Origin of the sequence: Marinomonas sp. A3A, from assembly GCF_018336955.1 — a bacterium.
Lineage (GTDB): Bacteria > Pseudomonadota > Gammaproteobacteria > Pseudomonadales > Marinomonadaceae > Marinomonas > Marinomonas lutimaris.
Genome location: NZ_CP025532.1, coordinates 3,361,251 through 3,476,593, shown reverse-complemented (window position 1 = coordinate 3,476,593; position 115,343 = coordinate 3,361,251). Strand labels below are relative to the sequence as shown.

Sequence of the window (115,343 nt, the reverse complement as noted above, 5' to 3'; positions counted from 1 at the left end):
GCATCAATGATCCATTCGCCTTCTTCGCCATTTTGAACTGTGCCTTGAAGGCGAGTTGTTATGGTGTCAGCTGGGTAGGCTTTTTCTAGGTGGTAAACAATGCTGCGTTCTGCGCCAGAGCAAACAGCTTGATAAACTTGTTCAGCGGACTGACCTTGTTCTTTATCAAAAAGCAATTTTTCTTGCGAGTGAACAATATATTCTGCAGCGGCACGAGCTGCTTTAAGTGCGACATTGATTCTAGGTTGCATAATTTACCGTCAATTATTCCGTCATTAAAATGCATATACCGTCTATAAGACGATAAGTTGCCAAATAAAGTGTTAAAGAGCGGGCGGTCTCCGTTTTATCAATTATCTCTCAAAGGAGAGTCTCTTAAGTAAATAACCTAAGTAGATATTCCCTAAAGAAAGAGAGTGCTAAAACCGAGCGCCTAAATAAGAGCGCGAATTCTAGCGTAACAGCGCACTTTTTACTAGTGAAGTTTTGGTTGAAAACTGATCGATTTGCGGCTTTATGATAAATATCTGTTAAGATACGCGGCATTGTTCGACTGCTATTATTGGTACCTCATAAAATGCAAAATAAAGTAAGAATTGTCCTTGTTAATACATCGCACCCTGGAAATATTGGTGGTGCTGCTCGTGCAATGAAAAATATGGGGTTAGCAGATCTGTATCTTGTTGCTCCTAAGCAATATCCCAGTGATGAAGCGGTAAGTCGTGCTTCTGGTGCGACGGATATTTTAGATAATGCCGTTGTTGTAGATACTTTAGAAGAAGCCTTGGCTGATTGTCAGCTAGTCATCGGCACCAGTGCTCGTGAACGTAATATTCCTTGGCCTTTGGTAGATCCAAGGCAAGCTGCGGATTTAGTGTTTGATGAAGGCTTGGTGACGGCATTTGTGTTTGGTCGTGAAGACAGAGGACTCACCAACGAGGAGCTACAACGTTGTAATTATCATGTGCATATTCCTTCTGTTGAGACCTTTAGTTCCTTGAATTTGGGTGCGGCAGTACAGGTTATTGCCTATGAGTTACGCATGAAGACACTATTGATGAAAGATGCGCCAGTGGTTGCGAGTAAATGGGATGTGCCAGCGGCAAATGTTGAGCAGATCGATTACTTGCTTGAGCATTTGGAAAAAGTCTTAGTACAGACTGAGTTTCTTGATCCTGAAATGCCAATGCAAGTGATGACACGTTTTCGTCGTTTGTTTCAGCGTTCGCGATTGGATCAGCAAGAAGTGGGCATGTTAAGAGGTATGTTGACTTCGATGGAAAAGAAAATGAAGTAATGACTAGCTCGCTTGACAGAGCTTTGCTAAAAGCATAGGTCAGCATCCAAACTGAAACAAAAAAACGCTGACTTATTGCTAAGTCAGCGTTTTTTTGAGCTAGAAGTTGGTCTTAAGCTTTACGCTCTGGACGACCTTCTTCTTGCCAGTAAGTATGGAATTTCTGACCTGGCTCTGCATCCACGCGTTCATAGGTGTGAGCGCCGAAGTAGTCGCGTTGCGCTTGTAGCAAGTTAGCAGGCAAAACTTCAGAACGGTAGCCATCAAAGTAAGCCAATGCTGAGAAGAAAGATGGCGTTGGAATACCTGATTGCGCTGCAAGGACAACAGCTTTGCGAAGACCAGCTTGCTTGCTCGCCATGGCGTCAGCGAAATAATCGCTTAGCAATAGGTTTTCAAGCGCTGGGTTTTCGACAAAAGCATCAGCGATCTTTTGTAGGAAAGATGCTCGAATGATGCAGCCTCCGCGCCAGATTTTAGCGATATCACTGAAGTTAAATTTCCAATCGTATTCTTTTTCAGCCGCGCGCATTAGTTGGAAGCCTTGAGCGTAAGCACAAATTTTCGCACAGTAAAGCGCTTCTTCGATTGCTTTCTCTACTTCTTCGGCTTCAATTTCGCCACTTTCTACATCAGCAACAAGTTTGCTTGCAGCAAGCTCTCGTTCACCTGTTAGTGTGCTTAGGGCACGAGCATAAACGGATTCGCTGATAATGCCTGCTGGAACGCCCATTTGCGTTGCGCTGATAGATGTCCAGCGGCCAGTGCCTTTTTGGCCTGCGCTGTCTAGGATCATATCTACTAGCGGAGCGCCTGTTTTGTGGTCGTATTGCTGAAGAATGTCGGCTGAAATTTCAACAAGGTAGCTGTTTAAAACGCCTTGGTTCCATTTTTCAAATAACTTACCAATTTCTTCAGGTTCGTAACCAAGCAAAGAACGTAGTAGATGGTAAGCTTCACAAATAAGCTGCATGTCAGCATATTCAATGCCGTTATGAACCATTTTCACGTAATGACCTGCGCCATTTGGCCCAAGGTAAGCAGTACAAGGTTCGCCTTCAGTTACAGGTTTGCCTGGTGTGTTGCTAACGATGGGTTTGCCATTCTCGTCTACTTTAGCGGCTACGGCTTCCCACATTGGTTGTAGATATTTCCAAGAATCGGCGTCGCCGCCAGGCATAAGAGATGGGCCAAAACGCGCCCCCACTTCACCACCAGAAACAGCGGTGCCAAAGAATTTGAATTTTTCTTTGTATTCCGCTTCACGGCGAATGGTATCAGTCCATTGACTGTTTCCGCAGTCTACTACGATATCGTCTGCTTCTAGGCCAGCATCAATTAAGCTGTTGCATACGGCGTCTACAGGGCTTCCTGCAGGAACCAAAACAACAATGACGCGAGGCTTTACTAAATTTGCAAGCATGTCTTCCATGTTTGAGCAGCCAATGATACGAGCTTCTGCTGATGGATCTGGGCGTTCTGCCGCTTCAGTATCTAAAACGTCTTGAACTTTATGTGCGTCAAGATCAAAACCTGCAACTCGGTAGCCATGGTCAGCTAAATTTAAGGCCAAGTTTTTACCCATGACACCCAGGCCGACAAATCCAATATTGCAGTTCTGATTCGTTTTTAACATAAATATCGATCAACCTTTTGAACAATTGGGGGAAATTGAAGAAAGAATCTTACCATGAAGCGCTATGATTCAGGACATACTAGAGGCAAGAAAAATTCAAATAATTGTGTTTTTTTGATGTTTTTTAATAGAAACCTTACATTTTAGGTGGCTTTCTCTTAGAAAATTGCGGGGCTGCATTGGTTGTTTTTTGTTGTTCTTAGAGTGGGTAATAAGTTTCTATTTAGTAGAAAGACTACAAAAAAGAAAGAAAACTACAAAAAAATAGTGTCGATCACTTGTGCTTAGGTGTTGATTCTCGTTTCATTACACTGATTTAAAGTAATTTCTATATTTTTCATGTGGTTAGGGTTTTTTGGAAAGTTTCAAAATGGTAATAAAATAACATATTGTTATAACAATATTTTTTCTTAGATTGTTTTGTTACTATGCTTTTTACAGAAAAAAACTTTCGCATAATAATAAAAATGACCAGACAATCTTTATAGTTCAGAGGATTTAGCAACATGAACTCCGCATCAGACGTAACTAGTATTCATACAAATTTAACTACGCCGCAGTTGGTTGAAAAAGCCCTGCAGAATGGCGAAGGGGTTCTTGCCGATAACGGCGCGCTTGTTGTTGAAACAGGTGCTCGTACCGGTCGATCTCCTATGGATCGTTTCATCGTTGAAGAAGCGTCCAGTAAAGATAGCATTCATTGGGGCCCTGTTAATCGCCCGTTCCCTGAAGCAAAATTTGCTCCGCTTTGGGATCGAGTTGCTGCGTATCTTGATGGCCAAGAGTCGTTTGTATCTAACATTCATGTCGGTGCGGGAGATGAATATTATTTGCCAGTGATTATGCGCACTGAAACAGCTTGGCACCAATTATTTGGTCGTAACCTGTTTATTCGTCCTGATGTATATAATCCATCAAGCAAAGGTGAGTGGCAGATTCTTAATGCGCCAAACTTTGTTTGTGAGCCTGAGCGTGATGGCACCAATTCAGATGGTTGTGTGATTCTGAACTTTGCTGAGCGCAAAGTGCTTATCGCAGGTATGCGTTACGCTGGTGAAATGAAAAAAGCCATGTTCTCCGTACAAAACTATTTGTTGCCTGCTCATGATGTATTGCCAATGCATTGTGCTGCCAACGTCGGTACAGAAGACGATGTGACTTTGTTTTTTGGATTGTCAGGTACGGGTAAAACAACTTTGTCTGCTGATCCTGAGCGCTTTTTGATTGGCGATGATGAACATGGTTGGGGTAAAGACACTGTTTTTAATATTGAAGGCGGCTGCTACGCAAAAACCATTGATCTTTCTCAAAAAAATGAGCCGATTATTTGGGATGCGATTAAATTTGGTACTATCGTTGAAAACGTTGTTCTAGATCCTGAAACACGTGTTGCTGATTACGCTGATACATCTTTGACTCAGAATGGTCGTGCTGGTTACCCTCGTGAGCATATTGAAAAACGTGCAGCGGGCAACCGAGCTGGTGAGCCAAATGCCATTATCTTTTTAACGTGTGATTTGACAGGTGTTCTTCCTCCAGTTTCTATCTTGACGAAAGAGGCGGCAGCTTATCACTTTTTAAGTGGTTACACAGCGCTTGTTGGTTCAACAGAAATGGGCGCTGGTACGGGTATTAAATCAACCTTCTCTACTTGTTTTGGTGCGCCTTTCTTCCCTCGTTCTGCTGATGTGTACGCGGATCTTTTGATTAAGCGCATTGAGGAGTTCGGTAGCAAGGTTTATCTGGTTAATACTGGTTGGACTGGTGGTGCTCATGGTCAAGGTGGTAAGCGTTTTAGTATTCCTACTACTCGTGCGGTAATTTCTGCGATTCAATCTGGTGTTTTGGCTGATGCTGAAACCGAGCACTTGTCTGACGTTAACTTGGATGTTCCGACTCAAGTTCCTGGTGTTGATAGTGTTTTATTGAACCCTCGTAAGACATGGTCAGATCAGTCAGCTTATGAAGCTCAAGCGAAAAATTTGATTAATCAATTCGTTGAGAACTTTAAGAAGTTCGATACAGTGTCTGATGCTATTGTGAAGGCTGGCCCATCGCTTTAAGCTTACTTTTACTGTGTTTCTTAAAAAGGCCGTGCATTTTGTACGGCCTTTTTTGTTTTCGAATGTTTTATAATCTAGTACTTCATCCTTTAAATCGTGTAACCTCTTCTATATGTTTATTGATAGCCATTGTCATTTAGATTTTGATGTGTTTGATGAGCAACGCGATTCGTTGATGTCACGCTGCTTGGAAAATGGTGTGGCGGGTTTTTTGGTGCCTGCGACGACTGTTGCTAGCTGGTCGAAGTTGGAAATATTGATGAAGCGTTATCCTGAGTGGCGAGCTGCTTATGGTTTACACCCTTATTTTTTGTCGGAAGCTTCGTTGGATCAAATCGATTTTCTTGCTGAGCAATGTGATACACCTCGTGTGGTTGCCGTTGGTGAGATAGGATTGGATTGTTGGCCTAATGCTATTGATATGAAAGTACAGGTGGCGTTTTTCACTCGTCAGTTAAGTGTGGCTAAATCATTGAAATTACCAGTTATTTTACACGCCAGAAAAAGTTATGATTTGGTGTTTAAGTATTTGCGGGAAGTTGGTTTTAAATGCGGTGGTGTTGTTCATGCTTTTAATGGCAGCTCTGAACAAGCGAAACGTTTTTTGGACCTTGGCTTTGTGCTGGGGATTGGTGGTACGGTGACTTATCCAAGAGCACAAAAAGCGCATAGAGTATTGGCATTGCTCAGTGATAATGCATTTGTGCTTGAAACGGATTCGCCTGATATGCCGCTTTATGGTTTTCAAGGGCAACATAATACCCCTCTTTCTATTCCTCTTATTGCGCAGAGTGTGGCGCAGATAAGGGAGGAAAGTGTAGAGCAGATTGCACAGCAGACATATGATAATCTACTGAGGACTTTTCCAAGGTGGAATGAGGACTTACTTTGAATAATACACAAGATATTAACGCGCCTATTCGTATTCTTCTTTTGGGAAGTGGCACTGAAGTTGGTTCGTCTTTCTTGCAGCTTTCTGAAGGCAAAGACGAATTCGAATGGTTGTGTCCTGATGAATCGCTATTACTGGATGTTAGCAGAAGAGCTGAATTAGATGCCATGCAGTTTGACGTTATTATTGATGCGTTAAGCTTACGTTATGCGCTGCAAAATGATTATGGAAAGTTTCAGTCCTCTTTACGGTATTTGAGTGAAAAATCGAGCACGACATTAATCATGATTAGCAGTGCTAGGGTGTTTTCTGGCAATAAAGATGTGCCTTACGCTGAAATTGATGTTCCAGATAGTTCTGAGGCTTATGCAAAAGCTTTGATTGAGGCGGAGTCTATTGTGCTGAGTAACCCTAATAATATTGTGCTACGAACGGGTTGGTTATTCAGTGGTAAAGGGGATGACTTTGTTTGTAGGACGCTAGGCTTGATTCAAGATGGCGTTAATCTTGCTTATAAAGATGACTTAATTGGTAGTCCTACACCAGTGTCTGATTTGGTTCGAGTGATTTTGTCTATGGTAAATCAAGGGCATTACGGTGCTCAAAATAAAGGTGTTTACCATTATTGTTGTGCTGAAGAAATTAGTTGGATTCGATTGGTTGAGGCTATTTTGGCGACTTCCAGTCAATTCGATCCTAAAGCACAAGTAGAAGTCGAGGCAATTGGTGATTCGTTTCCAGAGGTGCATGAAACATTAGTTATGCAGCGGCAATCATTATCTTGTCGGAAGATATTTAATCACTTTGGGATAAAACAGCGCCCATGGCGATCAAAATTAAGAAGTTTAGTTAAGGAATTATATCAAGCTAGTTAGTTGCCAATTTTTGGTTGAGATAAATAAGTAGAATGGGAGGTGATGTGTACAAAATAAATCATAAAGCGGTCGTATTAGCTTTTATCTTTCAAATGCTTGTTGGGGGGGCTTGGTATGCTTCGGCACCTGTGTCACTTTTAGAGCGTGCAGCTTTGGTAGATATGGCGAAGCAACCTTCCGTTGGTGTGATTTTGTTGTTCGCATTTTCTTCTTTTGTGTATTTGTATTTTACGGCTTGGTTATTGCTAAGAATAAAGGGGCTATCTGGTTTTGGTCGCTTCTTTATAGTTATAGGGATATGGTTATTTATTGTTGTTCCTAATTATGTTTCTGTCTTCATTCACCTTCATCTTAGTGAATCTGATGTCTTGTATATGATGTCATATGGTGCTGCTAGCTGTGCCATAGCGGCTGTTATTTTACCACTATGGCAATCTTCTAGATCTATTTTCAAAGATTAGCGTTTTTGATTAATACAGGCTACTTTCCGGCCAAACCAACCATAAGCTTAATCCACTTATTAAAATGCTGATTACGATTTGGCCAATGATAATGAAAATACTTTGTCTGTTGCTTAATCGACCGCCTAGAGCAACGGCTATTGGCGTTATAAAGCTGCTTGCAGCAAGCATTAGCATGACGTTTAACGGAATGTCTGCTAGAACATGACTTTGTGTAATTAATCCTCCTAGTATTAGGAGAGCTGGGATACTGGTTTGGCTTTGTGTGGTTTTAGTAAAATAACTAATAGTCACATAGGCAAATAACGCTGCACCTAAAGCACCTAATAGCTGTCCTATTAGTAAGCTTCCTCCAATTGATATAACCGGTGCAGCTGCGCCAGCAGTGACCATTAGTCCTATTGGTAAAAGTAGTGGGGAAATGCTGCGTTCTGGCTGTGCTTTTTGATCTGCTGTTTTTTGTATTTTTTGTTGTATCAGTTGGTAAAGCAGAACGATGAATGCGCAGCTTGCTGCCCAACTAAGGCTAACGATAGGGCCTGAGTGTTTTAATACTGGGTTGAGTAGAAGATAAAACGATAGTCCAAACAATATAAAACCAGCACTGTTGCGAATTACTGGTTGTTTAATAGTGACTAAGCTAAATAGTGAAACGATGCCAATTAATACTGTTATGCTGTAATAGTCTATCGCTTGCTTTGGTGGGAAACTCAAGCCTGAATGGATCAGGCTGAGTCCGACAATAAAGCCGCCAAGGTAACCAAGATAAGACGATGCGCGTAACAATTTGCCAGCAACAATGCTGACTATTAGTGCGGCGAGAAAGGGGTAAACTGCCGTATGTAATAGCATTAAAACAGTAGAGTTACTGGCTTCTTCGTACATGATCGCTTTCCTTGGTGCTTTTTTTCTGAATTGATTATTGGCGAATGCCTTCCACATAAACTTCAATTTCTGTTTTATCTGTTACGCCTGGGATGAAGTAGCTAACGCCAAAATCACTGCGCTGAATAACGGTTTTTGCTTCAAAACCTGCACGGTAACCACCCCAAGGATCTTTCCCTTCTCCAACCTTGTTAACATCAAAGCTAACCGACTTAGTTACGCCGTGTAGAGTTAGATCACCAGTTAAGGTGTTTCCTTCAAATTTGGTGCTTTTAAAGGTCAGTGTTGGGAATTGTTTAACATCTAAAAAGTCAGGGCTACGTAGGTGTTTATCACGAGCATCGTGATTGGTATCGATACTGTCTGCTTTTATCGTCAATGATGCGTTACCTGATTTTCCATCTTCGGCGTATGCAAAATCACCTTCGAATTCATTAAAGCGGCCAACAGTTGTGCTAACGCCCAAATGACCTACTTTAAATACAACACCAGAATGGGCGGGATCAATTTTATAATCTGCTGCCATGGATAGGCTTGATACAAGCATTAATGCACTGATACTAATTATTTTCATTCTTACATTCCTTTACTAGATTCAAAGATGTGCACAGTGTAGATTGTTTTTTTTAATAAATAATCAGCGCTAAAAACAATTCAATATTAACTAAAAAGAAATGATAATAAGGGAACTTTTTATTTTTTGGGGAAGTGAATGGATAAGCTGCAAGCGATGAAGGTGTTTTGCCGTGTTTATGAGGCAGAAAGCTTTAAATTAGCGAGTGACTCTTTAGGGATTTCTCGACCTATGGTGACACGCTATATTAACTCTATTGAAGAGGAGTTAGGGACTAAGCTCTTGCAGCGTAATACTCGTAACATCAGTATCACTCATGCTGGTCGTAAATATTATCAGCACTGCATAGCGATACTTGATGCGATTGAGGAAGCAGAGAGCGAAATTGGCGATTTGACACAAAAGCCAAAAGGGCTGCTGAGGATTAGTGTGCCAATGGATTTTGGTTTATCGCACATTGTGCCTTTACTGGATAGTTTTAGTCGTTTATATCCTCAAATCGAATTGGATATAGATTTTAGTGATAAACGTATCGATATGACGGAATCTGGTGTTGATATTGCGATTAGGGGAGGGGATTTAGGAGGGGATCAATTTGTTGCTCGGCCTCTGTGCTATTCCAAAGGGTTTGTTTGTGCGTCGCCAGATTACATTTTGCAGCATGGAGAGCTTCATCATATAGGAGAGCTAGAAAGTCATTCCTGCCTTTTGTATAGCAATGCGCTCGTGCCAAATCGTTGGTCGTTGATAGACGAAGCCGGTGTTTCTCAAACGGTTTCGGTTTCTGGCGCTTTTACTGCGAATAATGGTGGTGCTTTAACTCGGTTTGCCTTGGCGGGTTTGGGGGTGATTTATCAACCTGATTTTCTGGTAGCAAAGCACATTGAATCAGGTGCGCTGATCAACTTGTTGTCAAAGTATAAGGGCTACGAAATATGCTTTTATGCTATTTATCCACAACGCAAGCTAATGTCTAGGAAGACTCGATTGTTACTAGATTTTTTACAAGACAAACTGGCCAATACAAAATTTTGATAGTGTATTGGCCAGTATCTTAGATTTGAGCTTTTTGTTATTTCAAATCGCTAAACTCATTTTCTATGTTTAGATTTACAGGCATATCATAGCCAGGCAAACGAATTTCTTGATCCGTTATATTAAGCTCTTCACCGCCTAATACGTTGAATCCAAATTTGTAGATAGGAAGCGTTTCACCACGAATAGCGGATTGATTATATTCCTCAGCTGCAGCAACAACATCAGCGTTTTTCGCTTGGTAGTCGCTCATTTGCTCTGCACTGTAGCGCTTGTTTAGCATTTTCATGGTTTGAATTGGAGATAACAAAACAGCTGTTGCGTTATTTCCACCAAAACCTTTTGAGTTTAATAATGCCGCATCAAAATGGTCTTTTCCATAAACCTCGTGCTTGAGTTGGAATTTTAGGCCGTCTTGATAAACGTCATCGGCAACCGCGTTGGATGTTGTGATACCGGGTAAAATGCCGTCTTTCCACACGCCTAAAGATAAGTGCAACTGATCGCCACCTGCAGTACCTTGAGAGTGGCCTAGGAAAGCTTTCATGGCTACAACTGGCATATCGGTTGCACCAAAGCTAGTCGCCGCTTTGCTTAGTACGTGAGATTCAGTGATACGGTTTTGCGGTGTGCTGGTACCATGTGCTTGAATGAAAGTACGCTGCGTTAAGCCGTCATTACCTATGATATTTTGCAGGTAAGCCATGGCTTTACTCATGGTTAAATAGTTGCCAATACCTGGCGCTGAAATGGATTTTTTATGTCCATCTGCATGTGAAAATACCGCTGGGATAGCTCCAAATATTTCAGCGCCTAATTCAATGGCAAGTTCATCATCCATCAGAAGTGTCCATTGACTAGATTCTCCAATGGTAAAACCACAGTTCTGAGCAAATGGTCGGCAGCTGCGGGTATGGTCTGGTTCTTCTTGATTTGTTATCTCGTCCAGAGCAAGCAGAGCGGTATCTTCTGCTAAGGCACCCATTGTTCTGAAGCCTTCGATAATTTCGGGGGTGATCGGAGCATCACTGCCGCCAACCATTGCCACGCGAAATTTTCCACTCTTAATGCCGTCGATAGCTTTTTCTAGGTTGAAAAAATACGTTGCACAGGCACCAATTGCAGTACCGACATTGCCAACGCTGCCTAAAATGTAAGCATTTACAAAGTCTGCTGGCATTTGAGCATAACCAAGAGGCAAATGTTTCGATGTTGTGCGTTTACCCATTAGGGCAGATTTGAGCATACCGCCAAATCCTAAGTCGTCCATTTGACCAATTGAGTTGGCAGCGTAAACCGCCATTTGATCTGGGGCGACTTTGCTGCGAATGGTTTCCCAATCAATGCCGCTACTTTTAATAGCATCTGACGCACCATAGACAGTCATTTGTAGGCCGCGAGGATGATTTCGACTTTGATACAGCTTAGATGGATCAAAGCCAGTGGGTAGTTGTCCTGCAGCTTTTACAGAAAGAGGGCGAGTGTCTTTTATAAAAGTTTCTAGATTACCGTCAACAACGACTTCGCTTAGGGTGTCTGAAAGCTCTGTTACTTGCCAATTTGTAGGGCGATCATTTGGAAGAGAGCGTGTTTTGATAGTAAAGCTGAGTTTTTCTTCGCTGTGACTTGACTGTAGTGTTGTGGATTTGTGTAAAACCACATGGTCAACATCAAATAAACTAGGGTGAATACGACGAATTAAGGTGCGAGCAAGAAGAGACTCTCCGATGCTGTCAATAAGTGCGGCGGCATCTAGTGCTTCCCCACCATTAGTATACCAAAGGCCATTTTTGTGCTCGGCCATGTTGGTAATAGTGGCAAGATCGAGTAAAACATCCTGCTGGATTGAGCTTGGAAGAAGATCAAAGACAATTCGGCGATATGCTTGATGTGAAGAGGTACGACCAGCCGAATTGATTCCGCCAAAGCCAACAATAACAGGTAAACGGGCCAATTGAATTTCCTCGTTTGATGAGTGGGTGAAATATTACGGTATTGTAATGAAGGGGGTAACGCTTAGCCACCCCACATAAAGTAATTTCGTAACAATAAGTTGCATTTTATTACATTTTTATCTTCTTTGAGCTTTGAATATTGTTATTGGTTATGGTTGCTCTGGTTTTGGCTGAGAGCGATTAAAGCGCCAAAGTTTGTTGTAATTGATTAAGCCTTCTATTTCTTCTACGTAGGCTTGGCCTCGTTCTGAATAGTGTTCTAAACCATGAACAAGGGCAAGACCAGTGACGACTTGTTTATCTTTTCTTAGCTGCGCACGAGAGGCTCTGAGTTTTTTGTAAGCGGCATTAGTGTTTAGGTTATCAATATAGGCAAACACAGACTCGCGGGCATCATTGAATTTTCGCACTTCATGATCGGCATCTTCGTTTCTTGATTCTGGGACTAAGCCACAGCCTTTTCTAAAGCACCATTGGCCAAAGTAGTTGTTGCCTTGCGTGGCAAAACGAGATGTTCCCCATGCAGATTCATTGGCAGATTGTGCTAAAACCAGTGAGGCTGGAATGATGTCGATGCGATTAAGTAATGCTTTTATGTCGTCTTTTGTGTAACTCTCAAGTTTTTTAAGCTTATGATTTTGACGAAGTGTAGAAATCCATTTTTTGTTTTTTGCTGATAGTTTTTTATTACTAGCAAGCAGGGCGTTCAAGCGTTCACGGTCTTTTAAAATAAGACTGTTTTTTTCATTTATAAAAGGGGTTAAGTAATCAAAGAAGGCTTTTTTACGTTCTTTGACATCTGCTATTGCAGAAAAGTCAGGAGCGTTTTTCTGAATCGGATGTGATTTAAAGTAGTTCTTTTCGTCTGATGTCGCTTCACCTGATTCATCGTATTGGGAGCTTGTTTCTGATGACTCATCCATGATGTCGTCGATATCATTTTTAAATGGGCCAGCTTTTATCCACAAAATAAATATTAGTGCAAAAGAGATAGTCCAGAGTATTTTCTTTTCCATAAATAGCCACAAGTCTCAAATATTTATATTTTTCAGTAAGCATTACAAAGCAAGCAATAGCTAACTAAAGGGGTGCGCAGATAAAAAAGTGAGCCCATTATCCTTAAAAAGAGCTCACTTTAATAGACTTTAACTCAGGCTTCTTGAATTTGCCTTAATTCCTTTTTTACTTAATTGATGTTTAAGGAAATAATTTAGCGGGCCCCATTGGAACCACTTGAGTTGGGTTGATTGTTTTGTGGCTGTAGTAATAATGTCGTTTGATGTGTTGTAGGTTTACTGTGCTTGCAATACTAGAAGTGTCGTACAGGCGCTTTAAAAAAACGTTGAGGTTTGGGTAGTCTAGAATACGCTTCATATTACATTTAAAGTGCCCGAAGTAGACTGCGTCAAAGCGAATGAGCGTTGTAAAAAGACGCCAGTCTGCTTCGGTTTGCTCTTCTCCTAATAAATAAGTGCGAGTCGTTAATCTTTCTTCTAAAAACTCCAAAGTATCGAAAAGTGGCGTTAGAGCCTCTTCGTAAGCTTCTTGAGTCGTTGCAAAGCCGCACTTGTAGACACCATTATTGACTGTATTGTAAATGCGTTCATTTAGTTGATCTATTTCTTCTGCTTTATCATTTGGATAAAAATCTAAGTTGTTATGAGTTATTTCATTAAATGCACGATTAAAAATACGGATGATTTCTGAAGATTCGTTGGAGACAATAGTATGGCGTTCTTTGTCCCATAGAATAGGTACAGTGACTCTGCCGCTGTAATCTGGCTTGGCTTTGGTATAAAGCTGATGGGCAAAATCAAAATGGTGTAATGGATCCCCTATACTAATGTTGGGATCTATAAAGTTATCGTCTTGCTTGAATTCCCAGCCATTATCAAGCATATCGGGATGAACACAGCTAATGCTAATGATGTTTTCTAGTTGTTTTAATTTAATAAAAATCAGTGCGCGATGTGCCCAAGGGCAGGCAAGAGAGACGTACAGGTGGTAGCGGCCAGTTTGAGCAGGGAAATGGTTCGGGTTGTTTTGATCGTATTCGTGTTTGGGATAGATCCAGTTTCTGAACTCGGATTCGCTGCGTACAAATTTTCCGTTGTTCGCTTTGGTGTCATACCACTGATCGGTCCACTGCCCATCTACAAGTAATCCCATTGTGTTTTCCTTTTGGTTTAGAATTCACGTTATTATTAATGAAATTGAATCGCTTTCGGGGCAATATATTGGTCGTATTTAATCGAATGATTCGATGGGTTTGATATTTCTATGTCTGAACGTTTAGGTTCACTGTTAGTTCCATGCTGCATTTTACTAGTGAGTGTTTATGCTAGTTTGTATGTTGGCTTGTTGCCACCTTTGTGGTTTAGCCTGTTACCGTTACTTCCTCTTATTTTTGCTGGTATCGCAATTTTACTCGCTTGGCATTTTAATAAAGGTCGAGTGTTAATCCTTGTGTTGCTACTTTTGATTCCAAAGCTTTATGGTGATTCAGACCAAGCTGCATCATTGACTGCTTATTTGGTTGTCTCTTGTTTTTGTATTGCTTTATTGGGCTTTGTGCCTGAGCGAGGTTTTTTTAATCGTTTTGCGGTTAATCGAATCCTCTTCGTGTTGATGCTACTTTGCTGGTGTTATGCCATTGAACGAAGCTGGGTGTCTTTTGCTTTTTTAGATTATGCTTTTTTAAGTAGCAGTGTAAGTTGGTCGACTGTTTTATTGTGGAGTGTCTTGATTGTCAGTGCCCTGGCAATTGGTCTGGCTTGGTGGCTAAGCGGTGACACCTTTCGAGCAAGCGGTCTGATAAGTATTGTCAGTTTACTGATTATCAGTCATTTTGTTTCCTCAAGAAATCAGTTTGATGCTTTATTGTCAGCACAGTTTTTATTGTGGATTTGGTTTTTGCTGATGGAAAGTCATCGCATGGCTTATTTAGATGATATGACTAAATTACCTGGTAGGCGTGCTTTGAATGAGCAGCTTGTCGGACTGTCTAAGCACTATGCAATTGCCATGGTCGATGTAGATCATTTTAAAAAGTTTAACGACACTTATGGGCATGACATGGGCGATAAAGTGCTTAAAAGTGTTGCCTCTCAGTTGAAGCAGTTTTCGAGCCCTGGAAAGGCGTTTCGTTTCGGTGGTGAAGAATTTACTATTGTGTTTCGAGGTAAGCGCCTTACTGAGGTTGAAGATGTTCTAGAATTGATTCGAGAAAGTATCGAAGACGCTTTGGTTGAGGTGTTTGATCCTAAAAAGAAACAAGAGATAGGGGTGAATGTTACAGCCAGTGTTGGTGTGGCTTTTGCTACTATTGGTGAATCTCCAGATTCAGTCCTAAAGAGAGCGGATGAAGCCTTGTATCAGTCTAAAAAGAAAGGAAGGAACCGCGTTTCCAAATCTCCATCTCCAAAAAACGTCTAAATCTTTAAAAAAACTGATCGATCGGTCAGTTTTTTTGCTCTCATCTATTGCACTGTAAAATCAGCTGTCTATAATCCTTATATAGATTTTATAAAAGACTGTATTTATTTGTTTGAATCATCTGATTCAATTTCTAGAAGTGTTAATACTTAGAAGTTAGTAGAGTCTTTTCGGTTTACTGTACAAGTAACCAACGATGGTAATTGCCATCGATCAAGAACATTGATGTACGCTGAATTTTATTGGTTTTGCGTCTCAATTACAGCGCCAACGTGGTGTAGCAGTTAGCCTAATGACGAATGCCTATAGTCATTAACGTCTCTGCTACGAGGGGAAATGGGGAGCTTCGGCTCCCTTTTTTTATGCTGATTTTTCTTATTTCTTCGTGCCGATTCTAAAGGATGTTATCCTTCATCTGTATTGCGCAGGATGGTAAGACAATACAAAAACATTCCCCCTTTAGTAACATGTTGATCAGCGAGGCTTCACCCTTGACCGAAGTAAAACGACCAAAAGATCAGTTGAAAGCGCATATCCGAGCTCAAAACCAAACGCTCATTTTAGAAACCTCGGAGCGTGTTTTTGCACGACAAGGTCTGGCTAAAACCACAACTCAGATGATTGCTGATGAAGCTGGTCTGCCAAAGGCCAATGTTCATTACTACTATCGCTCTAAAAAAGACCTTCTAGAAGCGGTATTAGAGCGCATTCTTCGTCTTTGGTTAGATTCCGTCAGCGAGTTTAATGTTGAAGAGGGGCCTAAGCACAATCTGACGCGCTACATTAGTGAAAAAATAGATCAATCCCGTACTAATAAAAATGCCTCAAAGATTTTTGCAATGGCGTTAATTGGCGAAGAAGTTTTTGTCTTAGATTATCTTAAAAGTTTATTTGTTACTGAGTTAAGTCGTGAAAAAGCGACCATTCAGGTTTGGGTGGATAAAGGCTTGATGTGTCCTGTTTCAACAGAACATCTATTTATTAGTATTTGGGCGATGACTCAGACTTACGCAGATTTTGATGCGCAAGTTAAAATAATGCTGCAGAAAGATGAGTTAGAAGAAAGTGACTATGAAGAAGCAAAGCAGTTTATTACTAGAATGGTGTTAGCTGGTTGCGGTGTTGTTGAGCAACCGTTGTAAATTGATGGAGAGCTAGGCATGACATTAGAAAGCGGAATTACGTTTTTTCTCGCTATTTTTATTTTTGGCATTACTCCAGGCCCTGGGATTTTTGCGATTTTGGCAAGAAGTATTTCTAGAGGTGCGAGAGCGAGTTTTTCTCTAAGCCTTGGTATGGTAATGAGTGATATCGTTTATTTAGTGATGGCGTGTTACGGTTTGGCGGCTATTGCAGCGGCTTGGGAAGAGGTATTTCTTGTCATACGTTATGCTGGTGCCGCTTACCTTATTTATTTGGGATGGAAAATGTGGGTGTCGCCAGTTTCAACAATGTCTTCGGGTGATAATCTACAAGAAGCGAATAATGAGATCGCGAGCTTTGTCCAAGGTTTTATGATTTCAGCTTCTAACCCTAAAGTTATACTCTTTTATGTCGCTTTTCTGCCGACATTTATGGATTTAACTGTTTTAAGTGCGATGGATATAGTGTTTGCGTCGCTTCTTACTTTTGTGGCGTTGTTACTTGGTTTGACTGCGATTTCTATTGGCGCTTCTCAGGCAAGACGTTTCATGAAGTCTGAGCGTTCTATGAAAACATTGAATAAAACGGCGGGTGGCATCATGGCAAGTGCTGGTGCGTTTTTGGCTCTTAAGAGTTAGCAGTTATAATTTTTTGCTCGCTTCTTAATAACAAAAAAGCCGCCTTTTTATGCAATTAAAAGACGGCTTTTTATTTGCTTTTTAAATGATTAGCGCGTGCCGTAAATTCGGTCGCCAGCATCGCCAACACCTGGACGAATGTAAGCGTGCTCGTCAAGACCACGGTCAATTGAACCAATGTACATGGCAACGTCTGGGTGTGCTTCTTTAAATGCTTCAATGCCTTCTGGCGCAGCAAATAGGCAGATGAAGCGAATATCTGTTGCACCCATTTCCTTCATTTTGTCGATGGCCATAATAGCTGAGTTGCCCGTTGCTAGCATTGGGTCAACCACAATAATGGTACGTTCATTCACTGAATGTGGCATTTTTAGGTAGTATTCAACAGGCTGTTTTGTTTCCGGGTCGCGATACAAGCCAACGTGACCTACACGTGCACTAGGCGACAATTTTAGTACGCCCTCTGCAAGTCCATTACCTGCTCTCATTATTGTCACAATACAAAGCTTTTTGCCCTTTAGAACTGGGCACATGGCTTTTTCTAAAGGTGTTTCAATTTCAACGTCGGTTGTTTCTAGATCGCGCGTAGCTTCGTAGCCAATCAATGTCCCTAGCTCTTCTACTAACATACGAAATTCACGGGTACTGGTGTTCTTATCGCGAAGACTGGTTAATTTGTGTTTAACAAAAGGGTGTTTAATCACAAATATATCGTTGTAAGCCTTAAGGAGTTCATCGCGGGTCATTAGCCTTTCCTTTTTTGTAACTCTGGGTCGAGAGTGTGAAATTGAGCGAGTTCTACATTTATCATGGTCCTTATAATAACACTAAGTCGGAATAGGCCAAATAACTAATCCTGTCCTATGGGTTAGTTTGTTTCTTGAAGTGAGTAAGCATTTGGGAAAGTCGCCTATGGTATTGTTTTCGGCAATATCGTCATTACATAAGGTGTATCCATAGAAAAATGCCAATAAAAAATTGTCATAGACATTTCTAGCGTCATTTTTACAAAAATACATATTTATTGAGAAGTTTATTATGAGTGATGACGAACAATACTTAGATGCACAAGAAGACCAAGTAGAAGTAACAGAAGAAGATGGTGTTGTGATTAGTGACCCAAGAGGTCTTGCTCTTCCTGATGATGTTTTACCTGAAACGTTGTTTATCTTACCTATTTCAAGCCGCCCATTTTTTCCAGCACAGGTTCAACCCGTTATGGTTGATGCCGAGCAGTGGGAGGATACGCTAGAGCGAATCGCAGAACATCCTCAAGCGGTTGTTGGCCTAGTTTATGCGGACAAGAAAACGAAAAAAGCACCTTCAGTTGACGAATTTCGTTCAATTGGCTGTGTTGCAAGAGTACATAAAGCCGAGAAGCAAAACGATAAGTTGACCTTTTTGGCTCAAGGTGTAAAGCGTTTTGAAGTGATAGAATGGTTAAGTGAAGAAGCGCCTTATTTGGCTCGCGTTCGTTACATTAATGATGTGAAGTCCAATGACGATGAGTCGAAAGCTTATTCCATTGCCATTCTAGATGCGATTAAACAACTGATTCGTTTAAACCCTTTGTTTAGCGAAGATTTAAGACAGTATCTAGGTCGATTCTCATTTAATGAATCGGGCTTGTTGGCAGACTTTGCTGCATCTATTACCTCTGCGGATTCGGAAGATTTGTATGATGTATTGGCTACTATTCCGGTAAATGCTCGTATGCATTTAGCGCTTACCTTGCTGAGAAAAGAGCTTGAAATTGCGCGCTTGCAGAATGAGATTAGCGCCGAAGTGAACGATAAAATAAGTAAGCATCAGCGAGACTTTTTCCTAAAAGAGCAATTGAAAATCATCCAGAAAGAGCTGGGTATTTCAAAAGATGACCGCACTTCTGATGTCGAAACATTCGAGGCTCGCTTAGAAGGTAAAACCTTACCTAAAGCCGTGAATGATAAAATTCAAGAAGAGCTTCATAAACTGAGTATTCTTGAAACAGGTTCTCCTGAGTACGGCGTGACGCGTAATTATTTAGATTGGGCGACGTCTTTACCATGGGGGGTTCACTCAAAAGATAACTTGGATATTAAATTAGCCCGTGAGGTTCTGGAATCTCATCATGCAGGTCTTGGCGACATAAAAGACCGCATTGTTGAATTCTTAGCTTTGGGTGCGCACCGCGGCGAAATGGGCGGCAGCATTTTACTGCTGGTCGGTCCTCCTGGGGTTGGTAAAACGTCCATTGGTAAGTCTATTGCGGAGTCTCTAAACCGTAAGTTCTATCGCTTTAGTCTTGGCGGCATGCGAGATGAGGCCGAAATAAAAGGCCATCGTCGTACCTATATTGGCGCTTTGCCGGGTAAATTCGTTCAAGCACTAAAAGATGTCGAGGTAGAAAATCCTGTCATCATGTTGGATGAAATCGATAAAATTGGCTCTTCTTTCCAAGGTGATCCAGCGTCTTCCTTATTGGAAGCCCTTGACCCTGAGCAAAATGTTGAGTTTCTCGACCACTATTTGGATATGCGTATCGATCTATCTAAGGCGTTGTTTATTTGTACGGCAAATCAGTTAGATACGATCCCTGCGCCTTTGTTAGATCGAATGGATGTTATTCGGTTGTCTGGTTACATTGGTGATGAAAAACTAGCAATTGCTAAGCAGCATTTATGGCCTAAATTGCTAAAGAAAAACAAGTTGATGAAGAAGCAGTTGAATATCACTGATGCTGCGTTACGTCATATTATTGAGCATTATGCTCGTGAGGCAGGGGTTCGTGGTTTAGATAAACTATTGCAAAAAGTCTTGCGCAAGAGTGTTGTTGAGTTAATGACTGGCGAAAAAGAGCACATCAATGTTGGTGTGAAAGACGTCGAGACGTTATTGGGGATGCCTTATTTCCGACCTGAGAAAACATTACAAGGCGTTGGTGTGGTGACTGGCTTGGCTTGGACTTCTATGGGCGGAGCGACGTTGCCAATTGAAGCCAATAAAGTCCATGAACTAACACGTGGCTTAAAACTCACTGGTAAACTCGGTGATGTAATGAAAGAGTCTGCTGAGATCGCGTATTCCTACGTTTTTTCTCATGCAAAGAGTTATCAAAAACATCCAGAATTCTTTGATAAAAGTTTAGTGCATTTGCATGTTCCTGAAGGCGCTACGCCAAAAGATGGGCCAAGCGCGGGTATTTCCATGGCGACGGCATTATTGTCCTTAGCGAAAGGGGAGCCGGTTCGACGTGGGTTGGCTATGACGGGTGAATTGACGCTCACCGGTCAGGTTTTAGCGGTTGGTGGTATCCGCGAGAAAATAATCGCAGCTAAGCGTAGTAAAATTAGTGAGGTAATTTTACCTGAGCCAAATCGTCGTGATTTTGAAGAATTGCCTGAATCTGTCAAAGATGGGATGACGGTGCATTTTGCCGAACGCTTTGTCGATGTTGAAAAAATCGTTTTTAATCGATCAAATAACGATCTTCATTAGGTTATCCACAATGTAAGCATTTTCTCAAATCGTCATACATGAGAAAATACCTGACCGGACAAGTGCTTGCTTGTCCGGTTTTTTATTTTTGGGCGCGTTTTTTTGCGTTTTATTGTCGCGCGGTCAATGCGTCATTTTTAGGGGAAACAAATGCCTGGTCCGGGAAAGCTTACAGAAGGTTCAACCTTTAAACATGTCGTTAGCATGTCAGCCACCGGTGCGTTTGGTCTAATGTGCATGTTTTTGGTCGATTTGGTCGACATGCTTTTCCTTTCTATGTTGGGCGAGAAGGAAGCGGTAGCTGCTGTAGGTTTTGCTAGCACCATCATGTTTTTTACCATCTCTTTGAGCATTGCTGTTTCTATTGCGGCAACAGCTTTGGTATCAAGAGCTGTTGGTGAAGGACAGATCGAGTTAGCTAAACGTCGTGCAGTCAATGTGCTGGCGTTTGGTATTTTCTTTTCGACCGGAGTTGTCTGGCTTTTATGGCCTAATATTCCTCATATCCTTTTGTATATTGGTGCCACAGGGCGAACTCTCGATTTAGCAACAGGGTATCTGCAGATCTTGGTCATCGGCATGCCTGCGGTCATGATTGGCATGATTGGCTCTGGCATTATGCGAGCGCTAGGCGATGCCCGTCGTGCCATGTACGCCACCATGGTTGGTGGTTTGGTCAATGCGCTATTGGATCCTATTTTTATTTTCGCTTTCGGGTTGGGCGTGCAAGGCGCGGCCATAGCCTCTTTGATTGCGCGTTTTTCCATGGTTGCTGTGTCGTATTATGGCGTGGTTCATATCCATAAGATGCTTGGCGAATTTGATTTAATGGACTTCTTCAAAGACGTTAAATCGATTTCTATGATCGCCATTCCTGCCATGTTAACGAATATGTCCTCGCCGTTAGCAAATGCTATTGTGATGGAGCATACAGCGTCGTTTGGCGATGATGCTGTAGCGGCTGTGGCCGTTATTGGGCGAATTATTCCTGTGGTGTTTGGTGGAATATTTGCTTTATCTGGCGCTGTTGGGCCTATACTGGGTCAGAATTATGGGGCAGGGCGCTTTGACAGAATGCACAGTGCGATCAGTAGTGCCGTGGTTTATGCTCTAGGTTATTGCCTCGTCTTGTGCTTCTGCCTTTATCAAATGCAAGATTGGCTGGTATCAGTATTTCATGCCTCTCAAGGAAGCGCAGATCTGATTCGGTTTTTTGCTACTTTTGTGTCTTTTAGCTTTTTCTTTCAGAGTCTATTGTTTATTGCGATTGCTGTTTTTAATAATCTTGGTAAACCCTTGAATAGCACCTTGTTGAATTTTGGTCGCGCAACATTAGGTACATGGCCACTGATTACCATTTTCTCTCTTTTTATGGGGGCAGAGGGGATACTTTTCGGACAAGCCGTTGGATCCGTTATCTTTGGTTGTTTGGGTTTTTATATGGCTAGAAACTACATTACAGAGCTGGAAGAGAAAGAGGCTCGTGAAATCTTGCCTACAAATAATCACAGTTATGATGAAATAATTTAAAAACTTTCTCTTTTAACCTTCTGCCTTAATAGCCCAGAGTAAAAACTCTTGATTACCGTCACCACCTTTTATTGGGCTTTCTATATAGCACTTCACTTCGAATCCTAATGAAGTGACAAAGGCTTTTATGTCTTGCTCAAGCCGATTTACACGCTGCTTGTCTTTTACTATTCCACCTTTGCCAATGAATTCTTTTCCTACTTCAAATTGAGGTTTTACTAATGTAATCAGGTGGCCTGCTTCACTTAGTAAATTTGGTAGCTGAGGCAAAATTTTAGTCTGCGATATAAAAGAAACATCCATGACGACAAGATCAAAACCGTTTGCTGGAAAGTGTTCATTTAGATCGTTAATGCTCAAGTTTCGAGCATTAATTCCTTCTAGGCAGGTTATATTGTGATTATTACGCAGGCTAGGGTCTAGTTGTCCGTGTCCTACCTCAACTCCGACAACATGCGCTGCGCCATGCTGAATTGCACAATCACTAAAGCCACCGGTAGATTGGCCGATATCTAATACAAGGAAACCTTCGATATTTAGTTGTGTATGTAACAAAGCACCTTCAAGTTTCAAAGCACCACGGGAAACGTATTTGTCGGCTTTGTCTGAGGTTACGGTCAGCTCAATGTCTGATGGCAGTTTTATGCTAGGCTTGGTGGCTTTTATCCACTTTTCGTTTTGTTTGTATGAGACTCGTCCTTCACTGATAAAGGTTTGTGCTTGCGAGCGAGATTTGGCAAGGCCTTGCTCGGTAAGAATTAGGTCGATACGTAACATAGAAAACTCAGTAGTAAGATAATTGTCGCGAATGTTAGCAAAAAATGAATAATCAAAGTAGATTTAAAAGAAACAGAAAGGGTCTGTTTTATGACCACTGACGATTGTCTGAGGAAAGCCTGTGCTATTAAAAACACTGATTAATACAAATGAACTGGCCCTATTGCTTGGGCAGCCGAATGTGGTTGTTTTAGATTGTCGGTTCTATTTGACCGATCATGCTAAAGGTAAATCGGAATACGATAACGGTCATATTCCTGGCGCTATTTTTGTGGATGTTCATCATGAGTTGGCAGCACCAGAGACGGAATTGACTGGTCGACATCCTCTACCGGACGAAGTCGTTTTTTCAGAGAAATTACAGGCTTGGGGAATAGATCTCAATACTCAAGTTGTTGTATACGACGATATGGGCGGGGCGATTGCTGCACGCGCCTGGTGGATGCTTAGCCAGCAAAATATTGATGTACGTGTTTTAAATGGTGGCTTTCCTGCATGGTTGAGAGAGGGTAGAGATGTTTCATTGACTCCAGTCATAGCAAAAGCGTCATCTAATAGAGTTGAGGTTTCATTTCCTTGGGCGATTAGTGAGCAAGCGATAGTTGAAAACTTTGAGACGAATCAATTTCAGCTGGTGGATGCTAGAGCGTCAGATCGGTTTAATGGTGAAAATGAAACCATGGATCCTATTGCTGGGCATATTCCTGGGGCGATTAATCGTCCATTCTCAGATAACTTAGATGCAGATGCTTGTTTTAAACCTGCGGAACAATTGCATGTAGAGTGGCAAGACTGGTTATCCGGTAGTAGTGATACGTATGTATATTATTGTGGATCCGGTGTGACGGCTTGTCATAATGTCTTGGCATTAAATTATGCAGGCATAGAAGCAAAGCAAGTTTATGTTGGGTCGTGGAGTCAATGGTCGAAAAGAATGCTGCGAGCGGTTGCATTGTGATAATGTTTTTTTAGTGCCATCCATGCCGATAAACTTAGCCTCTTTAATAGAGGCTAAGTGACGTAGTAAGGCACATGTTATTTCGGAGTTGTACCCGCCATGAAAATTTGTACTTGTTGATGTGTCTCCCCCCAAATGTGTGATTTAACTGCAAGTAGGAAGTGCTCCGCTTCTTTTAGTGTCACAATACCATCCATTAATTTGATGCCTATGCCTTCTTGTGTGAAGAAAAAATGCCAAGTGTGTTTGTCTATGATGGCTTCGCCTTCGCCATTATCATAGCTGACTTGCTGAAAAGGGTAATCACTGGGAATAAAGCAGGAAAGCTCTTGTCCTGATTCGCCATAGTTAAGATCAGGGATATAGCCTTGACGATCTACCAGTTCAAACTTCATATAGAACTCCTTGTTTTTTATTAAGATTAGCTGTGGTGTTCTCGATTTGCTGTATTTCTTGATGTAATTAATGAAAAAAGCGCATTTTGGCGTTTTTAATTATGGTGCAAACTGTAAAATAGCCTCTTTAGAGCGTAAATTCTATCTTTAAAGTCAAAAGGTGATCTGAATGAAAATAGCTATGCTAGGAGCTGGCTATGTTGGTTTTTCTAGTACTCCGTTAATAGCAAAGTGTAATGAGCTCGTCGCCTTGGACATTGCCTCTTAGAGGGTCTATATACTTAATAAGAAGCCGTACTTTCATTTAAAGATGACGGGTTGAGAATCACTTGGCTGAGTAAAAATTATTTCTTATAACTGCAATACGTTAGTAATTTATGAAGCTATATCAGAGTAATGTAGCTAACCGAGTCATGGATGATGTACTTGATATGAAAAATGAAGTCTAGAAAAATTTAATTGTTATAGGCGATTGATTACAGACTAGCTTTTTTATTTTTTAATAAAATTATTTGGTTTTATAGCATGGCTCTTGGTAATAAACGTTCAGTTTTTGGTTATTTTCTAATAATAAACATACTTTTCTCTATTCTTTTGGCTATAAGATATTTTTTATTTTTGCCTGAGTTTCCTGCTGATGTCTTAGGTGCTTCTTTTATTGTCACGAGCTTAATCGGGCAGATGGCGTTACTCGGTGGAATATTGGGGTTATTTGCCTTTTTTTTGGTCTTTTTACCTAGAAAACTTTTTTATCTGGTAGCTGGTTTTTTAGCGTCTGCATCCTTGTTTTTGCTGTTGATTGATACCTTTGTGTTCGCCCAATATCGCTTCCATATCAATGAAGTTGTTCTTAAATTAGTGTTATCCGGTGATGTGGTTGATTTTTCTATTATTACTTGGTTTGTTGCCGCTGTTAGTTTTTTGGCTATATTTTTAATTGAATATGCACTACTAAACTTTCTAAGTGCTAGATCTGCTACTTGGATTAAAAAAAGATATTTCGCCTGCTTGTTTATCTTGTGTTTTTTTGCGAGTAATTTTATTCATATATGGGCCGCTGCGAATGCTTACCAACCCGTTACAATAAGCAAAAGCTATCTACCTTTATTTCAGCCTGCGACGGCAAATAATTTGATGCGTCAATACGGCTGGATTGATGAGGAGGCACTGAAGCGGCAAAAAGTATTGTCTTTAAAAGTGGCTAGTAACCTTAATTATCCAATTGGAAGACTTAATACTGTTGCTGTTGATAAACCCGTGAATATCATGTTTTTGGTGGTTGATTCATGGCGTTTTGATACTTTTAATGCTGATAATACTCCTAGCATGTGGGCTTATGCTCAAAATGGTGCTTCTTTTGAAAATCATATATCTACTGGGAATAATACTCGTACTGGGATTTTTGGTCTTTTTTATGGTCTACCAGGGACATATTGGCAAAGCATACTGTCGAATCAAAAATCACCTGTTTTTATTGATCGCCTTCAGGCGTTGGACTATCAGCTAGGTATTTTTACTTCGGCTTCGTTGACTGATCCTGAATTTAATCAAACTGTCTTTACTAAAGTGAATGACTTGCGTTTAAGGTCAGAAGGGCGTTCACCTGCTGAAAGAGATGGCAAGCTGACGGAAGATTGGTTGCAATGGTATCAGCACAGAGATAAATCTAAACCTGTATTTTCATTTCTTTTCTATGATGCTCCGCATGGTTACGATTTTCCGAAAGATTACGGAAAAAAATACGAGCCAATGCTAAGTGAAGTGAATTACTTGACTCTCAATAATGATACAGATCCAACATTGTTTATGAATAGATATAAGACAAGCGTTCATTATGTGGATGATTTAGCAAAAAAAGTGTTGGATGAGTTAAAAACAACGGGAGATGCAGATAATACGGTTGTAATTATAACTGGTGATCATGCGCAAGAACTGAATGACAATAAACTAAACTATTGGGGGCACAACAGTAATTTTACGCCAGCGCAAACACATGTACCATTTGTTATGGTTGGACCTAATATTGGAAGGCTAAAAGAAGGTTTAGGCTCTATAACCAGTCATGAAGATGTTGTTCCGACGTTAATGAAAAACTATCTTGGCGTTACCAGTTCCTTAGATACTTATTCGGTAGGTATTGATCTTTTAGGTGAAAGTGAGGAACGAGATTGGGTGTTGTCTTCAAGTTATGCTAGTTATGCCTTGATTACTCATGACAGTATTTTAGAGGTTGGGGCGAGTGGACAATATAAAATCTATGATTTAACCAATCGGGTGAAAAAAGGTGCCGAACCTAATTATGTATTTTTAAAAGATGCACTGGATAGTGTGAGTCGGTTTAGGAAATAATTAACGCACTGTTTGGTATCGTCCGTTCTTCGAGAGTAACGGCTTGAGGTTATCCCTCAGGCCGTTATTTTTTCATAGAGTGATAAATATCTTTCTGCCATTTTTTGTGGCGTATAGTTTTCGATTTGTTTTTTGGCGCCCTCAATTAATTTCGTTTGAAGGGCTTTGTCATTGGAAAGTTTTATGATGGCATCAGCTAGTGAGGAGCTGTCATTTGGTTCGACAAGTAACCCTGTCTCGTTATCAATGACAATATCTGGGATGCCGCCGACATTAGAAGCAATGATAGGTACACCTGCATCCATCACATCTAATAAAGTTGAACCTAAACCTTCATTTCTAGAAGGGAAGGCAAAGAGGTCGAAGTAAGGTAAATAGTCCCCAATCTTCGGCTTAAATCCCATCCATGTGATGTTTTTAATACCTTTGGATAAAGATTCAAGTTCTTCTTTGTCTGCTCCATCACCGAAAAAAACGATATGTAGATCCGGATGGTTTTTTTCTAACAATATTGCGGCTTCTATAAGAACTTTTTGTCCCTTATGTTTATCAACTAATGCACCTACATGGCCAATAATCGTTTTCCCTGGAAAAGTATTTCGAAAGCTTTCACCTTCTTTTTGGTCAACTTCTAAGTGAGCGAGAGTACTTGGAATTTGATAAACCTCTCCCCATTGTTTATCGCGAAGTTGATTCGCAATAATTGTTGAGATACCAATCAATGCTGATGCATTGCTGTAGGTTTTTTTGTTTAACCACTTTTCTTTTACAACAGCATCGACACGCCGAGTAATAATGTAGGGGGTATTTTTTAATAGCTTGTGCAGATAAGCCCAGTGAACAGCCTTTGCTTCATGCGCATGGACGATATCAGCATGAGGTGCGGCATAATGTCCGGATAGCTGGTTGTTTGCTGTAACAAAAGATAGGTTCTCCACGTCCGCAAGTCTAGTGCGAAGAGGAGACTCTTCACGACATGCAAGTAACTGCCGTGTATTAAAGTGCTTTGCTAGGGCTCTTATAAGAAGTTCTGTTTGTCTTTCTCCACCACGGAAACCTTTAGCGAGATTGACATGAAGTACAGTTAGCATTTTACTCAAGGTGTATCGCCTGTTTGGTTACCAAATGTTTTTAAAGTCGTCTTGTTTTGTGACGCTAGGGTCACGTTGATATTCAAGAAGCTTAGCGTACTTTAGATAGCTGTTGACTGCTGAACTTAGTGCTACTGTCATTCCATCTACACCTCCCATAAAACCTCTTTGAAAAATGTATTTACGGATAAAAGCATTCAGACCATGTGTAAAAGGAGAGAAAGAATTTGCTCTTTTGCCTTTTGCATACATGATTTTAGCGGCTCTTCCGCTGAAGTTTCGGCCGGGCTTAGCAAACAGTTCACCGATATTCTTAAAAGAATAGTGGATAATATCAGCGTCAATATCTTTAACATTTTTTGTTTGCACGCTGGCGTGCTGCTTCACATCAGCAAAACGAGTTTTGTCTGTATTGTATAAGCGGATGCAACGGTCTGGATACCAGCCGCAGTGCTTTATCCAGCGGTTACCAATCATATTCTGTCTGCGAAATGAATAGCCTTCAATATTGGTAGACTCTAAATCCAGCTGCTGAATAGCTTGAGTCATTTCTGATGTTAGGCGCTCATCGGCATCTAAGCTCAAAACCCATTTATTTTGGGTGTGATTTAGAGCAACATTTTTTTGAATACCATCGCCTAAGTAAGGTTGATTGACTATGGTTGCACCTAAGCTTTTAGCAATTTCGATGGTACTGTCAGTGCTGCCTGAGTCTACCACGATGATTTCATCGCAAACGGTTTGCATCGATTCTATACAAGCAGCAATGTTTTTTTCTTCATTTAGGGTGATGATGTTGCCTGAAATTTTCATACTTGGCTCTTCAATAAATTAACAGCATATTCGGTTACGGTTTCTGTGGTGATGCTTTTGATGTCATGACCTTTTTTAGGGGTGATTTTTACTGATTTTTTATGACTAAGAAACCACTCTGTATTAGGTTCTCTAAAGATGCCAACAAAGGGTTTTTGTAAGCACTGAGCAACGTGAGATGGCCCACAATCATTTGCGATCGTTAGGTCACAGTGATTTACTAGCTTTGCAATATCGTGAAGACAGATGTTTACGTGCAGAGATAAATTTTCAGAATTTAGCTCTTTTACGTATTGAATTTCTTTGTTTTCATCAGGGCCTAGTAAAATATGGAGGTGGTATTTTTTTCCTATTGCATTGGTAATAGATTCGACAGCAATAAGAAACTTTTCAATTCCCCATTTCTTTATTTCTCCTGCACCACCGCCTGGCATAATAAGTACACTAAACTCTTCTTTTTCTAGATGGAGTTTAGAGCCTTCTGCTAGTGCGATAAATGGAGCGGCAAGAGCTTCTAATAAGGCGTGTTCTTCTTTTATGAAAATTTTTAGATAGCCAAGAGCTCTATATTCTTTTTTGCATAAAATGTTATGTTTTTCAGAAAGTAAGTTGGTAAGAAAATCATTTTTGACTAATTCGAAAGCTCTACCATTTTTGGTGAGCTTATAAAAAATGATAGGTAGGCGATCGCTCGGTCTTAAATTGAGAAGGTTATCGCAATGTCTAAGCTTCTTGAGTTCTTCGAATTTATTTTTCGAGTGGATGCATTCTTCTATCCAAGGGAGTTGATTGTAAATCCATGCCACATCATTTTTAGCTAAAAGGGTGATTGGCTCTTGATTGCCATAGTTATTGAAGAAATAAAACAGCACAGGAATACTGGTTATCTGAGCTCCAAAATGTGGTCTATTTCTGAGCAATACAAGATTCATTGTGTAATGACAGTCCTTATAATCATGTCAGGAGTTAGTTGATTCTGACAGTTAGTGTGCTCCAGCGGGCAAGTCCGTTTAAAGCAAGGGGAGCATTCAAGGTGAAGGTTATGAATGGTTTTATTGTCTGTAAGTGGTGGCGTAAATAACTCGCTTGTTGAGCCATAAATCCCATGTACTTCTGTGCCGACGGCTGCTGCAATGTGCATTAAACCAGAGTCATTACTGACAGCTTTTTCAGCTATTGCGAGTAAATCTATTGCATCCACTAATTGGGTTTTTCCACATAGATTTACGGCAAATTCGCCAAGATTACTTGTGATTTCTTCGCCGTTGTCTTGGTCTTTTGGTCCGCCTAATACCCAGATTTGATAGCCCGCTTCAATAGCGCTTTTAGCCAGTTCATGGAAATAAGCAATAGGCCATTGTTTAGATGGGCCAAATTCTGCGCCAGCCATAAGTGCGATAGCGGGTCTATTCGATAAATTATATTGTTTGAAAAGGCTTTTTTGATTATCTGGATCAACGGATAAAGCGGGAGACGGAATATCCATGGGTGGATAGGCTAGTTCATTAGGTAACCCTAAAGACGTAAAACGCTTTACCGTTTGATTTAAAATATTTTTATCTAGCTTGCGACGTTCGTTAAGTAATATATAACGCTGTTCACCAGTAAAACCAACGCGATGCGGAACCTTTGCAAAAAAGGGCACCAAGGCTGATTTCCATGAGCGAGGCATCACGATGGCATGATCATAATGCTCTGAGCGAAGTGAATGTCCTAGTTTGCGACGTGTGTTTATTCCCCATTCACCATGGCCAGTAGGGAGAGAAATAGCCCGTCGTACTTGTGGCATTCTGGCCAAAATAGGCAATGACCAATTTGGACCAATGACATCTATGACAGCCTCTTCATCACGCTGCTTTAGAGTAATGAAGAGGCTTTGAGCCATAACCATATCGCCAACCCAAGATGGCCCAACAATTAAATATTTAGCCATTAGTATCAAGCCAACCTAGGTAGTCTTGAACGCCTTGCGCTAGTCCGCGGAAGTTTCCTTCATAACCAGCTTCACGAAGCTTGCTGATGTCCGCTTGAGTAAAGCTTTGATAAGCGCCTTTTAAATGCTCAGGGAAAGGAATGTATTCAATTTCGCCTTTTTCATAATGGGCAATGACCGTTTCAGCTATTGTGCGGAAAGGTTCTGCTTTACCTGTGCCTAGGTTGAATATTCCTGATTTTTCTGGGTTTTCTAGGAACCAAAGTTTGGTATTAACTAGATCTTCAACATAGATGAAATCTCGGCTTTGACCGCCTGCTTCGTAACCATCGTATGCACCAAAGAGTTTTGGGTTTTCCCCTGCAAGTACTTGATTACGAAGGTGAAATGCGACACTGGCCATGCTGCCTTTATGTTGTTCACGAGGCCCATATACGTTGAAATAGCGGAAGCCAACAATTTGGCTTTTCGCTTTTGGTAAAACCGCTCGAATATATTGGTCAAATTGAAACTTTGAGTAGGCGTACATGTTAAGCGGCTTTTCGTTTTCACGGGATTCTTGAAAAATGGGGCCGGAACCATAAACAGAGGCGGAAGATGCATAAGAAAATGGTGCTTCGTGTTTTAAACAGAAATCTAACACAGCTTTTGAATATTGATAATTTACGTCCATGACATATTTACCGTTCCATTCAGTGGTTGCTGAACAAGCACCTTCATGAAAAACAGCAATAGGATTAATGTTTAATGTGCCGTTCTTGATAGCGTCCAAAAAATCATACATATCCATGTAATCTGCAATATCAAGATCAGACAGGTTTAGACATTTTTTTCCGTCTGTTAAATCGTCTACCAAAAGGATGTTCTTGATACCTTTATTGTTTAAGGCTTTGATTATATTGCTGCCAATGAATCCGGCACCACCTGTTACTATATACATAATTTATGTGTCCTATTTTGTCTTTGTAAGTTTAGCTCTAAATACGTCAGCTCTAAACTCAAAAAGAATCCTGAAAATCGTTGTTTGCTTTTGCCCATGCTATCACTTCTGTTAGACCGAGAAAAATATGATAGCTACTGGTTCCGGGGAGCGGAAAGTCCTTTGGCGAGTTATCTTCATTAAGATACTCATTCCAACGGCCATTCGGTAGCAAATAGTGTTGCTGAATAAAATAGATAGCCTTCTCTAATCGGTCTATTTTCTCTTCTTTACCAATTGGCATCACTGTGATGGCTTTTATATATTCGGTGATTGGCCAGATACGCTTTTCTTTATCGATAGGCTGCTTGGTATCTCCGTCTATTTGATTATAAATGCCACCATTGTTTGCAAGTCCATGCCTAGTTGCTGTTAACCATAGCTGTTGTGCTAAATCAGTATAGTCGGAATTAGGGATTATTTTATTTGCTTGGTAGAGCAACCAGACCCATTCGAAGTGGTGTCCAGGTTCTACTTGATTGCCTGTGTTAGGATCAAGACTCCAATCAGCGCTGAAAAACTCACGTAGCGTCTTTGTTTCTTTGTGGTAAAAATGCTCGAGTGCCAATGAAAGTAGAGACTGGATGGCCACTTTATAATCGTTATCATGGGTTTCTTTGAAGGCGGCGACATAACCTTCTAGCAAATGCATGTGTGGGTTTTGGCGGCGAATTTGCGTGTTATCAACTGGATAGGATTCATAAAAACCGCCGGATTCTGCTTGCATCTTCTCCAACAAAAACAAGTGTGTTTTTTTCATATAAAGAATAGCGCGATCATCCTTCGTTACCTGATGGTAATGGCTAAAAGAGAGCAATACAAAGGCGAGAGCATAAGCATCAGATTGCCCATCTTTTACAGAAAGGTTGTCGTTTAACGAAAAAATCCAGCGATCATCAACAAAATAATGAGACGTGATAAAGTCGAAAAGAGGCGTTAGCTTTACTTGCCACTCAGGCAAATTTTTTATCTGGCAAGCATGACTAAAAGTATATAACTGACGGCATTGAGTTAATAAACGAACACGACCAAGGGCGTTGTTGCTCCAGTCATGTTTCATGCTTTCGTAACTGTGGCCATCTTCCTTGTTGATACCATAACGAGACCAATTGTTTAAAAGTTCATCAAATAAGAACGATTGGCTAGATAATAGAGCGGAATTCAGCATTGTGTAAAAGCCTTATTTCGTATGTTTTAGGTATGTCCAACTTGGCGAGGGAGTATGATAAGATGAGTGCCTCTAAAAATCGATTATTATGTGGCTATGAACTCTTCGTATCTAAATTTTAAAGATAAACACATCCTTGTTGTTGGGGATGTTATGTTAGATCGCTATTGGCATGGCGGCACCTCACGCATTTCTCCTGAAGCTCCTGTTCAAGTCGTCAAGGTTTCTAATATTGAAGATCGTCCAGGTGGTGCGGCAAACGTTGCGCTTGGCTTAGCCAAATTGGGCGTCTCTGTAACACTAGTTGGTGTGGTCGGTAACGACGAAAATGCCGAGGTGTTGACTCGTTGCTTAGAAGAGGTGGGCGTTACTTGCCGGTTTGTTCGCTCAGAAACCTTACCAACCATTACCAAATTACGCGTGATGAGTCGTCATCAACAGCTTATTCGCTTAGATTTTGAAGAGCGTGAAGACAGTCTTTCTCAGAATGAAGCATTGGCAAAAGTCGTCGAAGAGTGTTTGCCCGAATCAGATGCCGTCATTTTTTCTGATTATGCAAAAGGCTGTCTTGCAGATGTTCAGACATTAATAAAACTCTCAAATATCGCGAAAGTACCAAGTTTTGTTGACCCTAAAGGTGATGACTTCTCAATCTATCAAGGGGCGACCTTAGTTAAGCCGAACCTTCTAGAATTCGAAATGATTGTGGGTAAATGCCGTTCAACGAAAGAATTGGAGGAGAAAGCTAAAGCTCTGCGCGAGCAATTTGGCTGGAAAGCTTTGCTAGTGACTCGTGGTGAAGATGGTTTGATTTTGTTGAGTGACGATAAACCACCGTTTTCATTAGCGACAGCAGCCAAAGAAGTGTTTGATGTTACCGGTGCTGGCGATACCGTTGTTGCAGTTTTAACTGCGGTTTATGTAACGAGTAAGCGTTTTATTGACGCGGTTGAATACGCCAATCAAGCGGCAGGTTATGTGGTCGGAAAACTGGGTACGGCATCTATTAGTGCCGAGCGACTAGATGCCATTATGTTTCAGCGTTCACACAGCACAAACTTTGGTGTGCTTTCTCCAGAAGATTTGCTTGAGCAAATTAAGCTAGCACAAATGAATGGTGAAAAGATTGTTTTCACAAATGGTTGTTTCGATATTCTTCATCCAGGACACATTGCCTATATGAAGCAGGCGAAAGCGCTAGGAGACCGCTTAATTGTAGCGGTTAATACTGATGCGTCAGTTAAACGGCTTAAAGGTGAAAAACGCCCTATTAATAACTTGATTCATCGTATGTCTGTACTTGAAGGTGTGGGAGCGATTGATTGGGTGACTTGGTTTGACGAAGACACACCAAAAGAAATTATTGAATTTTTAACGCCTGATGTTTTGGTTAAAGGTGGGGATTACACCATAGAAACAATTGTTGGTGCTGATCATGTCTTAGCTCATGGAGGGGAAGTCAAAGTGTTGACTTTTGTTGATGGTTACTCAACCACCTCTATCATCGAAAAAGCGAATTTGTAAATGCAAGATAAAGAAAATATAGAAATTGAAACTCCGGCTCCAAAAGTTCCTGTTTCAGGTATGCAAAACTATTTTCGCCTTTTGAGCTATGTTCGCTCATCTTGGTTGTATTTGCTTCTTAGTATCATAGGTTATGTAATTTATGCTGCGATGGAGCCAGCTTTAGCGGCTTTGTTAAAGCACATTGTTGATATCGTTTCTGCGGGAAATATTTCAGACAGCCGCTTGTTAATACCTTTAGCTATATTAGGGGTTTTTATTGCTCGAGGAATAGGTACCTTCTTGGGTAGCTATTTTATGGCCAAAGTCGCCAATAACGTAGTTTTTGATTTGCGTACCAGCATGTTTAATAAGCTTGTTCTTTTGCCCTCTGGTTATTATCACTCTATTCCTACCGGACGCCTATTAGCTAAGTTGACTTACGATACAGAGCAAGTCATTGGCTCCATCACTCAAGCGATACGTGTTATTTTACGTGAAGGTCTAACTGTTGTTGGTTTGTTTGGTTATATGATCTACATGAACTGGCGACTATCTTTATTATTTTTGGTGGTTGTACCTTTAATTGGTTTGATTGTTTCTTACGCATCAAAGCGGTTTCGCAAATTGAGTACTCGAATTCAGAATGCGATGGGTGGTGTTACTGATGTGGCATCGGAAGCGATTAAAGGCCATGAAGTAGTTAAAATATTTGGTGGTAGCCAATATGAAATAGCACGTTTCCATAAAGCGGCGACAGAAAACCGTCGTTCTCAGTTAAAAATGGAAATGACTAAGTCACTTAATGTGCCGATTGTGCAGTTCATTCTTGCGCTGATGATGGCGACATTAATTTGGTTTGCTTTAAGTCCATCTATTAGTGCTCACATGTCTCCCGGTGACTTTATTGCTTTTATAACAGCTGCAGGTATGTTGGGTAAGCCTATTCGCCAGTTGACTGATGTGAACAGTATTTTGCAAAAAGGCATAGCTGCTTCTTACAGTATTTTTGATTTCTTAGATTTACCTGAAGAAATCGATAAAGGAACGATGTCTGTCACTAGCTTAAAGGGGAATATTGAGTGGGACAATATGTCCTTTAAATACGCTGGTGCTGAAAAACAGACCTTAAAAAATATTAATTTGTCTTTGCCAGCAGGAAAAACCTTAGCCTTAGTGGGGCGTTCTGGAAGCGGTAAATCCACGATAGCGAATTTAATTCCTCGCTTTTACGACATTGATGATGGCTCCTTGAGTATCGATGGTGTTCGTATCAATGATTATAAGTTGACTGAACTGCGTTCTAATATCGCTTTGGTAAACCAGCAAGTTGTGCTTTTTAATGGCACGATCCGCGATAATATTGCCTACGGCTATTTGCGTGATACCAGTGTAGAAGAGGTTATTGAAGCCGCGAAAGCGGCAAATGCGTGGGACTTCATTCAAGAGCTTGATCATGGCTTAGACACTATGGTTGGCGAAAATGGTGTGCTGTTATCTGGTGGTCAGCGTCAACGTATTGCGATAGCGCGAGCTATTTTGAAAAATGCACCGATTTTGATTTTGGATGAAGCAACGTCAGCATTGGATACAGAATCAGAGCGAGCAATTCAGACAGCTCTGGATGGTTTAATGGAAAACCGTACGACCATTGCCATTGCCCATCGATTATCAACCATTGAAAATGCCGATATTATTGCAGTTGTGGATCACGGTGAGATTATTGAAAAAGGCTCGCATCGTGAGTTGTTAGCGATGAATGGTGCTTATGCGCAGCTCCATAATCAGCAATTTAGTGAGATAGCCGATTAATCATGTGGTTGTATCGTTCTTTATTGGTTTTATTGACGCCGGTTATTTTATCGAAAATCCGGCGTTTTAAGAAAACCTACCAGCATTATCGTTCGAAAGAGGCGTTTGGTTTTTGGCCCTCTGTTGAAGCTGATTTATGGATTCATTGTGCGTCTGTAGGTGAGGTGCTTGCTGTGCGTCCATTGGTGCTTCAGTGGCGTGAAAAATACCCTACACATCGCTTATTAATCACCACCATGACTCCCACCGGTGCTGAACAAGTAGTAAAAACCTTCCCATTTGCCGAGCATAGATATTTACCTATGGATTGGCCCTCAAGTGTTAAAAGGGCGCTAAAAAAACTGACTTGCAAGCATTTATTGATTGTTGAGACTGAGCTTTGGCCTAACTTATTGCAACAGGCTAAAAAGTTAGGGCTGCGCATTGAGGTAGTAAATGCACGTTTGAGTGAGCGTTCTTTTCAGCGCTATCAGAAGTTTTCGACTATTTCTAAACCCTTGTTTGCTTTACCTGATTGTTTTTTGGCTCATGCACAAGCAGATGCAGTGCGTTTTGAGGCGTTAGGCGCAAAAAAGGTAATGGTAACTGGAAGTATTAAATTTGATCTTGCCGTGCCGCCAGAGGTGTTTGAAGCTAATTGGCGTAGACAGTTAGGTTCTCGATTTGTCTGGGTGGGTGGAAGTACTCATCAAGGCGAAGATGAAATGCTGTTGCGAGTTCATAAGACACTGTTGCAAAAATACCCTGATGCATTGTTGATACTAGTTCCTCGTCATCCGGAACGCTTTGAAGTAGTAAAAGCCTTAGCGATTAAGTCTTTTGAGCGCGTCGCTCTTCGTACCCAAGCGCCACTTGATCAATGGACTAATTTTGATGTGGTGATTGGCGACTCTATGGGTGAATTAATGAATTACTACCAAGCTTCTGATATGGCTTTCGTGGGTGGTAGCTTGATTAAACGTGGTGGTCATAACCCGATTGAGCCAGCGTTACTTGGTAAGGCTATTTTGGTTGGCCCATACACCTTTAATTTTCAGGATATTACCGAGCAACTTTTGCAGGTGAATGGGGCCATTCGTTGCCAAGACGAATTGCAATTAGAAAAAGTGGTCATGGATCTTGCTGGACAATCATCTCAGCGTTTCCGCCTTGGTCAAACGGCGTTGCGTTTTGCCGAAAAAAATCAAGGTGCTGTCACTAGAGTGCTTGCTGAAATAGACTTCCGTTGATCGACTCTTTACAATAAGCGCACATTATCTCATGGGGTGCTTTAGCATTTAGTAAATGTTAGAGCTGAGAAGCAGATTGTCTGCTAACCCACCGAACCTGATCCAGATCATGCTGGCGTAGGAATCGAGATAGCAAGTTGAACTACCGATATATTTACAGTAGCTCAAATACAATTCTTGCCATTTCCCTGTACGCCGCTCACTTATTTTAGGAGCGACACTTTGAAACCATTTTCGTTAACTTCTCTTTTTTCTGCGGCTGCTGTTAGTTTTGGCGTCATTGTTTCTCCTGTCACATTAGCCATGGATACTCTGAATGTATATACCTATGACGCATTTGCATCCGATTGGGGCCCAGGGCCGAAGATAAAAGCTAATTTCGAAAAAGAGTGCGCCTGCGAAGTGAATTTTGTTGCACTGGATTCTTCGGTTGGTATCTTGTCTCGTGCGCAGCTAGAAGGTAAGTCATCACAAGCAGATGTACTTTTGGGGTTAGATCTGAACTTAATGGAAGCGGCAAAGCAGACAGGCTTATTAGCGAACCATGCTGTTGATACTTCGACTGTTACTATCGATGGCGGTTGGTCAGATAAAACCTTTGTACCATTTGATCAAGGTCACTTTGCTTTTATTTACAACTCTGAAACACTTCAAAATCCACCAAGCAGTTTGAAAGATATAGTAAATAACCAAAACTTGCGTGTTATTTATCAGGATCCTCGCACAAGCACACCTGGACTTGGTTTGTTGTTATGGATGAAGTCAGTTTACGGTGAAAACGCCGCTGATGCATGGGATAGTCTAGCTTCTCATACGGTGACAGTAACGAAAAGTTGGTCTGATGCCTATGGTTTATTCTTGAAAGGTGAAGCGGATGTTGTGTTGAGTTATACCACGTCTCCTGCTTACCATATTGTTGCAGAAGGGGATAATAAGTATAAAGCAGCCACTGCCAGTGAAGGTCTTTATCCACAAATTGAAGTGGCAGCAATGATGAAAGATGCACCTCATCCAGCTTTGGCGAAGCAGTTTATGCAGTTCATTCTGCACCCTGGTTTCCAGTCAACGGTTGCAACGGGCAACTGGATGCTGCCAGTAGTCAAGCTAGATGAGAAATTACCAGCGGCGTTTGATAGCGCTTTAGAGCCAACAAAGAGTCTCGTCTTGCCTGCAAAAGATGTGGCGCAACATCGTAAAGCTTGGATTGATGAGTGGTTAAATGCCACGACTCGATAATAGGCGTTAAGTGCTTTCTTTTCGAACAGTAAAGAGATTGTTGCCGGCACTATTGGGTGTCGTTTTTTTCCTATTAATGGGGGCTGCCAGCTTGGCGGCTCTTTTGCGTTATAGCGAATTGCATTCTTGGCTTGGCTACCTGCAACAACCTTACCTTTGGCGGGTTGTTCGTTTTTCCTTATGGCAAGCGCTACTAAGCAGCGGTATTAGTTTGCTGATTGCTATTCCTGTTGCTTCTTGTCTTATACATCGACAGTTTTATGGGCGATCGGCTTTGCTGCAATTATTTTCGGTTTCTATGGTGGTGCCGACCATTGTGGCGATTTTAGGCTTGGTGGTTGTCTATGGCCGAACTGGATGGTTGAGCCAGTTATTTGGGGTGCAAGTTCCCTTGTATGGTTTGGTAGGGATTTTATTGGCTCATGTGTTTTTTAATATGCCATTGGCGGTGCGTCTTTTGCTGCAAGGTTATGACTTGATTCCTTCAGGGCAGTGGCGTCAGGCTTCGCAGCTTGGGTTTTCTCGTTGGGCAGCTTTTCGTTGGATTGAATGGCACTATATGAAAAAGGTTTTGCCCGGAGCCTTTGTGTTGATCTTTATGTTGTGTTTTTCGAGTTTTGCTGTGGTGTTGAGTTTAGGTGGTGGACCAAAGTTTAGCACCTTGGAAGTGGCTATTTATCAGGCGCTTAGGTTTGACTTCGATCTTGATAAAGCCAGCTTTTTAGCGCTGTTACAGGTGTCAATATGCACTTTATTTGCGGTCATTGTGTATCGTATTGCACCGGTTAATCGGCAAGATGTGAGTTTGTTAGCGGTAAAAAGCTACATAATCAAAGACTCATTCTGGGCTAAATCGGCAGATTTTTTGGCCTTACTTTTTGCGTTTGTATTGGTCATTCCGCCTTTTTTAGCGATTTTTGATCCGATTTTTTCGCCAGTTTTTTTAAATACATTACAGTCTGTTGCTCTATGGAGTGCAGTGTTGGTTTCATTGAAAATTGCGGTTCCTGCAGCGCTGGTGAGTTTGCTGCTTGGTGTCAGTTTCGGTGTGTTGGCGCGGTTCTGTATGGCACGTCAGTATTTTGCTTTTTTACCAAGTAAAATCGAGCATCTGGGAAATATGATTTTAATGGTGCCAGGTTTGGTGATTGCCACAGGTTTGTTTTTGACTTTACGTGATTTTGGCTGGGGGCTGCGGTCGAGTTATTGGATTGTGGTGTGGGTCAATGCGGTTATGGCGCTACCTTTTGTGCTGAGAGCTTTGATGCCTGTAATGTATCAACAAGAGCGGCGTTTTCGAAATATTTATCTAAGTTTAGGTATTCAGTCTTGGGCTCGATGGTGTCTGGAGTGGCCGTTGATAAGATCAAGTGTAGCGCAAGCTTTTGGGTATGCTCTTTTGCTTTCTTTGGGGGATATGGGCGTGATTGCGTTATTTGGTAGTCAGGGCTTGGTGTCTTTACCCTTGTATTTGTTTCAATTGATTGGCTCTTATCAGCTGGAAGAGGGCGCCTGTGTTGCTGTGGTATTAATCTCTCTGTGCTTGATCTTGTTTTATTGTTCGTCTCGCTTTATTGGTGGAGTAATGGTTCGTGTTAAAAATTGACCTTCAATATGATTGGGAGAGCTTTCATGCGAATTATTGCGTGGATATTTCCCCTGGTGTCACCACATTGCTTGGTGGCAGTGGCGAAGGAAAAAGTACACTTTTACATTTGTTGGGTGGTTTTCTGGCTGGCCGTGGTGAGCTTTCTTTCAACGAAGAGTCTCTGCTTTCTTTGCCTGCTTACGAAAGACCCATTTCGACCTTATTTCAAAGTGACAACTTATTCCCGCAATTAACGGTTTGGCAAAATGTTGCCATTGGATTATCTCCTTCTCTCTCTTTGAATAGTGAGCAAAAAGCAAAAATTCAATGGGCGCTTGAAAAAACGCAACTTGTTGATAAAAAAGACCGCTATCCACAGGCTTTGTCTGGGGGACAAGCACAACGTGTCGCCATTGCACGGGCATTGGTACGAAAAAAGCCGATCCTATTACTTGATGAGCCATTTAGTGCTTTGGATCCTGCTTTACGGGAAGAAATGCTCTACTTGGTTAATGAAGTCACCTTAGAATTAGGCTTAACCACACTATTGGTATCGCATTTGCCACAAGAAGCGAGCTTGGTGGGTGGGCGTGTTATTTTGATTGAGCAGGGGGGTATTACGGCTCATGAACCTGTGTCTGTCTTATCTCAAATCGAACCTCATCCGCTTTTTTCTCGTTATCTTGGTGTGGTTTAGCCTAGTGCGGGAAAGTCTAGTGCTGAAAAGCTAATCGCTCGACAATGTCGCTTGATTGGGTTAAATATTCTTTCTGTTTTTATTCATATAAAAGAGTGACCTTGCATTGGATGATCATGAGTTAGTGAAGAAAGGCATTTTGATGACAATCGCTTATGCGTTTGTTATGTCGCTCACCGCATTGGCAGCCAAGCAGGCTCAAACCATGATCGCAGTATCAACCTTGGTTTTCTGGCAGAGCTTATTTTGCGCCTTAATACTCCTGCCTCAAATGCGAGGGCGTTGGCAAAAACGGCCGCTTTTAATATGGAAAATTCATTTTTTGCGCAGCTTTGGTGGCTTCATTGGTTTTCTTTTTTATTACTGGTCGTTGAATCATATTCCTTTGGTGGAGGCGTCTTTGCTTCGAACTTGCGCGCCATTGTGTGTTCCTTTTATCGTATTAATACTGCATAAAATCAGGATTCCAAGGGCGCGTTGGTTGCCGCTTATAATTGGTTTTATTGGCGTGGCATTTGTTATTCACCCTACGCCTGATCATTTGAATCCTTGGCATATTGTTGGCTTTATTTCCGCTATTGGCTTGGCCTTGTCTATGGTGACGACACGTATGCTTTCTCAGCAAGTATCTGGGCAAGAAACTTTATTTGTATACTTTTTCGTGTCGACAGTATTGTCTCTGCCGTTGATGCTGCTGCAGGGGGACTCTTTGATTTTGCCTGTTGCGGTATGGCCGCTGGTGGCTGTGGTCACTGTCACTTTATATGTCGGTATGTATCTTTATAATTTGGCTTATACCTATGCGCCAGCCAGTATTGTTTCACCGATTAGTTATGTTGGTGTTGTGTTTAGTGGATTCTGGGGGTGGGTAGTTTGGGGGCATGTTCCTGATATTTACGCCATTCTTGGAATGCTGTTTATTTTTTCAAGCATTGTGATCAGTACTCGAATGGCGCGAAATAGAGGTTAGGCCGGTTGCTGCTTTTTTTTGTCTAATATAGTCGCAACAAATATGCCTGAAAAAATCAGAGCTATTCCGGCGTAATGAAAGCTAAGTAATTGCTCACCTAAGAAAATAACCGATAGACCAATGCTGAATACTGGTAGTAGGTGTATGAAGTGTCCAGCGGTGGCTGCGCCTAGTTTTTGTACGCCAGTATTCCAGCATAAAAAAGCCCCAATCGAAGCAAATAATCCCATATAGACGATGGCTCCCCAGTTACTTGCTGTGAAGTCAGCTAGTTGGCTGTGTCCAAATAGTAAAAATAGAGGTGCTTGAATCAAGGTCCCTATAATTGCAGTGCAGGCAAAGAAACCGATCAAAGACATTTCTTTGGGGCGCTTTACGATGAGTACTGAATAAATAGCCCAGCTTATAGCTGCGGTAATAATCCATAAGTCGCCTTGTGAAAAACTGAGATGTAAAAAAGTATCTAAACTGCCCCGACTAACAATGGTTATGGCGCCGATGGTCGAAATAAGTATTCCGGTATTTTGTAACCAAGAGGTTTTGTTTCCCAGCAGTAGGCGAGCTGTAATGAGTATCATCACAGGCATAATCGAATTAAGTAATACTGCATTGGTGACGGTTGTGGTGCTCAGTCCTATGTAAAGGAAAAGGTTGTAATTACAAATACCAAGCCAGCCGAAAAGAACAAGTAAAGGCCAGTTTTTGGCGATAATGCTTCGTTCTCGCCAAAGCTTCTTATAAGCAAAAGGCAAAATGATTAGGCAGGCAAGGCTCCAGCGTAAGAAAGAGATTGAAAAAGGGTCAATTCCATTGGAAACGGTCAATCGTCCTAAAATGTAGTTGCCTGACCAGAAAAAAATAGGCAGTAATAGGTAGATGAATGCTGGCATGTATTGTCCTTATTGTTTTTTTCTTTTTGCCCAGTTTTGAATAAATAAACCAACTAAAATACAAGCTAAACCAATGAGTGTGGAACCTAATATAGGCTCACCAGTAAATTGTGAAAGCCAAATAATAGATAGTAATGGCGATAGAAATATTAAGTTCGCGACTTGGCTAGCGTTAGTCGTTAGTTTTAAGGCTCTATTCCACAATACAAAACTTAGCCCCATTTCAAATAAACCAATATAAATTGCGCCCCACAGCCCTTTATTGTCCCAATGGCTTAGTTCACCTGTGACGCCTGCAAATATAGTGATTAAAGGTAGTGCAAAGGCAAAATTAAGCGTTAGGCCGATTAAACTGGGGCGTTTGTCTTTTGTGTTCAATAACCAATAAAGAGCCCAAATGATAGTGCTTAGAAGGGCGAAGGCAACACCTGTGACGTTTGAAAACTCCAGTGATGCTATTTGGCCGCGAGTAGATATATAGAGTACTCCAAAATAGCAGGCAGCGGCGGCGATATAGTCCGCGCTTTTTAGTCGTTGTTTGAGTATTGGAACCGCTATAAAACTAAGCATAATTGCCCAAGTGTAATTTATTGCTTGGGCTTCTTGTGCTGGAAGTGTGTTGTAGGCTTGCAGTAATATTAGGTAATAAAGAAATGGATTGATCGCGCCAAAAAATAAAGACGATTTCCATGATTGTTTGGCAAAGCCAATGAGTTTTTTTGCTTCACCTTTAAATACGATTAAAGTTGTTAAAAATATTAATGAGACGATATTAGCAACAAGCAGTAATTGTGTTGGTGAGAAATGCTTAAGTGATATAGAAAATGCTGTGGCGACAGTCGACCAAAGTAGTACGGCCCCAAGTCCAAATAGCATGGCTTGGGTGTTATTGGAGCATTTATCCATAATTTCTTATTCCGAAAGCGCTCGGTTGTCTGTTAGGTGATATTTTAAAATGAAAAGATAACACCGGCTAAGACAGACGTGATTGTATTGTCTTCTACAATAGGGCTTTTTAAAATTTCACTATCAAACCTAGTGTGATTAATGCCTAGCATCAGATTTACACTTTCTGAAAGTGGGTAAATACCTCTTATTCCATATCTGATTTGAGCAATTGCACCTGAATCGTAGGCAGTAATAGTACCACCGGTGTTTGCAGATTCGCTTCGAGAAACACCGAACAAGTGATTGCTCATTTTGCTGTCCATATAGCGATAAGATATGGATGGTATGACTTTCCATGCGCCAACAGGAAGCGGATACCCTAAAGCGATTTGTGCATAGTAGCCGTCATGTTCACCGCTAATATCTTGTGCCAATTTTGTTGATAGAGGGCCAATTTTATAGCTCGCAAAAGCCATAATGCTGTCATCTCTGTCATCAAGTTGTTGAATGTTTATATCATCCGAATCGTCAGGGTCAAAGTTTGAGCTTTCGTAAGATAAGCCGACGGAAAAGTTTTGAGGTGATTGTTTTGGTAAAAAGCGATAACCAACTTCAGGTAATTGAAGGAAAAAGTTTTCTCCTTCATAACCTATGTTGGGCAGGAATTTAGCTTGGTTATCTGTTTCTTTGTATACAGATTCTGATACAGCGCCAATGACGCCTATGCTACCGTCAGCTTGAGCGACAAATGGGGAAAACAATAGTAATGCCAAGAATGCTTTTTTCATGATGTCCGTATCCGTGAGGTCGAGTGAATTATGAATAGACTGATTCTATTGCCTTTAGCTGGATCTGTAAAACTGCCAACAGAAAATAGGCTGTATTCTTACTTGTTTAGGATAAGTGAGGTTAGGTTGGCATTACTTTGGTTGATTTCGTTTACTTATTGCCCACTAGTGCATATAATACGCGTCCCTGTAAATCAATACTCCTTGTCTCACAGCTTTTTTAACAGGGGGAGCGTGGAGACTAAGAACCCATAAGGAGAGCTTAAATGCGTCATTATGAAATCGTCTTTCTGGTTCACCCAGATCAAAGCGAGCAAGTACCAGCAATGGTCGAGCGTTACACTAACCTAATCACTGAAGATGGTGGTCAAGTTCACCGTCTAGAAGATTGGGGTCGTCGTCAACTAGCTTACCCAATTAACAAAATTCACAAAGCACACTATGTTCTTATGAACATTGAGTGTTCTGACAGTGTTTTGTCTGAACTAAACGACACTTTCCGCTACAACGATGCCATCATCCGTAACTTGGTGATTCGTCGTAAAGAAGCGGTAACTGACGTATCTCCTATTAAAGCTTCTGAAGGTCGTGAAGATCGTCGTTCTGCTCCTCAGCGTGAAGAGCGTAACCACGACAATTCTGACGAAGTATCTGAAGAATCTGAAGATTAATCTATTTTTATTAGGAGACACTCATGGCTCGTTTTTTCCGTCGTCGTAAGTTCTGCCGTTTTACTGCAGAAGGCGTTAAAGAGATCGATTACAAAGATCTAGACACACTGAAAGGTTATATCACTGAAACTGGTAAAATCGTACCTAGCCGTATTACTGGCACTAAGGCTCGTTACCAGCGTCAGCTAGCGACTGCAATTAAACGCGCTCGCTACATTGCTATTCTTCCTTACACTGACAGCCACTTTAATTAATAGGCTGAAAGAAGCGCTTTTATGGGTGGTTTAGCTAAATGGGTAATGAAAAAACGCTTGAATGCCATTATTGGTGTGATGGTGTTTGGTCTAATTCCTATGATGTTTTGGCTGGCCGCCGCAATCTTAGGGTTGGTGGTGCTTCGTAAAGGTGTAAAAGAAGGAATACCTGTATTAGCTTGGGGTTGTCTACCAGCACTTGTGTTGTGGATGTTCCAAGGAGATGCAACGGCACTCATGGTGTTAGTTGATGTGATGTTGTTGAGCTATTTACTTAGGTTAACAATGTCATGGAGTTGGGTGCTATTGGTCGGTAGTTTTCTGGCGGTTATTAGCACACTGCTTCAGCCTCTTTTGATGGCAGATATTTTGAATTTGGCGGTAACGTTAGTTCAGAGTGTTTTGACGAAAGAAGGTGTTGAAGTTCCTGATAGAAACTTGATTTTTAACCAAGCGGTGATGGCTATATCCATCTTCCAAGTGGTCATTGCTATTATTTCTTTGTTTTTGGCAAGAAAATGGCAAGCAGGACTCTATAATCCAGGCGGTTTACGTACTGAATTTCATCAGTTAAGACTACCAGTAGCGTTTAGTTTGGTGTTGGGGGGAATGATTTTAATAGGTGAAAGCTTAGGCGGATCCTTTATTATTCTTTCTCAAGCTGCTGTGCCTGCTTTGGTGTTGCCGGGGCTCGCTCTAGTGCATGGTATTTTAGCAAAAAAAGAAATTGGGATTGTTGGACTGATCGCATTTTATCTTGTAGGTTTTTTTGTCCTGAATGTGTACTTTGCAAACATTCTAGTCGCACTTTGTGTGATTGATAGCTTTGTAGATATTCGTTCTAGAATACAAGGTAAGGCGTCCAACTCAAGTGATAGCTAATGATTAATTAGAGGTGATCGAGATGGAAGTTATTCTACTCGACAAAGTAAACAAGCTAGGCGGTATTGGTGACGTTGCAGTTGTTAAGCCAGGCTATGCTCGTAACTTTTTGATTCCGAACAAAAAAGCTGTAATGGCTACTAAAGCTAACTTGGCTAGCTTTGAAGAGCGCCGTGTTGAACTTGAAGCGCAAGCTGCAGAGCGTAAAGCTGCTGCTGAAGCTCGTGCTCTAACACTAGAAGGCAAAACTTTCACTATCGCTGCAAATGCTGGTGATGAAGGTAAGCTTTTCGGTTCTATCGGTACTCGTGACATCGCTGACGCTATTTCTACGCAAGTAGCAGTAGAGAAAGCTGAAATCCGTCTTCCAGAAGGCGCGATTCGTCACACAGGTTCTTTCGAAGTAGACGTTCAACTTCACTCTGAAGTTATTGTAACGGTTACTTTGTCTGTAATCGCTGAGTAATTTGCTTCGGTAAATTGCTTAAGAAAGATGTGAGTCTTTCTTAAATAAGAGAAGGGTATCTTGCTTTGCGAGATGCCCTTTTTTTGTTGGCGTGATAAGCTAATCTTTCTGTATTTTTTCTGTATTTGTATGGGTATTTTGCGTGCAACTAAATGATTCTGAAGTCGCTTCTATTAAATTACCACCGTATTCCATTGAGGCTGAGCGTTCAGTTGTTGGCGGATTGATGCTAGACCCCCAGGCTTGGGAAAAGGTGTCCGAGCTTGTTATTGCTGATGATTTTTATCGTCCAGAGCATAAAGCAATTTTTACTGTTATTGCTCGCTTAGCTGATGAGTCAGAGCCTATTGATGTGGTTACCATTGGTGAGCGATTAGATAAGCGTGGCGATCTAGAATCTATTGGTGGTATGGCGTATTTAATTGAGGTTGCCGAAGCAACTCCAAGCGCCTCTAACATCGCTTCCTATGCTGATATAGTTCGTGAGCGTTCTATTTTACGACGTCTTATTTCTACAACAAACGATATTTCTGCACGGGCTTTTCATCCAGAAGGCATGACGGCTGCTGAAGTATTAGATGAGGCTGAGCGAAAAATATTTCAAATCGCTGAAGGCGGAGAGAAAAAAGGTGGGCCACGAATTGCGGCTGATATTCTTAGTGCTACCGTGGATAAAATTGATGAATTGTATCATCAAGATGGGGCTATCACAGGCTTAAGTACTGGTTTCACTGATTTGGATGCAATGACGGCAGGTTTGCAACCTTCTGATTTGATAATCGTCGCGGGTCGTCCTTCTATGGGTAAAACAACCTTTGCGATGAACTTGGTGGAAAATGCCGCCATGATCAGTGATAAGCCTGTTATTGTATTCAGTTTGGAGATGCCTGCTGAATCACTCATGATGCGTATGCTGTCTTCCCTTGGTCGAATCGATCAGACTCGAATGCGATCTGGGCAGCTGGTTCAAGAGGACTGGGACAAATTAATGTCTGCAGTTAAGATGCTCAAAGATCGCAAACTTTTTATTGATGATACCGGTGGTATCAGCCCGACGGAAATGCGTTCACGTGTGCGACGCATTGCTCGTGAGCACGGCGGCGTTGCAATGATCATGGTCGATTACCTTCAGCTTATGCAGATCCCCGGTTTCACTGAAGGTCGTACTAATGAAATCTCTGAAATCTCTCGATCACTAAAAGCCATCGCCAAAGAAATGGAATGCCCAATGGTGGCGCTTTCTCAGCTTAACCGTAGTTTGGAGAATCGACCTAACAAGCGTCCGGTTAACTCCGATTTGCGTGAATCTGGAGCGATCGAGCAGGATGCTGACGTTATTTCCTTTGTCTATCGAGATGAGGTTTATCACGAAGATACGCCACATAAAGGAATTGCGGAAATTATTATCGGTAAGCAACGTAATGGTCCGATTGGTACATGTCGATTAGCATTTGTGGGTAAATATACTCGTTTTGAGGATTTAGCACCGGATGCATATCGAGATTTTGATGACGAATAGCACCTCATTGGTGTATTTTTGTTATCTTTACAAATAATAAGAAGCCACAAGATAGGTGGCAAATAAATATAATCGAGAGCTTTTTATGCGAAAGATGCCAGTAACAAATAAAGAAAATGATTTTCCTGAGAGCTATGTTTTAGTTTCCAGTACAGATGTGAAGGGACGCATTACGTTTGTTAATGATGTTTTTTGTGAGGTGGCCGGCTATAAGCGTGAAGCTTTAATTGGTGCACCTCATAATGTTATTCGCCACCCTGATGTGCCGCCAGCTGTTTTTGCTGATATGTGGGCCAATCTAAAACAGGGTAAGAGTTGGATGGGCTTGGTAAAAAACCGCTGTGAAAATGGGGATCACTATTGGGTGAGTGCGCATGTAAGTCCGCTATTAGACGGCAGTAAAGTGATTGGTTATGAATCGGTGCGCCGCAAGGCAACCCGAGATGAAATTCAACATGCTCAGTCTATTTATGATCGTATTAATGCTGGGAAAGCTTTATTGCCAACCACGACAAAAGTAACCGCGCATCTTAGTAATGCTTCTTGGCCATTGATGTCCTGCTTTATTTTATTGGCTGTTATTGGCTTATTATCTAACGTATTGGCATTGCAGATTGCTGGGCCTGTTTTGGCTTTATTAGGTATGTGGTTAGCTTATTATCAGGCTCAGTCGTTGAACTCTGTTGTCTCTGGTTTATCGTCCGAGGCACATAATCCAATAGGTCAGTATTTATACTGTAAAACCGTTGGGATCAAGGCTGCCATTAAGTTTGCCAAAATACATCAAGAAGCTGCAGGTAATACTTTTCGGTATCGTCTAAAAGAAGGCGCTCAGCAGCTTCGTCAAAGAGCGTCGGGTGCGAAGGCAAGTGTGACGACAAATCTGGCTAACTTTAATAAACAGCGTAATACCTTTCAGGAAGTAGTTGCTGCTAGCTCTCAACTATTGTCTAGCGTAACTCATGTTGCAGAGCACATTCATGTAGCGGTTGAGGCAACTGAGTCTGTGGGTGGTTTGTCCCGTGAAAGCCGTTTATTGGCTCAGCAAACAGGTGAGACCATGCGTCAGGTTTATCAGGATATTTCTGAGGCTAAAAAAGTAGTGGCCATATTGGCAGAGCGCAGTGATAGCATTAATGAGGTGGTGAATTCCATTAGTGGCATTGCAGAGCAGACTAACTTGCTTGCCTTGAATGCGGCGATTGAGTCTGCTCGTGCGGGTGAGGCAGGTCGTGGCTTTGCTGTGGTTGCTGATGAGGTTCGTGCGTTGGCGATACGTACTCAAAATGCTACGCAAAACATTAATAGCATGACGGAAGAATTAAAGCGAAATACTCTAGACGTCACAAATACAATCGATAAAGGCACAGCAGTAGCGCAAGAGGGTGTTGATAGTGTGAATAAAGTGGCTCAAAAAATGAGTGATATAGAGTCCGCTATAAAGCGCGTTGTTGAAATGACTGCACAGATTAACGTCTCCTCGGAAGAACAGGCGGGTGTGGCTAGAGACCTGAATGATAAGATGCATGATGTTGATCAGTTGAGTATTCATAGTATTGAACAAGCAGAAAGCATCGTAATCAATATTAGTCACATTGAAGAAGAGGCTTATGAGCAGGGGAATCTTGCTGAGCGAATGAAGCAGTAAAAGAATAATGTGATTTTGATAGTTTGATTTTAAAGGCCTTTGATAGTTATTTATCAAAGGCCTTTTTATTTATATTTGGTTTAGCTTGGGAGTTCGCTAGTGACTTGATAAATGGCTTTACCAAGAATATTAATTTGCTCTTTACTGATTACATAAGGTGGCATCAAGTAAATAAGTTTACCGAAAGGGCGTACCCATACGCCTAGTTCAACGAGTTTTGGTTGTATTTCGTGTAAGTTGACCGCGTTTTTTAACTCAACAACACCAATACCGCCAAGGCAACGGACTTCTTTTACTTGTTCGAGCTGTCCACATGGCTCTAGGGCTTCTTTCATCCAGGTTTCTAGCTGGGTGATTTTTTCTGGAATATTGTATTTACTTAAAATAGATAAGCTTGCGTTAGCGGCGGAGCAGGCGAGAGGGTTTCCCATGAAGGTTGGCCCATGCATAAATACGCCACCATTGTCACTTATACCAAGTGCCACTTTATCGTTTGTTAAAGTGGCAGCCAGCGTCATGTAACCGCCGGTTAAGGCTTTGCCAACGCACATTATATCTGGGCAGATATTGCTATGATCTGTGGCAAAAAGCTTGCCCGTTCGACCAAAACCTGTAGCAATTTCGTCGAAAATTAAGAGTATCTCGAATTCATCGCAAAGTGCTCGAATCAGATTTAAATACTCCGGGTTATAAAAACGCATACCGCCAGCATTTTGTACAACGGGCTCGATAATGAAGCCTGCTATACGTTGGTGGTTTTCCTCAAACACCTTACGAACTTCGTCAAGGTATTCGGCTTTTATTGGTGCGTTCAAGCCAGTTGGTGGTGGTGAGATGAAGAATTGCTTTGTTAGTGCGCCAGTGAATAAGCTGTGCATGCCGTTTTCAGGGTCACACACTGACATGGCTGCGAATGTGTCGCCGTGATAGCCGCTTTTTGGACTGACGAAAAATTGCTTGTCAGGTTTGCCTTGGGTATTCCAATATTGGATGGCCATTTTTAGGGCAACTTCAACAGAAACTGAGCCTGAGTCGGAGAAGAAAACACGTTGTAACTCAGTAGGAGTAATTGCGATGAGCTTTTCGGCGAGTTCAATGGCAGGTTTGTGGGTTAGCCCTCCAAACATTACATGTGAAAATTGTGATAATTGTTCTTGGATAGCCGCATTCATGGTTGGGTGATTGTAGCCGTGGATAACACTCCACCAAGAAGACATACCATCGATTAGTGTGCGTCCATCGCTGAGGGTTATTTCGCAGCCCGAAGCTTTTTCAACAAGGAAGTGTGGACTGGGCTTGCTCATAGACGTGTATGGGTGCCACAGGAGTTGCTTGTCTAAATCTAGGTATTCTTGATCTGTTTTCATAACGTCACCATTGCTTTGTTGACGGCATAGTAAACAAAGCTGTCTTCTGTGGCTAGGCTGATATTTTTTCTTATTATTAATATTCTTTATCAGGTGTTCGGGCAATCACCCAAACATCCACTCGTTCTGCGCCTGCTTTTAATAACAGTTTGGTGCAGTTCTCTATCGTGCTTCCTGTCGTCATTACATCGTCAAATAAGGCCACATGTTTGGCGATAGGTCCATCAAGCTGATAGCTACTTTGAGGGCTTTTTAATCGCTCCTTTCGACTTAGTGAGTGTTGGGCTTTAGTGTTTTTAATTTTTCTTAGTGGATTGTTTTTAGGAATAGCTGGGCATTTTTCGCCCAGAAGCTCTTTAAGGTTTCTCGTTAGCTGGGTTGTCATGGCTTTTGTTTGGCAAAATCCACGCTCCTTGATTCGGCTTGGATGACTTGGTACATAGAGTATCTGTTCTGGCCAGCTTTCAGACGAATATGACTCAATGAGGTGTTCACTCAATAGGTAAATGAGTGGTCTTATGTAATGAGTTCCTTGATTAAATTTAATGCTATGGATGAGCGTTTTTATGATTCCTTCAAAGCGATAGGGCGCGATACATACTTGATAGGCAGGTTGGCTGCTTTGGCATTGTCCGCACAAAATGCTGGATTTTTGAGTTGGGCGTTTGCAGTGCTGACAATGATTTAGGTTGGATGGAAAGCCTTCATGGCAGGATTTGCAAAGTGTGTTTTGAGCTTTTGCATTGCAAATATAGCATAGGTCTAAAAATATACTCTTGTAAACCTGTGTTATTTTTGTGGTTGACAGTTTCTTCCAGTCCATTAGTATTGCTCCATTAATTTTTTCTGGATCGAGGATACTATGTCTTTAAGTATGGCTACAAACACGTCTGTAGCGAATATGTCCGCAAGCGCTCTGCCTACAAATAATGTGAGCGCACCGCGTTTTGATTGGACCCATGCAGAAATAAAAGCGTTGTTCGATTTGCCCTTTATGGATTTGATGTTTCGTGCTCAGACTGTCCATAGAGATAATTTTGCGCCAAATGAAGTGCAAGTAAGTACGCTTTTGTCGATCAAAACTGGCGCTTGTCCAGAAGACTGTAAGTACTGCCCGCAAAGTGGTCATTACAATACTGAACTTGAAAAAGAAAAGTTAATGGAAGTGCAGAAGGTGCTTGAAGAGGCTGCTTTGGCAAAAGAAAAAGGTGCAAGCCGTTTTTGCATGGGCGCCGCATGGAAGCACCCTTCCGAGAAAGATTTCCCTTATGTGCTAGAGATGATCAAGGGTGTTAAGTCTTTAGGTTTAGAGTCTTGTGTGACGCTAGGTTCGTTAAATGATGATCAAGCAAAGCGTTTATCAGATGTAGGTTTGGATTATTACAACCACAACCTAGATACCTCTGCTGAGTTCTACGACAGCATTATTACCACTCGTACTTATCAAGATCGTTTAGATACGCTGTCTCGTGTTCGTGATTCAGGAATCAAGCTTTGCTGTGGCGGTATTATGGGCATGGGGGAAGAGCAAAAAGACCGTGTAGGTTTGTTGCGCCAACTTTCTCAAATGGCTCCACATCCGGAAAGTGTGCCAATCAATATGTTGGTTAAGGTGGAAGGAACGCCGTTAGAAAATGTTGATGATCTAGATACGTTTGAATTTATTCGTACGATTGCAGTAGCGCGTATTTTGATGCCTAAATCGCATGTTCGGTTGTCTGCTGGTCGTCAAGGCATGAATGAGCAAACTCAAGCTTTGTGTTTTATGGCGGGTGCAAACTCTATTTTCTACGGTGAAAAGCTGCTTACTACTGGCAACCCAGAAGCCGATAAAGACATGGCGTTGTTTGCTAATTTGGGCATTAATCCAGAGAAGCGTGAAGAGCATTCAGATGCAGCGGTGGCTGAAGCTATTGCAGCGCAAGCAGTAAAACAAGAAGAGTCTAAGTTGTTTTATGAAGCCAGCGTCTAATACGCCGGACTGGGTGTTAGCGGCGCTTGAAGAGCGCCGCCAACAAGACTTAATGCGTCGTACCATTACGCTAGATAGTCCTCAAATTCCGCATACTCAAATACAGTCTCAAGATTATACGGCATTTTGCTCGAACGATTACCTAGGTTTAGCCAATCATCCGAAGCTAATTAAAGCGCTAAATGATACGGCTCAAGCTTATGGTGTTGGTGGTGGTTCGTCTCACTTAGTATGTGGTCATTTGGCTCCCCATCAAGCGTTGGAAGAAGCCTTGGCGGATTGGCTCGGTTACGAGCGAGTCATGCTATTTAGTACTGGGTATATGGCAAACCTTGGTGTGATTTCTGCGCTCGCGGATAAAAATCGTCCTATAGTACAAGACAAGCTTAATCATGCGTCTTTAATAGATGGCGCTTTGTTAGCACAAGCACCGTTACGCCGTTATTTGCATGGTGATGTGGAAAGTGCGCAAAAGTTGATTGCTAGATCCGCACCGGGTGGTTTGTTGATCACCGATGGGGTTTTCAGTATGGATGGTGATATTGCGCCTTTGGCGGAATTGTCTCATTTGGCTAATCAACATGATTGGATGTTCATGGTGGATGATGCTCATGGGTTAGGATGTCTTGGTGAAAACGGCAGAGGTTGTTTGGCGCTAGAGGGGCTGGACGCAACAAGTTTACCTATCTTGGTTGGCACTTTGGGTAAAGCGTTTGGCACCGCTGGAGCATTTGTGGCGACATCTAACGATTATGCGGATTATCTCACTCAATTTGCTCGACCTTATGTGTATACCACAGCAATGTCTCCAGCGATTGCAGGAGCTACTTTGGCTTCGTTGCAGCTTATTCAGTCAGCAGAGGGTCAGGAACGGCGAGATAGACTAGCTCGGCATATTACGTATTTTCGTCAGAGAGTTCAGTCGCTTCCGGTTACATTAATGCCTTCAAATACAGCCATTCAGCCGATTGTTATTGGTGATAGCAAGGCTGCAATTGCTATTAGCGAGCAATTAAAAGTGCTTGGAATCTGGTGTACCGCGATTCGTCCACCAACTGTGCCGGTAGGTAGCGCTCGTTTAAGAATTACCTTAAGTGCCGCCCACTCTGATGAAGATTTAGTGTTATTATGCGACTCACTCGAAAAAGTTTTAACAGCGAAACTTTTAAACGCAAAATGTTTAAATCCAAAGCGTTTAAATACAAAGTAATAGAGGGACAGCATGCGAGCACGTATTGAAACAGAAGCTTTTGGAAACTCGTCTAATCAAGCTATTTTTATGGTGTCTGGTTGGGCAATGCCAAAAGAGGTGATGCGCTCTTTTGCATTACGTCTGAGTCAGCGTTTTTATGTTGTTGTAGCGAATTTGCCTGGTATTTCGCTTAATGAGCAATGGATTTCACGCTCTCGTATTGGGCCTAATTATGATATCGCGGCTTTGTCTGAGCAGTTGATTGCCGTTGCACCCAAAGAGGCTTGGTGGATTGGTTGGTCTCTGGGGGGCATGGTATCTGCTTATGTTGCTGCGCGTCGTTCTAGTTGTGTGCTTGGTTTGATTACCTTGTCGTCTTCACCGAGTTTTATTAAACGAGAAAATTGGGAAGATGCAATGGGCGTCGAAGATTTTGATGCTTTTTCGGCTTTGGTTGAGCAGTCGCCTGAAGACGGTCTTAAGCGGTTTGTTATGTTGCAGGCTAAAGGTGCAGATAATGAACGAGCTTTGGTTAAACAATTACAGACCTTCTTGCCGGTTAAAACCTTGAGCCGTCCAGCTCTTATTGGTGGGCTTAGATTATTAAAATCGCTAGATGTGCGCCGTGAATGGTCGCTTTTGGATTGTCCTAATTTACACATATTAGGAGGCAAGGATGCGTTGGTTTCTAGTAAATCATTAGAGCAACAAACTGATGTAAATCCTTTGCAGCAATGTGTTGTACTGTCAAATTGTGCGCATCAGCCTTTTTTTGAAGATGAAGAGGCTTGTGTGCGTCATATAGAAAACTTTATCGATGCTAATAACTCCTGATATATCGACGCTTAGCTATAAACGACAACTTGCTAAGCGTTTTGATCGAGCTTCTCGGTCCTATGATTCTTATGCTGACTTTCAAAAAATTGTCCTAGACCGTCTGTTGGCGATGTTGCCACTAAATCAGGCAGACGTGGTACTTGATCTTGGAACGGGGACCGGTCAGGCTCTAGGGATATTGTCTGAACAATTAAATCCTATTTGTAATATTGCGCTCGACTTGTCGCCACAAATGTTAACCGTGGCAAGTGAGCGTTATTCTGCTTTGCAAAATACCCATTATATTTGTGCGGATGCCGAGCAATTACCTCTTCAAGATAAGTCGTGTGATTTGGTTTTTTCGAGTCTTGCGATTCAGTGGTGTCTGACCCCTTTGGTTTTGTTTAAAGAGCTTTATCGTGTCACCAAGCCAGGTGGCTATGTGGTTTTTTCAACGCTTTCGCAGGGCTCTATGCCCGAAATTAGTAAAGCTTGGTTTGGCTTGGATAATAAAGAACATGTTCATCAGTATATGGCATCAGGCGCGCTTTTAGATTGTGTTAAAGCATCCGAGTTGAACCTTGTGTCTTCTCAATTATCAGATATTCCTATGTGGTTTGATTCACCTGAAAGCGCTATTTATTCACTGAAAAAAGTCGGTGCTAGTTTGATCTCGGCTGATGGCGATCAATCTACATCACCCAGTAAGTGGAAAGCATTTTTGCAGGAGTATGAGAAGCAGCGGAATGAATGTGGAGTTCCTCTGAGTTATCAAGTTTCGTTTGTGGTCGCTCAACGGCCTATTAGTATCTAGGAGTTATGGTGAAAAAGCGTTTTTTTGTAACAGGTATTGATACCGATGCGGGTAAAACTTATGTCACCGTTGGTTTGTTAAATGCTGCCAAACGTGCAGGGTTGAAGTCAATTGGACTTAAACCAATTGCGGCAGGTGCAGACCGCATTGATGGTAAATTGCGCAATGATGATGCTTTGCTTATTCAGCAGGCAAGCAGTGTTAAATTAGCCTATGAACAAGTAAACCCGGTCGTTTTAGAAGAAGCAATTGCGCCTCATATTGCCGCAATGAAAGAGGGGCGCTTGGTCACAGTTTCTCGGTTAGAGGGTTTTATTAAAGGCACATTGCTTACACCTCATGACCTTGCGTTAGTTGAAGGTGCTGGTGGTTGGCGAGTACCATTAAACGACAGAGAGCTGCTATCTGGCTTAGCAAAATCCTTAGGCTTTCCGGTCATTATGGTTGTTAATATGAAGCTGGGGTGTTTGAATCACGCGATACTAACCGCAGAGGCCATTGCTCGTGATGGTTTGACTCTTGCCGGTTGGGTTGCCAATACTGGTGCGGAAAAAATGCCATATTATGATGAGAATCTCGCCAGCCTTATGAATATGATATCCGCACCATTATTAGGTGTTCTGCCTTGGTGTGAAAGCGAGCTTGATTCGCAGCAAGTTTTTGATGAATTGTTGCTGGCATTATAAGTTTTATACGGTGAAAAGCTGTGTAAATGCTTGAAAGTAAGCGGTAACAACGCATTATAATAGAATGATAGTTAGAATTGCTTATTTTTAAGGTTGAGGTGCTAATGTGAAAGCTTGGTTATGCGGTCTTGATGACGAAGAAATTTCGAGTGTTTCCAGTATCTTGACCTTTATTGGAGTCGAGCATGGTACTTCGTTGACGGCGTTTCACGTACCAGATTTTGTTGTGCTAGGTAAGTCTGTGCGGTCTTTTGAGCTGGATGAGGTGATTCCTGTTATCTCACTTTGTGAATCAATGGATGTAGTTGGCGATTATAATGTTTGGTTTTGCCCGTTACCTTGGCGTTCGCAAACGCTTTCTTCTGTGCTTAAAGAAATAAAGCAATTACATACTTTTCCTCAGGCGTCTGGCGTGAACTTGAATTTACATGTTCGCCACCTAGAGGCGCTGCTGATTCGTCAAGCTTTGGTGTCTACTCAAGGTGTAGTTTCTAAGGCTGCGCAGAACCTACAAATACAACGTACAACGCTTATCGAAAAAATGCGTCGCTATAATATTGATAAATCGGAGTTTTAGTGACAAAAGATGAAGAAATAGCGGAACTTAAAACCGCGTTTAAAGCGTTTTCCGAGTCTTCTGATGTATTGGCAAAATCCTATCTCGACCTTCAACAAGAAGTCGTTCGATTATACGAAAAGTTAGAAAGAGCCGAGCAGGATAAGCGCCAAGAGCAAGATAAAAATCGCATCTTAGTGTTGCAGTTTCAACAGCTTTTTGAATCTATGCCGGTGGGTGTTTTGCTGCTGAATGAAGAGGGGGTGGTGGTTATGGCTAACCCTGTTGCGGATCGCTTATTCAATTTGCCATTAGTTGGTCAATCTTGGGGAGAAATTGTTCCCTTGAGTTTTCGCCCCCAAAAAGATGATGGTCATGATGTGAGTATGGTTAGTGGCCGTCGCGTGCGAGTCGAGACAGCGTCATTGGGGAATGTTCCTGGTCAGTTGGTTATTCTGGTTGATTTGACGGAAGCCTATTTGCTACAGAAAAAACTGAGTCATCACGAGCGATTATCTAATATGGGTAAAATGGTCGCGGCGTTGGCTCATCAAATTAGAACGCCTTTATCTTCAGCTACGCTTTATGCTGGTCATCTACAAAAACCAGATCTAGCGCCTGTTATGCGTCAGACATTTGCTAATAAGCTAGTGGATCGATTGGCAAACATTGAAAAACAAATTCGCGATATGTTGATTTTTTCTCGCAGTGAAATAAAGCTGGATGAAACGGTGAGTGTTTCTGTTTTTATTAGAGAATTAACCAATCACTGCAAAGAAATTTGCGATCAAAAGAATATGCAGTTTGAGGCGTTAGGTGCCTCTTTTGTGGCAACAGATTGTATTCAGTGTAATAAAGAAACATTATTAGGTGCTTTGTTGAATCTTTTGAATAACGCCATAGATGCCCAGTCAGAAGGTGACGTAGTTCAACTAAATTGGCGCAATAATGACGGCTATGTGACACTGACGTTTAAAGATCGTGGAGTGGGCATGTCTAAATCGCACTTGGAGCATGTCCAAGAAGGCTTTGTGACAACAAAACAACATGGAACTGGGTTGGGCTTGATGGTTGTTAAGGCCATTGCAAGAGCTCATCATGGACAATTTGAAATAGACAGTATTGAGGGCGCTGGAACAACCGCCAGTTTGACGCTTCCTCTTGTAAGGGTATGACATGTCTGAAGTTAAGTTATTAATAGTAGAAGATGACAAGGGACTTGCTGAAGCGCTGGAAGATACGCTGATGTTAGCAAGTTACCAATGCAAAATAGTTTACAGTGCTGAAGAAGCCGTGGTTGCATTGAAGCACAATCTCTTTGATATGGTGGTGTCTGATGTAAACTTGCCAGGCATGGATGGCTATGGATTACTGCATCATGTTATCGATACATACCCAGAATTGCCTATTATGCTGATGACAGCTTATGGGGATATTGCCCACGCAGTGGAAGCCATGCGCGATGGTGCAGTTGATTATTTATTGAAGCCTTTTCAAGAAGAAGAGCTACTTAAAGCCATTGCAAAATACACCGTCAAAGAAGCGCTATCTACAAATCCTCAGCCCATCGCGAAAGACCCTTCTAGTATTGCGTTATTAGAATTGGCAAGACGGGTTGCTGTTACCGATTCCACAGTATTAATTTGTGGTGAAAGTGGTACTGGTAAGGAAGTGTTGGCTCACTATATTCATCAGCATTCTAGTCGACCTCATGCGCCTTTTGTTGCGATTAACTGTGCTGCGATTCCTGAAAATATGCTTGAAGCGATTCTGTTCGGCTATGAAAAAGGGGCTTACACAGGAGCCGTATCTTCGCAAGCGGGCAAATTTGAACAGGCCAATGGCGGCACTTTGTTGTTAGATGAAATAACCGAGATGGATGTTGGTTTACAGGCTAAGCTGCTGCGAGTTTTGCAGGAGCAAGAAGTTGAGCGTCTTGGCGGCAAAAAATCTATTCCTTTGGATGTGCGAATTATAGCAACCACTAACCGTGATCTTGCTGATTATGTTCGTGATGGTGGTTTTAGAGAAGATTTGTATTATCGATTAAATGTTTTTCCGCTGCGTTGGTTGCCTATTCGTGAGCGTAAAGGTGATATTTTGCCAGTCGCTCAGCATTTGCTTGCGAAACATGCCTCCAAAATGCGAATTACAGGCGCGACGTTAAAGCCATCAGCCCAAAGTAAATTAGAAGCTCACCCTTGGCCTGGAAACGTTCGTGAACTTGATAATGTCATTCAGCGAGCTTTAATTCTAAGTCCAAATGCACAAATCAATGAGGATCATATTGCGTTTGATATGATGAGTTTGGCGCCTGTCGTTGTTGAAACTATTGCTGATGAAGACAGCGCTGCTTCGATTTTAGGCAAAGGTGTTCAGCAGCATGAATTTCGCATTATTGCGCAAGCATTAGTCGATGCGAACGGCAAACGTAAAGTTGTTGCAGATAAACTAGGAATTAGTCCTAGAACTTTACGCTATAAAATCGCTAAAATGCGAGAAAGTGGCATAGACGTTGATTGATTTTTGTATCTTGTTTTAATTAGCTTTATGCTAAGCTGTGTATTAGCGATATGTTAAGTTGTATAAATGTGATTTTTTTAGGTGAATAACATGATTTCTGGTCGACCAGACATTAATCAGGTGTTGTCCCAAATGAGGGATATGCGGTCGCAGGTTCAGGCGCCGAGTTCTCCTGTGTCTAATGTTGCCAAGGTGGGCGGTGAGAGCGAGGGAGGCCAGACTGTAGAGCGTGCAGATTTCGCGGAAATGTTGAAAAATGCAGTTAATAATGTAAATGCTTTGCAAAAGGAATCTACACAATTAGCCCAATCTTATGAGCGCGGTGACGAAGGGGTTGACTTACCTCAAGTTATGATTGGTCTGCAAAAATCGAGTGTGTCATTCGAGGCAATGACTCAGGTGCGTAATAAACTTGTAGACGCGTATGAAAAAATCATGAATATGCCGATTTAGGCATTATAAACCGCTTGGCGCTTTTTAATGGATAATGTCCCTGCAGAACAATCGGAGCAAAAGCTCTATTTAGAGTTAGTTACCGGCTTTAATAAGCTGACGGTGATTCGTCAGCTTGCATTAATGGTCGGTTTGGCCGCATCTATAGCAATTGGGTTAGCGGCAGTTTTATGGAGTAATGGGCCAGATTACAAGCCTGTATTAAGTAGTATTACAGATTATAATGCAGACCAAATTGTAGAAATCCTCAGTGTTAATAATATTCCTTTTAAATTAGATCAAAATACAGGCGCTTTGCTTGTTGAATCTGATTTTTATCATCAAGCTCGTCTTAAATTAGCTGGCTCTGGCATCGTTTCCGACAATATTGTTGGTATGGAAATAATGGATCAGGAGCAAGGCCTCGGCACTTCTCAATTTGTCGAAACGACACGTTATAGACGAGGTCTTGAAGGTGAGTTAAGTCGAACTATTTCCAGTCTGCAAAGTATTAAAAGTGCTAGAGTACATTTAGCGATACCAAAAGAATCTGTTTTTGTTCGTGATACAAGAAAACCTTCTGCCTCTGTATTTTTGGAGCTTTATCCTGGGAGACGGTTGGATAAGAGTCAGGTGGAGGCTATTGTGAATTTAGTGGCCTCTAGCATTTCTCAGTTGAATGATAAAGACGTCACTGTGGTTGATCAGCGTGGCACTTTGTTGACGGAGAAAGATTCAGACTCTGAATTGTCTGTGGCTGGTAAGCAGTTTGATTATGCTCGCAAAGTAGAGGATGTGTTGTTGCAGCGAGTGAATAACATACTTGGCCCTGTGATAGGCCAAGGGCGCTTTAAAGCAGAAGTGTCTGCTGACGTTGATTTCACTGCTGTAGAAAAGACCAACGAGCAATATAATCCAGATTTACTCGCTTTGCGCAGTGAGCAGACGTTAAAAGAAAATCGCGGCGCTGGCGCTAATGCGAGCGGCATACCTGGTGCGCTAACAAACCAGCCTCCGGGTGCAGTTACTATCCCTGAAGCTGTTGATGAAAATGGCGCGCCAATCGGTGGCAGTTCATCAGCTGCTAATGGACAGTCTCGCGAAGAAACAACACGTAATTTTGAATTAGATCGAAGTATTAGTTATACCAAGCGCCAACAAGGCATGGTTAGGCGTTTATCGGTTGCGGTTGTTGTTGATGATTTAATGAGTTTGAATCCCGATACGGCAGCTATTGTAAGAACGCCTTGGAATGACGATGAGCTGGGGCGCTTAACTTTATTGGTCCGTGATGCGGTGGGTTATGATCCATCTCGTGGCGATAGTGTTAGTGTGATTAATTCACCTTTTGCTTTGCCTGAACCAGAAGAGCCCATTGTTGAATTACCATTCTATCAACAGGCATGGTTCCTAAGCCTAATACAGCCTACATTGGTTGGTATATTTGTGCTTATCTTGTTGCTGGTGGTAGTGCGTCCAATTTTGAAAACCCTCAGTGATCAGAATAAAATTGCGGTTACTGAAGATACTGAAGCGGCGATATTCTCCGATGAAACGGATGAAATTTCAGATGATCAAGTGTCTCTTGTTAGTGCGGAAGACATATTGGTGCCTGGTTCTCCTGAAAAAATTGATCGTCAATTAAATGCGATTCGTGGCTTGATTGCAGAGGAACCAGAGCGAGTTGCTCAAGTCGTTAAACAATGGGTAATGGAAAGCAAATGAGTGATACAGGCCAAGGCGCAGAATTAAGTTCGGTTCAAAAAGCTGCAGTGCTACTTATGTCACTGGGTGAGTCTGATGCCGCACAAATACTAAAGCATATGGGGCCTAAAGAGGTTCAGCGTATCGGTCAGACGATGGCGCAGCTGTCAAATATCCAGCGTCATCAAGTTGAAAAAGTGTTAGACGATTTTTTAGTATTAGTAGGCGATCAAACTGGTTTAGGTTTGGGGGCTGATGGTTATATCCGAAATATGCTAAGAGAAGCGCTTGGTGAAGAAAAAGCTGGTAGTTTGATTGATCGAATTCTACTTGGTGGTAATACAACGGGTCTTGATACGCTGAAGTGGATGGAGTCTCGTGCAGTTGCAGATGTTATTCGTTACGAGCATCCTCAGATTCAAGCCATTGTTATTTCTTACCTAGACCCAGATCAGGCGGCAGATATACTTGCCAACTTCGATGAGCGAGTGCGTTTAGATATCGTATTACGTGTGGCGGCCTTAGAAACGGTTCAGCCAGCAGCGTTACAAGAGTTAAACAACATTCTTGAGCGTCAGTTCTCGGGCAATAATTCAACGCAGTCAACGACCATCGGTGGTATTCGTACTGCAGCAAATATCATGAACTTTATTGATAGTTCGGTAGAATCTGAATTGATGGAGTCTATTCGTGATGTGGATGAGGATTTGGCAAATACTATCCAAGATTTGATGTTTGTCTTTGATAACTTGTTGGATGTAGATGATCGTGGTATTCAGATTATTCTTCGCGAAGTGGAATCTGAAACCTTAATTCTTGCATTAAAAGGGGCAGACCCAGACATGCAGGAAAAAGTCTTCAAAAATATGTCGTCTCGTGCTGCTGATATGTTGAAAGATGATTTGGATGCGAAAGGCCCTGTACGGGTAAGTGAAGTAGAAGTTGCGCAAAAAGAAATTCTGGCTGTTGCTAGACGCCTTGCTGATAACGGAGAAATTGTTCTCGGTGGCGGCGGTGAGCAGATGGTTTAGTTAGAGTATGTCTGATCAAAAACATGAAAAAGGCGAGCGTAAGCTAACCGCTTATGAGCGTTGGGAACTTCCTCACCTTGAGAATAATAAGCCGAATACCAGCTCTGGTCCTGCACTTCTTATCCAGAAAAACACCGTTGTTATGACAGAAGAAGTGGACGAAGACTCTTTAATTTATGAGCCTTTGACCGCTTCGCAGTTAGAAGAGATTCGTTTAGCGGCTTATGATGAAGGTTTTATTCAAGGTGAAGAAGAAGGCCACGCAAAAGGTCATTCTGATGGCTTCGCGAAGGGTGAAGTGGATGGTTTTGAAAAAGGTCATGAAGAAGGTCGGTTAATAGGCGTTGAAGAAGGGCTGGCGCAGGCAAGGGCAGAAGCTCAGATTCATCTAGAAGCACTTGAGATGCTATTGGCGAATGTTGTTAAAGAGATAACATTGCCTTTAGAAGATAGTCGTGCTGCTGTCGAAAATATATTGTATCAATCGATGACACGAATCATTGAAAATGTCTGTCTTTCAAAAATGACTGAAGATGGGCATAAAGTTTTAAAAGAACAACTTACTAGAGTATTTGATGAAATAGGCGAATACGAAGGGCGAGTTCGTTTGCGTCTTCATCCTGATGACGTCACTATTTTGGACGAACTTGGTGTTAAAGAACGTTTAACCATTCAACTAGAGGCAGATGACTCGCTGATTAATGGTGGCTTCGTGATTGACTCTAAGTCCTTTCATATCGATGGTCGAGTAGAGCAGCGACTAGAAACCATATGCGATGAGCTTCGTCTTCTTTCCCTTCCTGAGCAGGACTAACGCTCGTGTCCACCCTTGAAGAACGTTTAAATAAATTAAGTCATGTCTCTTCTGTTTCTTTGCCTCCTCAAATTGAAGGTAAAGTGACGCGTATGGTCGGTTTGACTATGGAGGCAGTTGGCTGTGTTGTGGCCCTTGGTGATCGTTGCTCGGTTCAAGTTCGCAAGGACCGTTGGGTGGAATCTGAAGTGGTGGGTTTTACCGGAGATTTAACTTATTTGATGCCAACAGAGGCTATTGAGGGGATTTCTCCTGGCGCGCGGGTTCGTCCGTTGCTTGGCGATAGCAGAATGCCAGTTGGTGATGAGTTACTTGGTCGCGTGGTAAATGGACTGGGCAAGCCTTTGGATGGCAAAGGGCCGATTAAAACCAAAGACTCTGTGACGTTACACGGTAATGTGATTAACCCATTGCAAAGAAAGCCAATTTGTGAGCCTTTAGATGTTGGTATAAAAGCGATTAACAGTTTGCTCACGGTTGGCAAAGGTCAGCGTTTGGGGCTTTTTGCGGGCAGTGGTGTGGGCAAAAGTATGTTGCTTGGCATGATGACCAAATTTACCGAAGCAGATATTACTGTTGTTGGTCTAATTGGTGAACGTGGTCGAGAAGTTAAAGAGTTTATTGATCAAATACTGGGCGAAGAAGGCCTTGCTCGCTCCGTTATTGTAGCGTCGCCTGCGGATGATTCTGCATTAATGCGTCTACGTGCCGCTATGCTGGCAACACGGATTGCTGAATATTATCGGGATCAGGGGAAAAACGTATTGTTGTTAATGGATTCCCTGACACGATACGCTCAAGCGCAGCGGGAAATTGCATTGTCAGTGGGGGAGCCGCCTGCGACTAAAGGCTATCCGCCTTCGGTGTTCTCTAAACTTCCTCAGTTGGTAGAGCGGGCTGGTAATGGCTGTGAAGGCAGTGGTTCGGTAACGGCTTTTTATACCGTATTGACCGAAGGTGATGATCAACAAGACCCTATCGCAGATGCGTCTCGAGCGATTCTTGATGGCCATATTGTGCTATCTCGACGGTTGGCGGAAGAGGGGCATTACCCAGCCATTGATATAGAAGCTTCGATTTCTCGGGCTATGCCACATATAGTTAGTGAAGATCACTTGTATGGTGCGATGCGAGTAAAGCAGTTATATTCTAAATTTCAGCAAAATCAAGACCTTATTTCGGTGGGGGCTTACGCTCGAGGTAGTGATCCGGATTTAGATCAAGCTATCATACAAATGCCTGAGATTCGTAATTTCCTTCAGCAGTCGCTTACTGAAAGTTTCACGATTGATCAGAGTTTACAGGCTCTTGTTACAGCGATGACCAAGGGACAGTAGACGATTACAGGTAAAAACGTCTACTATTTAGCGAGTTTCCGAATGGGGCATGCATGAAAAAATCACGTCGAATGCAGATATTAGTCGACCTTGCTAAGCGCAAAGAGGATTCGGCTGCTCAGCAGTTAGCTCGAGATAAAGCCAAAGTACAGTATGATGAGCAAAAACTGAATGAATTGCGGGAGTACGCTGGCCAATATGAGTCAGAGCGTAATTTACTAGGTTTGAGTGCTTATTTGACGACCAATTATCAGCATTTTGTGAATCGTGTTCAACAGGCGATTGTGCAGCAAGAAGCGGCTGTAGGCCGTTCTGAACAGCAAGCAGATATGAGTATGCGTCGATGGTTGCAAGCTCGCTCGAAAACCAAAAGCATGGATTGGCTAAAAGAAAAAAACCACAAAGCGGAATTGATCGTTGAAGCAAAGCAAGAGCAGCTTCAGAGCGATGAGTTTGCCATGCGTCGTTTTTTGGACAATATGCGATAGCGTTTTAAGTGCTATTTGGTAAAGCCACTTAGCTTATTGTTAGGATGAAGCATGGCGCGACTGGATAAAGGATTAATTGATTTGTCTTTGGCTATTTCCAGCATAGAAATAGCCTTGCACGATTATGTCTACAGTCCTCAGCGTGGTTTAGAAAAACTTCAATCTGCTCTGTTATCCCTTCAAAAAATATCTAAATTGAGCACCCTCCATGCTTTCTATCATCAGCGTCTGAATTCTTTTTTAGCTGCAGTTGATGGGCTTTTAATATCTGGCTCTCCCTATTTTAGTCATTATCATTCTGCATTTTTATCTGCAGCCGATGCGCTTTCCCAAGTCGTTATTGCAGCACAGTTTAGTGATGATCTCTCTAGGCAGCCGGATCGTCTTCTGGCTATAGATCGTTCTTGCTGGGCTGTGGTGATTTCGATCGCTGATGAAAAAGATATCTCGCTAGTGTATCGGAATTACGAGGCTCGATTAGAGGCAACTCAAAGTAATAGTGTGAGTGTGGACGCTTACCTAGAGGCGCTGGCTGGTGCTGGTCGGGTATCCTTCCAGTTAGATTCAGTAAAAGACTCTGTTTTGAGTGGTCGTTTTCTATTGATAAGTGTGCAATCACTGTCCTGGCTTAAGAGACGATTTCCCTCACTACAATGGCAAGTCCTTTCAGTTAATGAAAAAGAGTCATTGCGAGTTTTATGTGAATTGAGTTTTTTGCCTCTATTTCAAAACGTGAACATGTCGCGTGATTCTCGCTACCGTCTTTTGGCGCTATTTGAAGATAGGTTCAAAACGCTATTTTATCAGGACTTCGGCGCTCTTTTTTCATCAAGTTTAGCGACGGTAGACAAAAGTGGATGTCTTGTCCCTGAAACTCATAGTTTCACTGCTTTTGAGCCGGATGAGCGCTTAGCGTATTTTCCTGTGCGTCACGGCGGATCCGTTTATATTGGCTGTCGAGACTTAAGTGAAGCTGCGCTTAAAATGACTTATATGAGATGTTTAGGGCGTGATTATTTATCCTATTTTTTGTACGAAATCGATACTTCTTTTGGGCGATTTGTCTTTGATCAAGCGGAATGTGTCGGTCGATACGATGTTAGCGAAGGTGATTTTTTAACTGTTGGTGGTTGTCTTTGGTTTCATCCTGAAGAAGATATTCGAGCGGAAGTTTTTTTAAATATGCCTTTGATTTCACGGCTCGACTCGTCGTTTTGTCCAATGTCTTTAGGTGTAACTCAAGTGTTAGTGGTTAAGCAGGGTGGGGAGTATTTCGCGTTACCTTATTTTTCTATTCGTGAAGTGGAGGCTGTATGTTCTGCGATGTCAGCTCCGCGTTCTTGGATAAAAAATATTTGGTTAAGTCAGACTGGTGCGTCGTTATTAGAGCCATGGTTGCTGAGTAAGAACACCTTGCCTGAGGTTCATGGTTGGCCGGAAAAAAATAAATCAACATATCCTTCTAAGAATGGTTATTATTTTGGTAAGGCCTATGGCAGGATGTTTTGCATAGAGGCTAGTTTGATATTCGCGTTATTACCTTATAAAGCGACATCTTCAGTGACGTATTTTGAGGATGATAAGCCTTGTCTGGCGTCATTTTTTACTCATGATGGACGTAGTTTTGATAGAAGGGTGTCAGCTGAACTTCTCCATGATGGGGCGAGTTCTGTTTATGAAAATGCCGATTCTTCGGTTGAGAAGATGTCTTTTTCCGTTATTCTTGAATGGATGGGGGAGTCTATAGTTTTCTCGTTTGCTTCTTGTGATTGGTTTGCCTCATTGCCAGGTGTAAATCATACATGGGAGCTTTCTTCATCTTCTGCTGAGTCTGTTCATGGTTTCGAAGATAAAGTGAGTCGTTTTACATCCTTACAAGATGTTGGTTTGGTTATTAATAAGAAAAATTATTTATCCTTTATTGCTGGCTTTTGCCATCTTCATCATTAGCTTGAAAGTGATTATTGACTATGAATACACTGCATTCACCGTTTGGTGCTCCAAGAAAAGAGCTGATTAATGGCCTGCAAAAAGGTGTTGTAGCCTTGTTGTTTGTATTGCTATTGGCTTTCGCCGGCATGTATATGTTGATGAGCGTTAATTTAGAAAAACAGAATGCTCAACAAGAGAAACTGAGTGAACTTTTGGGGTTGGTGCATAGTGCAGAAGAGCATTGGTTAGAATGGTTATTGGTTGGTGACCGTTTAATTTATAGCGATAGTAATAGCTCAAAAGCACCTTCTTCTAGTCATTTGCATCAGATGCTAGTGAGTGAGTATCGCTTGATGAAAGGTCACCTTAGTGACTTTGAATTTACGGCAGGGATTGATGTTTCTGAATCGCTTGCTTTGTTGGACTCTCTTGCGTTAAGGGAGTTGGACGTCTTACCTTTAACGGATAAAGAAAGGCGATCTGCTTACTCATCATTTGAGTATTTAGAGGCTTTAGATGATGAGCTTTTACAAATCAGTGTTAGTCTGGATTACGAGCGCAAAATATTTGTTGAAAGGTTGATCTGGGTTCCAGTCGCTATTTTTTTAATATTGGCAGCTATTGTGATTATGCTGGCGGCTCGATTTGGTCGTCAATTACGCTCTGGCTTTTTGAGTTTGCATCATATTTTAGACCATCGTAAGCATGGACATACATCTGTTCTTCCTCCCCGAAAAATAATTGATGAACTTACAGACTTGAGTCACTTAGTCGATAATGAATTAGCATCTCGAGATTTTGATCTTGACCAACAGAATGAAAGCCTTAGTTTAATTGAAAAGGCATTGTCTCAGGTTAGTGAACCATTCTTTGTAACGAATTTTCAAGGCGACATTACATGGTTGAGTGCTGGTGCGGAAAGGCTTTGGTTTAGAAATACGCCATTATTTGAGTCATTGTTTGGTATCGATTCTGGGTTAGATGATCCAACCGGTGAGCGTATTGCTGATTCTATTCTGCTATCTGATCAAGAGTTAAAACTGAATTTGTCTGATGGTGTTTATTGGTTACGCGTTCATCACTTTGCTTCCGAGCCAGATGATGGTTCTAGTGGTTTGCATTGTATTATTTCTATACAAACTAAAGCGGAATTTGCTGAATTCGAAGTTTTACACCACAGCTTGAAGTTGTTGGAACAGGATGTCTGGGATGCTCCTATTAGACTATCAAGGCTAGAGTCGCCTTATGCTGGTTTTGCTAAGTCTTTAGAGTCGGTGCGTAAAAAAGTCGTTATGCTTTTTGATGTATTAGATTCGTCCTCGATGCAAACACATTCCCTTGAAAAAATTACTAAACTACAACAAATAGCATCCCTAATTGACGAAAAAACAGATCACAATGAGTCATCGTTGAATGATGTTGTTGTGATAGATGAAACACCACTTCAAGAGCTTCAAGAAGAGCTTCAAGTTGAATTAAACGATATGGCATGGCTTTCTGAGCAGGTTCGGGATTCACTGATATTGGGTTATGAGTTGGTTTTGCAACGCCTAGCGTTAGTCGAAAAAGACCTATCTTCTGATGTGTTTTTGTTGGGCGATGTCGATCGCTGTCTCAATGAAGTGAGAGCTGGAGTTTTAGCAAGCTTGGCTGCAACTGAAGGCGAAAGTGAAAAAATTCGCCGTCGTTTTGCTGTAGATATAGAACACGATATTAGTAAAGTTCAGGATCAAATAGAAGGTATGAAGTCTATGGCGGCTTCTACTCTCTCATTACTTGAATCTGATCGAAGTGTTGGTGTTGCGCGTTTGGATAGAGCGAGGGAATCTGTCAACGAGATGATTGAGCGGATTCATAGTTTGATGTCTAAAACGGTAGACAATATTTCAGAAAATAAAAGTGATGATGTGTCCATAATAAAATCTAGTGATGAGTGGGACGAGATTTAAAGCTTACCACTCATCTTCGAGGAGTAGGCTGTGGTTGAAAGCTTTTTTGATAAAAAAACAGAATGTCTGACGATCCTCGTAAAAGGGCGTTTTGACTACAGCTGTCATAAGATGTTTAAAGAAACGTTTACTGCGGTTAGCAAAGTAAAGTCTTATGAAATTAATTTAGCGGAAGTATCTTATCTTGATAGCTCTGCTCTTGGTATGTTGCTACTGCTTAGAGATCACGCTGGCGCAGAAAAAGCGCAGATTCGTTTGGTTCATGTAAACAGTGCTGTTATTGATATTCTCAAAATTGCTAATTTTCATCGGCTTTTTGATATTACTGAGTAGTTTTGTATGGAACAAGTTTTAACCATATTGATTGCGGATGATAACCCTTCGGATCGTATTTTATTAAAAGCGATTCTGAGTCAATTTGGCCACAACGTAATTTCGGCTGTTGATGGGCAAGACGCAATTGATAAGTTTGATCCTCACACGATTCAATTAGTGTGCTTAGATATAAAAATGCCTCATAAAGACGGTTGGGAAGCAGCGCTCGAAATTCAGCGTATTGCTGGTGATGTGTTTGTTCCTATTGTTTTTCTTTCTGGTGTTACAGACCCTATTGCTTTATCAAATTGCTTACGTATTGGTGGTATTGATTTTATTTCTAAACCTTATAGTCCTGCGCTTATTACTGCAAAACTTAATGCAATAGTCAGGCTTTTGGTTATGCAAAAAACGCTTGAAGAACAGCGTGATGCAATGAGCTTGTATAATGAACAATTGCTCAATGAACAAGATGTTGCGAAAGTAGTTTATGAAAACATAACTAATTCAAATTGCTTGAAAGATCCTGCGCTTTCTACCATTCATTATGGTACGCATACTTTTAATGGTGATGTCATTTTGGCCGCTTATAAGCCGAATGGCGGTATGCATATACTATTAGGTGATTTTACTGGTCATGGCCTTTCCGCTGCGATCGGGGCACTTCCTCTCGCTGATATTTTCTTTGATTGGACAAAAAAAGGCTTTTTGATGCGTCAAATTATCCCTGAGATAAATGCGCGTTTAAAAGGGATTTTGCCATCGAATATGTTTTGCAGTGCTGCATTTATTGATATAAAAGTGAACAATAAAAGTATTGAGGTGTGGAATGGTGGATTACCTGATTTATTATTTTTACCTCAAAATGCAGGCAAACCAGTACGATTTACCTCTAAGAACCTGCCTTTAGGTGTTCTTTCTGCTGATGCGTTTGAATGTCAAATTGAACCTATGTCTTTCGCTCCTGGTGATAGGTTGATGGCATTTTCTGATGGCGTTTATGAGGCATTAGACTTGTCTGGGCAGATGTTTTGTCGGTCTATTCTTAATCCGCTTTATCTGGGAGAGATTGACGCTGAGCATTCGGTTAATTGGCTTGTCCAGCAGCTAGAGCAAGAAGGCGTTTTGGAAAATCCTCATGATGATATTTCATGTCTTAGTGTTCGTCTGGATACTAACATAGGTATCGATTCATCTGAGCATGAAGAGTCAAGAGGGCATGATGAAGCGCCAGCAGACTTCTCATTCGAGTACGTATTAAATGCAGATTCACTTCGTAATACAGATCCCTTGCCCTATGTTTTGCAAATTCTAACGACTGTTCCAGGGTTGAGTAGTTTTTCTAGTCAAGTATTTATGATTCTCTCTGAGTTGTACTCTAATGCACTTGAGCATGGTGTACTGAAGTTAAGCTCTGATAAAAAGAGTTCCAGTGATGGCTTTTCTCTATACTACGAAGAGCGTGAACGTCGCCTCGCCAACTTACGTGATGGTTATGTTAAAATTTCAGTGAAAGTGACGTCTGATAATAACAATAGATCGTTAATGCTATATGTTGAAGATAGCGGTTCTGGATTTGATTTCCAAAGAGTGAACTATGATATATCCAATACAGAATTGCTTTATAATCGCGGTTTAGCCCTGTTGGATCAACTGTGTTCTAAGTTGGAATTTACTAAAGGTGGTAGTGCGGTAACAGCACATTATCATTGGCAAGTAGGCCTAGCTAGTTAGCTTGAGCAGTGTTGGCCTTGCTATTGCATAGTCTCCTTTATCGTTGGAGGAAATTATGCGCACAGATTCAAATACGGTATTGTCTTTACCTTCAGGTGTTCCACCTAAAAAGTCTGCTTTGACTAAGGCCCATTCTAATAATGGGGCGGCTTTTGCGAACGATTTTAATAAAGCAAAAGAAACTGTCAGCCCCAAAAAAACACCTACTACAGATAAAGTAGCGGCTTCTAGCTCGTCAGCACCTTCGTCTTCTAATTCATCGTCCAAAACAACTCAAGGGATTGATAAAAGCTCGGCTTCATATAATAAGAGCAATGCTACTGTCAGTGATAATGAAAAAGGCACTACATCTTTGAGTGGAACTAGTGATGTTCCAGCTGTTGAATCGCCAGTAATATCCAAAGATGGCGGCAAGGCTTTGCAGCAGGATGGCGAAGTCTCTCCTGCTGATGGATCACCTGTCGCTGTTTCTGCTGAAACTTCAGACTTTCCAGTAGTGGTGTCTCCATCAGATTTAAAAAATACGGAGATCACAGCTTCGTTAATACCTAATTCCGATGCTGGACAGGAGTCGCAAAAAGAAGGCGTCTCGCAGAATCTACTAGCTGATAATGTAGTTGCTGACAATATGGGGGCTGGTGATGTAGTTCCAATTACATCTACTCCAATCGCCACGGAAAAGGCGTCTAAAGATGATATTGTTAAAGGGCTTAGTTCGGGGGGCGGTGTTGTTGGTTTAGATGCGATAAGACGGACTGCACCCAGTGATGTAAAAAACATTGATTCGACATTAAGTGACACGAATATTTCCGAGGGCACTATAGAGCCAATGATTGCTGATGATAAAGGTGAGTTATCTTGGGTTTTATCTCAGATGGGAACTGGTGTGAAAGCGGTTCCTGTCACTCCGACTAGCGATGCTGTAATTGATACCACTAAAGCTGCAGCATCTGTTGCTGCCGGCGTTATTGCTGCGGGCGCCATGAATAAAGAAAATCGTACAGCACCAGTGCCTGCCTCTCTGCTTAATGACGGAAGCGCCGTAGCTTCATCGGATGAACTTAATTTAGATTCTACTGACTCTCTTTTAGAAGGGGAGAGTATATTGATTAATGAGCCTATTGAGTTGCGGAAAAAAGAACAGGAGGCCATGCTTGGTCGAATGTCTGCACAGATTGATGGTAATCAGGGTGACGATAGCTCACCGGGTGGCTTAAATAGTTCTCTTAATAATGCGAACCGAACTTCCGCTGCGGCTGCAACGGTTAATGCAGCGGTTGCTAATCCTAATTCTCAGGCTAACCTGGCAATGAGCTTACCACCAGGTCATCCAGGATGGGCTAACGAGATGAGCCAGAAGGTGGCTTGGATTGCCCGTGATGGTGGTCATACGGCACATATTCGCTTGGATCCGCCGGAGTTAGGTAGTCTGACTGTTAAAGTATCGGTCGACAGTGATTCGAATACTCAAATAAGTTTTATTGCTGCGACACCGCAGGCACGAGATCTATTAGAGGGGCAGATGGGAAGGCTAAGAGAAATGTTGGCTCAACAAGGTATGGATTTAAGTCGAGCGGATGTTGATGTTTCACAGCAAGATACTTCTGGAGCACAAGACAGAGCCAATAATCGCAATGGCAGCTCGCTTCAGGGTAGTATTGCTGGTAGCGATGATGTCGATGAGGAATTGATTCCGAGAAATCTATCGTATGTTTCTGCATCTGGTGTTGATTACTATGCTTAAACTTACGAGAAATTGATGGTGCTATGTTTGATTCTTTGTAGAATAGAGGATTATTAGTGCATAAGAGCGTAGACAGCGTTCTTTGTAAAGAATTCGATACATCTAAGGTTTGTGAATATGGCTGACGAAGACGGTTTGGATATTGGTGCAGAAGAGGGAAAGTCTGGTGGTAAGAAAAAGCTTATTATCATTATTCTTCTAGTTTTGGTTTTAGTTGGAGGTGCTGCGGCTGCTTATATCTTTTTGTTTAGCGGCTCTTCTGATGAGGGCGGTGATTCAGCGGAATCAGCTGAGGCTGCCTTAGCGAATGAGCCTTCTACTTATTTGGCATTAGATCCTGCTTTTACTGTTGATTTTATGGTTGATGGTAAACAGCGTTATGTGCAGCTTAATATGTCTGTTAAGTCAAAAAATATAGAGCAAATTAATGCTGTTACGCTTCATATGCCGTTAATTCGTAATAGTTTGGTTTTGTTATTTTCCAGCCAGTCGTTTGTTGATTTACAGACAGCTGCAGGTAAAGAGGCATTAAAAAAAGCTTCTCTTGACGCAATCAATGGCATCCTTGAGCAGGAAACTGGTCAAGGCGGTATTGATGCTGTGTTATTCACTAACTTTGTGATGCAATAGAATTATGTCAGCTCAAGATCTGTTATCTCAGGATGAAATTGATGCCCTCTTACATGGTGCAGATGAAAAGCCTGTAGAAGAGGATAACCGGGATGCTAATGGCGTTGCATCCTATGACATTACGAGTCAAGAACGTATTGTGCGTGGGCGGATGCCTACGCTGGAAATGATAAACGAACGTTTTGCGCGTTACACACGTATTAGTTTGTTTAACATGCTGCGTCGTACAGCAGATGTTTCATCTGGTGGTCTACAGGTAATGAAGTTTGGTGAATATGTTCATACACTTTATGTGCCTACCAGTTTGAATTTGGTGAAATTTCGACCACTAAGAAGTACAGCTCTATTTATACTTGATGCTAAATTGGTGTTTAAGTTAGTCGACAACTTTTTTGGTGGTGACGGGCGTCATGCAAAAATTGAAGGTCGAGAATTTACTCCGACTGAAATTCGTATTGTACAGTTGATGCTTGAACAAGTTTTCAAGGACTTAACGGAAGCTTGGGCGCCAGTATTAAAATTGGAACTTGAATATATTAGTTCTGAAGTAAACCCAGCAATGGCTAATATTGTGAGTCCTAGCGAGGTTGTTGTTGTTTCCACCTTCCATATTGAGTTAGATGGTGGTGGTGGTGAGCTGCATATTACTTTACCTTACTCTATGATTGAGCCTGTACGTGAATTGCTTGATGCTGGCGTTCAGAGTGACGTAGATGAAAAGGATGACCGCTGGGGTAAATCCTTAGAACAAGACGTGAAAGATATTGCTGTTAGGCTATCTGTCAACGTTGCGAATCGTAAAATCTCACTTGGTGAGGTGTTAAAGTTTAAAGCTGGGGATATCATTCCGATAGAAATGCCAGAGTTTGTAACGGTTCGAGCGAATGGTGTGCCAACCTTTAAAGGCAAATTGGGCGTTAGTAATGAACGCTATTCAGTACAAATGCAAGAAAGTTTCAAAGCGAAGGTGACGAAGTAACATGGCAGAAGAACAAAATCCAGATGCAGCAGGCATGGACGAAGATTTAGCTGACGAATGGGCTGCAGCAATGTCTGAAGCGGGCGAGACAGAAGATGGCGAAGGGATCGAAGACGAATGGGCAGCAGCAATGTCTGAGCAAAAAGTTGAGCCTGTAAAGCTGGAAACGCTGACTAATCCTTCTGTACCTAGTGGTGGTGTTGGTTCTGATCTTGATTTGATTATGGATATTCCGGTTGTCCTTTCGATGGAATTGGGTAATACGGAAATCGCAATTCGCAACTTGATGCAGCTAACACAAGGCTCTGTTGTTGAGCTTGATCGTTTTGCCGGAGAGCCACTGGATGTACTTGTGAATGGTACATTGATCGCTCATGGTGAGGTGGTTGTGGTTAATGATAAGTATGGTATCCGTTTAACGGATGTTGTAAGCCCTAGTGAGCGTATTAGACGACTGAAGTAGTACCAATTGAAATTTTCTTTATTTAATCGTTATGTCGTTACGGCCATGCTTTGCATGGCCGTTCCCTATTTGCATGCTGTTGGTGTGCAAGAAATGTCTGCGACTTCCTCTATTTGGAAGGTAGTAATTTCTTTAATCTTTGTTATTGCTTTTATACCCGCGTGTCTTTGGTTAATGAAGCGCTTTCAATTTGCTCAAATGAAGTTGGGACAGTCGGATATTAAGATCGTGAATGTTCAGTCTTTGGGTGCAAAAGAGAAACTCATGCTGGTTGAAGTTGAAGGGGAGCGCTTATTAATTGGTGTCACTGCGCATTCGATTAGTCATCTGCGAAGCTTTCCATCTAAGACAGCATCGTTTGCTTCTATGATGGAGGAGGTCGATAGAAAAAATACTACTGACAATAAGAACAATGGGGATGCCCTGTGATTCGTTTTGTCCTGCTGTTGCTTTTAACGTTTCCAGCTTTTTCATGGGCTGAGGTGGGTTTGCCTGCGGTTAAAGTTGTAACGAATGCCGATGGTAGTCAAGACTATACGGTTTCGCTGCAAATTCTTTTTATCATGACTGCGCTGACGCTTTTACCTGCGGCTTTGATGATGATGACAGCGTTCACTCGAATTATTGTGGTGTTAGCTATTTTGCGTCAAGCAATCGGTTTGCAGCAAACGCCTTCTAACCAGATTATGATTGGTATGGCGTTATTTTTAACCTTGTTTATCATGACCCCGACGCTGGATAGGGTTAATGAAGTGGCTTTGCAGCCATACTTGAAAGAACAGATGACGTCTATTCAGGCTGTTGAGGCCGCGTCTGTTCCTGTAAGGGACTTTATGTTGGCTCAGACGCGAGAGGATGATATTGCTCTTTTTGTTAAATTGGCAGGTAAGGAAGGCACGATTCAGTCAATGGACACACTGCCATTTACTATTTTAATGCCAGCGTTTGTAACCAGTGAGCTTAAAACCGCCTTTCAGATCGGTTTTATGATTTTCATTCCATTTCTGATTGTCGATATGGTGGTGGCCAGTGTTTTGATGGCAATGGGTATGATGATGTTGTCGCCTATCATTATCTCGTTACCTTTTAAAATTATGCTTTTTGTCATGGTTGATGGTTGGTCTATGATTATGGGTACTTTGGCGGCGAGTTTCGGGATTTAATTATGAATCCTCAAGTGGTGTTAGATTTATACGGGCAAGGCTTTTACTTAATTGTTTTGATCGTTGGGGTTGTGATGGTGCCCAGTCTGATCGTTGGTTTGATAGTGAGTGTGTTTCAAGCCGCAACACAGATTAACGAGCAAACTTTGTCTTTCTTGCCAAGGTTGATTGTGACTATTTTAGTTATCATGCAACTGGGGCCGTGGATCTTGATGAAGCTAATGGATTTTACGACCAATTTATTTATTAATATTCCTATGATCATCGGCTGATGTTAGAGCTGCATCCAGATGAGTTACTGAACTTAACGATCAGTTTTCTTTTGCCCTTTTTTCGTATTGGGGCGTTTTTTATGGCGCTGCCTTTATTTGGTAGTCGTCTGGTTAGTCCACGAGTGCGTATTGCGTTTTCCTTTCTTGTTGCCATTATTATTACCCCTGTAATTGATGTCCCTAATTACGATCCTATTTCTCCTGCCTACATTGTGCTGATTGCTGAGCAATTAGTGATTGGCTTTGTGTTGGGTTTTGTTGTCACTATTTTGTTTCAGTTATTTTCATTAGCAGGCCAGTTGGCTGCGATGAAGGCGGGTTTAGGTTTTGCTATGTCTAATGACCCTGCGAATGGTATTTCTGTTGCGACGCTTGGTCAGTATTATTTGTCGATGGTGGCATTAGCATTTTTGGGCACAAATGGTCATCTAGTGATGATAGAGTACTTGGCTGAAAGTTTTAACTATTGGCCAATAGGTAGTGGTTTTGACAGCCAGCGTTATTGGCAGCTAGTGTTGCTGGGTGGCTGGATGTTTGAAAAAGCATTACTTATCGTATTGCCTTTAGCTGTGGCAGTATTGGTTATTAACTTGTCTTTTGGTGTGGTTGCTAAGGCGTCGCCGCAATTGAACGTTTTTGCGTTGGGTTTTCCAATCATAATGCTATTTTCTTTGTTCTTTTTCTGGATTATGTTAGATGATTTCTTAAACATCTATTTGTTGTTTTTCGGAGAAATGATTGACTGGATGAAAGATACGTGGGGAATTCGTTTAAATGGCTGAGAATGAAGACGGTAGCGAAAAGACGGAGAGTGCCAGTAGTAAGAAACTTCAGGATGCTCGAAATAAAGGCAATCTCCCTCGCTCTAAAGATTTAAGTTCAGCTCTTTTGTTGATAGTGGCTGCGGCAACTATTTACGGAACGGGGACTTTGCTTGTTCGTGATCTCGCTGTGTTGTTTGATTTTAATTTTTTGGTTGAGCGAGCTGATGTTTTTGATTTAAGTCGTATGGTTTTTCATCTGTACGAGTCTGTTGTGGCTATGATGGACTCTATGGTTTTGCTTATGTCTGTACTGGCGGTTGCTGGTATTGTTGGCAGTATCGCTTTGGGAGGGTTGAATTTTTCGTGGGAGCCGCTGACTCCAAAGCTTAGCAAAATGAGCCCGATAGCGGGTTTAAAGCGAATGTTTTCGGTGCAATCTTTGGTGGAACTTTTTAAATCTATTGCCAAAGTGACATTAGTTGGTCTTATTTCTGTGTTGGTGGTGAATTACTTTTTGCCAGAAACGCTTGGATTAACTTTTCAGTCAATAGAGCTGGCTATTGCTCATGGTATTGATATTGTTATTTGGTCCTTTGTCTTTGTTACGCTTGCTTTAGCGCTGATTGCTGCGATTGATGTGCCTTTTCAAGTTTGGTCACATAAAGAAAAACTAAAAATGACCAAGCAGGAAGTGAAAGATGAATATAAGCAGCAGGAGGGTGATCCTTTAGTGCGAGGGCGAATTCGTCAGATGCAGCGTCAAGCGGCGATGAATCGAATGATGTCTGATGTGCCCAGTGCCGATGTTATTATTACTAACCCTACGCATTTCTCTGTGGCGTTGAAATATGATCAAGCTGGTGGCGCGGCACCAGTGCTGCTCGCTAAAGGCGGTGATTTTATTGCATTGAAAATTCGTGAAGTCGGCAATCACTATGACATCCCTGTGATACAATCGCCCGCATTAGCAAGGGCGATATACCACCATACTGAGATTGGTGATGAGATACCGCAGGGTTTGTTTAAAGTGGTGGCTCAATTGTTGGCTTATGTATATCAGCTGCGTAATGCTCGTATGGGAGCGCCGCGACCAGAAACGATGCCAAACTTAGATGTGCCTGATGAATTTCAGTGGGACGGTAGTTAATCATGTTTTGTAGTTTTTCTTCCAATAAGGATGACGTGTGAATTTTGACCGCGGTCGACTTGCTGGACAGGTTCAAGGGATTTTTAGTGGGAATTTAGGTATTCCTATCTTGTTGTTATCGCTTTTAGCGATGATGATCTTGCCTATTCCTGCTTTTTTATTGGACGTACTTTTTACCTTTAATATTGCGTTAGCTATTGTTGTGTTGTTGGTCGCTATTTATTCAATGCGGCCTTTAGATTTTGCTGTGTTCCCTACCGTTCTGCTGGTTTCTACCTTAATGCGATTGGCACTTAACGTGGCATCGACTCGTGTGGTTTTATTGAATGGTCACGAAGGTGGTGATGCAGCAGGTAAGGTAATTCAAGCATTTGGTGAAGTGGTTATTGGCGGCAACTACGTAGTTGGTTTTGTTGTCTTTGCAATCTTAATGATTATCAACTTTGCGGTAGTGACCAAAGGTGCTGGTCGTATATCCGAAGTAAGTGCGCGCTTTACCTTGGATGCTATGCCAGGTAAGCAGATGGCTATTGATGCTGATTTAAATGCAGGCATGATTGATGCCGATCAGGCTAAGCAGCGTCGTATTGAAATTGCATCCGAAGCTGAGTTTTATGGCTCTATGGATGGTGCCTCAAAATTCGTAAAAGGGGACGCAGTTGCTGGATTATTGATCCTTGGAATCAATATAATTGGTGGTTTGTCCATTGGTATGGCGCAGCATGATCTTTCTTTCTCGGAAGCCATTGAGCGCTATTCATTATTGACCATCGGTGATGGTCTTGTGGCTCAGCTTCCATCTCTAATGTTGTCTACTGCGGCGGCAATCATGGTGACTCGTGTTAATGAGTCTGGTGACATGGGGTCCCAAATTGTCCGTCAAATGTTTGGATCGTCAAAGGCTTTGTATGTCGCAGCTGGTGTAATGACGATCATGGGTGTTGTTCCAGGAATGCCGCATTTTTCTTTCTTATCATTGGCTGCTTGTTTGGGTGGTCTTGCTTATTTTCTTGAGTATCGTAAGAAACAAAAGCCTAAGCAAGGGCCGAAAAGTACCGGTAAAGCTTCTTCGGATAATCCAGTGCCAGCAGAAGTAAAAGACTTGAGTTGGGATGATGTTGCGCCTGTTGATATGCTTGGCTTAGAGGTAGGCTATCGTCTGATACCTTTGGTTGATAAAACGCAAGGTGGTGAGTTGTTGGCGCGGATTAAAGGTGTGCGTCGAAAGCTATCTCAGGATCTAGGTTTTTTGGTGCCGAGTGTACATATTCGAGATAACTTGGATTTAATGCCGAATGCCTATCGAGTAACCCTTATGGGAGTGAGTTTGGCTGAGGCTGAAGTTCATCCTGATAAAGATTTGGCGATTGATCCTGGTCAAGTTTTTGGTTCTATTGATGGGGTCGCCGGTAAGGATCCATCTTTTGGGTTGGATGCTGTGTGGATTGATCCTAAGAAAAGAGACCAGGCGCAAACTTACGGATACACGGTTGTTGATGTCAGTACTGTGGTTGCAACTCATATTAATCAGATTATGCATAAACACGCTTATGAGTTGATCGGTCATGATGAGGTTCAGCAGTTATTGAGTTTGTTGAAACAATATAATCCTAAATTGGCCGAAGAGTTAGTACCAAATACCATACCTTTAAGTGTTCTTCTTAAAGTATTGCAGAATTTATTGATAGAAGGTGTGCCTTTAAGGGATATGCGTACTATTGCTGAGTCGATTATGGGTGTGCAGCCAAAAACTCAGGACCCTATGATCCTTACAGCGGCAGTTCGAACGTCTTTGTCGCGTTTGATAATTCAGACATTGGCAGATGGTGTAGAAGAAATTCCTGTTTTAACGCTGGAACCGCAGCTAGAAAAAATGCTTATGCAGACGGTTCAGCAAAGTCAGCAGTCGGGCATTAAAAATGAAGAGGCGCTGATCTTAGAGCCGAAAATGGCTGAACAGTTGCAAGCTTCGTTACGTCAGTCTGCGGAGCAGCAAGAGGCGATGGGGAATACGCCTATTTTGATTGTGTCGGCTCCCATACGACCTATGTTGGCGCGTTTTATGCGTTATGGTATGGTGAATATGTCGGTACTTTCATATCAAGAAGTACCAGACCACAAACGCATTACTGTGGTGGGTGTTATTGGACAATAAGATCTAACTATTAACGTGATGGATTGTATCTATATTTATTGTGATCTTTCGGGTAAGCTATGGATTTGTAAGAAAAATAAACTGGAAGGATTAAGTTATTCATGCAAATTAGGCGGTTTCGAGCACCTGACATGCGGCAAGCGATACGGAAGGTTCGTGATGCTGTAGGCCCTGATGCGGTCATTTTGTCAAATCAACGCCTGCCTACAGGTGAGATAGAGATAGTCGCTGCTCTAGATTATGATGGATCCTTACCTTCTAGTATGACCTCTAAACGGTCGTCTGCGCCTCGTTCTGAGCAATATGCCGACCCCAGTGCCGACTATTTAGGGCGCATAGAGAGAGCGAAACAACAGGGTCCTGTACAAAATACTTCACCTACATATTCTGAAAAACGTCCTACATCACAGTTTGAAATGCCTCCCTTGTCAAGTGACAAAGAAGATCCCGCTGTTGAGGAGGCTTTATCTATTCGTAATAGCGAGAGTGCCAAACAGTTGCGAGATATGGAGCTCGAGCTGAAAAATGTTCGGGCTTTGCTTGAGCAGCGTCAGCAAAATGAAAGTCGAGTTGAGGCTAAGGAAAACGCAGTAGAATTGCGTGCTCGTGAAAAGTTAAAAGGCTTAGGTTTATCAGACTTTGTTGTGTCTAGGCTTATCGATGATATTGATTTAAAAGGTCGTGAAGATGACTGGAATCGCTTGCTTGCACATCTAGCGGACTACATACCTGTTCGCTCAAGTTCCTCTGAGCTGAAAGGTTGTATTGCATTTATGGGCCCTACCGGAGTTGGAAAGACAACAACTATTGGTAAAATTGCTGCCCAGCATGTTTTGAAGCATGGTTCTGAAGGTGTTGTTTTAATTACCACAGATACTTACCGAATTGCTGCGCATGAACAATTACGAACTTTTGGTCGTATTTTAAATGTACCTGTTGAAGTGGTGAATGAGTATTCAGATTTAAATGAAGTATTGTCAAAATATGCTAATTACTCTTTAGTGCTTGTTGATACTGCAGGTATGAATCCAAGGGATTCAAATCTAGAGCGACAACTTTTAATGATGAAGCGTGCTCGGGCAAGTCTTAAAAAACTGCTAGTATTACCTTGTACAAGCCAAAGGCAGGTTTTAAAAACTGTTGTCGATGTTTATTCTCAAGTTCAATTAGATGGTTGTGTTTTAAGTAAACTCGATGAATCTGCTTCACTTGGTGAAGCGATTAGTGTAGTTATTGAAGAAGGTCTTCCTGTTGTATATATCGCGGATGGTCAAAGAATTCCAGATGATATTGAGCCAGCTCGGGCGCATAACTTGATTAGTAGGGCAGTATATACTGCAGAGCATTATAGTCAGCTTTATGGGTCACTAAAGTATGGTAGTTAGTAAAATTTTGTTATTACTGAAAGCGTTGCGCCAAACTATGTAGTACAGTTAGTTAGCGCAACTAACTTAAATGGTAAAGGTTGCTTAGACTATTTTATGCAGACCAAAAACGGATATAACACATACTCTAAAAAAGCGACGCTTTCGATTGATGCGATTGTTGAGCAATATGGGTATTTGGTAAAAAAAATTGCTTACCATCTATTGGCGCGTTTGCCTGATAGTGTGGATGTAGATGATTTAATTCAAGCTGGCATGATGGGGCTGATTGAGGCGTATAAGCGTTTTGAATCTACTAAAGGTGCTAGCTTTGAAACTTATGCAGGCATTCGTATTCGCGGCTCCATTATGGATGAAGTGCGAAAAACCGATTGGGCACCTCGTTCTGTTAGGCGTAACGGTAGAGCGGTTGCTAATGCGATTAAAGAATTAGAAGCAAAGTTAGGCCGAGAGGTGTCCGATATGGAAGTGGCATCTCATATGAATATAAGCATGGATGAATATCATGAAATGATTCATTCATCCATGTCGACTCAGTTGTTTAGCTATGAAGAAATGCTAGACTCTGATACAAGTAATTTAGATAGTGTTGAATCTGAAGTAGAAAATGCACCTTATTCTTTAGTTGAAGAGGGTGGTTTTCAAAATCAATTGGCAAAAGAAATTGATGATTTACCGGAAAGAGAGAAGTTGGTTTTGTCTCTTTATTATAATGAAGAACTCAACTTGAAAGAAATTGGTGCTGTATTAGGTGTCAGTGAATCAAGAGTCAGTCAAATTCATAGTCAAGCGGCTATGCGATTGCGAGCTCGATTAAGTGATTGGCGAGATTAATTATGAGTTGTGGAATATTACCTTTGGGGTGTGGAGGTTGCATTGGATAAAAACATGAAGATCCTGATTGTTGATGATTTCTCGACAATGAGACGAATCATTAAAAACTTATTACGGGATTTAGGGTTTACCAATACAGTTGAAGCGGATGATGGAACAACTGCATTGCCTATACTTCAAGCTGGAACAATAGATTTTCTTGTGACCGATTGGAATATGCCCGGCATGACAGGTATTGAATTGCTTCGTGCAGTTCGTGCTGATGAAAAGTTGAAAAGCATTCCTGTTCTTATGGTAACGGCAGAAGCTAAACGTGACCAAATTATTGCTGCAGCTCAGGCTGGGGTAAACGGTTATGTAGTTAAGCCTTTCACCGCGGTGGCTCTCAAAGAAAAAATTGAGAAAATATTCGAACGAATAGACGCTGCTAAATAGGGAACTTAGATGTCAAATGTATTGGGATCTGGACTAGTGGAATTTGAAAACCTAGTAAAAGACGGTGCTGTAGAGCTTTTAAATCACATTGAAGTTGGTGATTTCAGTGGCGCTATTAAAATAATCCAAGAGTTAAGTGAAGCTCGTCATAAAAGCTTTTATAACGAAGTGGGTTTTTTAACTCGAAGTCTGCATGACGCCATTCGTGATTTTCAAATTGATTCAATGGACTTAGTTGTTGGTGAGGGCGGAAAAGATTCTGCAACTAAAATCACTGACGCCTCTGATCGACTGAACTATGTTATTGAAACGACTAGTGCGGCTGCCAATAAAACAATGGACATGGTGGACAGTAGTGTCCCTGTGGCCAGTGAGTTACAGAGTCAAGCAAGGGAATTGCGTAAAGACTGGAGTCGTTTAATTCAGAGAGACTTAACACCTCAAGAATTCAGAGACTTGTATAAGCGTATTGATGTCTTCTTGTCTTACGCAGATGACAGTGCCACTACCTTGCATTCAAACCTCAACACAATTCTTCTAGAGCAAGGTTATCAAGACCTAACAGGTCAAGTAATCGCTAGAGTGAATGATTTAATTCGAGATGTAGAAGAAAAACTTGTGCATCTCGTTGCTGTTGCTGGACGCGTTGATAGTATCTCGGGGATTGAACACCAAGAGAAAGAGTCTGAACACGATGACACTCGTGGACATGGCCCAGCTATTAATAAACAAAACAACCCTGAAGTACTGAATAGTCAAGACGAAGTAGACGACTTGCTATCAAGTCTTGGTTTCTAGAAGGAGCTGAGGATGAGTTTCGAGGTCGATGAAGAGATTCTACAAGATTTTTTGGTAGAAGCTGGTGAAATCCTAGAGCAGCTTTCCGAACAACTAGTAGATTTAGAGCAAAATCCAGATGATAAGCAACTGCTTAACGCGATATTTCGTGGTTTTCACACTGTAAAAGGTGGTGCTGGATTTTTACAATTAACTGCCTTGGTTGATTGTTGTCATTATGCTGAAAACGTTTTTGATATTTTAAGGAACGGTCAGCGTAAAATAGATTCTGATTTAATGGATATTGTTTTACAGGCTCTTGATGCTGTAAATGAAATGTTCGATGCTGTACGTGCAGGCGCTGAGCCAGAACGTGCTTCACCTGAGTTGATCGCAGCGCTCGCTGCATATGCAAAGGCTCCAACTGCAGAAGAACTTGCAGAGGCGGATGAAGATGAAGTCGAAGATGTCGCTGAAGAGCAAGATGATGCTGATGTTGAAGAAATTGAAGAGACCGTTTCTGTAGAAAATGAATCTGTCGATATTTCTGACGATGAGTTCGAATCTTTGCTTGATGCATTAGGCGATACTTCATCAGATAATGATGTTCCATCTAATAGTGGTGCCGATAAAAGCAGCACAGCGGCAAGAACAGACGATGAAATCACAGAAGATGAATTTGATGCATTATTGAATCAACTTCACGGCAGTGGTGCGCCTGGAATTAATGATGACCAAGCGGACAGTGCTACATCGGCTGATATTTCTTCAGACGAAATAACCGAAGATGAATTTGAAGAGCTTCTTGATAAACTTCATGGTGAAACGCCTACTTCAGGCAACAAAGAAGACAAATCTAAAGCAGATATCAGTGCTTCTTCTGGTGCAGAATCTGACTTGATTACTGACGATGAATTTGAATCCCTTTTAGATAGCCTGCAAGGTAAAGGTGGAGCTGAAAAGGTAGAAGTGCCAAAAGCTAAAACTGAGCCAAAAGCGGCATCGGCGAAGCCAAAAGCAGCACCTAAACCCGCAGCTAAGCCTGTTCCGAAGCCTGAACCTAAGGCTCCAGAGCCTGAAGCGGATAGTGCTAAAGAAAAAACAGCTAATTCGCCGGTTACTCAAGAAGCAACAGTTCGTGTTGATACTAAGCGTCTAGACGACATAATGAACATGGTTGGTGAGCTTGTGTTAGTTCGAAACCGACTTGTTCGATTGGGTCTTCAAAGTGAAGATGAGTCGATGGGTAAAGCGGTTGCTAACTTAGATGTGGTAACGGGCGATTTGCAAAACGCGGTAATGAAAACGCGTATGCAGCCTATCAAAAAAGTCTTCGGGCGCTTTCCACGAGTAGTTCGAGACCTTGCTCGTAATATGAAGAAAGAGGTTAACCTCATTCTTCGTGGTGAAGAGACAGATCTAGATAAAAATCTAGTTGAAGCTTTGGCCGATCCTTTAGTCCACTTAGTACGTAACTCTGTAGACCATGGTGTTGAAGCGCCAGATGTTCGAGAGGCTAGTGGTAAGCCTAGAATGGGCACGGTGATTCTATCTGCTGAGCAAGAAGGTGATCATATCTTATTGTCCATCGAAGACGATGGTGCTGGTATGGATCCTAGTTTGCTTCGTAGGAAGGCTGTTGAAAAAGGCTTGATGGATGCTGATGCTGCGGATCGGTTATCTGATGAAGAAGCGTTTAATTTAATCTTTGCACCAGGTTTCTCTACTAAGGTAGAAATTACAGATGTGTCTGGTCGTGGTGTTGGGATGGACGTTGTTAAAACGAAAATTTCACAGCTAAATGGTACATTGCAGATTAAATCAGTCCTAGGGCAAGGGTCTCGGTTTATTATTAAAGTGCCATTAACGCTAGCGATCATGCCAACTCTAATGGTGACTTTGTCAGACCAAGCGTTTGCTTTTCCTCTAGTGAGTGTTAATGAGATTTTTCATCTCAATTTGAAGAAAACTAACGTGGTTGATGGGCAGCAAGTTGTTGTTATTCGTGGCAAAACCTTACCTATATTCCATCTGAAGAATTGGCTAATTAAGGGTAATAATCGAGACGATTTACCTGCCGAAGCTCATGTTGTTGTTGTTCAAGTGGGTATGAGTGAAGTGGGTTTTGTTGTTGATCAATTGGTTGGTCAAGAAGAAGTGGTTATAAAACCGTTGGGTAAAATGTTGCAAGGTACTGCTGGTATGGCAGGCGCAACCATTACTGGTGATGGTCGTATTGCATTGATTCTGGATGTGCCTAGTATGCTTAAGAGTTATGCATCTAGGTAATACGTTGTTCATTTAGGGGATGTGATATGCCTGTTAAGGTGCTGGTGGTTGATGATTCTGGTTTCTTTCGACGTCGTCTGGTTGAGATATTTGAAGCTGATCCTAGACTAACCGTAGTTGGTACTGCAAATAATGGAAGAGAGGCGATAGATAAGGTTCAATCCCTATCGCCTGATGTTGTTACTATGGATTACGAGATGCCTGTGTTAGATGGTATCGCAGCCGTAGTTAACATTATGAAGCTTAAGCCAACGCCAGTGCTTATGTTCTCCTCGTTAACTCATGAGGGGGCAAAAGTTACTCTAGATGCTCTAGAGGCTGGTGCGGTTGATTTCATGCCGAAGAACTTTGAGGATATCTCTCGTGATTCGGCGGTAGTAAAGCGGGCATTGGTTGATCGTGTATTAGCGGTTGCTAGAACGCGCTTTGCTGGAGATAGAAAGCCTGTTGCTGCACTTGCTCCACGTGAGGCTCCCAAGCCTATCGTAACTGATCGCGGTGTTATTATTCCGCGTGTAAGGAAACGAGTTAGTCTTGTTGCCATTGGAACATCTACTGGTGGTCCAATGGCTTTGCAAGCTGTATTAAGTAAATTACCTAAGGACTTTGCAGCGCCTCTTGTATTAGTTCAGCATATGCCAGCAGCATTTACTGGTGCTTTTGCTGAACGACTAAACAATATCTGCCAGATTACAGTAAAAGAAGCGCAAGACGGTGATCGTTTACAAGCAGGTGTTGCTTTATTGGCTCCTGGTGGAAAGCAAATGATGATTGACCCTCGAAATGGCGGCTGTGTCCGTATTCTCGATGGGGATGAGCGTCTAAACTACAAACCTTCTGTAGATGTTACTTTTGGTTCAGCGTCAAAATGTTATCCAGGGAAAGTATTATCTGTTGTCATGACAGGAATGGGTGTTGATGGTCGCGAAGGTGCTCGTATGCTGAAGAGTTCAGGCTCAAGAGTCTGGATTCAAAGTGAAGAGTCTTGTGTGATTTACGGCATGCCAATGGCAGTGGAAAAAGCAAACCTAGCGGATGATATTATTGATTTAGAGCATATTGGTGAGCGCATTGCACGCGAGGTTGGCTAGTGGATTTTGTTACCTTAGCAGGACTATTAATTGCTTTCAGTTCAGTATTTCTAGCTAATTGGTTAGGAGGAGGAGAGGTAATCCTTCTCCTTAACTTGCCATCTGCCATTATCGTTATTGTTGGTAGTATCGGTGCCACATTAATTCAGAGTAGTATCCAAGAAGCGGCTCGTGCTCTTGTTTTGATTAAGTGGAGCCTTTTCCCACCTGTTTATGATTTTAACTCTGCCCGCGCCTTAATAAACAACCTTGCCCATAAAGCTAGAAGGTTATCCTTGCTTGCTTTAGAGTCAGATGTCGAAGTGTTGAATAATCGTTTTTCGAGCAGAGCTTTGCAAATGGCTATTGATGGCACTGATCCAGATTTACTGGCAGATCGACTTCATGATGACGCAGTTCGTATTTATGATAGGCGAATGAAAAGCGTCTCTTTCATTGAGTCTATCGGTGGGTATGCACCTACTTTAGGTATCATGGGCTCTGTACTAGGGTTAATTCAAGCAATGGCCAATTTAGATAGCCCAGAAGCATTGGGGCATGGTATTGCTGTTGCTTTTGTTTCTACTCTATACGGACAAGGTTTTGCTAATCTGGTTATATTTCCCATCGTTAAAAAATTAACGGGCTATGTTGATAAAGAACTTCTTTATCATCAACTGCTCATTGATGGTATTTGTGGTATTGCCACTGGTAAGCATCCATATAGATTAGAGTTAGAGCTTAATACTTATGAGTGATACTCCGCCTCGGGCATCTAAGCGTCGTCGAGTGGTAACTAAGTCGCCACGGTCTAGCGCTCAAGGTCGAGATAGATGGATTCTCTCATATGCTGATTTTATTACTCTATTATTCGCTTTTTTTGTAGCACTGTATTCCCTCTCATTAAAAAACTCAGGTGACGAACAGCGCTTGAAAGAAACGCTTCATGGTGTTTTTGATGCTGTTCAAAAGTCAATTAAACCTATCAATATTGGCGAACCGATTGTCGGAGAGCCAAAAGATATTGAAGTCGTTGAAACAAAGCCTATCCCTGCAGCTCCTCCGACAATAGAAGAAAGCAACTCTTCTGCTGTTTACGCATTATTAAGTCAGGTGGTAGAAAATCAATTTTCAGGGCTTCATGCATCAGGGCAAATATCTGTGACAGAGTCGGCTGACTGGGTAAGTTTAGAGCTAAAGTCTGGTTTATTGTTTGGCCAGGGAGAGTATGAGTTAACCAATGAAGCCGTCGCTTTATTAATACTAGTCGCTAACATTTTAAAAGCACATCCTTCGGTGATATTGGTTGAAGGTAATACGGATGATTTGCCAGTGAACTCAAGGCGTTTAGTGTCTAATTGGCATTTGTCTAGTTTGCGATCATCCTCTGTTGTCGATGAGTTGGTTTATAGAGGTGTGGATCCAAAAATGATCGCACCAATCGGCTTTTCTAGCGAACATCCTAAAGTAAGAAACACCAATGACTATGCTCGTCAACAAAATCGCCGTGTAATCTTACGAATTAGTAAGCGTGAGGCCGATAATCTCTATGATTACTTGTTTCAATAGCGTGTTACTGTATATGATTGCAAGGAATTCGTAAGCAAAATAACAGCATAGGGTATCAGGGGAGTCAGAGTGCACATTTGGGCAGTGGCGAATCAGAAAGGCGGCGTTGGCAAAACGACCACAGTAGTTTCTTTAGCAGGGTTGCTGGCTGATGCTGGTCATCGGGTATTAATGATTGATCTTGACCCACATGGTTCATTGACCAGTTATTTTCGCTTTGATCCAGACTCTATAGAAAAGAGTGCTTACAACCTGTTTCAGGCCACTGGTAAAATACCAGAAGATCTGCCTGCTTCTTTAATATTAGAAACAGGTCACCCTAATTTATCTTTGATGCCTGCATCGACAGCGCTGGCTACTTTGGAGCGGCATGCTCAGGCTCAAGGTGGTATGGGATTAGTTATTTCCAAAACACTAGCAATTTTGTGGGATGACTACGATTACGTGTTGATCGATAGTCCACCGGTACTGGGTGTGTTGATGATTAATGCGCTGGCGGCTTGTCAGCAACTAGTGATACCTGTACAAACTGAATTTTTAGCGATAAAAGGTTTAGAAAGAATGGTCAGAACATTGACTATGATAAACCGAGCAAGAAAACGTCCAGTACCATTTTTGATTGTGCCCACTCTTTTTGATCGCCGTACTCAGGCTTCTAATAAAAGCTTACGTAGTCTGAAAGATACTTATGAAGAGTTGGTGTGGCATTCGGTGATTCCAGTTGATACGAAGTTAAGAGATGCCAGTACCGCAGGTATTGCCCCTTCAGCGCTGGATCCTAATGCTCGAGGAATTAAGGCTTACGCAAGTCTGATGGATTCTTTGCTGAACCCAGCGGGATAGTAACAGTTTATGAAAGATACAAAGAGTAAAGAGCAGGCTCTAATAGGCCCTCAAATAGCGGTTCAACGCTATCTGGATGACTTATTGCAAGAAGCGACGTTAGAGCCGCCTGTAGAGCATTTAGATGAACTTGAGGCTACAGTAGATGAATCCGACTCATTCGTAGATTTAGAAGAGCCAGGTTTTGTAGATTCTGATTCGCTTGAATCTGAACAAGTTACTTCAGAAATAGGCTTGAGTGAAGAGGAGTTGTCTTCATTAGATGCTTCATTTAAAGATTTTGAAGAAGCAATATCGGCACAAGTTAATGGCTTGTCATCGGATTCTGAAGAGCACGATACTATTCAGCCAGAGCCAGAGCCAGAGCCAGAGCCAGAGCCAGAGCCAGAGCCAGAGCCAGAGCCAGAGCCAGAGCCAGAGCCAGAGCCAGAGCCAGACCAGAGCCAGAGCCAGAGCCAGAGCCAGAGCCAGAGCCAGAGCCAGAGCCAGAGCCAGAGCCAGAGCCAGAGCTAGAGCCAGTTAAGAAAATTTCGAGAACAGATCCTTTACCATGGGCGACAGGTAGATTTGAGTGTTTGCTCTTTTATGTCGGTGGTTTGAAACTTGCCGTACCACTGGTTGAATTAGGTGGCATTTTTCAAAGTGGAAAAGATAAATTAACGTCCATATTTGGCCAGCCAGATTGGTTTATGGGGGTTGCCAATGTTGGGGAATTTAACCTTCGTACAGTGGATACTGCACGTTGGATAATGCCAAACCACTATGAAGGCGAAATGAAAGATAACTTCAAATTCGTCATTCAGCTTGATCGTACGGATTGGGGTGTTGCTTGTGAGCGAGTCGCAGAGGCTATTACCTTAGAGCCATCACAAGTTAAGTGGCGCAGTGATAGAAGTAAGCGGCCTTGGTTAGCCGGTACGGTAATTGATCATATGTGTGCCATACTTGATGTACAAGGTTTTATAGAATTGTTAGACGACCCGAAAAATGGGTTTAAAAGCGCGCAAAAATAATTGTAATGATCATTTTTTGATCTTTGGAGATGAATAATGGCAACTACTAGCATAGCGTTAAAAAATGCAAATCAGTCAGAAGACCCAATGTTGCAGTGGGTAACATTTCGCTTAGAGAATGAAATCTACGGTGTAAATGTTATGCAGGTAAAAGAAGTTCTGCGTTATTCTGAGATCGCACCAGTCCCTGGAGCTCCTAGTTATGTTTTGGGTATTATTCACTTACGTGGAACGGTTGTAACCGTTATAGATACTTGTCAGCGCTTTGGTTTGCCATCAGGCGAACTGACAGATTCTACGCGTATCATGATTCTTGAAGTAGAAGGTCATGTGATTGGTATTCTGGTAGATGCAGTATCTGAAGTTGTTTATCTTCGTCAGTCTGAGATTGAGCCATCGCCAAATGTTGGTAATGATGAATCATCTAAGTTTATCCAAGGTGTTTGTCACAAAAATGATATTTTATTGATTCTTGTCGATCTAGATAAACTGTTATCAGAAGATGAATGGTCTGAAGTAAGTAATTAAGGTAGTTGTACTAGATGGAATCTCAGTGGTTATTTAACCTTCTCTTGATGCTTCAATTTGTGATCTTGATTGCAGTTGTCGTTTGGGCTTTTCGGTTGTCTAAGCGACTAGAGCGAGTGAAGCAACATCATGCAGAAGTAGAATTGAATCAAAAAAAGCAAGTGCAAGTGCTTGCTTCAGGCTCAATAGGGATGGGGCGCCGTTTGGTCGCCATTGAGAAAAAGTTGAATCTTGCTGTAGAAAAGCAATCTGAGATTTTATCGAAAGAGGGTGGCGTTTCGTATAACCGCGCTATGGAGCTTTTAGAAATGGGCGCAACCATTGATGATTTGGTATCTAAATGCGGTCTCATACGAGCTGAGGCAGAGCTGATCAGTTTATTAAAGCAAGAGTCACGTAGAAACTCTGATTACCACTGATGATCTTTGATTCTATGCGCAAAAGCGATTACCTCGGCTACTGCTAGATACAATGACTCCGGTATCTCTTCTCCTAACTCCAAAGTGCTGAGCATCTCCACAAGCTCAGGGCTTTGGTGAAGTAGAACGTCGTTTTCCTTGGCAACAGCCATGATCTTTTCAGCAAGTAAACCACTTCCTTTGGCGACGACTGTTGGCGCTGCACTAAAGTCATATTTTAAAGCGACGGCTTTTTGCATTAGGTTCTCACATCTATCAAGGATTGAGTGTTAACAATATTGGCTTTTTCTTTGTCTAGTTTAGCTTGAAAAGCGTCTAATCTTTCTACTTCAATGTCTTTGTCTTTTAACTGTTGTTTCAATGTGGGCAGGTTTTTCTGTAATTTTTGTACTGTTTCAGGATCTTCCGCGGCAAAGAGTATTCCAACTTTGTTTGCTTGAATACTGGCTCTCGCATCAAACCTTCCTGTTTCTTCAAAATCAAATTTTAGCTTCACCAACCAGCGCCTATCCTGTTTCTCTTGCTCTGCTGTACTTGCGTCTTTGTTGATCTCTATTTGTACAAAACTTGGCGATTGGCCATGTTTAATTGGCAATTCTATATGTAAAGGGTAGGTTGGAGTATTGATCTGATTCGGTTCAGAGAAATGTCGTAATTGACTGGTGGTAATGCGTTCGATTGCATTGGCAATTTGTTCTGTTGGAACATTGCCAATGCGCAAAGGGCCAATGCTTTCCTGGGTGTCTTTTAACTTTGTCAGATTGAGTTTTAGGTCGGCGGGTATTTGGGTCTTACTGTCATTAGCCAATAAAGATTCAGAGAATAGTCCGCTGGTTTGAATCGCCTGTTTCATGGCTTCCGGTGAAGTTGTTAATGCTCCCAAAGCTGGCATATTTTGTATCAGCTGTTTAAGCGCTTGCTGCGTTTGTGGTGGCAAGTTCGCATTCGATGTCTCGTTTAGGTTGTGTAACTGTTTGACGAGTTGAGACATATCCCCAAGGGATAACTGCTTCGGTAGGCTTTGTTTGAGGGCCTCTACTTGAACAGAAGGGGCTGTTGTATTGGTTTTTGTGGGCAGCACTTGCATGTTGTTATTGGCATCGACCATGATTCGAACGATATCGCCTTTTTTCAATGGTGTTTGACTAAGAATAGGGAATTCTGCCTTACCGTCAGAAACCGTTGCTCGTTGAGGGGATGGGGTGACTGCTGCGGTTGTTTGAATGCTCGTAGCTAGTTGTGGCGTATTTACTGTCAACGGTTGGTTGATTGTCTTAGCGTGAGTGTTTGTCGCCGCGAGTTGAGGGTTTGTTGCTTGAGCGCTAGAAGTTTGAACGCTAGAGGTCTGAGGGGCAAGGCTTGTTGGTTGAGTGTTTGTTGTTGTAGAAAGTGGAGCATTACCAATATTGTTTGTCGCAGGTGTTACTGAGGTAACCGTTAAGTTTACGACACGAGATGCCAGCATAAGATTATCGGCTTGCCTAACTTGAGGCGCATTTTGATTGACGCCCGTTTTGCTGGGTTGATTCTCTACAGGAAGAGTTAGAGAAGCTTGCAGAGAATTAGTTTTATATAATTTAGCATTTTGGATATCACTAATGTCGATGGGCGCGCCAGTATTAATAAGAGTAAATGGCTGTTGTGAACTGGTTGCATGCAAAAGTTGGGCTGGTTTGCCTAGGAAATTAAGTGACTCGCTGCCCTGAAATTTAATCAAGCTAAGATTTTCTATGAGTTTGATTTCACTGCTTAATTTCGCAATTGTTCCTGTGTTGCCTAATATATTATTGCTACTGTTGTTAGTCGCATTACTCTGCTTGCCTGATGATGCATTAAGCATAGATTGGATGTCAGAGATCATGTAGCCTGCCTGTTGATTAGATAGCCGATTGATTTGTGCTTTTGGAAACGCTTCTCATATAATGTTTGGGCACTTTAGTATAGTTAAGTCGTATAGATTAAATAGTGTAGCCAAACAATGTTAACCTTCACCCTTATATCGGCCGAATTGGATAAATCTTTTGCAATCTTCTGCTTCGTTAACAATATCAGACCTTTGGATTGAACGTGGAGAAAGAGACCTATGTAAAGGGCTTTCTTTGAGTATTCAGTCCGGTGAAGTTGTGCGTATTCTAGGAGAAAATGGGGCTGGTAAGAGTTCTTTGTTAAAAGTCATCGCCGGCATACTTTCATCTTTAGAAGGACAAATATTGTATTCGGGCGAGGATGTCACCTTAGATAGAAGTCTTTTGCAGCACGATGCAATCTATCTTGGTCATTCTGCCGGTGTCAAAAGTCTCCTCACTGTTGCTGAAAACCTTCATTGGTATTGTCCTGACGCTCCTTCAAGTGTGTTGTATTCGGTTTTAACTCAGTTAGACCTTGTAGATCAGGTCGATGTGCTGGTGAAAGCATTATCCGTAGGTCAAGCTCGCCGAGTTGCTTTGGCGCGTTTATGGTTAAGTAAGAAAACACTTTGGCTGTTGGATGAACCCTTTGTGTCTTTAGATGCCAGAGGTGTTGCTCTGTTAGAGGGACGTATTCAGCAGCATGTGTTGTCAGGTGGCTTGGTGGTGTTAAGCACCCATCAGGAGTTGCTGTCTATTGCTTCTCGTGATGTGGCATTGTTATGACGTATTCTTCTTTTTTAGCGTCTGAATTTTTAGTGTTATGGCGTCGTAAACAAGACGTTTTTAACGCATTGTTGTTTTTCGTCATTGTGGTTGCTTTGTTTCCGATAGGCATTAATTCTTCACCTGAATTTCTGGCGCCAGCGGCGGCAGGTATTGTCTGGTGTGCTACGGTATTGGCTATTTTGATGGCAGTAGAAGGCATGTTCAAAGAGGATTATCACGACGGTTCTTTAGAGCAGTTAGTGGTTAGTGGGCTTTCTTTACCTTTGTTGATTTTGTTAAAAATCGTCGCGCAATGGTTGACGGTTGTACTTCCTCTGCTTCTTATGATGCCTTTATTAAGTGAAATGCTGTATTTACCAAGCTCAGGTTTTTGGGTGTTGACCATGACATTACTTGTAGGCACACCAAGCTTATTTTTTATTGGTGTGATTGGTTCCGCTTTAACGGTATCGATAAAACAAGGCGCCATGTTGGTGATGTTGCTGATATTGCCGTTTTATTTGCCAGTGATTATTTTTTCAACGTTAGCCGTTAAAGCTGCACAAGCAGGTTTGCCTTATTCTGGATTATTGGCGATGTTATTGGCGATATCTTTGTTATCTTTAGTGATATCGCCTTTTATGACGGCGATTGTAGTCAAAGCGAGTGTAAACTGATGAGTTGGGCATGGTTTCATAAGTTAGGTTCACCTAAGTGGTTTTTTTCTTGGTCTAAACCCTGGGCATTGCCTGTGTTTTGTTTCGGCTGTTTGAGCCTTCTTATCAGTCTAGTGTGGGGGCTTGTATTTGCCCCTGCTGATTACCAGCAGGGTAACAGTTTTCGCATTATTTATATTCATGTGCCGGTAGCTATGTTGGCGCAGTCTTGTTACTTAGCGTTGGGCGTGGCAGGTTTTGTATTCCTTGTCTGGCAGATGAAAATGGCGCCTATTTTTATTAAAGCGATGGCACCGATTGGTGCGGTTATGGCATTGATCGCTTTGGTTTCTGGGGCTATTTGGGGCAAACCCACTTGGGGAACTTGGTGGGTTTGGGACGCAAGGCTTACTTCTGTATTGGTGTTATTTTTTCTCTATATGGGCATTATCGCGTTGCAAAATTCTTTAGACGATCAGGTTCTAGCGAATAAGGCTGCCGCTGTGATTAGTGTTGTGGGGTTGATTAACTTGCCTGTTATTAAGTATTCGGTGGTGTTGCTGGAAACCTTACACCAAGGGCCGACGTTTACGCTCACCAAAAAGCCTGATATGCCTCCTGAAATGTGGTTGCCTTTGCTCTTTGCTGTGATTGGTTTGTATTGTTTCGTGGCCGGTTTGCTTATTTGGCGAATGCAGTCGGAAATATTAAAGCGCGAACATAGATCTAGCTGGGTGAAACAGGAGGTAATGGAACATGGCCTTTAATAGCTTGTCAGATTTTTTGATGATGGGAACGCACGCAGTCTATGTTTGGTCGGCTTATGGTTTTAGTGCTTTGGGGTTGATTTGGTTGGTTTGGAATACGCTAGCGACGCGCCGAAAAACACGAGATACGTTACGTAAACGCTTTTTGAGGAATCGAACCCGCTAATGCATCCAGTAAGAAAAAAACGCCTATTAGTAATCACCGCCATTGTGTTGGTATTAGGTGCAGCGGTTGGCTTGGTAATGTATGCCTTGCAACAGAATATTAATTTATTCTTCTCTCCGTCCCAGATTGCCATGGGTGAAGCGCCGCGAAATGCCAATATCCGCGCTGGTGGCATGGTGGTAAAAGGCAGCGTTAAACGTAATTCAGATACCTTGGCAGTTGCGTTTGATGTGACTGATTTTCAGCACAAGGTCACTATTGAATATCGCGGAATTTTGCCTGACTTATTTCGAGAAGGTCAGGGCATTGTGGCTCAGGGTAAGCTGAATAATGACGGCGTGTTTGAAGCGACCGAAGTCTTGGCTAAACATGATGAAAAATACATGCCGCCAGAAATCACTGAAGCATTGAAAAATGCCCAACGTTCGACGGGCGAGAGCGCAGAGTCCGCGCAATCTACTTATTAATTTAGGCTGTTTATGTTTCCTGAAATTGGTCAATTCTCGCTAATATTGTCGTTGTTTTTTGCCTTGTCGCTGGCCTTAGTACCTTTGATTGGTTATTGGAAAGGTAATCGACCTTTGCTGGAAACGGCTCGACCACTGACTTTTATTATGTCGGCCTTGGTGTTGGTAAGCTTTGTCATCTTGAGCTTATCGTTTCTAACTGATGACTTTTCTGTGTTGTATGTTGCTCAGAACTCGAACAGCCAGTTGCCTGTTTGGTATAAATTTAGTGCCTTATGGGGCGGGCATGAAGGCTCATTATTATTGTGGGTACTGATCTTGTCTGGCTGGTGTTCCGCCGTTGCGTTAAAGATAAGAACTTTACCGGAAGATATCGGGCCCGTGGTTTTAGCTGTGTTAGGTATGGTCTGTGTTGGTTTTCTATCCTTCTTACTTTTTACCTCTTCGCCTTTTGCTCGTTTATTACCGGATGTGCCTGCCGATGGCGGTGACCTGAATCCACTCTTGCAGGATTTTGGTCTGATTGTTCATCCTCCCGTTTTGTATATGGGATATGTTGGCTTCTCTGTGGCGTTTGCCTTTGCTGTTGCTGCTTTGATTACAGGCAACTTGAACGCTTCTTGGGCGCGCTGGGCAAGACCTTGGACAGCAGCGTCGTGGGCGTTTTTGACTTTAGGTATCACTCTGGGAAGTTGGTGGGCGTATTACGAACTAGGTTGGGGCGGCTGGTGGTTTTGGGATCCAGTAGAAAACGCGTCTTTTATGCCTTGGTTAGCGGGAACGGCTTTGTTGCATTCTCTTGCTGTCACTGAAAAGCGCGGTGTGTTTAAAAGCTGGACTGTCTTACTGGCTATTTTTACCTTTAGTCTTTCCTTGCTTGGGGCGTTTTTGGTTCGCTCTGGTGTGTTAACGTCGGTGCATTCTTTTGCCGCTGATCCTACTCGCGGTATTTTTATTCTTGCTTTGCTCTTGGTTCTCGTTGGTAGCAGTTTGCTGTTGTATGCCATTCGAGCGACTGAGGTGCGTTCTACTGTATCTTTTGGCGCAACAGGGCGAGAAGCTTGGTTGCTACTCAATAACATCTTATTAACGGTTCTGACGTTAACGGTTTTATTAGGCACCTTGTATCCCTTGATATTTGATGCGTTAGGACTGGGTAAAATCTCTGTTGGCGCACCGTATTTTAATAGCGTCTTCACTCCAATCGCTCTCTTGCTGATGGTGTTTATGGCGGTTGGCCCATTATCTAAATGGCACCATACGAAATTCAGTGTGTTTTTTAAGGTTTGCTCTATCTCTGCGTTTATCGCTACCTTATCGGCGGGCTTGGTTGTTTATTGTTATGGGTTTGGTTTTATCGCTTGGCTGAGTTTGACCGTGGCGTTTTGGGTGGTGTGCTTATCTTTCTCTGATTGGTTTAGTAAAGTCTCTGCTGGTACAAAAGGCATTATTCCTCGCGCCCGTCAGTTACCAAGAAATTACTACGGTATGTTATTGGCGCATCTTGGTATGGTCGTTACCTTGGTGGGGATTGTTTTAGTTAGCGTCAATAGCCATGAGTCTATGTTGCGGTTATCTCCCGGGGATCGAGCAACTATTGCAGGCTATGAATTTCAATTTGATCAAATGGAGCAAGTGAAAGGGCCAAATTACGTAGCAAGCAAAGGGCAATTCACGGCTTATAAAGCGGGTAAAGCCGTAGCTGTTCTTCATCCAGAAAAACGTTTTTTTTCAACTCGCCAGCAAGTCATGACGGAAGCAGCATTAGATGCTGGTTTTACTCGTGATTTGTACGTTTCCTTGGGGGAGCGACTGGATGATTCCGCATGGGGCGTACGAATTTACGTGAAATCTTTTGTGCGTTGGATTTGGCTTGGAGGTTTGATGATGATGGCTGGTGGTTTGTTGGCTGCGCTAGATAAACGCTATCGAAAACGAGCAGGAGTCTAGCGATGCGAAAGTTGTTGTTTTTTATACCCTTGGTGGTTTTTCTGACACTTGGTGTTGTGTTTTATTTACAGCTTGGCAAAGATACCCAGTATATGCCTTCGGCTTTAGTTGGAAAAAAAGTACCTGAGTTTACCTTGGTGTCATTGCAAGACGACCAGGCTTATACGCACAAGGATTTACCAAATACGCCTTATTTGATTAATTTTTGGGGAACCTGGTGTCCTGCCTGTCATGTTGAGCACCCTTTTTTAATGGAACTGGCAAACTCTGGTGTGCCTATTATTGGTATTGATTATAAAGATCAAAAAGATCTTGCGGTGCAATGGTTAGGGCAAAAGGGGAATCCTTATCAAGCCATATTGATGGATGAGATAGGCAACTTTGGCGTTGATATGGGGGTCACAGGCACACCTGAAACCTTTGTTGTTGATCGTTCTGGTGTTGTGGTTTATCGGCATCAAGGTGTGATTAATGCCGAAAATTGGCCTGAAATAAAAGGCTACATGAAATGATGCTTTTTAGAGGTTTTTTCTTATTTATTGCTGTGCTTTTTTCCTTGTCTACTTTTGCTCAAGAGCAAATGGCCTTCAGTTCAGAGTTGAATAAAACACGTTATCAAAGTTTGGTTGAAGAACTACGTTGCCCGAAATGTCAAAATCAAAACTTAGCAGACTCTGGCTCTGGTATTGCCGTCGACCTTCGTGAGCTTGTCCATCAAATGATAGAGCAGGGTAAAACGGATCAGGAGATTGTCGATTATATGGTTGCGCGTTATGGCTCTTTTGTTTTATATCGTCCGCAGCATTCAACGGCCACATTTTTACTTTGGTATGGCCCATTTATTTTGCTTGGAGTAGGGCTTCTAGCTTTCGTTGCTGTGGTGGTGGCTAATCGTAAACGACGAGGGCGAGATTTATGATGATCGCGTATTTTGTGATGACCGTCATGATAGTGCTGAGCCTCGTCTATCTTTTTGGCTCAATTACTCACCATTTGGATAAACATCCAAATAATAAAGACAAGCAAAGTGTGTCAGCGTTTTCTAAGGTTCGTCGAAAAGAAATCGCGGAAGAAGAGGAAGCGGGACGATTGACTGCTAGCGAATCTTCCCAGCTATTACTTGATGTGGATTCTGAAGCGAATTCTATTGATGGTCGACAAAAGCGTTTTTTTCATAACGATATTTTCTTTGCTCGTTGGATCATGCTTAGTGTGGTTGCTGTTGCGGTTTTGGGGAGTGTGAGTCTTTACCAGTGGATTGGTTATGCGAAAGAAGTGGCTTTTACACAAGATTTGCAAACACAGAAGCTGACTCCGCAGAAAGTGAGTGATTTTTTGAAATATCGCAGTGCGCGATATGACAGAGTTGAGGATTGGTATTATTTAGCGACGGATTATGTCAGTGCTGAAAAGTATCAAGAGGCCGTTTTAGCGTTTGAAACAGCCTTAGAAAAACTACCAAGAAATGCCGAAAATCGTGTCAACTTGTTGGTTGAATACGCACAGGCTCTTTTTTATGCAAATGGCGGTCAAAGTTCGGAAAAAATGCTAAAAGTCGTTGATGCGATTCTACAAGTTGCACCGACTCAAGCCACAGCATTGGATTTGAAAGGCGTGGCTGATTTTGCACAACAAAATTATTTAGGCGCTGTATTAGCTTGGCAAGAGGCGATTCGCTACAGCGTACATTCAACAGAACGCTTGGCGTTATTGTCAGCGATAACGAAAGCTCGAGAATTAGGCCAAATTGATTATCAGCAAATCGCACCTATTATTACCGATCAGCTTGCGGTGAAAATCGAGTGGGATGCAAGAGAGCTGACATGGCAAAAGGACGATGTTTTGCTGGTTTATGCTGTGGTTAAGGGACAAAAAATGCCAATTGCTATACAGAGAGTATTTCCAGAGGATTTGGGGCAGCCAATTTTGCTAACCAATCTCGATTCATTAATGCCAACTGTGACCTTGGCGGAAGTGGATAAAGTTGATTTAGTGGTTAAATTAGCGAATATTAATGACAATGATCTTACAAAAGGTCGAATTATCGGTACAAAGCATGGTTTACTTACAAATCGTAAAGAGATTTTCGTAATCAAGGTCGCCTTGTAATTGAATCCTAGGCCGCTTCGTTTGATAATACGATCAACATTAATTGATGCAATTCGGAATAAGTAATGGAATTTAGCTTGCGTGAGTGGCTAATCTTGATTGGGGTCGTCATTATTGTCGTTATCCTCATAGATGGATTTCGTCGGTACAAAAAAGGGCAGGAATATGCCCAAGCAGATAATGACTTTTCTGATATAGATGAATCAGATGATGCACTAGTGCGTCAAAGCTCTGCCGTTGGGTATAGCAAAGTCTCTTCAAGTGAACGAGTAAAATCGTCACAAGATCCTATTGTTAATGCTTTCGAGAATGCTAGGAAAACAGCCAAAGCGCCGTTAGCCGATGTTCCTCATAAAGTAGATTCAGGTCCGGCATTGGATCGAGGTGAAGAAATGCACCTTGATGAGTTAGCTTCTTTGGTACCTGAACGTGATTTTGGTGATTCTGCGGTCTCTGAGCAAAACTACTCAGATGATGGTTTTTATGAGCAGGATGACCTTGACTTAGATTTTGCTGCTGACACTACGAACCAATATGATGCTCAAATCGACGAAGACTATGAACGTAGTTATTCTGAAATCGATATCGATCAAGTGACACCAAATGGTGTTATCGATGAAGACGAGCAAGAAGACAACAGTGTTGCTGAAATAGAAGAAGTTATTGTCATTAATATTTTTGCGCCTAAAGAGCAAAATTTCTCGGGTATGGAGTTGCTTCAGCTTATTTTGAATTGCGGTATGCGCTATGGCGAAATGGATATTTTCCATCGTCATGAAGATGGCTTCGACCGTGGTCGAGTGCAGTTCAGTATGGCGAATGCTATTGAGCCGGGCACTTTCGATCTAGATACCATGGGCGAAACTGATTGTCCTGGTGTGAGTTTTTTTATGGGCTTGCCTGGCCCAAAGAATAGCATGAAAGCGTTCGATTTCATGCTTGAGACCGCTCAGACTCTAGTGCGTAACTTAGGTGGAGAGTTGCGTGATGAGCGTCGAACCCCAATGAGTGATCAAACCATTGCTCATTGTCGTCAGCGAATACGCGATTTTGAGCGCCGTCGGTTAATGCGCAACAAACAGTAATACGAACCAAGGCCCTAAGGGGCCTTGGTTGCTTTAGACCCGCTAAAAGAATTCAATTCGAGTTAATTTATATATGAGCCAAGAGACAAACATGACGCATCAGCAGATGCTGGACTTGATTCAGCTGCTTAACGATTATAGCTATGCCTATCATGTAAAAGACGAACCAATCGTTCCTGACGCAGAATATGACCGCGATTATCGCCAGCTTCAAGCTATAGAAGCCGAGCACCCAGATTGGATTCAGGCGGATTCACCAACCCAGCGAGTTGGGGAGAAACCTGACAGTGGTTTTGCTAACGTTGCCCATACTGTCCCTATGTTATCGTTGGACAATGCCTTTGATAACGAGTCCTTGTCTGATTTTGATCAACGTGTTCGGAAATTGCTTAATACCAATCATGTGACATATTGCTGTGAGCCGAAACTTGATGGCTTAGCGATCAGTTTGCGTTATGAAGATGGTCGCTTGGTGCGAGGTGTCACCCGCGGTGATGGTTTGTCTGGTGAAGACATTACGTCGAATATTAAAACGATCTACTCTGTACCGCTGAAACTGCGCACTCAAACACCGCCAGCAGTGTTAGAAGTTCGTGGTGAAATCTATATGCCAAAAGATGGTTTTGAAAAACTGAATGCCTTGGCGATTGAGCAAGGTGAAAAGACCTTTGTTAACCCTCGTAATGCGGCAGCAGGCAGCTTACGTCAGCTTGATCCAAAAATTACCGCGACTCGTCCTTTGGTTATGTGTGCTTATTCAATTGGTTATGTGGAAGGTTGGAATCAGCCTAAAAGTCATTACGAAGGTTTGTTGCAATTAAGCGAGTGGGGCTTTCGTACCAATGATCTAATGGCAACAGCTGAAGGCGCGCAAGGTTGTATTGATTATTACGAAATGCTCAATGAAAAGCGTGCCAGTTTGTCTTATGACATCGACGGTATTGTTTATAAAGTTGATCAAATTGCCTTGCAGAATCAACTGGGTTTTATTGCCCGAGCGCCGCGTTGGGCCATCGCCAGAAAATTTCCTGCTCAGGAAGAAATGACCAGAGTATTGGGCGTTGATTTCCAAGTAGGTCGAACTGGCGCTATTACGCCGGTTGCACGACTAGAACCCGTGTTTGTCGGCGGTGTGACGGTTTCTAATGCTACCTTGCACAACAAAGACGAGATTGCTCGTTTAGGTGTGAAAGTGAATGATTTCGTGATTGTGCACCGTGCTGGCGACGTGATCCCTAAAGTTGTTCAAGTTGTTCTTGATAAGCGCCCTGATGATGCGACAGAGGTTATTTTTCCACAAGCTTGTCCTGTTTGTGGCTCAGACTTGGAACAAGTCGAGGGTGAAGCCGTGATTCGCTGTACTGGCGGTTTGGTTTGCGGCGCGCAGCTAAAAGAATCCCTAAAGCATTTTGTTTCGCGCAAAGCCATGGACATTGACGGTCTCGGTGACAAATTGATTGAGCAATTGGTCGATCAAGAGTTGGTGAAAACCCCTGTTGATATTTTTACCTTGAGCGAGAAAAAAGACACCTTATTGTCTATGGAACGCATGGGGCAAAAGTCAGTTGAGAAGCTTCTTGCTTCAATCGAGACGGCAAAGAATACGCAATTTAACCGCTTTATCTATTCATTGGGTATTCGTGAAGTGGGTGAAGCCACAGCCCGTGCTTTAACCAGTTATTTTACAGAGCTGGATGATTTAATGGCGGCGAATCAAGAAGCCTTGCTAGAAGTGGAAGATGTCGGCCCCATTGTAGCTCAACATGTGCGTTTGTTTTTTGATCAAGAATTGAATCGAGAAACCATTAAAGGTTTGCTGGCCGCTGGGGTTGTTTGGGAGAAAAAGCAGCAAGTTTCTACTGATGAATTACCTCTATCGGGTAAAACCTATGTGGTAACTGGTTCATTAAGCCAATTTAGTCGCGACCAAGTAAAAGACAAGCTACAAGCATTAGGTGCTAAGGTGAGTGGTTCAGTCTCTGCGAAAACAGATTGCTTAGTCGCCGGTGAAAAAGCTGGTTCGAAACTCACCAAAGCACAGTCTCTTAATGTGCCAGTTATTGATGAAGCGGGTGTCATTGCTTTGCTTAATCAACATGGAGCGATTTAATTGGATACTTTAATACCTTATGATTCATTAGCACCAGATACGCTAGAAACCATTTTGGATGATATTGTGTCTCGTGATGGCACGGATTATGGTGACTATGATTTGTCGGCAGTGCAAAAGCGCGAGCAGGCGCTAAGATCGTTGCGAAATGGGGAAGCTGTGCTGTTATTTGATACAGAAAGCGAAACCATCAAAATGATTCCGAAAGGTGACTTAAGTAATTACGACCTCATTTGAATTTGAGGTCGTAATTTGTTTTCGTTATTCCACGCAATCTCGAACACAATGGTTAATATTGTGATCCATCACTCGGGATGGTTCTTCGCCCGTATTGCGCCCGACGATTTTGGCTGGAACACCTGCAACGGTTGTGTGGTGTTCAACAGGTTCTAGAACCACGCTACCCGCACCAATTTTTGCGCCTTCGCCGATCTCAATGTTGCCAAGGATCTTGGCACCAGCGCCAATCAATACACCGGAACGTATTTTAGGGTGACGATCTCCGTGCTCTTTACCTGTGCCACCTAGAGTGACCGATTGTAAAATAGAGACGTTGTCCTCAATAACACAAGTTTCACCAACCACAAGCCCTGTGGCGTGGTCTAGCATGACGCCACAGCCTATTGTCGCTGCTGGATGGATGTCGACGCTAAAGACCATCGACATTTGTCCTTGCAGATACAAAGCTAAACTCTTACGGTTGTTTTTCCAAAGCCAATTTGCCACACGATACGTTTGTAATGCGTGGAAGCCTTTAAAAAACAATAGTGGTGTAGTAAATGTATCGCAAGCGGCATCCCTTTCTTTTATCGCTAAAATATCTTGCTCGATGCATCTGACAATGCCAGAGTGAGTATCTGCCATGGCTTCTTCGAATACTTCTCGTAATACCATAGCGGGAATTGATATGCTGTCTAGCTTGCTGGCAAGTAAAAAGCTTAAAGCAGAACACAATGATTCATGACGTAAAATAGTGGTGTTGAAATAACTGGCTAAAATAGGTTCGTCTTGTGCAAGCTTTTTTGCTTCCGCTTGTAAAGATGGCCATAGATTGTCAGAAGTCACGGCATGATGCATTGTTATACTCAAGGGGTATTCACCTATATCGATTCACGTTTAGAATGTAGGTTATAAGGTTAGGGTTAAACAATACAAGGGGCAATGTGAAGATTGCTCAATAAAGATGGAGATAACATGTCTAAAAAAAATGTTGCTGATGCATTGCATATCTTTTATGAATTAAATTCCGCATTTTCCGATGCTTATTGGGAAACTAATGATATTAATCAGAAAGATCGCTTTTTTGCGATGAAAGGCATATTGCAAGATGAACTCGACGAATTGCATAAGCTTAGCCTACAGGATCACGTCTATCCTTATGAGCCTATTAATCCAAGTCTATTGCAGCTAAGCGATAAGCTACGCGCTTTGTTGCCAGAACTTAATCGCTATGTGTTCCGTCCTCAAACCTCAAATCGATTTGTCGAACTTATTCCGAGTGCTTGTGAGCTGTTTGAGTCATAAGGGAATAATGGCGAAAGTATCACTGCATTGAGCTTTTCATAAGTGACTCAATGCAGTGAGTTTAAGAGCAATAGGTTTACGTTCTTGTGTCGCCTTAAACGTTTTGGCTACGCTTTAGGTCGCGAATGATAAAGCGGCTTGGGTGTAGTTTATGGCTTACTTGTTGTTCCAAAGGCGAAGGCGTTCCAGTGATTAAGCTGGCAATATAGCTCCCGCTTAATGGTGTTGATATTAATCCTCTCGAACCGTGTCCTATATTAATGTAGAGCTGTTTTATGGGCTCTGCAATCTCATTACTTTGCCACTTGGCGTTCTTAGTAAGAGTTGAGTAGGCTTGTTGATAAATATCCTCGGATTGAATCGGTCCAACAATCGGTGTGTAATCTGGAACAGCGCACCTAAACGACACTCGTCCACCACAGTCTTCACTATTAAATGTTTCTTTTGGCAATAAAAGCAGGCTTTCTAAAATGGCTAAATTGCGTTTATGCCCTTCTTCTCTTACTTGATCATCTTGGTCTTTTAGATCGTATGTCGAGCCAAAGTGCAGTAAGCCGTTTATTGAAGGAGAAACATAGCCAAACTCACAGAGAACCTTATCGAAGTTTATTTTATCGGCAGACTCACCGTTGGCTTGGCAAGCAGCTTTGGCTTTTTCAATATCAATGAACGAGACTTGCCCACGAATCGGGTAGTCTGGTGTATTAGGTGTTACTCCTAAAGCTTTTGTATCATTTGCCGTGCATAACACAACATGCGAAAAGCGTGTTTGTTGATCGTTTAATAGTGCATCTTGACGATTGGAGTATGCTTGCCAGCCGACGGTTTGGCCATCTACTTCAACAGCTGAGAGGCTCTCAAGCTTGGTGTTTAAACAAACATGAATGTTTTCGTGAGATAAAAGTGTCTCGCAAAGCTGTGTCAATACAACCCATCCAGAAAGCGGCAAGAGCAAACTTCCTTCTCTGTCCTTAGATGCTTGCAGAACAGCTTCTGGATAGAGCTTTTCATTGAGTAGCTTTTGAAAGCGTCCAGCTTCTTTATCGTGTTTCGGGATTTGTATTAATCCACAGGCATCCCAGAATCGTTTGTGTTTATCTAGGCTGGAATATAAGCGAGTTGCGTGTAAATAAGCAGATAAATAAAAACGATTCACTGGTGTATCTTGCGAGGCTAGTTTAGGGTAAAGCATGCCTTGCGGATTACCTGACGCACCGCCAGCAATGCAATTACCTTGTTCCCATACTTCTACATTTATGCCTTGTTTAGCGAGGGCATAAGCGGTATTAGCGCCTGCTAATCCTGCACCGACGACCAAAACCTTAGTGACTTCTTGCGTTTTATCTTGACGAAGATTGAACCACGATTGACCTTGGGACATGCGCTCAGGCAGTGACGCTGTGGGGTTATTCAGTTCGCCAACCGTCATTTCTCTTTTTTGACCAAAACCTTTTACTTTACGAACATCAAAACCAACGTTTTTTAAGCCTCTGCGCACAATGCCAGCAGCGGTGAAGGTAGAAAAGGTCGTACCTTGATGGCTAAGGCGATGAATATGTTTAAAAAGATTATCTGACCACATTTCTGGGTTTTTGCTGGGAGCAAAACCATCTAAAAACCAAGCATCGACATCGGCATCTAACGCAGCGAAGCCGTCTTCTGCTTCACCAAACCAAAGTGTTAACTGGATTCGACCTTGTTCTAGCTCAACACGGTGGAAGCCGTGGCAAACTTCTGGGTAAGCGTCGATTAGTTGCTGACTGAAATGGCTTATAGAAGGCCACATTTTTAAGGCATCGGTCAACATGCTCTTGGTCATAGGGTATTTTTCGACCGAGATGAAGTGCAATTGTTTATCGCTGGTGGCTTCGTTTAAAAAAGCCTGCCAAGCGCATAAAAAATTTAATCCCGTACCAAAGCCGGTTTCGGCAATCACGAAGGCATTTTTTTGTAACGATACCCAGCGTTCGCTTAGCTGGTTGTTTTTTAAAAAAACGTGACGTGTTTCTTCCAGCCCTGACTCTTTGTCAAAATAGACATCGTCAAACTGGTTGGAGTGAGGAGCGCCATCCTCACCCCAACTTAGCGTAGGAGATTCTAATTGATAACTAGTTAACACGCGTGATGCTCTCGATTATAACGGGTTCGGTTGGGACGTTTTGGTAAGGACCAACCGTTGACGTTGGTACAGCAGAAATAGCGTCAACTATGTCCATACCTGAAATAACCTTGCCAAATACGGTATAACCAGCAGCTCCACGGACACCATCGTTCAGAAATGTATTATCAACTTGGTTAATAAAGAATTGTGATGTTGCGCTGTTTGGATCTTGAGTCCGTGCCATTGCTAGTGTGCCACGATTATTGGCTAATCCATTATTGCCCTCGTAGGCAACCGCTTGATGTGTTGTCTTACGTTCTAGATCTTTAGTAAAACCACCACCTTGTACCATAAAGCCGCGAATGACCCGGTGAAAAATAGTGCCGTTATAGAAACCTTCGTCGGCATAACGTAGAAAGTTGGCAACAGATTTTGGCGCGGCGTCATCATTTAGGTCGACGCGGATCGTGCCTTGGTTGGTTAAAATATCGACTTCTGTTGCGTTGACTTGTGAACAAAGAGCGAGCAGAGCCAAGCTAGTGATAAGAGATTTACGCATAGTGCTACTTCCTTATTGAATGTATGGGCAATAGTATTAGTTGTGTAGTGGCGTTCCAAGACGTCTTGTTAATTTATCGGAGAGAAAGCAAATGCGAACTGCTGCCGTAGAAATTGAATATTGTACCTTATGTCGCTGGATGTTGCGTGCGGCTTGGTTGTCTCAAGAGCTGTTAACGACATTTGATGATGATATAAAAAGTGTCACCTTGCTACCAACTCAGGGTGGGACTTTTAAGGTGAGAGTGAACGGTCAGGAAATTTGGTGCCGGAAAAAAGAAGACGGATTTCCTGAGGCAAAAGTACTAAAACAGCGAATGAGAGATGTGATCGACCCTGAGAGAGATCTTGGGCATTCGGATGTTAAAAAATAACAAAATAAATTCCACAAAAAATGCCGCTTCGTATTGATAGCGGCATTTTATTAAGTCTTTTTGTTCAATTAGTTCGGAAAAACTTGCTTAAAAGGTTTAACCGTTACATTTTCATAAACGCCAGCATCCACATAAGGATCTGCATCAGCCCATGCTTTTGCTGCCTCAAGACTAGTAAATTCTGCAATAACAACACTGCCGCTAAAACCGGCATCGCCTGGGTTATCAGAATCAATAGCTGGGTTTGGGCCAGCCAACACTAAACGGCCTTCGTTCTGCAGAGCTTCTAGGCGAGCTAAGTGAGCAGGGCGTGCTTGTTGACGAGCGCTAAGGCTGTTTGTCACATCTTCACCGATAATAGAGTAAAGCATCGTTATTCCTTATTTTGTAAGTGCGATGATAAGTAAATGCCTTGTAATATAATAAATACAATGGTCATTCCTAATAAACCGAACAGTTTGAAATCTACCCAAACTTCTTCGCTATATGAAAACGCAACATATAAGTTAGTGGCGCCGGAGACAATAAAAAAGCCAACCCACGCAAGGTTTAAAGTACGCCATACTTTGAACGGCAACTCTAATTTATCACCCATCATGCGTTGAATGATATTTTTATCACCGATGAATTGGCTGCCTAAAAAAGCAATGGCAAACAAACCGTTTACGATCGTTGGTTTCCATTTTATGAAATCTCCATCTCCAAGAAGAACGGTTGCGCCACCTAATAACACCACTAATGCCAGAGAAACTAAGTGCATTTTTTCTACGGTGCGGTTTTTGAACCAAGTAAAGCCCACTTGAAGTATTGTGGCTGGGATTAAAATGGCGGTTGCGAGAATAATATTTCCTGTCATTTTATAAACAACAAAAAAGATAACAATAGGAAGAAAGTCGAACAGTATTTTCATATAAAAACCCAGTGAATGTATACTAAAATGCATGTATGCTGGACTTATGATAACCACCATTCCTTTTAAAGAACAGCCAATCTATGCCTGAAGCAGCAAGTTATCGAAAAGTCGATTTACATACACACTCTACACGTTCTGATGGCCGTTTTTCACCAACAGAGCTTGTTGATCTTGCAGTAGAACAGGGTGTTTCTTTGTTTGCACTTACTGATCATGACACGCTGGATGGTATTGTAGAGGCAAGTCAGCGAGCTGCAGAGCACGAGCTGAGTTTTATTCATGGTGTTGAGTTGTCGACGCAGTGGAATGGTATTCCCTTACATATGGTGGCTTTGAATTTCTCGCTAGACAACGCAGCTTTGTTGTCTATTGTGAGTGAGAATCAGGCTATCCGTCTTGATCGAGCTCGGCTTATTGCTAACTTGTTGATGAAGCAAGGATTACCTGACTTATTTGATGAAGCCGTTGCCTTGGCTGGCGAGAGTCAACTTGGTCGACCGCATTTTGCGACTTTACTGGTTGAGAAAGGTTTTGTAAAAGACACTAATAAAGCCTTTGATCGCTATCTAGGCAATAAAAAATTAGGTCAGTTACGTGATGTTTGGCCGGAACTTGAGGATGTTTTGACTGCGCTTTCTGGTCAGGATGTTGAACTGGTTTTAGCTCACCCTAAACGCTATCCTTTAACAGTAACTAAGTTGAAACGTTTATTGGGTGATTTCAAAAAATGGGGCGGAACTGGCATTGAAATAGTGTCAGGTAATGAGCGCCCAGATAGTGTTCGTTTGCTTGAACGCTTATCCAGAGAGTTTGATTTAAAAGCGTCCGTAGGAAGTGATTATCATGGGCCATTTGGTCCGTGGATGCAGGTTGGTAAATTTACACAAATACATGAAAGTGAAGTGAATTTAGTGTGGCAGGCTTGGAAATAGCACCGCTTATTTCTAAGCTCTTTTGAATTAGTTAGCGTTATTGTTGTTATATTTTTTTAGTGGAGAACAGGTTGAGTCAATTTTTTCAGATACACCCAGAAAACCCGCAAGCACGTTTGGTGAAACAAGCGGCAGAAGTGATTCGTAATGGTGGTGTTATTGCGTATCCAACAGACTGTGGGTATTCGCTCGGCTGTCATTTGGGTGATAAAGATGCATTGGATCGAATTCGAGCCATTCGTCGTTTGGATGATAAGCATAACTTTACTTTGGTGTGTCGAGATTTGTCTGAAATATCAACCTATGCGCGATTTGATAATCGCTTATATCGTTTGTTGAAAAATAATACGCCAGGTCCTTATACTTTTATTTTTAATGCAACATCGGAAGTGCCTAGACGATTATTGCACCCTAAAAGAAAGACCATTGGTATTCGTGTTCCGAATAACAATATAGTTTCAGCTTTGTTGGAAGAGTTGGGCGAACCTATTATGAGTGTTTCTCTCATCTTGCCAGGAGAGACGGATCCAATGACAGACCCATATGATATTCGCGATACGCTAGAACATGCGCTAGATTTAGTTATTGATGGCGGCTTTTGTGGTTTACAGCCGACAACGGTGGTTAAAATGGATGCAGATAGTATTGAAGTTGTGCGTGTTGGTGCTGGTGATCCTGCTCCCTTTCTGTAAAATCTTTAATATTCAGCTGTCAAGGCCCATGGTGTCTGGCTTATAATGAAAAAAATGATTAATTAATATTACTAAAACTGGGTTGCTGAGAAGCATTCCCTCTAAGAGGTTCGTAATGGACGAGAAGTTACAAAAAGTATTAGCAAGAGCGGGTCAGGGTTCACGTCGTGAAATGGAAACTCGTATCCGTGAAGGTCGTGTGTTAGTTAATGGCGAAGTTGCTACATTAGGTGACCGCGTTAGCGTAAAAGACACGATCACAATAGATGGTTATTCTATTATTGCTACTGAGGCTGGTGAAAACCGCCGCGTTATTATTTATAACAAACCAGAAGGCGAAGTGTGTACTCGTAAAGACCCTGAGGGTCGACCTACTGTGTTTGATAAACTGCCAAAACTGCGCGGAGAGCGTTGGATTGCTGTTGGCCGTTTAGACATCAATACCTCAGGTTTGCTGCTTTTCACCACAGATGGTGAATTGGCCAATCGATTAATGCACCCATCAACAGAGATTGATCGTGAGTACCTTGTCCGCGTAATGGGGGAAGTGACTGAAGAAAATATAGCGGCCTTGAAAAAAGGCGTGATGATGGATGATGGTTTAGCTAAATTTACCGACATTGTTGATGGTGGTGGTGAAGGTATTAACCGTTGGTTCTACGTGTGCTTGATGGAAGGTCGTAACCGTGAGGTTCGTCGTCTTTGGGAATCTCAAGGCGTAAAAGTTAACCGTTTGAAACGTGTTCGCTTTGGTCCTGTCTTCTTGCCTTCAAAAGCAAAAGTTGGCCGTTGGGTAGAAATGGAAGAGACAGATGTTAATTCTTTGTGTGCCATGGTTGATCTTAAACTATCAGAATTGACGCCAAAAACACAGCAAGAGAAATTGGAGTTAAAACGCCATAAAAACAAAGCGACAGCAGGTGGCGCTCGTCGTGCGCCACCTAAAGGCTTTGATTGGCAGAGCAATGACAAACCTGAGTTTAAGCCTAAAAAGCCAGGTAAAAGATCGTTTCGTTAAGATGAAAATGGCTTAGGAGTCGTAGAAGCATGGTTCGCTGGATAATTGCATTAATTGTTGTCTTGTTCGTAGGTTTTTTTATATACGTCAATATGAGTAATAAGCTACCTGAAGGACTTGGTGTAACGGACGGTGAATTGATGCCTTGTCCTTCAACACCGAACTGTGTCTCTACACAAGCATCACCAGAAGATTTGGATCATTACGCTGAGCCAGTAGTCTATACTGGTGATCGCATGAAAACTCAATTGTCTATCGAATCGTTTATGCTAAATAAAGGTAATACTCATCTTGTCAGTAGCACATTGGGTTATGTTCACTTTGAAGTGAAAAGCCCCTTAGTTGGCTATATTGACGATGTGGAGTTTTATCTACCCGCTGCCGACAGTGTCGTGCATATCCGTTCTGCTTCTCGTGTTGGTTACTCCGATTTTGGTGTTAACCGAGAGAGAGTTAGACAAATTCAAAGTCTTCTAGTAGATTGATTTTAAAAGAATTGATTTTGTATCTATTCTTTTAAGTCATTAAAACTAAAAACGATAAAAACTGGACGAGGATTGCCCATGAGTATAGATGACAACAGAACCATTTTGATTGTTGAAGACGATGAGCGTTTGGCGTTACTCACTCAAGAGTATTTGCAGAAAAATGGCTTTACTGTTGGGATCGAACCTGATGGGCGCAAAGCTATTTCTCGTATTATTGAGGAACAGCCAGCTTTGGTTATCCTTGATCTTATGTTGCCTGGAGCTGATGGTTTTACGGTATGCAGAAGTGTTCGTAACGACTATAAAGGTCCTATTCTGATGCTTACGGCTCGTAGCGACGATGTTGATCAAATTTTAGGTTTAGAAATCGGTGCGGATGATTATGTATCTAAACCAGCTAAACCGAGAGTATTATTAGCTCGAGTCCAATCTTTGTTACGTCGTAGTACACAAGATGTGGATTTGACTCTTGATCTTTCTAAAGAAGAGCAAAACTTGGTCTTTGGTCCTTTAACGATTGATAATTCCCGTCGTGAAGCTTGGTTGCTTGAAGAAGAAGTTGAGTTGACCAGTGCTGAATTTGATCTGTTGTGGTTATTATCTAGTAATGCTGGTCGTATATTAAGCCGAGAAGAGATTTTTGGTGAGTTACGTGGCATTGAATATGATGGTCAAGATCGCTCGGTTGACGTCAGAATTTCTCGTATTCGATCAAAAATTGGCGATGACCCAATTCACCCTCGTCGTATAAAGACTATTCGTAGTAAAGGTTACTTGTTTGTAAAAGAAGTATAAAAAGCAATGCGAGCTGAAATGTGGCGGTTATATCGACATCTTATTTTTGGAGGTGTCGTTATAGTGGCGTGTTGTTACTTCGTCATGGAGTTCACCCAAATTCGGTTTGGTGCATCAAGAGCTGAACAATTGCTTTGTGTCGATGCCGAGATCAGCTCTGCTTTACTTCTTTCTGGTGTTTATAAAGAACTCCCTGACTCCCAATTTAGATGGGCCTTTCAATCTGCTAATCCGTTTTCTATTGCTTCTATTCCAGCTCTTATTGCAGAAAAAAAATGGCTTAAATTACCAAATAATAGCTATCAAATAGCATTTGGAAATACGAATGAGCCTGTTCTACTTGGGCATGCAGATCATAATCGCCCTGTTTTTAAAATAGAGTCATTACTTACACAGTTTTTGTTATCAAATGATATTTCCTATTCAGACAAAGTGACTTTACTTGAGAACATGTCTTGTCTTTCTATGAAGGAAATTGATTCTAAGGTTTCTAATCCTTTAACCGCCGTAGCATTAGTAAATGGTGCTTATAGTGAATATGGTTTTGTATGGAAGGATAAAGAGGCTAATGCCCCTGTGTATCTCTCTGTTGCCCATGATGATAATGTCTCCTTAACTTTAATTGTGGTTATTGTTGTTGGTGCCGGCATTGCGATTATGCTGATGCTGATCTGGCGTGAACTGATCTCACTGGACTTCAAGCGCAAAACATTTGAAAGCATTACTCGCCAAATTGCCCGTGGTCGTAGTGGTTTGCCGAAAGGTATTCCTGATAGCAGTGGCACGTTAAAAGAATTAGCCTATTCATTTGATTCCATGTCTTCTCATATTCAGCGTTTGCTAAAAGTACAGCGTGAAATGATAAATGCCATTTCTCATGAATTAAGAACGCCTATTGCTCGTTTACGATTCGGTCTGGAAGTGATGAAGGACGAAGTAGAAGATGATGTTGCTAAAACAATTGAGGCGCTCGAAGGCGATGTTGAAGAGCTGAATACGCTTGTTGATGAGGTGTTGACTTATGGCAAGCTGGAGGCTGGGTCATTGGCTCTTAATTTTAAAGAGCTTTCTATTTCTCAACTGGTTGGCGATATTCTACAGCATAATCATTTGTTACTTCAGCATCTCGATGTCGAGGTGAATATTGATGAAACTGATTTGGTTCTAGCGGATGAGCACCATTTGAGTCGCGCGTTACAAAACCTTATTTTAAATGCCTCAAAATACGCTGCAGGTAAAATTGTTATCACTTTCTCTCATGATGAGGAGCGTTGGCAGTTAGACATAGAAGATGATGGTCCAGGTATTGCATTTGAAGATAGAGATAAGGTTTTTATTCCGTTCCAACGATTAGACAATAGTCGCACACGAGCTTCTGGAGGATATGGATTAGGCTTGGCGATTGTTCAACGTATTGCTTTTTGGCATGGTGGTGCAGTGTTGATTGACGCTAGCGAATCAGGCGGAGCTAAGTTCAGTTTGATTTGGTCGCGTAATCAGCATCAGAACACTTTGTCCTGATACTGATTAACTCTGACTTACAGTTCAGGGGCTAGAATACCTTTTAGATTTTTAAAGCAGGTTTTTGATGCGGTAGAAATCAGATCTTCCATGTAGGCGTTTTCACGCTGATCCTTTCTTATTGCCAGATAGAGCTTACACCAAACACCTTCTTCGCCTAACGACTTGGTAATGACATATTGTCGGTTGGTATATTCTGTTAATGCCCAATTTGGTAGACAACACACACCGCGACCACTTGCGACTAGCTGCATCATCATCAGCGTCAATTCACTATGACGAATTTTAGCTGGCGACACGTCTGCTGGGTTTAAAAAGTGTTTGAAAATATCCAGCCGTTCGGTTTCTACTGGATAAGTAATCAGTGTCTCTTTGGCAAAATCTTCAGGTGTTAGGAACTCTTTTTTCGCTAGGGCGTGATGTCGAGACAGGGCGACTTGAGACTCATATTGGAACAATGGAATGTATTCAATATTTGGGATGTCCTGTGGGTCGGATGTCACGACTAAATCCAAATCGCCGCGAGCAAGAGCTGGCAATGGCATGAAACCAAAAGCCGTCGAAAGGTCGAGCTCGACATCAGGCCAATGTTCGCGGAAATGGTCAATGGTTGGCATTAGCCATTCGTAACAGCTGTGACATTCTATGGCGATGTGTAAGCGCCCACTTTCCCCTTCAGCGAAGCGTTGAATATCGCGTTGAGCTGAGCGGAATGAAAGTAGCACATCATCGGCTAATTGTAATAAGCGCAGGCCAGCACTGGTAAAACGTACTGGTTTCGTTTTTCGAATGAAAAGCGGACAGCCTAGTTTTTCTTCCAGATCTTTAAGTTGATGAGATAAAGCTGATTGCGTTAAGTGAACTCGTTCGGCAGCTTCGACTAAGCTGCCAGTTTCTCTGAGGGCGGTCAGTGTTTTTAAATGCCTAACTTCAATAATGCTCATAGTAATTCACGGTTGAT

Annotated in this window: 117 protein-coding genes and 1 riboswitch (1 of these 118 only partly in view); of the genes, 88 read left to right on the top strand and 29 right to left on the bottom strand. The window is 42.0% G+C overall.

The window, feature by feature from the left end:
- Positions 1–251, bottom strand: partial view of an inositol monophosphatase family protein gene (locus CYL31_RS16265; RefSeq protein ID WP_212916218.1) — the 5' portion only. It extends 538 nt beyond the left edge of the window; the window shows 251 of its 789 coding nt (coding positions 1–251); the start codon lies at positions 249–251; the stop codon falls past the left edge of the window.
- Between the two features lie 326 nt (positions 252–577).
- Here CYL31_RS16265 and CYL31_RS16260 point away from each other — a divergent pair, with 326 nt between their 5' ends.
- Entirely contained in the window at positions 578–1,297 is a 720-nt protein-coding gene (locus tag CYL31_RS16260) for an RNA methyltransferase (RefSeq protein WP_212916217.1), read from the top strand.
- 112 nt (positions 1,298–1,409) lie between these two features.
- On the opposite strand, the gene gnd is transcribed toward CYL31_RS16260, so the two are convergent.
- Positions 1,410–2,933 carry an NADP-dependent phosphogluconate dehydrogenase gene (gene gnd / locus CYL31_RS16255; protein WP_212916216.1) on the bottom strand — a complete coding sequence of 508 codons (1,524 nt, stop codon included), beginning with the start codon at positions 2,931–2,933 and terminating at the stop codon, positions 1,410–1,412.
- Between the two features lie 506 nt (positions 2,934–3,439).
- Here gnd and CYL31_RS16250 point away from each other — a divergent pair.
- The 4 genes from CYL31_RS16250 to CYL31_RS16235 all read left to right on the top strand — a co-directional run bounded on the left by CYL31_RS16250 (position 3,440) and on the right by CYL31_RS16235 (position 7,224).
- Complete coding sequence (locus CYL31_RS16250) at positions 3,440–4,996, top strand: phosphoenolpyruvate carboxykinase (protein ID WP_212916215.1); 1,557 nt, start codon at positions 3,440–3,442, stop codon at positions 4,994–4,996.
- 112 nt (positions 4,997–5,108) lie between these two features.
- Entirely contained in the window at positions 5,109–5,888 is a 780-nt protein-coding gene (locus tag CYL31_RS16245; RefSeq protein WP_212916214.1) for a TatD family hydrolase, read from the top strand.
- Positions 5,885–6,763, top strand: coding sequence for an SDR family oxidoreductase (locus tag CYL31_RS16240; RefSeq protein ID WP_212916213.1), 879 nt, complete (start codon positions 5,885–5,887; stop codon positions 6,761–6,763). Before CYL31_RS16245 ends, CYL31_RS16240 begins: the two co-directional genes overlap by 4 nt.
- 44 nt (positions 6,764–6,807) lie before the next feature.
- On the top strand, positions 6,808–7,224 hold the full coding sequence (locus CYL31_RS16235; protein ID WP_212916212.1) for a hypothetical protein: 417 nt from the start codon (positions 6,808–6,810) through the stop codon (positions 7,222–7,224).
- 9 nt (positions 7,225–7,233) lie between these two features.
- On the opposite strand, the gene CYL31_RS16230 is transcribed toward CYL31_RS16235, so the two are convergent.
- Together CYL31_RS16230 and CYL31_RS16225 are read right to left on the bottom strand one after the other, a co-directional pair.
- Entirely contained in the window at positions 7,234–8,109 is an 876-nt protein-coding gene (locus tag CYL31_RS16230; protein ID WP_212916211.1) for a hypothetical protein, read from the bottom strand.
- A 34-nt stretch (positions 8,110–8,143) separates the two neighbouring features.
- Positions 8,144–8,683: a YceI family protein gene (locus CYL31_RS16225; RefSeq protein WP_212916210.1), complete on the bottom strand. Its 540-nt coding sequence runs from the start codon at positions 8,681–8,683 to the stop codon at positions 8,144–8,146.
- A 138-nt stretch (positions 8,684–8,821) separates the two neighbouring features.
- Here CYL31_RS16225 and CYL31_RS16220 point away from each other — a divergent pair, with 138 nt between their 5' ends.
- Positions 8,822–9,718, top strand: a complete 897-nt coding sequence (locus CYL31_RS16220) for a LysR family transcriptional regulator (RefSeq protein ID WP_212916209.1) — start codon at positions 8,822–8,824, stop codon at positions 9,716–9,718.
- Positions 9,719–9,755: 37 nt separating this feature from the next.
- Here CYL31_RS16220 and CYL31_RS16215 read toward each other — a convergent pair whose 3' ends face one another.
- The 3 genes from CYL31_RS16215 to CYL31_RS16205 all read right to left on the bottom strand — a co-directional run bounded on the left by CYL31_RS16215 (position 9,756) and on the right by CYL31_RS16205 (position 13,842).
- On the bottom strand, positions 9,756–11,672 hold the full coding sequence (locus CYL31_RS16215; protein WP_212916208.1) for a beta-ketoacyl synthase: 1,917 nt from the start codon (positions 11,670–11,672) through the stop codon (positions 9,756–9,758).
- Positions 11,673–11,822: 150 nt separating this feature from the next.
- The gene (locus CYL31_RS16210; protein ID WP_212916207.1) at positions 11,823–12,689 is read right to left on the bottom strand and encodes a glucosaminidase domain-containing protein; all 867 of its coding nucleotides are present in this window, start codon (positions 12,687–12,689) and stop codon (positions 11,823–11,825) included.
- 181 nt (positions 12,690–12,870) lie between these two features.
- Positions 12,871–13,842 (bottom strand): glutathione S-transferase family protein, encoded by a 972-nt coding sequence (locus tag CYL31_RS16205; protein ID WP_212916206.1) that lies wholly within the window; start codon positions 13,840–13,842, stop codon positions 12,871–12,873.
- A gap of 111 nt (positions 13,843–13,953) precedes the next feature.
- Between CYL31_RS16205 and CYL31_RS16200 the strand changes: the two genes are divergently transcribed.
- The 3 genes from CYL31_RS16200 to CYL31_RS16190 all read left to right on the top strand — a co-directional run bounded on the left by CYL31_RS16200 (position 13,954) and on the right by CYL31_RS16190 (position 16,889).
- Positions 13,954–15,108, top strand: coding sequence for a GGDEF domain-containing protein (locus tag CYL31_RS16200; RefSeq protein ID WP_212916205.1), 1,155 nt, complete (start codon positions 13,954–13,956; stop codon positions 15,106–15,108).
- 491 nt (positions 15,109–15,599) lie between these two features.
- The gene (locus CYL31_RS16195) at positions 15,600–16,250 is read left to right on the top strand and encodes a TetR/AcrR family transcriptional regulator (RefSeq protein ID WP_249411612.1); all 651 of its coding nucleotides are present in this window, start codon (positions 15,600–15,602) and stop codon (positions 16,248–16,250) included.
- An 18-nt stretch (positions 16,251–16,268) separates the two neighbouring features.
- Entirely contained in the window at positions 16,269–16,889 is a 621-nt protein-coding gene (locus CYL31_RS16190; RefSeq protein WP_212916204.1) for a LysE family translocator, read from the top strand.
- A gap of 89 nt (positions 16,890–16,978) precedes the next feature.
- Here CYL31_RS16190 and upp read toward each other — a convergent pair whose 3' ends face one another.
- Positions 16,979–17,635 carry a uracil phosphoribosyltransferase gene (gene upp / locus CYL31_RS16185; RefSeq protein ID WP_212916203.1) on the bottom strand — a complete coding sequence of 219 codons (657 nt, stop codon included), beginning with the start codon at positions 17,633–17,635 and terminating at the stop codon, positions 16,979–16,981.
- Between the two features lie 292 nt (positions 17,636–17,927).
- Between upp and lon the strand changes: the two genes are divergently transcribed.
- Together lon and CYL31_RS16175 are read left to right on the top strand one after the other, a co-directional pair.
- Complete coding sequence (gene lon, locus CYL31_RS16180) at positions 17,928–20,366, top strand: endopeptidase La (protein ID WP_212916202.1); 2,439 nt, start codon at positions 17,928–17,930, stop codon at positions 20,364–20,366.
- 150 nt (positions 20,367–20,516) lie between these two features.
- Complete coding sequence (locus CYL31_RS16175) at positions 20,517–21,896, top strand: MATE family efflux transporter (protein ID WP_212916201.1); 1,380 nt, start codon at positions 20,517–20,519, stop codon at positions 21,894–21,896.
- A gap of 12 nt (positions 21,897–21,908) precedes the next feature.
- On the opposite strand, the gene CYL31_RS16170 is transcribed toward CYL31_RS16175, so the two are convergent.
- Entirely contained in the window at positions 21,909–22,673 is a 765-nt protein-coding gene (locus tag CYL31_RS16170; protein ID WP_212916200.1) for a TlyA family RNA methyltransferase, read from the bottom strand.
- Between the two features lie 121 nt (positions 22,674–22,794).
- On the opposite strand from CYL31_RS16170, the gene CYL31_RS16165 reads away from it, so the two are divergent.
- Entirely contained in the window at positions 22,795–23,631 is an 837-nt protein-coding gene (locus CYL31_RS16165) for a sulfurtransferase (RefSeq protein ID WP_212916199.1), read from the top strand.
- A 77-nt stretch (positions 23,632–23,708) separates the two neighbouring features.
- On the opposite strand, the gene CYL31_RS16160 is transcribed toward CYL31_RS16165, so the two are convergent.
- On the bottom strand, positions 23,709–24,026 hold the full coding sequence (locus tag CYL31_RS16160) for a hypothetical protein (protein ID WP_212916198.1): 318 nt from the start codon (positions 24,024–24,026) through the stop codon (positions 23,709–23,711).
- 525 nt (positions 24,027–24,551) lie between these two features.
- Between CYL31_RS16160 and CYL31_RS16155 the strand changes: the two genes are divergently transcribed.
- On the top strand, positions 24,552–26,375 hold the full coding sequence (locus CYL31_RS16155; RefSeq protein WP_212916197.1) for a DUF3413 domain-containing protein: 1,824 nt from the start codon (positions 24,552–24,554) through the stop codon (positions 26,373–26,375).
- Positions 26,376–26,431: 56 nt separating this feature from the next.
- Here the strand turns inward: CYL31_RS16155 and CYL31_RS16150 are convergent, their stop codons facing one another.
- Genes CYL31_RS16150 through CYL31_RS16125 form a run of 6 tightly spaced genes read right to left on the bottom strand, consistent with a single transcriptional unit; the run spans position 26,432 to position 32,359 of the window.
- Complete coding sequence (locus tag CYL31_RS16150; RefSeq protein WP_212918929.1) at positions 26,432–27,466, bottom strand: glycosyltransferase family 4 protein; 1,035 nt, start codon at positions 27,464–27,466, stop codon at positions 26,432–26,434.
- A 27-nt stretch (positions 27,467–27,493) separates the two neighbouring features.
- Positions 27,494–28,279: a glycosyltransferase family 2 protein gene (locus CYL31_RS16145; protein WP_212916196.1), complete on the bottom strand. Its 786-nt coding sequence runs from the start codon at positions 28,277–28,279 to the stop codon at positions 27,494–27,496.
- Positions 28,276–29,211, bottom strand: a complete 936-nt coding sequence (locus CYL31_RS16140; RefSeq protein WP_212916195.1) for a glycosyltransferase family 9 protein — start codon at positions 29,209–29,211, stop codon at positions 28,276–28,278. The genes CYL31_RS16145 and CYL31_RS16140 overlap by 4 nt, the downstream gene beginning before the upstream one ends.
- The gene (gene waaF, locus CYL31_RS16135) at positions 29,208–30,212 is read right to left on the bottom strand and encodes a lipopolysaccharide heptosyltransferase II (protein WP_212916194.1); all 1,005 of its coding nucleotides are present in this window, start codon (positions 30,210–30,212) and stop codon (positions 29,208–29,210) included. Before waaF ends, CYL31_RS16140 begins: the two co-directional genes overlap by 4 nt.
- On the bottom strand, positions 30,205–31,152 hold the full coding sequence (gene rfaD / locus CYL31_RS16130; RefSeq protein ID WP_212916193.1) for an ADP-glyceromanno-heptose 6-epimerase: 948 nt from the start codon (positions 31,150–31,152) through the stop codon (positions 30,205–30,207). Before rfaD ends, waaF begins: the two co-directional genes overlap by 8 nt.
- A gap of 58 nt (positions 31,153–31,210) precedes the next feature.
- Positions 31,211–32,359, bottom strand: a complete 1,149-nt coding sequence (locus CYL31_RS16125) for an AGE family epimerase/isomerase (protein ID WP_212916192.1) — start codon at positions 32,357–32,359, stop codon at positions 31,211–31,213.
- Positions 32,360–32,455: 96 nt separating this feature from the next.
- Between CYL31_RS16125 and hldE the strand changes: the two genes are divergently transcribed.
- The 7 genes from hldE to CYL31_RS16090 all read left to right on the top strand — a co-directional run bounded on the left by hldE (position 32,456) and on the right by CYL31_RS16090 (position 41,394).
- Entirely contained in the window at positions 32,456–33,883 is a 1,428-nt protein-coding gene (gene hldE, locus CYL31_RS16120; protein WP_212916191.1) for a bifunctional D-glycero-beta-D-manno-heptose-7-phosphate kinase/D-glycero-beta-D-manno-heptose 1-phosphate adenylyltransferase HldE, read from the top strand.
- Positions 33,884–35,674: a lipid A export permease/ATP-binding protein MsbA gene (gene msbA, locus CYL31_RS16115; RefSeq protein ID WP_212916190.1), complete on the top strand. Its 1,791-nt coding sequence runs from the start codon at positions 33,884–33,886 to the stop codon at positions 35,672–35,674. It begins immediately after the preceding gene.
- A 2-nt stretch (positions 35,675–35,676) separates the two neighbouring features.
- Positions 35,677–36,903, top strand: coding sequence for a 3-deoxy-D-manno-octulosonic acid transferase (locus CYL31_RS16110; RefSeq protein WP_212916189.1), 1,227 nt, complete (start codon positions 35,677–35,679; stop codon positions 36,901–36,903).
- Positions 36,904–36,925: 22 nt separating this feature from the next.
- Positions 36,926–37,045: riboswitch (TPP riboswitch) on the top strand.
- An 80-nt stretch (positions 37,046–37,125) separates the two neighbouring features.
- Positions 37,126–38,139 carry a thiamine ABC transporter substrate binding subunit gene (gene thiB / locus CYL31_RS16105; protein ID WP_212916188.1) on the top strand — a complete coding sequence of 338 codons (1,014 nt, stop codon included), beginning with the start codon at positions 37,126–37,128 and terminating at the stop codon, positions 38,137–38,139.
- 40 nt (positions 38,140–38,179) lie between these two features.
- Complete coding sequence (gene thiP, locus CYL31_RS16100; protein WP_249411611.1) at positions 38,180–39,745, top strand: thiamine/thiamine pyrophosphate ABC transporter permease; 1,566 nt, start codon at positions 38,180–38,182, stop codon at positions 39,743–39,745.
- Positions 39,732–40,424: a thiamine ABC transporter ATP-binding protein gene (locus CYL31_RS16095; RefSeq protein WP_212916187.1), complete on the top strand. Its 693-nt coding sequence runs from the start codon at positions 39,732–39,734 to the stop codon at positions 40,422–40,424. The genes thiP and CYL31_RS16095 overlap by 14 nt, the downstream gene beginning before the upstream one ends.
- A gap of 106 nt (positions 40,425–40,530) precedes the next feature.
- Positions 40,531–41,394: a DMT family transporter gene (locus CYL31_RS16090; RefSeq protein ID WP_212916186.1), complete on the top strand. Its 864-nt coding sequence runs from the start codon at positions 40,531–40,533 to the stop codon at positions 41,392–41,394.
- Here CYL31_RS16090 and CYL31_RS16085 read toward each other — a convergent pair.
- From CYL31_RS16085 to CYL31_RS16075, 3 genes are read right to left on the bottom strand one after another with little or no spacing between them, the layout of a single operon-like run.
- On the bottom strand, positions 41,391–42,284 hold the full coding sequence (locus tag CYL31_RS16085; protein WP_212916185.1) for a DMT family transporter: 894 nt from the start codon (positions 42,282–42,284) through the stop codon (positions 41,391–41,393). The two genes, CYL31_RS16090 and CYL31_RS16085, sit on opposite strands and share 4 nt — an antisense overlap.
- A 9-nt stretch (positions 42,285–42,293) precedes the next feature.
- On the bottom strand, positions 42,294–43,190 hold the full coding sequence (locus CYL31_RS16080; protein ID WP_212916184.1) for a DMT family transporter: 897 nt from the start codon (positions 43,188–43,190) through the stop codon (positions 42,294–42,296).
- Between the two features lie 44 nt (positions 43,191–43,234).
- The gene (locus tag CYL31_RS16075) at positions 43,235–43,960 is read right to left on the bottom strand and encodes a MipA/OmpV family protein (RefSeq protein ID WP_212916183.1); all 726 of its coding nucleotides are present in this window, start codon (positions 43,958–43,960) and stop codon (positions 43,235–43,237) included.
- 266 nt (positions 43,961–44,226) lie between these two features.
- On the opposite strand from CYL31_RS16075, the gene rpsF reads away from it, so the two are divergent.
- The 6 genes from rpsF (at position 44,227) to CYL31_RS16045 (ending at position 49,400) form a co-directional block, all read left to right on the top strand.
- On the top strand, positions 44,227–44,631 hold the full coding sequence (rpsF, locus tag CYL31_RS16070) for a 30S ribosomal protein S6 (RefSeq protein WP_012071135.1): 405 nt from the start codon (positions 44,227–44,229) through the stop codon (positions 44,629–44,631).
- Positions 44,632–44,654: 23 nt separating this feature from the next.
- Positions 44,655–44,885, top strand: a complete 231-nt coding sequence (rpsR, locus tag CYL31_RS16065) for a 30S ribosomal protein S18 (RefSeq protein WP_012071134.1) — start codon at positions 44,655–44,657, stop codon at positions 44,883–44,885.
- Positions 44,886–44,906: 21 nt separating this feature from the next.
- Positions 44,907–45,767, top strand: coding sequence for a hypothetical protein (locus CYL31_RS16060; RefSeq protein WP_212916182.1), 861 nt, complete (start codon positions 44,907–44,909; stop codon positions 45,765–45,767).
- Positions 45,768–45,789: 22 nt separating this feature from the next.
- On the top strand, positions 45,790–46,233 hold the full coding sequence (rplI, locus tag CYL31_RS16055; protein ID WP_168822545.1) for a 50S ribosomal protein L9: 444 nt from the start codon (positions 45,790–45,792) through the stop codon (positions 46,231–46,233).
- Positions 46,234–46,375: 142 nt separating this feature from the next.
- Positions 46,376–47,752 (top strand): replicative DNA helicase, encoded by a 1,377-nt coding sequence (gene dnaB, locus CYL31_RS16050; RefSeq protein ID WP_012071131.1) that lies wholly within the window; start codon positions 46,376–46,378, stop codon positions 47,750–47,752.
- A gap of 85 nt (positions 47,753–47,837) precedes the next feature.
- Positions 47,838–49,400 (top strand): methyl-accepting chemotaxis protein, encoded by a 1,563-nt coding sequence (locus CYL31_RS16045; protein ID WP_212916181.1) that lies wholly within the window; start codon positions 47,838–47,840, stop codon positions 49,398–49,400.
- A gap of 80 nt (positions 49,401–49,480) precedes the next feature.
- Here the strand turns inward: CYL31_RS16045 and bioA are convergent, their stop codons facing one another.
- Together bioA and CYL31_RS20755 are read right to left on the bottom strand one after the other, a co-directional pair.
- Positions 49,481–50,767, bottom strand: a complete 1,287-nt coding sequence (bioA, locus tag CYL31_RS16040) for an adenosylmethionine--8-amino-7-oxononanoate transaminase (RefSeq protein WP_212916180.1) — start codon at positions 50,765–50,767, stop codon at positions 49,481–49,483.
- Positions 50,768–50,843: 76 nt separating this feature from the next.
- Positions 50,844–51,266 (bottom strand): ComF family protein, encoded by a 423-nt coding sequence (locus CYL31_RS20755; RefSeq protein WP_249411610.1) that lies wholly within the window; start codon positions 51,264–51,266, stop codon positions 50,844–50,846.
- A 24-nt stretch (positions 51,267–51,290) separates the two neighbouring features.
- On the opposite strand from CYL31_RS20755, the gene CYL31_RS20750 reads away from it, so the two are divergent.
- From CYL31_RS20750 to CYL31_RS15830, 42 genes are all read left to right on the top strand, one after another.
- Positions 51,291–51,455, top strand: coding sequence for a hypothetical protein (locus tag CYL31_RS20750; protein ID WP_249411609.1), 165 nt, complete (start codon positions 51,291–51,293; stop codon positions 51,453–51,455).
- A gap of 213 nt (positions 51,456–51,668) precedes the next feature.
- On the top strand, positions 51,669–52,739 hold the full coding sequence (gene bioB, locus CYL31_RS16030; protein ID WP_212918927.1) for a biotin synthase BioB: 1,071 nt from the start codon (positions 51,669–51,671) through the stop codon (positions 52,737–52,739).
- Positions 52,723–53,949: an 8-amino-7-oxononanoate synthase gene (gene bioF, locus CYL31_RS16025; protein ID WP_212916178.1), complete on the top strand. Its 1,227-nt coding sequence runs from the start codon at positions 52,723–52,725 to the stop codon at positions 53,947–53,949. Before bioB ends, bioF begins: the two co-directional genes overlap by 17 nt.
- Positions 53,950–53,961: 12 nt before the next feature.
- The gene (locus CYL31_RS16020) at positions 53,962–54,765 is read left to right on the top strand and encodes an alpha/beta fold hydrolase (protein ID WP_212916177.1); all 804 of its coding nucleotides are present in this window, start codon (positions 53,962–53,964) and stop codon (positions 54,763–54,765) included.
- A complete protein-coding gene (bioC, locus tag CYL31_RS16015; protein ID WP_212916176.1) occupies positions 54,749–55,561 on the top strand; it encodes a malonyl-ACP O-methyltransferase BioC in 813 nt (270 codons plus the stop codon). The genes CYL31_RS16020 and bioC overlap by 17 nt, the downstream gene beginning before the upstream one ends.
- An 8-nt stretch (positions 55,562–55,569) precedes the next feature.
- Positions 55,570–56,247, top strand: a complete 678-nt coding sequence (gene bioD / locus CYL31_RS16010) for a dethiobiotin synthase (protein ID WP_212916175.1) — start codon at positions 55,570–55,572, stop codon at positions 56,245–56,247.
- A 106-nt stretch (positions 56,248–56,353) separates the two neighbouring features.
- Complete coding sequence (locus CYL31_RS16005) at positions 56,354–56,824, top strand: helix-turn-helix domain-containing protein (protein WP_212916174.1); 471 nt, start codon at positions 56,354–56,356, stop codon at positions 56,822–56,824.
- Positions 56,824–57,978, top strand: a complete 1,155-nt coding sequence (locus tag CYL31_RS16000; RefSeq protein WP_212916173.1) for a sensor histidine kinase — start codon at positions 56,824–56,826, stop codon at positions 57,976–57,978. Before CYL31_RS16005 ends, CYL31_RS16000 begins: the two co-directional genes overlap by 1 nt.
- 1 nt (position 57,979) lies before the next feature.
- Positions 57,980–59,326 carry a sigma-54-dependent transcriptional regulator gene (locus CYL31_RS15995; RefSeq protein ID WP_212916172.1) on the top strand — a complete coding sequence of 449 codons (1,347 nt, stop codon included), beginning with the start codon at positions 57,980–57,982 and terminating at the stop codon, positions 59,324–59,326.
- A gap of 90 nt (positions 59,327–59,416) precedes the next feature.
- Positions 59,417–59,779: a flagellar hook-basal body complex protein FliE gene (fliE, locus tag CYL31_RS15990; protein ID WP_212916171.1), complete on the top strand. Its 363-nt coding sequence runs from the start codon at positions 59,417–59,419 to the stop codon at positions 59,777–59,779.
- A 27-nt stretch (positions 59,780–59,806) separates the two neighbouring features.
- The gene (gene fliF, locus CYL31_RS15985; RefSeq protein WP_212916170.1) at positions 59,807–61,483 is read left to right on the top strand and encodes a flagellar basal-body MS-ring/collar protein FliF; all 1,677 of its coding nucleotides are present in this window, start codon (positions 59,807–59,809) and stop codon (positions 61,481–61,483) included.
- Positions 61,480–62,493, top strand: a complete 1,014-nt coding sequence (gene fliG, locus CYL31_RS15980; protein ID WP_212916169.1) for a flagellar motor switch protein FliG — start codon at positions 61,480–61,482, stop codon at positions 62,491–62,493. The genes fliF and fliG overlap by 4 nt, the downstream gene beginning before the upstream one ends.
- Positions 62,494–62,500: 7 nt before the next feature.
- Entirely contained in the window at positions 62,501–63,307 is an 807-nt protein-coding gene (locus CYL31_RS15975) for a FliH/SctL family protein (RefSeq protein ID WP_212916168.1), read from the top strand.
- A gap of 5 nt (positions 63,308–63,312) precedes the next feature.
- Entirely contained in the window at positions 63,313–64,644 is a 1,332-nt protein-coding gene (gene fliI, locus CYL31_RS15970; RefSeq protein ID WP_212916167.1) for a flagellar protein export ATPase FliI, read from the top strand.
- 53 nt (positions 64,645–64,697) lie between these two features.
- Complete coding sequence (gene fliJ, locus CYL31_RS15965) at positions 64,698–65,132, top strand: flagellar export protein FliJ (RefSeq protein ID WP_212916166.1); 435 nt, start codon at positions 64,698–64,700, stop codon at positions 65,130–65,132.
- A 51-nt stretch (positions 65,133–65,183) separates the two neighbouring features.
- On the top strand, positions 65,184–67,082 hold the full coding sequence (locus CYL31_RS15960) for a hypothetical protein (RefSeq protein WP_212916165.1): 1,899 nt from the start codon (positions 65,184–65,186) through the stop codon (positions 67,080–67,082).
- 20 nt (positions 67,083–67,102) lie between these two features.
- The gene (locus CYL31_RS15955; protein WP_212916164.1) at positions 67,103–69,013 is read left to right on the top strand and encodes a hypothetical protein; all 1,911 of its coding nucleotides are present in this window, start codon (positions 67,103–67,105) and stop codon (positions 69,011–69,013) included.
- A 30-nt stretch (positions 69,014–69,043) separates the two neighbouring features.
- Complete coding sequence (locus tag CYL31_RS15950; RefSeq protein WP_212916163.1) at positions 69,044–69,346, top strand: STAS domain-containing protein; 303 nt, start codon at positions 69,044–69,046, stop codon at positions 69,344–69,346.
- 6 nt (positions 69,347–69,352) lie between these two features.
- Complete coding sequence (locus CYL31_RS15945; RefSeq protein ID WP_212916162.1) at positions 69,353–71,062, top strand: PP2C family protein-serine/threonine phosphatase; 1,710 nt, start codon at positions 69,353–69,355, stop codon at positions 71,060–71,062.
- Between the two features lie 55 nt (positions 71,063–71,117).
- Positions 71,118–72,806, top strand: a complete 1,689-nt coding sequence (locus CYL31_RS15940) for a flagellar hook-length control protein FliK (protein WP_212916161.1) — start codon at positions 71,118–71,120, stop codon at positions 72,804–72,806.
- 117 nt (positions 72,807–72,923) lie between these two features.
- Positions 72,924–73,436 carry a flagellar basal body-associated FliL family protein gene (locus CYL31_RS15935; protein ID WP_212916160.1) on the top strand — a complete coding sequence of 171 codons (513 nt, stop codon included), beginning with the start codon at positions 72,924–72,926 and terminating at the stop codon, positions 73,434–73,436.
- Between the two features lie 4 nt (positions 73,437–73,440).
- On the top strand, positions 73,441–74,415 hold the full coding sequence (fliM, locus tag CYL31_RS15930) for a flagellar motor switch protein FliM (protein WP_212916159.1): 975 nt from the start codon (positions 73,441–73,443) through the stop codon (positions 74,413–74,415).
- 1 nt (position 74,416) lies between these two features.
- Positions 74,417–74,878, top strand: a complete 462-nt coding sequence (gene fliN, locus CYL31_RS15925; protein ID WP_072841262.1) for a flagellar motor switch protein FliN — start codon at positions 74,417–74,419, stop codon at positions 74,876–74,878.
- Positions 74,879–74,884: 6 nt separating this feature from the next.
- Positions 74,885–75,307 carry a flagellar biosynthetic protein FliO gene (gene fliO, locus CYL31_RS15920; protein ID WP_249411608.1) on the top strand — a complete coding sequence of 141 codons (423 nt, stop codon included), beginning with the start codon at positions 74,885–74,887 and terminating at the stop codon, positions 75,305–75,307.
- Positions 75,304–76,041, top strand: a complete 738-nt coding sequence (gene fliP / locus CYL31_RS15915) for a flagellar type III secretion system pore protein FliP (RefSeq protein ID WP_212916158.1) — start codon at positions 75,304–75,306, stop codon at positions 76,039–76,041. The genes fliO and fliP overlap by 4 nt, the downstream gene beginning before the upstream one ends.
- 2 nt (positions 76,042–76,043) lie before the next feature.
- Positions 76,044–76,313: a flagellar biosynthesis protein FliQ gene (fliQ, locus tag CYL31_RS15910; RefSeq protein ID WP_012071103.1), complete on the top strand. Its 270-nt coding sequence runs from the start codon at positions 76,044–76,046 to the stop codon at positions 76,311–76,313.
- The gene (gene fliR, locus CYL31_RS15905) at positions 76,313–77,095 is read left to right on the top strand and encodes a flagellar biosynthetic protein FliR (protein WP_212916157.1); all 783 of its coding nucleotides are present in this window, start codon (positions 76,313–76,315) and stop codon (positions 77,093–77,095) included. Before fliQ ends, fliR begins: the two co-directional genes overlap by 1 nt.
- Positions 77,088–78,224 (top strand): flagellar biosynthesis protein FlhB, encoded by a 1,137-nt coding sequence (gene flhB, locus CYL31_RS15900; RefSeq protein WP_212916156.1) that lies wholly within the window; start codon positions 77,088–77,090, stop codon positions 78,222–78,224. The genes fliR and flhB overlap by 8 nt, the downstream gene beginning before the upstream one ends.
- Positions 78,225–78,261: 37 nt before the next feature.
- A complete protein-coding gene (gene flhA, locus CYL31_RS15895; RefSeq protein WP_283248208.1) occupies positions 78,262–80,379 on the top strand; it encodes a flagellar biosynthesis protein FlhA in 2,118 nt (705 codons plus the stop codon).
- 101 nt (positions 80,380–80,480) lie between these two features.
- On the top strand, positions 80,481–81,764 hold the full coding sequence (gene flhF, locus CYL31_RS15890; RefSeq protein WP_212916155.1) for a flagellar biosynthesis GTPase FlhF: 1,284 nt from the start codon (positions 80,481–80,483) through the stop codon (positions 81,762–81,764).
- Between the two features lie 96 nt (positions 81,765–81,860).
- Positions 81,861–82,598 carry an RNA polymerase sigma factor FliA gene (locus CYL31_RS15885; RefSeq protein WP_212916154.1) on the top strand — a complete coding sequence of 246 codons (738 nt, stop codon included), beginning with the start codon at positions 81,861–81,863 and terminating at the stop codon, positions 82,596–82,598.
- Between the two features lie 54 nt (positions 82,599–82,652).
- Positions 82,653–83,033 carry a chemotaxis response regulator CheY gene (locus tag CYL31_RS15880; RefSeq protein WP_012071097.1) on the top strand — a complete coding sequence of 127 codons (381 nt, stop codon included), beginning with the start codon at positions 82,653–82,655 and terminating at the stop codon, positions 83,031–83,033.
- A gap of 9 nt (positions 83,034–83,042) precedes the next feature.
- On the top strand, positions 83,043–83,831 hold the full coding sequence (locus CYL31_RS15875) for a protein phosphatase CheZ (protein ID WP_212916153.1): 789 nt from the start codon (positions 83,043–83,045) through the stop codon (positions 83,829–83,831).
- Between the two features lie 12 nt (positions 83,832–83,843).
- Positions 83,844–86,099, top strand: a complete 2,256-nt coding sequence (locus CYL31_RS15870) for a chemotaxis protein CheA (RefSeq protein ID WP_212916152.1) — start codon at positions 83,844–83,846, stop codon at positions 86,097–86,099.
- Between the two features lie 26 nt (positions 86,100–86,125).
- On the top strand, positions 86,126–87,190 hold the full coding sequence (locus tag CYL31_RS15865) for a protein-glutamate methylesterase/protein-glutamine glutaminase (protein ID WP_212916151.1): 1,065 nt from the start codon (positions 86,126–86,128) through the stop codon (positions 87,188–87,190).
- Positions 87,190–87,927: a flagellar motor protein gene (locus tag CYL31_RS15860; RefSeq protein ID WP_212916150.1), complete on the top strand. Its 738-nt coding sequence runs from the start codon at positions 87,190–87,192 to the stop codon at positions 87,925–87,927. Before CYL31_RS15865 ends, CYL31_RS15860 begins: the two co-directional genes overlap by 1 nt.
- The gene (locus CYL31_RS15855) at positions 87,920–88,738 is read left to right on the top strand and encodes an OmpA family protein (RefSeq protein WP_212916149.1); all 819 of its coding nucleotides are present in this window, start codon (positions 87,920–87,922) and stop codon (positions 88,736–88,738) included. Before CYL31_RS15860 ends, CYL31_RS15855 begins: the two co-directional genes overlap by 8 nt.
- A gap of 69 nt (positions 88,739–88,807) precedes the next feature.
- On the top strand, positions 88,808–89,581 hold the full coding sequence (locus CYL31_RS15850; protein ID WP_212916148.1) for a ParA family protein: 774 nt from the start codon (positions 88,808–88,810) through the stop codon (positions 89,579–89,581).
- Between the two features lie 9 nt (positions 89,582–89,590).
- Positions 89,591–90,094, top strand: coding sequence for a hypothetical protein (locus CYL31_RS15845; protein ID WP_212916147.1), 504 nt, complete (start codon positions 89,591–89,593; stop codon positions 90,092–90,094).
- Between the two features lie 62 nt (positions 90,095–90,156).
- Positions 90,157–90,594, top strand: coding sequence for a chemotaxis protein CheW (locus CYL31_RS15840; protein WP_212916146.1), 438 nt, complete (start codon positions 90,157–90,159; stop codon positions 90,592–90,594).
- Between the two features lie 36 nt (positions 90,595–90,630).
- On the top strand, positions 90,631–91,122 hold the full coding sequence (locus CYL31_RS15835; RefSeq protein WP_012071089.1) for a chemotaxis protein CheW: 492 nt from the start codon (positions 90,631–90,633) through the stop codon (positions 91,120–91,122).
- 14 nt (positions 91,123–91,136) lie between these two features.
- A complete protein-coding gene (locus CYL31_RS15830; RefSeq protein WP_212916145.1) occupies positions 91,137–91,541 on the top strand; it encodes a DUF2802 domain-containing protein in 405 nt (134 codons plus the stop codon).
- Here the strand turns inward: CYL31_RS15830 and CYL31_RS15825 are convergent.
- Both CYL31_RS15825 and fliK read right to left on the bottom strand, forming a co-directional pair.
- Positions 91,532–91,780: an EscU/YscU/HrcU family type III secretion system export apparatus switch protein gene (locus CYL31_RS15825; RefSeq protein WP_212916144.1), complete on the bottom strand. Its 249-nt coding sequence runs from the start codon at positions 91,778–91,780 to the stop codon at positions 91,532–91,534. The two genes, CYL31_RS15830 and CYL31_RS15825, sit on opposite strands and share 10 nt — an antisense overlap.
- Entirely contained in the window at positions 91,780–93,402 is a 1,623-nt protein-coding gene (fliK, locus tag CYL31_RS15820) for a flagellar hook-length control protein FliK (RefSeq protein ID WP_212916143.1), read from the bottom strand. The genes CYL31_RS15825 and fliK overlap by 1 nt, the downstream gene beginning before the upstream one ends.
- Positions 93,403–93,562: 160 nt before the next feature.
- Here fliK and ccmA point away from each other — a divergent pair, with 160 nt between their 5' ends.
- The 12 genes from ccmA (at position 93,563) to CYL31_RS15760 (ending at position 103,703) form a co-directional block, all read left to right on the top strand.
- Positions 93,563–94,174 (top strand): cytochrome c biogenesis heme-transporting ATPase CcmA, encoded by a 612-nt coding sequence (ccmA, locus tag CYL31_RS15815; protein ID WP_212916142.1) that lies wholly within the window; start codon positions 93,563–93,565, stop codon positions 94,172–94,174.
- Positions 94,171–94,833 (top strand): heme exporter protein CcmB, encoded by a 663-nt coding sequence (gene ccmB, locus CYL31_RS15810; RefSeq protein WP_212916141.1) that lies wholly within the window; start codon positions 94,171–94,173, stop codon positions 94,831–94,833. Before ccmA ends, ccmB begins: the two co-directional genes overlap by 4 nt.
- Positions 94,833–95,579, top strand: coding sequence for a heme ABC transporter permease (locus CYL31_RS15805; RefSeq protein WP_212916140.1), 747 nt, complete (start codon positions 94,833–94,835; stop codon positions 95,577–95,579). The genes ccmB and CYL31_RS15805 overlap by 1 nt, the downstream gene beginning before the upstream one ends.
- Positions 95,569–95,745 carry a heme exporter protein CcmD gene (ccmD, locus tag CYL31_RS15800; RefSeq protein WP_212916139.1) on the top strand — a complete coding sequence of 59 codons (177 nt, stop codon included), beginning with the start codon at positions 95,569–95,571 and terminating at the stop codon, positions 95,743–95,745. The genes CYL31_RS15805 and ccmD overlap by 11 nt, the downstream gene beginning before the upstream one ends.
- On the top strand, positions 95,745–96,212 hold the full coding sequence (gene ccmE / locus CYL31_RS15795) for a cytochrome c maturation protein CcmE (RefSeq protein ID WP_212916138.1): 468 nt from the start codon (positions 95,745–95,747) through the stop codon (positions 96,210–96,212). The genes ccmD and ccmE overlap by 1 nt, the downstream gene beginning before the upstream one ends.
- A 12-nt stretch (positions 96,213–96,224) precedes the next feature.
- Positions 96,225–98,162 (top strand): heme lyase CcmF/NrfE family subunit, encoded by a 1,938-nt coding sequence (locus CYL31_RS15790; protein WP_212916137.1) that lies wholly within the window; start codon positions 96,225–96,227, stop codon positions 98,160–98,162.
- 2 nt (positions 98,163–98,164) lie between these two features.
- The gene (locus CYL31_RS15785) at positions 98,165–98,674 is read left to right on the top strand and encodes a DsbE family thiol:disulfide interchange protein (protein ID WP_212916136.1); all 510 of its coding nucleotides are present in this window, start codon (positions 98,165–98,167) and stop codon (positions 98,672–98,674) included.
- Positions 98,671–99,081, top strand: a complete 411-nt coding sequence (locus tag CYL31_RS15780; protein ID WP_212916135.1) for a cytochrome c-type biogenesis protein — start codon at positions 98,671–98,673, stop codon at positions 99,079–99,081. Before CYL31_RS15785 ends, CYL31_RS15780 begins: the two co-directional genes overlap by 4 nt.
- Positions 99,078–100,271: a tetratricopeptide repeat protein gene (locus CYL31_RS15775; protein WP_249411607.1), complete on the top strand. Its 1,194-nt coding sequence runs from the start codon at positions 99,078–99,080 to the stop codon at positions 100,269–100,271. Before CYL31_RS15780 ends, CYL31_RS15775 begins: the two co-directional genes overlap by 4 nt.
- Before the next feature lie 65 nt (positions 100,272–100,336).
- A complete protein-coding gene (zipA, locus tag CYL31_RS15770; protein WP_212916134.1) occupies positions 100,337–101,356 on the top strand; it encodes a cell division protein ZipA in 1,020 nt (339 codons plus the stop codon).
- 91 nt (positions 101,357–101,447) lie between these two features.
- Positions 101,448–103,466, top strand: a complete 2,019-nt coding sequence (gene ligA, locus CYL31_RS15765) for an NAD-dependent DNA ligase LigA (RefSeq protein ID WP_212916133.1) — start codon at positions 101,448–101,450, stop codon at positions 103,464–103,466.
- The gene (locus CYL31_RS15760) at positions 103,467–103,703 is read left to right on the top strand and encodes a YheU family protein (protein ID WP_212916132.1); all 237 of its coding nucleotides are present in this window, start codon (positions 103,467–103,469) and stop codon (positions 103,701–103,703) included.
- 24 nt (positions 103,704–103,727) lie between these two features.
- Here the strand turns inward: CYL31_RS15760 and cysE are convergent, their stop codons facing one another.
- A complete protein-coding gene (gene cysE / locus CYL31_RS15755) occupies positions 103,728–104,543 on the bottom strand; it encodes a serine O-acetyltransferase (RefSeq protein ID WP_212918923.1) in 816 nt (271 codons plus the stop codon).
- 117 nt (positions 104,544–104,660) lie between these two features.
- Between cysE and CYL31_RS15750 the strand changes: the two genes are divergently transcribed.
- A complete protein-coding gene (locus tag CYL31_RS15750; protein WP_212916131.1) occupies positions 104,661–104,990 on the top strand; it encodes a hypothetical protein in 330 nt (109 codons plus the stop codon).
- Between the two features lie 94 nt (positions 104,991–105,084).
- Here the strand turns inward: CYL31_RS15750 and mnmC are convergent, their stop codons facing one another.
- Positions 105,085–107,109, bottom strand: coding sequence for a bifunctional tRNA (5-methylaminomethyl-2-thiouridine)(34)-methyltransferase MnmC2/FAD-dependent 5-carboxymethylaminomethyl-2-thiouridine(34) oxidoreductase MnmC1 (gene mnmC, locus CYL31_RS15745; protein ID WP_212916130.1), 2,025 nt, complete (start codon positions 107,107–107,109; stop codon positions 105,085–105,087).
- Entirely contained in the window at positions 107,099–107,650 is a 552-nt protein-coding gene (locus CYL31_RS15740; RefSeq protein ID WP_212916129.1) for a peptidylprolyl isomerase, read from the bottom strand. The genes mnmC and CYL31_RS15740 overlap by 11 nt, the downstream gene beginning before the upstream one ends.
- Before the next feature lie 91 nt (positions 107,651–107,741).
- Between CYL31_RS15740 and CYL31_RS15735 the strand changes: the two genes are divergently transcribed.
- Complete coding sequence (locus tag CYL31_RS15735) at positions 107,742–108,023, top strand: Rdx family protein (protein ID WP_212916128.1); 282 nt, start codon at positions 107,742–107,744, stop codon at positions 108,021–108,023.
- Positions 108,024–108,091: 68 nt separating this feature from the next.
- Here CYL31_RS15735 and CYL31_RS15730 read toward each other — a convergent pair whose 3' ends face one another.
- Together CYL31_RS15730 and CYL31_RS15725 are read right to left on the bottom strand one after the other, a co-directional pair.
- Positions 108,092–108,394, bottom strand: a complete 303-nt coding sequence (locus CYL31_RS15730; RefSeq protein WP_212916127.1) for a YciI family protein — start codon at positions 108,392–108,394, stop codon at positions 108,092–108,094.
- Between the two features lie 2 nt (positions 108,395–108,396).
- A complete protein-coding gene (locus CYL31_RS15725; protein WP_212916126.1) occupies positions 108,397–108,933 on the bottom strand; it encodes a septation protein A in 537 nt (178 codons plus the stop codon).
- An 83-nt stretch (positions 108,934–109,016) separates the two neighbouring features.
- Here CYL31_RS15725 and CYL31_RS15720 point away from each other — a divergent pair, with 83 nt between their 5' ends.
- From CYL31_RS15720 to CYL31_RS15695, 6 genes are all read left to right on the top strand, one after another.
- Complete coding sequence (locus CYL31_RS15720; RefSeq protein WP_212916125.1) at positions 109,017–109,868, top strand: PHP domain-containing protein; 852 nt, start codon at positions 109,017–109,019, stop codon at positions 109,866–109,868.
- 71 nt (positions 109,869–109,939) lie between these two features.
- Positions 109,940–110,560: an L-threonylcarbamoyladenylate synthase gene (locus CYL31_RS15715; RefSeq protein ID WP_072841296.1), complete on the top strand. Its 621-nt coding sequence runs from the start codon at positions 109,940–109,942 to the stop codon at positions 110,558–110,560.
- Positions 110,561–110,675: 115 nt separating this feature from the next.
- The gene (rluB, locus tag CYL31_RS15710; protein ID WP_212916124.1) at positions 110,676–111,578 is read left to right on the top strand and encodes a 23S rRNA pseudouridine(2605) synthase RluB; all 903 of its coding nucleotides are present in this window, start codon (positions 110,676–110,678) and stop codon (positions 111,576–111,578) included.
- Positions 111,579–111,607: 29 nt separating this feature from the next.
- Positions 111,608–112,063, top strand: a complete 456-nt coding sequence (locus tag CYL31_RS15705; protein ID WP_212916123.1) for a DUF1499 domain-containing protein — start codon at positions 111,608–111,610, stop codon at positions 112,061–112,063.
- Positions 112,064–112,141: 78 nt separating this feature from the next.
- The gene (locus tag CYL31_RS15700; RefSeq protein WP_212916122.1) at positions 112,142–112,861 is read left to right on the top strand and encodes a winged helix-turn-helix domain-containing protein; all 720 of its coding nucleotides are present in this window, start codon (positions 112,142–112,144) and stop codon (positions 112,859–112,861) included.
- A 63-nt stretch (positions 112,862–112,924) separates the two neighbouring features.
- Positions 112,925–114,382: an ATP-binding protein gene (locus CYL31_RS15695; protein WP_249411606.1), complete on the top strand. Its 1,458-nt coding sequence runs from the start codon at positions 112,925–112,927 to the stop codon at positions 114,380–114,382.
- A 17-nt stretch (positions 114,383–114,399) separates the two neighbouring features.
- On the opposite strand, the gene CYL31_RS15690 is transcribed toward CYL31_RS15695, so the two are convergent.
- On the bottom strand, positions 114,400–115,326 hold the full coding sequence (locus CYL31_RS15690; protein WP_249422120.1) for a LysR family transcriptional regulator: 927 nt from the start codon (positions 115,324–115,326) through the stop codon (positions 114,400–114,402).
- Positions 115,327–115,343 lie beyond the last annotated feature (17 nt).

Bases quoted from the DNA above. Each gene is read 5' to 3' on its own strand.
- CYL31_RS16260 (WP_212916217.1), top strand. From the start codon at position 578: ATGCAAAATAAAGTAAGAATTGTCCTTGTTAATACATCGCACCCTGGA.
- gnd (WP_212916216.1), bottom strand. From the start codon at position 2,933: ATGTTAAAAACGAATCAGAACTGCAATATTGGATTTGTCGGCCTGGGT.
- CYL31_RS16250 (WP_212916215.1), top strand. From the start codon at position 3,440: ATGAACTCCGCATCAGACGTAACTAGTATTCATACAAATTTAACTACG.
- CYL31_RS16245 (WP_212916214.1), top strand. From the start codon at position 5,109: ATGTTTATTGATAGCCATTGTCATTTAGATTTTGATGTGTTTGATGAG.
- CYL31_RS16230 (WP_212916211.1), bottom strand. From the start codon at position 8,109: ATGTACGAAGAAGCCAGTAACTCTACTGTTTTAATGCTATTACATACG.
- CYL31_RS16225 (WP_212916210.1), bottom strand. From the start codon at position 8,683: ATGAAAATAATTAGTATCAGTGCATTAATGCTTGTATCAAGCCTATCC.
- CYL31_RS16220 (WP_212916209.1), top strand. From the start codon at position 8,822: ATGGATAAGCTGCAAGCGATGAAGGTGTTTTGCCGTGTTTATGAGGCA.
- CYL31_RS16210 (WP_212916207.1), bottom strand. From the start codon at position 12,689: ATGGAAAAGAAAATACTCTGGACTATCTCTTTTGCACTAATATTTATT.
- CYL31_RS16205 (WP_212916206.1), bottom strand. From the start codon at position 13,842: ATGGGATTACTTGTAGATGGGCAGTGGACCGATCAGTGGTATGACACC.
- CYL31_RS16200 (WP_212916205.1), top strand. From the start codon at position 13,954: ATGTCTGAACGTTTAGGTTCACTGTTAGTTCCATGCTGCATTTTACTA.
- CYL31_RS16190 (WP_212916204.1), top strand. From the start codon at position 16,269: ATGACATTAGAAAGCGGAATTACGTTTTTTCTCGCTATTTTTATTTTT.
- upp (WP_212916203.1), bottom strand. From the start codon at position 17,635: ATGACCCGCGATGAACTCCTTAAGGCTTACAACGATATATTTGTGATT.
- lon (WP_212916202.1), top strand. From the start codon at position 17,928: ATGAGTGATGACGAACAATACTTAGATGCACAAGAAGACCAAGTAGAA.
- CYL31_RS16175 (WP_212916201.1), top strand. From the start codon at position 20,517: ATGCCTGGTCCGGGAAAGCTTACAGAAGGTTCAACCTTTAAACATGTC.
- CYL31_RS16170 (WP_212916200.1), bottom strand. From the start codon at position 22,673: ATGTTACGTATCGACCTAATTCTTACCGAGCAAGGCCTTGCCAAATCT.
- CYL31_RS16160 (WP_212916198.1), bottom strand. From the start codon at position 24,026: ATGAAGTTTGAACTGGTAGATCGTCAAGGCTATATCCCTGATCTTAAC.
- CYL31_RS16155 (WP_212916197.1), top strand. From the start codon at position 24,552: ATGGCTCTTGGTAATAAACGTTCAGTTTTTGGTTATTTTCTAATAATA.
- CYL31_RS16150 (WP_212918929.1), bottom strand. From the start codon at position 27,466: ATGCTAACTGTACTTCATGTCAATCTCGCTAAAGGTTTCCGTGGTGGA.
- CYL31_RS16145 (WP_212916196.1), bottom strand. From the start codon at position 28,279: ATGAAAATTTCAGGCAACATCATCACCCTAAATGAAGAAAAAAACATT.
- CYL31_RS16140 (WP_212916195.1), bottom strand. From the start codon at position 29,211: ATGAATCTTGTATTGCTCAGAAATAGACCACATTTTGGAGCTCAGATA.
- waaF (WP_212916194.1), bottom strand. From the start codon at position 30,212: ATGGCTAAATATTTAATTGTTGGGCCATCTTGGGTTGGCGATATGGTT.
- rfaD (WP_212916193.1), bottom strand. From the start codon at position 31,152: ATGTATATAGTAACAGGTGGTGCCGGATTCATTGGCAGCAATATAATC.
- CYL31_RS16125 (WP_212916192.1), bottom strand. From the start codon at position 32,359: ATGCTGAATTCCGCTCTATTATCTAGCCAATCGTTCTTATTTGATGAA.
- hldE (WP_212916191.1), top strand. From the start codon at position 32,456: ATGAACTCTTCGTATCTAAATTTTAAAGATAAACACATCCTTGTTGTT.
- msbA (WP_212916190.1), top strand. From the start codon at position 33,884: ATGCAAGATAAAGAAAATATAGAAATTGAAACTCCGGCTCCAAAAGTT.
- CYL31_RS16110 (WP_212916189.1), top strand. From the start codon at position 35,677: ATGTGGTTGTATCGTTCTTTATTGGTTTTATTGACGCCGGTTATTTTA.
- CYL31_RS16085 (WP_212916185.1), bottom strand. From the start codon at position 42,284: ATGCCAGCATTCATCTACCTATTACTGCCTATTTTTTTCTGGTCAGGC.
- CYL31_RS16080 (WP_212916184.1), bottom strand. From the start codon at position 43,190: ATGGATAAATGCTCCAATAACACCCAAGCCATGCTATTTGGACTTGGG.
- CYL31_RS16075 (WP_212916183.1), bottom strand. From the start codon at position 43,960: ATGAAAAAAGCATTCTTGGCATTACTATTGTTTTCCCCATTTGTCGCT.
- rpsF (WP_012071135.1), top strand. From the start codon at position 44,227: ATGCGTCATTATGAAATCGTCTTTCTGGTTCACCCAGATCAAAGCGAG.
- rpsR (WP_012071134.1), top strand. From the start codon at position 44,655: ATGGCTCGTTTTTTCCGTCGTCGTAAGTTCTGCCGTTTTACTGCAGAA.
- CYL31_RS16060 (WP_212916182.1), top strand. From the start codon at position 44,907: ATGGGTGGTTTAGCTAAATGGGTAATGAAAAAACGCTTGAATGCCATT.
- rplI (WP_168822545.1), top strand. From the start codon at position 45,790: ATGGAAGTTATTCTACTCGACAAAGTAAACAAGCTAGGCGGTATTGGT.
- CYL31_RS16045 (WP_212916181.1), top strand. From the start codon at position 47,838: ATGCGAAAGATGCCAGTAACAAATAAAGAAAATGATTTTCCTGAGAGC.
- bioA (WP_212916180.1), bottom strand. From the start codon at position 50,767: ATGAAAACAGATCAAGAATACCTAGATTTAGACAAGCAACTCCTGTGG.
- CYL31_RS20750 (WP_249411609.1), top strand. From the start codon at position 51,291: ATGAGTTCCTTGATTAAATTTAATGCTATGGATGAGCGTTTTTATGAT.
- bioB (WP_212918927.1), top strand. From the start codon at position 51,669: ATGTCCGCAAGCGCTCTGCCTACAAATAATGTGAGCGCACCGCGTTTT.
- bioF (WP_212916178.1), top strand. From the start codon at position 52,723: ATGAAGCCAGCGTCTAATACGCCGGACTGGGTGTTAGCGGCGCTTGAA.
- CYL31_RS16020 (WP_212916177.1), top strand. From the start codon at position 53,962: ATGCGAGCACGTATTGAAACAGAAGCTTTTGGAAACTCGTCTAATCAA.
- bioC (WP_212916176.1), top strand. From the start codon at position 54,749: ATGCTAATAACTCCTGATATATCGACGCTTAGCTATAAACGACAACTT.
- CYL31_RS15995 (WP_212916172.1), top strand. From the start codon at position 57,980: ATGTCTGAAGTTAAGTTATTAATAGTAGAAGATGACAAGGGACTTGCT.
- fliE (WP_212916171.1), top strand. From the start codon at position 59,417: ATGATTTCTGGTCGACCAGACATTAATCAGGTGTTGTCCCAAATGAGG.
- fliF (WP_212916170.1), top strand. From the start codon at position 59,807: ATGGATAATGTCCCTGCAGAACAATCGGAGCAAAAGCTCTATTTAGAG.
- fliG (WP_212916169.1), top strand. From the start codon at position 61,480: ATGAGTGATACAGGCCAAGGCGCAGAATTAAGTTCGGTTCAAAAAGCT.
- CYL31_RS15975 (WP_212916168.1), top strand. From the start codon at position 62,501: ATGTCTGATCAAAAACATGAAAAAGGCGAGCGTAAGCTAACCGCTTAT.
- fliJ (WP_212916166.1), top strand. From the start codon at position 64,698: ATGAAAAAATCACGTCGAATGCAGATATTAGTCGACCTTGCTAAGCGC.
- CYL31_RS15960 (WP_212916165.1), top strand. From the start codon at position 65,184: ATGGCGCGACTGGATAAAGGATTAATTGATTTGTCTTTGGCTATTTCC.
- CYL31_RS15955 (WP_212916164.1), top strand. From the start codon at position 67,103: ATGAATACACTGCATTCACCGTTTGGTGCTCCAAGAAAAGAGCTGATT.
- CYL31_RS15945 (WP_212916162.1), top strand. From the start codon at position 69,353: ATGGAACAAGTTTTAACCATATTGATTGCGGATGATAACCCTTCGGAT.
- CYL31_RS15940 (WP_212916161.1), top strand. From the start codon at position 71,118: ATGCGCACAGATTCAAATACGGTATTGTCTTTACCTTCAGGTGTTCCA.
- CYL31_RS15935 (WP_212916160.1), top strand. From the start codon at position 72,924: ATGGCTGACGAAGACGGTTTGGATATTGGTGCAGAAGAGGGAAAGTCT.
- fliM (WP_212916159.1), top strand. From the start codon at position 73,441: ATGTCAGCTCAAGATCTGTTATCTCAGGATGAAATTGATGCCCTCTTA.
- fliN (WP_072841262.1), top strand. From the start codon at position 74,417: ATGGCAGAAGAACAAAATCCAGATGCAGCAGGCATGGACGAAGATTTA.
- fliQ (WP_012071103.1), top strand. From the start codon at position 76,044: ATGAATCCTCAAGTGGTGTTAGATTTATACGGGCAAGGCTTTTACTTA.
- fliR (WP_212916157.1), top strand. From the start codon at position 76,313: ATGTTAGAGCTGCATCCAGATGAGTTACTGAACTTAACGATCAGTTTT.
- flhB (WP_212916156.1), top strand. From the start codon at position 77,088: ATGGCTGAGAATGAAGACGGTAGCGAAAAGACGGAGAGTGCCAGTAGT.
- flhF (WP_212916155.1), top strand. From the start codon at position 80,481: ATGCAAATTAGGCGGTTTCGAGCACCTGACATGCGGCAAGCGATACGG.
- CYL31_RS15885 (WP_212916154.1), top strand. From the start codon at position 81,861: ATGCAGACCAAAAACGGATATAACACATACTCTAAAAAAGCGACGCTT.
- CYL31_RS15880 (WP_012071097.1), top strand. From the start codon at position 82,653: ATGAAGATCCTGATTGTTGATGATTTCTCGACAATGAGACGAATCATT.
- CYL31_RS15875 (WP_212916153.1), top strand. From the start codon at position 83,043: ATGTCAAATGTATTGGGATCTGGACTAGTGGAATTTGAAAACCTAGTA.
- CYL31_RS15870 (WP_212916152.1), top strand. From the start codon at position 83,844: ATGAGTTTCGAGGTCGATGAAGAGATTCTACAAGATTTTTTGGTAGAA.
- CYL31_RS15865 (WP_212916151.1), top strand. From the start codon at position 86,126: ATGCCTGTTAAGGTGCTGGTGGTTGATGATTCTGGTTTCTTTCGACGT.
- CYL31_RS15855 (WP_212916149.1), top strand. From the start codon at position 87,920: ATGAGTGATACTCCGCCTCGGGCATCTAAGCGTCGTCGAGTGGTAACT.
- CYL31_RS15845 (WP_212916147.1), top strand. From the start codon at position 89,591: ATGAAAGATACAAAGAGTAAAGAGCAGGCTCTAATAGGCCCTCAAATA.
- CYL31_RS15835 (WP_012071089.1), top strand. From the start codon at position 90,631: ATGGCAACTACTAGCATAGCGTTAAAAAATGCAAATCAGTCAGAAGAC.
- CYL31_RS15830 (WP_212916145.1), top strand. From the start codon at position 91,137: ATGGAATCTCAGTGGTTATTTAACCTTCTCTTGATGCTTCAATTTGTG.
- CYL31_RS15825 (WP_212916144.1), bottom strand. From the start codon at position 91,780: ATGCAAAAAGCCGTCGCTTTAAAATATGACTTTAGTGCAGCGCCAACA.
- fliK (WP_212916143.1), bottom strand. From the start codon at position 93,402: ATGATCTCTGACATCCAATCTATGCTTAATGCATCATCAGGCAAGCAG.
- ccmB (WP_212916141.1), top strand. From the start codon at position 94,171: ATGACGTATTCTTCTTTTTTAGCGTCTGAATTTTTAGTGTTATGGCGT.
- CYL31_RS15805 (WP_212916140.1), top strand. From the start codon at position 94,833: ATGAGTTGGGCATGGTTTCATAAGTTAGGTTCACCTAAGTGGTTTTTT.
- ccmD (WP_212916139.1), top strand. From the start codon at position 95,569: ATGGCCTTTAATAGCTTGTCAGATTTTTTGATGATGGGAACGCACGCA.
- ccmE (WP_212916138.1), top strand. From the start codon at position 95,745: ATGCATCCAGTAAGAAAAAAACGCCTATTAGTAATCACCGCCATTGTG.
- CYL31_RS15790 (WP_212916137.1), top strand. From the start codon at position 96,225: ATGTTTCCTGAAATTGGTCAATTCTCGCTAATATTGTCGTTGTTTTTT.
- CYL31_RS15785 (WP_212916136.1), top strand. From the start codon at position 98,165: ATGCGAAAGTTGTTGTTTTTTATACCCTTGGTGGTTTTTCTGACACTT.
- CYL31_RS15780 (WP_212916135.1), top strand. From the start codon at position 98,671: ATGATGCTTTTTAGAGGTTTTTTCTTATTTATTGCTGTGCTTTTTTCC.
- CYL31_RS15775 (WP_249411607.1), top strand. From the start codon at position 99,078: ATGATGATCGCGTATTTTGTGATGACCGTCATGATAGTGCTGAGCCTC.
- zipA (WP_212916134.1), top strand. From the start codon at position 100,337: ATGGAATTTAGCTTGCGTGAGTGGCTAATCTTGATTGGGGTCGTCATT.
- ligA (WP_212916133.1), top strand. From the start codon at position 101,448: ATGACGCATCAGCAGATGCTGGACTTGATTCAGCTGCTTAACGATTAT.
- cysE (WP_212918923.1), bottom strand. From the start codon at position 104,543: ATGCATCATGCCGTGACTTCTGACAATCTATGGCCATCTTTACAAGCG.
- CYL31_RS15750 (WP_212916131.1), top strand. From the start codon at position 104,661: ATGTCTAAAAAAAATGTTGCTGATGCATTGCATATCTTTTATGAATTA.
- CYL31_RS15740 (WP_212916129.1), bottom strand. From the start codon at position 107,650: ATGCGTAAATCTCTTATCACTAGCTTGGCTCTGCTCGCTCTTTGTTCA.
- CYL31_RS15735 (WP_212916128.1), top strand. From the start codon at position 107,742: ATGCGAACTGCTGCCGTAGAAATTGAATATTGTACCTTATGTCGCTGG.
- CYL31_RS15730 (WP_212916127.1), bottom strand. From the start codon at position 108,394: ATGCTTTACTCTATTATCGGTGAAGATGTGACAAACAGCCTTAGCGCT.
- CYL31_RS15725 (WP_212916126.1), bottom strand. From the start codon at position 108,933: ATGAAAATACTGTTCGACTTTCTTCCTATTGTTATCTTTTTTGTTGTT.
- CYL31_RS15720 (WP_212916125.1), top strand. From the start codon at position 109,017: ATGCCTGAAGCAGCAAGTTATCGAAAAGTCGATTTACATACACACTCT.
- rluB (WP_212916124.1), top strand. From the start codon at position 110,676: ATGGACGAGAAGTTACAAAAAGTATTAGCAAGAGCGGGTCAGGGTTCA.
- CYL31_RS15705 (WP_212916123.1), top strand. From the start codon at position 111,608: ATGGTTCGCTGGATAATTGCATTAATTGTTGTCTTGTTCGTAGGTTTT.
- CYL31_RS15700 (WP_212916122.1), top strand. From the start codon at position 112,142: ATGAGTATAGATGACAACAGAACCATTTTGATTGTTGAAGACGATGAG.
- CYL31_RS15690 (WP_249422120.1), bottom strand. From the start codon at position 115,326: ATGAGCATTATTGAAGTTAGGCATTTAAAAACACTGACCGCCCTCAGA.